Here is a 112,129-nt window from a genome sequence, read left to right as displayed (position 1 = left end):
AGGGTGCAGAAGCAGGGCCGGAGCCCGTTGCCGGGGTCGCAGGCCGGGCACGGGGTGTGCGCGATCGCGTCGCCGAGCCAGCCGGGATCGGGTGGCTCCCAGCCACGCCGGAGCACCTCGGTGCGGCGGCGCAACAGCTGGCCGGTGTCCCGCTCGACAAGCCGTTCGGTCCGGTCGGCGACCCGCAGGCTGGTGTACCACAGGTGCCCGTCCCGCCAGATCGCGCAGGCGCCGGGCAGCGGGTCTCCGGTGCGCAGGTCGGTGCACTCGGCGACCACCCGCCGTTCCACCTGGTCGAGGTCCCGGACCGGCCGCGCCGGGGCGAGGGCGGACTCGACCGAGGGGACGAGATACCGGGCCGGTGCGGCCAGGCCGCGCGCCGCGATGCCGGAGATCGCGGACGACGCGGTGACGGTGCCGAGCGCCTCGGAGAGGGTGTGTGCGGTGCCGCGCCCGGTCGCCGGGACCGATGCTCCGGGTACGTCGAAGCGGACGTCCCAGAGCAGGTCGTCGTGGCGCAGCCGGCGTGCCTCCAGCACCAGGTCGAGGCAGAGCCGGTCGGCGAGCGTGCAGAGCTGGCCGAGTCGCTGCGCCGGGGCGACCGGCGGCGGGGCGACGCTGCGGCCGAGGAAAACCTGCCAGCTCTCGCCGGAGTGTCCGGCGATGGCCTCGGTTTCCAGCGCCAGCCGTTGGCCCTCGGGTAGCTCCGGGCTCCACTCGCGGGGCAGCCGCACCTCCGATCCCTCGCCCGACTGCCCGTAGCAGTCGGACCAGGTGGCCGCGCCGGCTGCCTCGGCGAGTTTGTCGACGAGCGGCTTCAGCGGCAGGTGCCATCCGCCGCCGCCCGGTGACGGGCGGGGCGGCACCGTGCCCGGGACGACACTTGCCGAGGCGACCTCGCCGGTGTCGACGTTTGCCACGGTCAGCACGAGCTGCGCCCGCCGCTGGCCGCGCTGCCCGCACCGGTGGCAGACGGACGCGACGCGGCCGACGCCGCGACACATCCGACAGTCCTGGTACGCCTCCCGGGGCGCCGGGTCGTCGGTGACCAGCAGCCGGTTGCCGTACCCGACGCAGCGGCAGGCGCCGATCGTGAAGGTGAGCCCGTCGCAGCTCGGGCAGGTGACGACGACGACCCGGCCGGTCATCGCCCCGCCCGCCGCTGCCGGGTCAGGCGTCGACCGTGCTCCGGTTGGCGGCGGGTCGAACGAATACGACAGACACTTGTGCGCACGACAGCACCATCCTTTCGCCGAGGACTGTTGATCAGCGCGGCGACCGGGTGAAGAACTGTGTGGACGGTCGCCTCTCAGGGGTCATCTTGTAGCGTGTGCCGGGTGGGTGGCAACGAATTCCCGGGAGAAATTGCTATCGTCTGTTGACTTATTTCTGCACAACAGATAGACGTTTTATCGGAGGCGGCAGGATGTTGCAGAATCGAACGCGGGGAGTGATCGAATGACCGAGGACATGGGTTCGACCGTGCCGCGCCGCCAGCTCGGCCGAACGCTCAAGCAGCTCCGCACCGAGGCCGGGGTGACCCTGGACGCGGCAGCCGACGCCCTGGAGTGCAGCCGGCAGAAGGTGTGGCGGATCGAGAGTGGACTCGGCGTGGTCCGCTCACTCGACGTCCGGGCGATGTGCGCGCTCTACGACGTCAAGCCGGAGTTGGTCGGCGCCCTGGTCGGACTGGCCACCCAGACCAGGGCCAAGGGCTGGTGGCACGCGTACGGCGACGCCATCCCCGAGTGGTTCGAGCTGTACGTCGGCCTGGAAGCGGTCGCGTCGCGGCTGCGCTTCTTCAAGGACGCCCTGCTCCCCGGCATCTTGCAGACACGTGAGTATGCCCTTGGGATGTACCGTACCGACCAGCCGGAAATGGACGAGGATGGTCGGGAGCGGGCCGTCGAAGCCCGGTTACAACGCCAGAGCCTGCTGACCCGGCGCCTGCCCCAGGCACCGATCGTGGAGATAGTCCTGTCCGAGGCCGCGCTACTACGGCCTGTTTGCGACCGGCAGGTCATGATCGGACAACTCGAACATCTACTGACGGTGTCCACGCTGCCGAACGTTGTCATCCGGGTGCTGCCGCTGGCCGCTGGACAGCACCGAGGCGCCCTGGCCGGCTCGTTCATCATCCTTGACTTCCCGGCCGGCAACCGAAACACTCCGGAGCCACCGATCGTCTACTGCGAGTCGCTGACCGGGGCGCTCTACCTCGACCGACCCGCTGAGTACGCCGCCTACGAGAAGGTATGGGCCAGTCTGGATGCACTCGCGCTCGATGAGGGACAATCGAGGCACATGATAAACAAAATCATCGGGGAGATGTAGCATGGCTGACCTGCACAACGCCTGCTGGCGCAAGAGCACGCGTAGTGGGGGCAACGGCGGCGAATGCGTCGAGGTCGCCGACAACCTGACCGACGTCGTCGCCGTACGCGACAGCAAGGACCAGGCCGGACCGATCCTCGCCTTCCCGCCGTACGCCTGGGCCGCCTTCGTCGTTGGAGTCAAGACTGCCAGTATCACCCGCTGACCTCGCCTGCATTTACCGAATGCCCTCCCCTTGGCCGGGGCATCCGCTGTTTCGTCAGTTCTGCGGCACGATATCCGTCCGCCCGATGCAGGGTCGGGATACCCGCTGGGGAGACTGTCGAGCTGCCCCGCTTGTGCACCCAACCCTCCTGACCTGCCCGAACCTCAATCCCGCCTCGCCGGTTCAGGGGGTATCGGCGCGATCGATTCATACCGCTACATCAAGCACTGCCTCACCCACCGACGCGCACGCCGTGCGACCACATTCAAAGCACGCTCTAGAGAAAGGACGGCTTGGTGAGCCGCCAGGCGGCGCCGATCAGAGCGACGTGTGAGAGCGCCAGCGGAGTGTTGCCGAGCTGCGCGCCCGTGCGGGGGTCGATCTGCTCGGCGAACAGGCCAAGGTCGTTGGCGCGGGCGGCGGTGCGTTCGAAGAGGGCGGCGGCCCGATCCATCTCGCCGGCCATCGCCAGGCACTCGACGAGCCAGAACGTGCAGGCCACGAAACCGGCCGACTCGTCCGGCCAGCGCCGCACCAGGCCGTCGGTGGTCAGCCTGGTGGCGATCGCCTCGATCGTGGCCCGCATCCGGGGATCGGTGGCCCGCACGATGCCGGTGAAGGGCAGCACCAGGACGGCGGCGTCCAACTGGTCCGAGCCGATCACGCCGGTGTACGCGCCGACCCGCTCGTTCCAGCCGTCCCGGAGTACGGTGGCCTGGATCTCGTCGCGGACGGCGGCCCACCGTTCGGGGTCGGCGCGCGGGCCGAGAATCGGCGCGAGCCGCACCGCGCTGTCCAGGGCGCCCCAGCTCAGAGCCTTCGACGCGAGGTGCTGCCGCCCCGGACCGCGTTCCTCCCACATGCCGGCATCCGGTTCCCGCCAGTGGGTGGCCTGTTCCGCCAGGCCGACGAGCATCGCCTGGAGTTCCTGGGAGATCTCGCCCAACCGATCCCGCACCAGGTATGCGCAGAGTAGCACCTGGCCGGGCACGTCCTGCTGCCGCTGCCGCCACGCCTCGTTGCCGATCCGGACCGGCCGGCTGTCGGCGTATCCGCGCAGGTGGTCGAGGGAGTACTCGGAGAGGTTCCGTTCACCGGCCACGCCGTACATGATCGGCACCGGTTCGTCTCCCGTACGCCCGGCCGAGCGGGCGGCCCACTCGAAGAGCCGGCCGGTCTCGGTGGGACAGGCGGTGACCCAGAGTGCCCGCATGGTGTGGAAGAAGTCCCGCAACCAGGCGTAGCGGTAGTCGTAGTTGTCGGTGCCGCCGAGGCGTTCCGGCAGCGAGGTGGTGACGGCGGCGACCACCGCCCCGCTGGGCCGGTAGGTCAGGCCCTGCACGACAAGTGCGTGGTGCCGGACGAGTTCGGCGTAGCGGCCGTCGTACCTGTGCAGTTCCCGCACGGACCGCCAGGCCTCGACCGTGTCCGCGAGCGCCGACACGGCATCGAGGTGCCGTATCGGTTGCCCGTAGGCCGGCGCGGAGGCGAGGTCGAAGGCGAACACCTGGCCGGCGGCGACGTCGAACTCGCCGTACGCCCGGCCCCGGGCGCAGTCCAGCGGCACCGGACTGCGCAGGGTCAGGCTCAGCGGTCCGGCGCTGGTCCGCACCTGCCCGCCGGCGCAGTGCAGGTACGGCACGATCAGCCCCAAATCCGGTCGAGGGACGTACTCGCAACTCATCCGTACCGTGCCGGTCAGTCCTTCGACGACCCGGGCCAGCGCCATCGGGCTGTTCTGCCCCAGGTCGTGTCCCCGGACGCCGGGGTCGGCCAGCAGTCCGTCGGTGACGGCGACGCTGCCGCCGCCGGTGTGGTGCACGGTGCGCAGCACCAGCGAACCGTCGACGTACGCCCGCTCGGTGCGCCGGTCCGGCCCGGCGACCGGTCGCAGGCTCCAGTGTCCGGCGCCCGGGTCCAGCAGCCGCCCGAACACCGACGGCGCGTCGAACCGGCCGGGGCACCACCAGTCGATCGAGCCGTTCCGGTCGACAAGCGCCGCCGAGGCACAGTCGGAGAGCAGACCGTAGTCGGCGATCGGGACGTCGGACACTCCGCGCGCTTACCCGGTTCCATCCGGACTAGTGCCCTGTCTTCGCAGGTTGCTCGGATAACCGGTGCTTCCAGGTATTTTCCTGAGCTGGCGATCTCCTGACGTCGGGCAGGTTACGGGGTTGGAATACTCGCCGGGGAGACTGTCGAGCTGCCCCGCCTGTGCACCCAGCTCGACAGTCTCCGCGCCGCCTATCCCCCGCTCCGCCGCCGGGTCGCTCCCCTGGGTGGCCGGCCTTCCGGCCGGCGACACCGGTGCCAGGTCACAGCGACTCGAACGGTGATCCAGATGGCGGATCACCGAGATGATCGCAAAGGCCGGAGCCGGGCAGTCGATCTCGACTCCGGCACGCTGCCGGGATAGACGGGCGGCGGTACGCCACACCGGCACCGGCAGGTGTCATTATGATGCGATGACAGCCGGAAGGTGGGAGAAATCGCCCGACCTCGACTCCACCGGTGCCGTCCTGTCCCTGACCGTGGTCCGCGACGGCGCCGAGGTCCGGGTGGCAGCCGACGGCGAGGTGGACATGAGCACCGCCGACCACCTGCGCGAGTGCGTGGACGAGGTGCTGGCGGAGAGACCGGCCAGGCTCACCGTCGACCTGGCCGGCGTCACCTTCCTGGATTCGAGCGGCATCGCCACCCTCGTGCACGTCTACAACCGGGCGACCGGGCAGAACGCCGGCTTGGACGTGGTGAACTGCCGGCGCAACGTCCGCCGGGTCCTCGAGCTGACCGGCCTGCTCTTCGTGACGGGCGACGCCGAATAACCCCTCCGCCCGGTCGACCGGCCAGCCACCCGGCGGCCGGTCGACCGTCAGTCCGGCCAGCGGCCGGTCATCCGGCGGACGCCGACCGCGCCGCTGCGGTCGACGGCCGCCTTCACCACACCGAAGATCAGGCCTTGCAGGGCCGCGGCCGCGAGGATCTCGCCCCAGCCGCGGTCCTCGTCGGTCGCGTACGGGGCCTCACGGTCGCCGGCCACCTGCTTCCAGACCTGTTTGAAGGCGAAGCTCGCGATCGCACCCGCGCTGACCCCGAGCAGCACCCCGACCGGCTTGTACGCGATCTTCGAAACCGTACGGCCCATCTTGTGACCCTCCAATGAGTACTTCAGCTTCCCGTCCCTGCACCAGTCCCGGACCTGCTACCCGAGGCCCGGTCCTGGAAAACACCCGCCGGACCCGGACGGGCGGGACGGTCGGGGTCAGCCGACCGACGCGGGGAACCGTTCCCAGCACCGGTGCGCGGCCAGTAGCTGCCGTACGTCGCCGAAGACCTCCGTCGCGGCCTCGCCGGTGACGACGCCGGGTGTGTCGGTCACGCCGACCCGGCGCAGTACCGCCGTACCGGGTCCCCAACCGCCGATCGCCTTCGCGTGCCGCCAGCATTCCTCGACGAGCAGCAGTACCCGTGGGTCCACGGCCGGCGAGTCGGCCGCACCCGCCTTGGCGTCCCGGGCCGGCAGCGCGTCCGGCGCGGGTGCCGGCGCCCCGGCGAGCAGGAGTGCGTCGAACTCGACCGACCGGGCGGTGGCGAAGGTCCGCTGCACCGGCAGGCCGGCAACGGTGCCGCCGTGTGCCGCGATCAGCAGCGGCACCATGCCGGCGGCGAAGACCGCCTGGCGGACCTCGTCGAGGCCGCCGTGGTCGGCACCGGCGTCGACGACGATCCCGACCGTCCGGCCGTCGGTCGGCCAGTCGCGGCCGAGCTGTGACAGCGCGGCGCTGGGTGTGACGTCGGCGAGCGGGACCGTCGGCTCCGGCGCGGGCAGGCCGAGACCGGTGGCGACCTGGGCGCAGAGTACCGGGTCGATGTTGGCCAGGCACTGGAGTTGCCGTTCCCTGATCGCCTGGTGGTAGCACTTGCCCAGCTCGAAGGTGTAGGCGCGGACGATGTGCTCCCGCTCCACGTCGGTCATGCTCAGCCAGAAGAGTCTGGCCTGGCTGAAGTGGTCGTCGAAGGAGACCGGGTTGGCGCGTACCTTGGGTGCCTCCGCCACCCGCACCGGCACGTCGACGAAGGCGTTCTCGCCGTCTCCGGCCGGGAACGGGTTGCCCCCGTCGAGCGAGTTCGGCCGGTACGGCGCCACGCCGGCATGCACCGCGTGCTGGTGGAAGCCGTCCCGGAGCATGTCGTTGACCGGCGCGTGCGGACGGTTGACCGGGATCTGCGAGAAGTTCGGCCCGCCGAGCCGGGTCAGCTGGGTGTCGACGTAGGAGAAGAGTCGACCCTGCAACAGCGGGTCGTTCGTGACGTCGATGCCGGGCGGCAGGTGGCCGACGTGGAAGGCGACCTGCTCGGTCTCGGCGAAGAAGTTGGTAGGGGTCCGGTTCAGGGTCAGCCGCCCCACTGGCTGCACCGGGGCGAGTTCCTCCGGCACGATCTTCGTCGGGTCGAGCAGGTCGATGCCGGCGAAGGTCTCCTCCGGGGTGTCCGGCAGCACCTGGATGCCGAGTTCCCACTCCGGGAACGCGCCGGCCTCGATGGCGTCGTAGAGGTCCCGGCGGTGGAAGTCCGGGTCGACGCCGCCGAGCAGCTGCGCCTCCTCCCAGGTCAGCGAGTGCACACCCAGGGCGGGCTTCCAGTGGAACTTCACCAGCGCCGTCTCCCCGGCCGCGTTGACCAGCCGGAAGGTGTGCACACCGAAACCTTCCATCATTCGGTACGAGCGCGGGATGCCCCGGTCGGACATGTTCCAGATGGTGTGGTGCTGCGCCTCGGTGTGCAGGGAGACGAAGTCCCAGAAGGTGTCGTGTGCGCTCTGGGCCTGCGGGATCTCGCGGTCGGGGTGCGGCTTCCCGGCGTGGATGATGTCGGGGAACTTGATGGCGTCCTGGATGAAGAAGACCGGGATGTTGTTGGCGACGAGGTCGAAGGTGCCCTCGTCGGTGTAGAACTTGGTGGCGAAGCCACGGGTGTCCCGGACCGTGTCGGCCGATCCGCGCGAGCCGAGCACCGTGGAGAAGCGGACGAACACGTCGGTCTTCCGGCCCTTGCCGAGGAAGCCGGCCCTGGTGAGCCCCTCGGCGGTGCCGTAGCCGACGAACACCCCGTGCGCCCCGGCACCACGGGCGTGCACCACCCGCTCGGGGATGCGTTCGTGGTCGAAGTGTGTGATCTTCTCGCGCAGGTGGTGGTCCTGGAGCAGGACCGGACCCCTGGGGCCTGCCTTGAGTGAGTGGTCGGTGTCCCGCAGCCGCGCACCCTGCGCGGTCGTCAGGTACGCGCCCTGCTGTCCGCAGGCGACCGCCGGAGCGCCGGTCGGGGCGCCGGTCGGGGTACGGGTCTCCGGAGCGCCCTGCTCCCTCTTCGGTGGCAGCGGCTCCTGTGCAGCGGTGGGTTCGGTCAGCGGCGGCGGGGCACTGCCCGGTGCGCCGGGGACCTCCGTCGCCGGCCCGTCGGTCAGCGCCTCCGTGGCCGCCTCGACGGCCTCCTTGACTGCCTTGGCGGGCTTGCTGGCATCCATCTGGGCGGGTCCTCCATCTGGTGACTGGATTGTGCCCTCAACCCCCTACCCTGCGCTGATCAGGCAAAACGCGCCGATGTCGGGATTTTGCGGGATGGCTGTGTGATTCGTCCCGCCGGACACCGGCCGAGTAGCGCGCGGCTGTTCTGGGTAGCGGAGGTTCCGTGGACGCAGTTGCGCAGACAGACGGGGACCGTAGCACCCCACCGCCGGACCGGTCCGGAAACGCTGCCGGGCGAGCTGCCGGCCGGTTCCGCGGGCACGCTGCCGGGTCGGTTCGCGGGCAGGCTGCCGGCCGGGTCCGCGGGCAGGCTGTCGGGCGGCTTCGCGGGCGGGTCGGTCCGTGACGGCTGGTCCACGGACGGCTGGTCCACGGGTCCTGGTGGTCGGCCAACTGGCCCGCGACCTGGTGCTGGTGGTCGACCGGATGCCGCCGGCCGGCAGCGCCGCCGAGGTCGGCGACCACCGCGAGACGCTCGGCGGCAAGGGCGCCAACCAGGCCGTCGCGCTGGCCCAACTCGATGCCCGACCGAGCCTGCTCGCCGTGGCTGGCGACGACCGGATCGGCGACGAACTGCTGGCGCAGGCCCGTCGGGACGGGGTCGACGTGTCCCAGGTCCGCCGCCGGGCCGGGACCGGCACCGGACTGATCGTCGAGACGCTGGACGCCGACGGCGGCTGGCGCTATCTGCAACACCTGCCCGACGACATGCTGCTTACCGAGGCCGACGTGGCGGCGGCCGGTGCCGCGTTCGACGCCGCCGACGCCGTACTGGTGCAGCTCCAGCAGCCCCCGGCGGCGGCGCTGGCGGCAGCGCGGCTGGCCCGGCAGGCGGACCGGCTACTGGTACTCGACGGCGCGCCGGCCGACGACGGGCACCGCGGGCCGCTGCTGGCCCTCGCCGACGTGCTCCGGGCGGACGACCGGGAGACCGGGTTGCTCACCGGCGCCTCCGGCGACGACCCGGGGCAGGTCCGGTCCGCCGCCGAGGAGTTGCTGCGGGCCGGCCCGAGCCTGGTGGTGCTCGGTCTCGGCCCGGCCGGGAACCTCTTCGTCTGGGACGACCGACGGTGGGGCGCGGGGCACCTGCTGGTGCCGCTCACCGACGAGAAGGTGGTGGACACCACCGGCGCCGGGGACGCGCTGACCGCCGCCCTCGCCGTGGCACTGCTCCGGGGCGACCCTCCGCCGGACGCGGCCCGCTACGCGGTGGCCGCCGCCGGAGCCGTCGTCGGGCATCCCGGAGGCCGTCCCGCGCTCGACCCGGAGGCGCTGCGGGAGCGGGCGCAACGGCTGCGCCCCGACCCGGGCGCGGGTCCGTCGACGGGTGCCCCGGCATGAGCCTCGACACCGGACCGGCCGGCGCGCGCCGTCGGTCGGCGATCCCGGGACCACGGCTCCACTCGGACCGGGCGCCGGCCGGCGCCGAGACCTGGGAGGTCCGCGAGGTGGGCCTGCATCCGGCGGTACGGGCCGACCTGGAGTCGGTCTTCGCCCTGGCCAACGGCCGGCTCGGCGTACGGGGTGTGCTGGAGGAGGGTGGCGCGAGCAGCAATCCGAGCAGCTACCTCGACGGGTGCTACGAGGAACAGGAGTTGACCTATCCGGAGCAGGGTTACGGTTTCCCGAAGCAGAACCAGGTGCTGATCGGGGTGCCGGACGGTACCCGCTTCGCACTCTTCGTGGACGGCCGCCCGATCGACCCTTCGGCCGGCGACACGACATCCTGGGCGTCCTCGCCGAGCTCACAGGCGTCCTCGGCGAGCGGAAGCCGGCACGAGCGGGTGCTGGACCTGCGCGCCGGCACCCTCCACCGGTCGTCGCACTGGACCGCCCCGTCCGGCGCGACGGTGCGGCTGCGCAGTACCCGGCTGGTCTCGTTCACCCGTCCCGCCGTGCTGGCGATCCGCTACGAGGTCGCCGCCGCCGACCGGCCGGTAAACGTCCGGTTGCACTCGGAGCTGCGGGCGAACCCGGCGCTGCCGGACCGGGACACCGACGACCCGAGGGCGCCGACAGTCCTCGAACGCCCGCTGCTGGCGGAGCGGCACCTTGCCGACGGCCACGGCGGGGTCCTGGCGCACCGCACGCGGCGCAGCCGCCAGCGGGTCGTCGCCGCCGTCACGCACCTGCTGGACGAGCCGGAGACGCCGGACGGGTCACGGCCGGAGGTCACCGTCGACACCGGTCCGGACCTGGTGCGGGTCGCCGTCGACGTCCGGCTGGCGCCCGGACAGCGGCTCGGGGTGACGAAGCTCGTCGGGTACGCGATGTCCGAGCGCCGGCCGTTCGACGAGCTGATCACCGACGCGCGGGCGATGCTCACGGAGGCGGCCGGACGCGGCTGGGCCGGACTGCTGGCCGAGCAGCGGGACTGTCTCGACGGGTTCTGGGACGACGCGGACGTGGCCGTCGACGGCGACCCACAGCTCCAGCAGGCGGTGCGGTTCGCGCTGTTCCACCTGTTCCAGGCCAGCGTCCGGGCGGGCCGGCGGCCGGTGCCGGCCAAGGGGCTGACCGGCAACGGCTACGACGGCCACACCATGTGGGACGCCGAGACGTTCGTGCTGCCGGTGCTCAGCTACCTGCGGCCGGACGCCGCCGCGGCCGCGCTCCGCTGGCGGCATGCCACCCTCGACCAGGCCCGGCGGCGGGCCACCGAACTGCGGCTGGCCGGTGCCGCCTTTCCCTGGCGGACCATCGACGGCCGGGAGTGTTCCGGGTACTGGCCGGCCGGTACCGCCGCGCTGCACGTCAACGCCGACATCGCCGCCGCCGTACTGCGGCACGTCGCGATCACCGGCGATTACGCCCTGCTCGACGAGATCGGGCTGGAACTGCTGGTCGAGACGGCCCGGCTGTGGAACCGGGTGGGCCACTTCGACGAGGCGGGCGACTTCCACCTGCACGGGGTCACCGGGCCGGACGAGTACACCGCGCTCGGCAACGACAACCTGTTCACCAACGTGATGGCCCGGCAGAACCTGCTCGGCGCCGTCGCGGCGGCCCGCCGGCTGCCGGAGCGGGCCCGCCAGCTCGGCGTCGACGCCTCCGAGCTGGACGCCTGGCAGGCGGCGGCCGAGGCGATGCACCTGCCGTACGACGCCGTCCGGCGGGTGCACCAGCAGTGTGCCGGGTTCACCGCGCTGCGGGAGTGGGACTTCGCCGGCACCGGCGACGACGAGTACCCGCTGCTGCTGCACTACCCCTACCTGGAGCTCTACCGTCGGCAGGTGGTCAAGCAGGCGGACGTGGTGCTGGCGATGCAGCACTGCGGCGACCTGTTCACCCCGGAGCAGAAGGCCCGCAACTTCGACTACTACCACCGGCGTACCGTCGGGGACTCGTCGCTGTCGGCGAGCGCGCACGCGATCCTCGCCGCCGAACTCGGACACCTCGAACTCGGGTACGCCCACCTGGCCGACTCGGCCCTGCAGGACCTGCACGAGATGCCCCGGCAGAGCCGCGACGGGCTGCACATCGCCGCCCTCGCCGGGGTCTGGCTGGCCCTGGTCGGCGGCTTCGGCGGGCTGCGGGAGCAGGGTGACGAACCCGCCTTCGCGCCCCGGTTGCCGGCGGCGCTGACCCGGCTGGAGTTCTCGCTGCGCTGGCGGGGACGCCGGCTCCGGGTCACGGTGACCCGGGACCACGCGACCTACCTGCTCCGGGACCATGCCGACGGAGACACTCTCCGGCTGCACCACTACGGCACGGCGCTGGACCTGCGGCCGGGCACGCCGCGTCGGCTGCCACTGCCGGAGCTGCCCGACCCGGGCCCGGAACCGGCCGCACCGCCCGGCCGGGCTCCCCGGCGCCGGACCACCGGGAAGGCGGTGACGCCGGTCGGGACGGTCCCGGCCGGTTCGGCCGACGGCCGCTAGAGTGCCGGAAGCACGAACGTCGGCGGGTCGGGTGACACACCGGGCAGGTCGGTCGGGTGGTCGCTGGTCATGCCCGGTGGACCGGCAGGTGCCGTCGCGAGCTGGTGAACAGGTCACGTGCCGCCCGGCCACTGTCCTCGATCAACCGCGGTAGCTGCTCGGCGATCTCTCCGGGCTGCCGGCCCGCGATGTGTCGGTTCCACCGGTCTACGAGCAGCCGCAGCTCTTCCGGGATCTCGCGGTCCTTGAGCAGGATGACCCAGAGGCGCGACATCTGGTCCGCGAGCTGGTCGAAGGTCGACCGCAACCAGCGGTTCGCGCTCGCGACGGCCAGGACCTGGAAGACCCGCATCGACAGCTCGGAGAAGCGCAGGACCGCCTCCAACCGGTGCTCACCGTCGATATCGGGCGGGGACCACTCGGTCAGCAGCCGGGCGAGTTCCTGCGCCTCGACGTCGGACATCCGCTGCAAGCCCAGACGGACAAGCTCGGGGCCGACGAGAGACCACGCCTCGACCAGCTCCGACACCTCCTGGGCGCCGAGAGGGCTCACGACGTAACCCGCCCGGGGCAGCGTGATGATCAACCCCTCGCGGTCCAGCCGGGCGAGCGCCCGACGAATCGGAGTCAGCCCGTACGGAGTCGTGCGGGCCAGTTCCCGCTCGGTGAGTGACGCCCCCGGCGGGAGCTCACAGGCCACGATGCGGGTACGCAGCGCCACATAGGCCTGCTGCGTCAGCGAACCCTCCCCCGTCGCGCCCTGGTTGCCCACAACAGGAGACCCTAGCCCGCCCGCCACCCTGCTCCGAGGCGACGTCGCACACTCTCCCGTGGTCGGACTTGACCTCCCCGGCTCCGACAGACATGCTCGGTGCTGAAATTTCAGGCAGGTCAGACGGCGGACTGTCGCTCTCGGAGGTCCTCGGGACGCGGCCGAACAGAGGGGACCCCAGCAGGATGAGGGCATTCGTGCTCGCGTTCGGGACGCGTGGCGACGTGCAGCCGTTCGTCGCCCTGGGACGCGCACTGTCCGACGCCGGCCACGAAGTGCTGGTGGCCGGGCCGGCCTGCTACGAGTCGCTCGCCGCTGCCGACGGCGTCCCGTTCGCACCCGTCGACGACCGGTGGAACCGGCTCACCGACGAGCCCCACATCCAACAGGCCCTCGCGACGAACTACGGCGGGCTGAAGGCGAAACGGACGGCCGTCGACGTGGTGCGCCGGACCCGGCAGTACGTCGCCGCCGCGCTCGACGACGTCAGCGCGGCCGTTCCGGCCCGAACCGACGTCGTCGTGCACCACACCATGCTGCCCGGCCAGCACCTCGCCGAGGCCCTCGGCGTCCCCTCGGTCCCGGTGGCACTGCAACCGAACTGGATCCCTACCGGCGCCTTCCCGTGCCCGATGTGGGCCCCGCCGTGGCTGCCCAGATCCGGCAACCGGCTGAGCTACCGACCGGCCGCGCTCGCCCCCCGAATGCTCCTCGGCCCGGTGGGAGGGCACTGGCGTGCACGACTCGGGCTGCGTTCCCGGCGTGGGTCCGGTAACCCGTTCCGCCGCCCCGACGGCGGCCCCGCCTTCGTACTACAGGCGTTCAGTCGCCACGTGCTGCCGCAGCCGGCCGACTGGCCCGGATACGCGCCCGTCACCGGATACTGGACCCGCGCCGGCGAGGGGCAGGGCCCGTCGCCGGCCCTGGCCGAGTTCCTCGACCGCGGAACACCGCCGATCTACCTCGGCTTCGGCAGCATGCGCGGCCAGCACCCCGAGGCGATCGGCGAGATGGTCCGACAACTGGTCGACACAACCGGACTGCGAGCCGTTGTCGCGACCGGCGCCGGCGGGATCGCGGTCGCAGGCTCGGACACCGACTCCGTGCACGTCGTCGACGAGGCTCCGCACGACTGGCTCCTCCCCCGCACCGCAGTGGTCGTCCACCACGGCGGAGCAGGAACGACAGCCGCCGCGCTGCTCGCCGGGCGCCCACAGGTGATCTGCCCCTTCACCGGCGACCAGCCGTTCTGGTCCGAGCGGATGCGAGCCGTCGGCGTCGCCCCGGACCCCGTCCCACAGCGGCAGATCACCGCCGAACGCCTCGTCGAGGCAGTCGAGGCGACAAGGTCCGACAGCACGATGTCCCGCAGGGCCGCCGAGATCGGAGAGTTGGTACGCGCCGAAGGCGGCACACACCGTGCGGTCGAACTGCTACTCGAGCTGACGACCGACCGGGCTGCCCAGGCCGGCGGCTCCGGCTAGCGGTCGGTGCGCAGGGCCGGCAGCACCCGCTTGGCGTAGAGCTCGAAGAGACCCTGGTAGTGCGGCCCGGTGTTGGCCACGTAGACCTCGTCGAAACCCGCCTGCGCGTACCTGTCGATCATCTCCAGGTGGGCATCCGGGTCGTCGCCACAGACGAACGCCTGCTTCACCTGCTCCTCGGTGACCAGTTCGGAGGCCTGCTCGAAGTGCCGCGGCGAGGGCAGCACCTGGGACAGCTCGCCCGGTACGCCGGCATTGGGCCACCGCTGGTAGGCGATCCGCGCGCCCTCCTCCACACTGCCGGCGTACGCCGCCTTGAAGCCGCCCTGGCACGGCTTGTCGCCGCCGCCGTTGGCCCGGAACCGGTCCACCAGCTCCTTGTCGGGCATGACGCTGATGTAGCCGTCGCCGATCCGGGCGGCGAGGTCGATGGCCTTCGGGCCGAAGCCGGAGACGTAGATCGGCGGCGGGGTCTCCGGTCGGGTGTAGATCCGGGCGTTCTCCACCCGGTAGTGCCTGCCCTGGTGTTCCACGAACTCGCCCCGCCACAGCTCGCGGATCACCTCGACGGCCTCTTCCAGCATCTCCAACCTGGTGCCGGCGTTCGGCCAGGCGTCGCCGAAGATGTGCTCGTTGAGCGCCTCACCGGTGCCGACGCCGAGCACGAACCGACCGGAGTGCAGCACCGCCGTCGTCGCGGCGGCCTGGGCGATCACCGCCGGATGGATCCGGACGGTGGGGCAGGTCACGGCCGTGGTGACCGGCAGCGAGCAGACCTGGCTGAGCGCGCCGAGCATCGACCAGACGAATGCGCTCTGTCCCTGCGCGTCCACCCAGGGGTGGTAGTGGTCGGAGATCCACAGGGACTGGAAGCCCGCCGCCTCCGCCCCCCGAGCCTGCTCCAGCAGCTCGGCCGGGGTGTACTCCTCACTGGACAGGAAGTAGCCGATGCGCATGCCGTCCTCCTCGTGTCGGGCCTGCCCGACCTCTACCCCGAACCGCACCCGATCAGTCGTCGTCGCCGTGCCGGCGGCCGACTCCGCGCCGGGGCTCGGTCCGCGGGCGTCGTCGCCGTGCGGGCGGCCGACTCCGTACCGGGGCTCGGCTCACGACGTCGACGGCCCGGACACCACCGGGCTCGACGGCGCCGGTGCCGTCGAGCCCGGTGGGAAGGCGGCGGTCGACTCCCCGGATGTGCCGACCGCCCGGTGTGCTGTCTACGGGCCGGTGTGCTGTCTACGGGTTCAGGTCCGCGAGATGGTCGTCTTCAGCTCTGCGAGATGGCGTCGACCAGGTCGCCGACGGGCCGGTCGGGCAGCGCCCGCGCGACGTCGGCCACCGCGACCATCCCGACGAGGTCGTGCCCGTCGATCACCGGCAGCCGGCGTACCTGGTGGCTGCCCATCGTCCGCAGGATCTCCTCGGCGTCGTCGTCCGCCCCGATGGTCACCGGCTTGCCCTGGGCGAGTTCGCCCGCCTTCACAATGCGCGGATCGCGGCCCTGGGCGAGCACCTTCACGACGATGTCCCGGTCGGTGAGCATGCCCTTGAGCCGGTTGTCGGTGCCGCAGATCGGCATCGAACCCACGCCGAGTTCCGACATCCGGCGGGCGGCCGTGAACATGTCGTCGTTCTCGTCCACGCAGGTCGGGTTCGGTGTCATGATCTCACGTGCGGTCGTCATACCTGATCACCTTTTCCACGGATAGCCTCTGTTCACCTCTCCTACCCAGAACCCCGGCCGCTGATGCCGGTCATGCCGTCGACAGTCATCCCTTCCGGCCGGTGGTGGCGATGCCTTCGACGAAGTGCCGTTGCGCCAGGAAGAAAAGAACGATCATCGGTACGGTGGCGATGACGCTGCCGGCGAGGACGATCTCCCACTGCTGTTCGCCGCCGTAACCGAAGCGGTCCAGCAGCACCTTCAGTCCCCGGGGCAGGGTGTAGAGCTGCTCGTCCCGCAGATAGATCAACGGTTTGATCAGGTCGGTCCAGCTCGCCTTGAACTCGAAGACGAACGCCACCAGCAGGGCCGGCCGGATCAGCGGGAACGCCAGCCGCCAGAAGAGCTGCGGGTAGCTGGCCCCGTCCACCCGGGCCGCCTCGAAGTACTCCCTGGGCAGCGAGAGCAGGAACTGGCGGATGAGGAAGATGTAGAACGCCGACCCGAACAGGTTGCCGGCCCAGAGCGGCACCTGGGTACCGGTCAGGTTCAGCTCCGACCAGATCAGGTACGTCGGGATCATCGTGACCGCGAACGGCAGCATCATGGTGGCGAGTACCAGGCCGAACAGCAGGTTCCGGCCGGGGAACCGGAAGTAGGCGAAGCCGAACGCGATCCAGGCACTGGAGACGGTGACCGCCGCCGCCGCCGCGACCCCGACCAGCGGGCTGTTGGCCAGCCAACTCAGCAGCGGGATCGCCGACCAGGCCGTCGAGTAGTTCTCCGGGGCGAACGGCACCGGCAGGAAGCCTGCGGAAAAGACGTACTCGCGGGGCCGCAGCGACGCGCTGACCAGCCAGAGGAACGGAAGCATGAACAGCGCCGCCGCGCCGGCCAGCGCGAGCACGAACGGCAGCCGGCGCCACCAGGGCCGGCCGGCCGCCCGATCCGGCGCCGCACCGGCCGGGCGACGCTCGGCCAGCGGTCCCGAACCGGCCGGCGGCAGCACGGAAGCGTCGCCCGTCCGGGCCGCGACGTCGGTCATCGTTCACCACCCTCGTAGTAGACGAACCGCCGGGAGAGCCGCACCTGCACGGCGGTGACGCCGAGGATCACCAGGAAGAGCAGCCAGGCCATGGCCGAGGCGTAGCCCATGTGCAGGAACTGGAACGCCTCCTGGAAGAGCCGGATCACGTAGAAGGTCGCGGCGTCGGAGTTGAACCTGTTCTGCGTCTCCCGGTTCCCGAAGTACATCGTGTAGACCTCGGTGAACATCTGGAACGAGGCGATGGTGTTGACGACCAGGGTGAAGAAGAGCGAGCCCGAGATCATCGGCACGGTCACGTGCCGGAACCGGGCCCACGCCCCGGCGCCGTCGATGCTCGCCGCCTCGTAGAGGTCGCGCGGCACGTTCTGCAGCGCGGCAAGATAGATCACCACGGTCGAGCCGAGGCTCCACAGGCTCATCAGGACGATCCCCGGCATCACCCAGTCCGGGTCGGTGGTCCAGGCCGGGCCGTCGACGCCGAGCACCGCCAACCCCCGGTTGACGAGCCCGTCCTGGGTGTTGAGCAGCAGCAGGAAGAGCACCCCGATCGCCACCGTCGGGGTCATCACCGGCAGATAGAAGACCGTCCGGAAGAAGCCCTGGAGGCGGCCGACCCGTAACAGCAGCATCGCCAGGCCGAGCGACACCGCCATCGTCAGCGGCACGTGCAGCACCGTGTAGTAGAGCGTGTTGGTGAGGCTGCGCAGCACCATCGGGTCCTCGGCGATCCGCCGATAGTTGTCCAGGCCGGTCCAGGTCGGTGCGCTGACCACGTCGTACTCGGTCAGGCTCAGCCAGAGGCTGGCCAGCATCGGGCCGGCCTGGAAGACGAGCAGGCCGACCAGCCAGGGAGCGATGAAGACGTACGCCCAGCGCGTCTCGCGCCGGGCCAACCGGTTGCGGCCCCGCCGCCGGGATGTGCCGGACCGGGCGGGCCGCTCCCCGACCCCGACGGTGCCGGTCGGCATCGCCGGCCCACTTCGCGGCGTCGTCGCCGGCCCAGTTCGCGGCGTCGGCATCGCCGGCCTACTTCGCCGCCCGGTCGAGCGCGGCGGTGGCCTCGGACTGGGCCCGCCGCAGCGCCTCGGCCGGCTCGCTCTGGCCGGACAGGACCCGGTTCACCGCGTCCATCCACGCCTTGTCGAACTCCGCACCGGCCCGGGACGCCGGGATGGTGAAGGCGTGCTCCTGCACCGACACGATGGTCTGGACGGCCTGGTCGAACCGCGGGTTGCCGCTGGGGCGGTAGACCTCCGACATGATCCGCCGGTCCGCCTCCACGTTGCCGGTGTACAGGCCGGTGAACGGCGCTCCGCTGGCCTGCCTGGCGGCGACCCGGGCCTTCGCCGCCGCGACCCAGGTGTCGGTCGCGGTCATCCGCTTGGCGAACTCGCAGGCGGCCTCGGGGTTCTTCGCCCCCTTCGGAATGGCCCAGGCCTGGCCGCTGACCAGGGTGAGCGGGTTGCCCTGCCGGTCGACGAACGGCTTGACCACCAGCTCGGCGTCCGGGGTGTTCTTGGCGGCGAGGTTGAGGAACCAGTCCTCCATCGGCCAGACGCCGATCTGGTGCCGGGCCAGCGGGCTGTCGGCGCCGAAGAAGTCGAAGGTGTCCCGGAATCCCTTGAACCTGTCCCAGCCGGCCTGCCGCTGCACCAGCCCGTAGGCGGTCCGCAGCGCCTCCAGCACCGCGGGGTCGTCCAGCCGGGCCGTCCGGCCGTCGGCGGAGAGCAGCTCCGCGCCGTTGGCCCTGGCCCAGAGCGGGAGGAACTCGGGGATCTTCGGGTCGATGCCGATCCGGGTGAGGCGACCGCCGTCGACCCGGGCCAGCCGGTCGGTCAGGGCCGGCAAATCGGCCCAGTCCGCCAGGTCGACCTGCTCGGCGGTGAGGCCGGCCTGCCGGAGTACGGCCTCGTCCAGGTAGACGAGGCGGACACTGTAGAACTCGGGAATGCCGTACAGCACGCCGTCCAGGGTCACCTGGTCCCGCGCCGCCGGCCGGTACTGCGCGACGTCGATGTCGTGCTTCTCGACGCACTCGGTCAGCGGGATGACCGCACCCCGGGTGGCGTACGTGCCGATCAGCTTCCGGTCCAGATAGACCAGATCGGGCGGGTTGCCGTCGGCGACGGCCGAGAGGAACTGCTGCTCGTCGAAGCCGCCCTCGGTGATCTCCACCGTGATCCCCGGACTGGCCTGCTTGAAGCTGTCCACCCGACTGGTCGCGATCTCGTCCGACAGGCTGAACCCGAGGGTGGTGAGCCGGCCGGACCCCTCGGCGCCGTCACCGTCGCCGCCTCCGCCGACTCCGCCGCAGCCGGCGACCGCGAGCAGCGCGGCCAGGAGTACGGCCGGACCTGACCTCTTACCCATCATGGCGCTCCTCCCCCGTGTCGGGGCGGTCCCGGCAGCGGCGGATGACTACTTCCACCCACCCCTCCGCTTGAAACACCCGGCCCCCGCTTCCGGCAGGATCTGCGCCTCGGGGTCGTCGGCGGGCGCGAACCGTCGCCGGGTTCCGGATCGCGGGTTCACACCGCCGGTGCCCGGGTAGCAGTTCCGTCATCCACAGGCGTTGGGAGGCGGACAGGTGAAGGCACTGACCTGGCAGGGCAAGCGCGACGTGCGGGTGACGGAGGTCCCGGACCCCCGGATCGAGGAGCCGACCGACGCGGTGATCCGGGTGACCTCGACCGCCATCTGCGGCTCCGACCTGCACCTCTACGAGGTGCTCGGCGCCTACCTGAAACCGGGCGACATCCTCGGGCACGAGACCATGGGCATCGTCGAGGAGGTCGGCCCGGCGGTGGACCGGCTCCGGCCGGGCGACCGGGTGGTGGTGCCGTTCAACATCTCCTGCGGTTCGTGCTGGATGTGCCAGCGCCAGCTCTACGCCCAGTGCGAGACGACCCAGGTGCGCTCCGAGGGCAAGGGTGCGGCCCTGTTCGGCTACACCTCCCTCTACGGCTCGGTGCCGGGCGGCCAGGCCGAGTACCTCCGCGTCCCGCACGCACAGTTCGGCCCGGTGAAGGTGCCGTCGACCGGCTCGGACGAGCGGTACCTCTACCTCTCCGACATCCTGCCGACCGCCTGGCAGGCGGTACGCTACGCCGACGTGCCGCAGGGCGGCACACTCGCCGTCTTCGGGCTCGGACCGGTCGGGCAGTTCTGTGCCCGGGTCGGGCGCCAGCTCGGCGCCGCCCGGGTCATCGGACTCGACCTGGTCCCCGAGCGGTTGGCGATGGCCCGGCGGCACGGCGTGGAGACCGTCGACGTGAGCGACCTGGACGACGTGCCGGGCGCCCTGCTCGACCTGGTGGACGGCCGCGGCCCCGACTCGGTGATCGACGCGGTCGGGATGGAGGCGCACGGGTCGCCCTGGGGCAAGCTCGCCCAGACCGCTGTGGGACTGCTGCCGGACCCGGTGGCCCGGTCGATGACCGACCGGTTCGGAGTGGACCGGCTCAGCGTCCTGCACGCCGCCGTCAAGTCGGTACGCCGCGGCGGCACGGTCTCCCTCTCCGGGGTCTACGGCGGGGAACTCGACCCGATGCCGTTGATGGAGATGTTCGACCGGGGCGTACAGCTGCGGATGGGGCAGGCACACGTGCGCCGCTGGACCGACGAGATCATGCCACTGCTGGGCCGGGACGACGATCCGCTCGGGGTGGAGGACCTGCGTACCCACCGGCTGCCGCTGGCGCATGCCGCCGAGGGCTACGAGATGTTCCAGAAGAAGGCGGACGGCTGCATCAAGGTGGTGTTGGCCCCGTAGCGGTGCCCCGCGTCCGGTTTAGCGCCGGCCCGGCAGGGCATGACGGCAGCAGGCTGTCGCGCCCCGCCGGCCGGCGGCGGCCGGACCGATGATCGCAGGGAGCACCGACATGACCCACACCCCCGGCCGCCCGCTCGCCCTCGTCACCGGCGCGTCCACCGGGATCGGCTACGAGTTGGCCAAGGAGTTCGCCCGCAACGGCTTCGACCTGGTGGTCGTCGCCGAGAACGAGCGCATCCACCAGGCCGCCCGGGACGTCGAGGCGCTGGGCGGCACCGTCGAGGCCGTCCAGGCCGACCTGGCGACACCCGCCGGCGTCCAGCAGGCGTACGACCGGGTCGCCGCGACGGGCCGCCCGCTCGACGCACTGGTGGTCAACGCCGGCATCGGGGTCAACGGCAGGTTCGCCGAGTCCGACCTCGCCGACGAACTGCGGCTGGTCGACCTCAACGTACGGTCGGCGGTGCACCTGGCCAAGCTCGGGATACCGCCGATGGTGGCCCGGGGAGCCGGACGTGTCATGTTCACCTCGTCCATCGCCGCCACCCAGCCGGGGCCGTTCGAGGCCGGCTACGCCGCCTCCAAGGCGTTCCTGCTGTCGTTCTCCGAGGCGCTGCACAACGAACTGAAGGACTCCGGGGTCACCGTGACCGCGTTCATGCCGGGTGCCACCGAGACCGAGTTCTTCGACCGGGCCGACATGCGGGACACCCGGCTCGGCGCCGCCCCGAAGGACGACCCGGCCGAGGTGGCCCGGCACGGGTTCGAGGCCATGATGGCGGGCCGGGACCACGTGGTCGCCGGGTCGGTGCACAACCGGCTGCTGGCCGGTGCGGCCAAGCTGGTGCCCGAACGGATCAAGGCGGAGCTGCACGGCAGGCTGGCAAGGCCCGGCTCCGCCAAGGAGTGAGTAACGGGACGGGACAGGGTAGGAACATCCGGGTCAACCGAAACCGACCTACAGGAGCAGACCCGTGGGAACCGTCCGTGCCCTGGTGCTGTGCTGCACCCTCAAGCCCTCACCCGCTCCGTCCAGTGCGGAACTGCTCGGCCGGGAGGTCCTCACGGCACTCGCCGACCACGACGTGGACGGCGAACTGGTCCGGGTCGTGGACCACAGGGTGAGGTTCGGAGTCTCCACGGACGAGGGTGACGGTGACGAGTGGCCGGACATCCGCGCGAAGCTGATGGAGGCGCAGATCCTGGTGGTCGCCACCCCGATCTGGCTGGGACAGCCGTCGAGCGTCTGCAAGATGGTGCTGGAACGCCTCGACGCCGAGCTCTCCGAGACCGACGGGCAGGGCCGGCTGCGCACCTACGGCAAGGTGGGTGCGGTGGCCGTGGTCGGCAACGAGGACGGCGCGCACCACGTCACCGCCGAGGTGCTCCAGGCGCTCAACGACGTCGGGTTCACGATCGCCGCCGCCGCGTCGACCTACTGGGTCGGCGAGGCGATGGGCGGCACCGACTACCGGGACGCGGGGCCGAAGCCGGACACCACGGGCAGCGCCACCAGGACACTCGCCCGCAACACGGCACACCTGGCGCACCTGCTCGCGGCAGAGCCGTACCCGTCGAGCTGACCGTCCCCGGTCCGCCGACCCGACCCGGCGGCACCGGCGAGCTGATCCACCGCGCCTGTCCGGCGGGGCTGATCCGGCGGGGCTGATCCGGCGGGGCCGGCTCGGCGGGCTGATCCGGCGAGACCTCACGATGACGCCGTTGCCGGACATTCTCCGCGAAGCTGCTGTTCGCCCCGTCCCTCCGTGGCGGCCGCCCCGGCGGGCCGTCCGCTCCGACCGCAATCGGTATATCAGCCGACCAACCGGGTAACCGGCGGGCGACACCGCAGGTGAAACTGGGGGCGGAAGATGACACAGGACAGGAATGCCGACCCGTCCGGGGACGGTCACCGGTCGAAGTCCCAGGTTGCGCAGCACGGCGCCATGGAGACCGGACAGCGCTTGACGCAGACCGGCGGGGGGCTCGCGCACAACGCCGCCGATCGGGGTCGGGACGTCGCGACCGAGGCAGGCCGACAGGCCAACGAACTGATGGGGCAGGCGTCGGCCCAGCTCAAGCAGCAGGCCGGCGCGCAGCAGGAACGCGCCGCGTCCGGGTTGCGGGCCCTCGGCGACGAGCTGCGGGCGATGTCCGAACGCAGCGAACGCCCGGGAGTCGGCACGGACCTGGTCCGGCACGCGGCCGACCGGATCCAGCAGGCGGCCGGTTGGCTCGACCAGCGCGAACCCGGGATGGTACTCGACGACGTGCGCGACTACGCCCGTCGCAACCCGGGGCTCTTCCTCGCCGGTGCCGCCGTCGCCGGTGTGCTCGCCGGCCGGTTGACCCGGACCCGGGACGCGTTGCAGGGCGGTCCGTCGGGTCCGCATCCCGACGGGCGGCACACCGGATCGCACGGCCGGTCCGGCAACGCGACGGGACAGTCACCCGGGATGGGCGACATACCGCAGACTGGACAGCCACACGGCAATCCGCTGCCGGAAGCCGGCCAGTACGGCGGACTCGGCGAGGGACGCGCCAGCGAGGTACGGCGATGAGCGTGTCCGCGGGTGGGCTCGGCGCCGACCGGGAGCGGGATCCGGCCCGTGCCTCGATCGGCGAGCTGCTCGGTGCCGTCACCCGCGACACCTCGACCCTGGTCCGGCAGGAGATCCAGCTGGCAAAACTGGAACTGCGGCAGGAGGTACGCACCGCGGGCCGGGTCGCCGGGATGTTCGGCGGCGCCGCGCTCGGTGCGCTGATGGTGCTGCTGTTCCTCTCGTACGCCCTGTGGTGGGGGTTGTCGAACGTGATGGACCAGGGGTGGGCGGCACTGGTCGTGGCCGGAGTGTGGGCCGTGGTCGCCGCCGCTCTCGTCGGGGTGGCCCGGCAGCAGTCGCGCAGTCTCCGGCCACTGCCACAGACGTCGGAGTCGATCCGGCGGATGCCCGGCGCCATCCGGGACCGGACACAGCATCGATCGGGGGGACAGGGATGAGTACCGACCCAGGCTCGATCCGAGCCGACGCCGACCGCACCCAGGATCGCCTGGGTGAGAACCTGAACGCGCTCGGCGACCGGATGAACCCGCGCAGCATGGCGCACCAGCAGGCCGGCAGGGCCCGGGGTGCCTGGCAGCGGCTGCGGGAATCGGTGATGGGCCGCACCGAGCACACCCGGCAGGAGATGACCGGGACGATGTCCCAGGCGCGGGAGGGTGCCCAGCACGCGCGCGGCGGCATGCGCCAGGCCGGGGAGATGTCCCGGGCCGGGCTCTCCTCGGCCGGCCACCGGGCGCAGGAGCTGGGCCAGCAGACCCGGCAGGTGTCCGAAGGACATCCGCTGGCGGCCGGACTCGTCGCGTTCGGGCTCGGGGTGCTCGCCTCCGCGCTGCTGCCGGCCGGCCCGGCGGAGCGGCGGATGGTCGGCCGGCTCCGGGACGAGGTGACCGAACACTCCGGCGCGCTGAAGCAGCAGGCCAGCGGCATGGCCCAGCAGGCGCGGCAGAACCTGCGGGAACCGGCCCAGCACGCCGTCGAGTCGGTCCGCTCCCGCGCCGGGCAGCACGCCGGCGAGATGCGGGACCAGGCACGCTCGTCGGCGGAGGAACTGCGGGGGCAGACCCGCGAGACGATGGGCGAGGTACGGCGCCGCTGACCGGCGATCTGCCGGGCGGCTCCCGGGCCGCCGGGGCCGAGCGCCGCCGCTGGCTGAGCTTCGCGGGTAGGGGGCGCTGGCAGGTGTGCGCGGTGAATGTCGTGGTAGCGACAGCAACTGCGCACACCCTCCCGGTTCGACGAGCGGTGCGGAGACCGAGCGATGGGGCGAGCGGGCTGGAGTGGTTGCTGTTCGAGCCGGCGGGGTCGAGGCGGCACGTCTGGCGGGGGTGGGCTGCGGTCAGTCGCCGAGCAGGGCCAGCACGCCCTGGTCGGCCGCCGGCCCGGTGGTGCCCTCCAGCGGTCCGAGCCGGCCGTCCCGGTAGAGGTCGACCAGCCGGGGGTCGACGTACGACGCACGGGCGACCGTCGGGGTGTTGCCGAGCAGTTCCGCGACCTCCCGCATCACCCCGGCCACCACCCGCCGCCGCTTCGCCTCCGAGTTCCGTGGGCCGGCGGCGGCCAGCCGACTTGCCGCGAGCACGGTCGCGTGCCAGGTGCGGAAGTCCTTCGCCGTCATGTCGGTGCCGCTGGCCCCGCGCAGATAGTCGTTGACGTCCTCGGCGCGTACGTCCGACCAGCGTCGCCGTTCCCAGTAGCCGAAGAGGCGATCGTGGCCCCGGCGCCGCCGCTTCAGGGCGTGTAACACCTGGCAGACGTCCGGATCGGTGACCCGGCGGCTCTGCTCCACCCCGCCCTTGGCCGGAAACTCCAGCAGCACACAGCCGCCGGCACCCCGGGCATGCTCCGGACGCAGCGTCGCGATCCCGAAGGTCGGTGCCTCGCCCGCCGCGTACTGGTCGCCGCCGATCCGGAACATGCCCAGGTCCAGCAGGCGGGCGACGGTGGCCAGCACCCGGGAGCGGCTCAGTCCACGCCCGCCCAGGTCGTGCTCGACCTGCTTGCGCAGCTGGTCGAGGTGGCCGGCCACCGCCAGGACGTGCGCGAACTTCTCGCGATCCCGCCGCTGACGCCACACCGGGTGGTAGAGGTACTGCTTACGCCCGGCCTCGTCGACGCCGGTGGCCTGGATGTGCCCGCGCGGATCGGGTGAGATCCACACCTGGCGCCAGGCCGGCGGGACGGCGAGTTCGCGCAACCGGCGACGCTGCGCCGGGTCCGTGATCGGCCGCCCGTCGGTGTCGAGGAACGTCACGCCACGTCCCCGCCGGCGGCGGCCGTACCCGGGAGCGTCGAGGTCAGAGCGACGCAGTCGCATGTCGGATCACCGATGCCATACCCACTCTCCTACCCCCACCCCGACGCCCCTACCCCCGCGCCCGCTCGGCACTCCAGGACCGGACCGGATGCCCGGTAACAGCCGTTTATCCAGCTCCGGGCAGGTGTCCTGATCCACTTCACCGTTTTCCCCGGACGTCGCCTGGGTAGCTCCTGCACCGAAGGAGACAGGAGGCGCAGCATGGCCGAGCGGAGGCAGTACCACGTCGTCCCGGAGACCGACGGGTGGAAACTGGAAGACGATTCGGACGTCGTGGGACGTTACTGCACCAAGGAGAGCGCGATCGCCGCCGGTCGCGCGGCGGCCCGGGCGAACCGGCCGAGTCGGCTCGTCGTACACAAGTACTTCGGGCGGGTCGAGACGGAGCACTCGTACTCGCGCGGCCCGGTCACGCCCGCCGGATGAGCCGGGCCGGCCGACATCCGCTCCTCTCGACACGCCCGGCACGCCACGCCGAGACCGGGTTTTCCGCGAACCGGCCCAGGGAAGCAGGGCCCGGGGAGACCCCCTGATCCAGAAGGGGACCTCCGGAACGAAGGAGGTTCCGGCAATGGGACGACAGACCGTCGCGGCGGAACGGACCCGTGCCGGCAACGCCGCCGGCCCGGCGGGCGCACCACGGGTACGACGTTGGGTGCGGGACAACGGGCTGGCCGTGACGATGTTCGGCGCGTTCCTGCTCTTCCTGGCGTTGCAGAGCCTTTTCGGATGGCAGACCCACAACGAGGAGCTGGTCCAGGCGGGGGTGCGGGCGCAGAGCTATCTCGGCTATCTCGGCACCGGACACTTCGCCGAGGCGGTCTTCGAGAACTGGGAGTCCGAGTTCCTCCAGATGGGCGCGTACGTGCTGCTCACCGTCTATCTGGTGCAACGCGGGTCGGCCGAGTCCAGGCCCGAGCCGGACGAGGACCGGCCCGGTGACGACCCGGCCAGGGCGAAGTCGAACTCGCCCTGGCCGGTACGTGCCGGTGGCCTGGTGCTGGCGCTCTACCGCAACAGCCTCTCCATCGCGCTCTTCCTGCTCTTCGGCGCCTCCTTCGTGCTGCACCTGCTCGGCGGCACCGCCGAGTACAACGAGAAGCAGGCGTTGGAGACCGGCGCGCCGCCGGTGACCGCGTGGGAGTTCCTCGGCAGCAGCGACTTCTGGTTCCAGTCGATGCAGAACTGGCAGAGCGAGTTCCTCGCGGTCGGCACCCTGATCGTGCTCAGCGTCTTCCTGCGCCAGCACGGGTCGCCGGAGTCGAAGCCGGTGAACACCCCGCAGCACGAGACCGGTGGCTGAGACCGACAGTCGGTCAGCCCGCCCGAGCGGCGCCCCGCCGGGCACGTGCCCTGGTGACGTACGGCAGCACGAACAGGTACAGGCCGGTGCCGAGGAGCAGGAAGAGCGGGAGCAGCGGCAGGTAGTACACCCAGGCGGCCGGCTCTGCCTGGCCCATGATCGCGACGGTGGCGGCGACGACGGTCACCGTGAACGCGACGGACAGCCAACGATGGGTCTGGCGGACCCACTTGTTCCAGCGCAACGCACACCTCCAGCAGCAGACGGTCTGTTCCGGCCCGGCGGGCCATGACGGTCACGCTATGTGCGGCTCCGCCGCCCCCGCTTCTCGATTCGTGACCGGTTCCCGGCCGGCCCGGAGGCAAGGCGACCGGTTCCCGCCCGGCTCGGAGGCGAGGACCCAGCCAAAAGCTTTTGTGTGGTTCCTACAAACCGGGCCGCATACTGTTCGGTGCCTACGACATGGCGCCGCCGGTCCGCAGGCAGAAAAGTGATCACAGCGGGGGCGATCGCCCCGTGGCGGGTTCGTCGTGGGTCTAACCGGAGGGGTCGGTCGGGTGTTCAGCCGTATCGCCATCGTCAACCGTGGTGAGGCCGCGATGCGGCTCATCCACGCGGTCCGGGAGCTGGCTGCGGAGACCGGGAGGCGGATCGAGACCGTCGCCCTCTACACCGACGTCGACCGTACCGCCACGTTCGTGCGGGAAGCGGACATCGCGTACGATCTCGGGCCGGCCGCCGCCCGGCCGTACCTCGACATGGCTGCGCTGGAACGCGCGCTCGTGCGGACCGGCGCCGACGCCGCGTGGGTCGGCTGGGGCTTCGTCGCCGAGGACCCGGCCTTCGCCGAGCTCTGCGAGAAGATCGGGGTCACCTTCGTCGGGCCGAGCCCGGACGCCATGCGCCAACTCGGCGACAAGATCGGCGCGAAGCTCCTCGCCGAGGAGGTCGGGGTGCCGGTCGCGCCGTGGAGCCGGGGCGCCGTCGAGACGCTGGACGCCGCGCTGGTGGCGGCCGCCGAGATCGGTTACCCGCTGATGTTGAAGGCGACCGCCGGTGGCGGTGGACGCGGCATCCGGGTGATCACCAACGACGCCGAGCTGGCCGACGCCTTCGAGCGGACCCGCCAGGAGGCGGCACGGGCCTTCGGCAGCGGCGTCGTCTTCCTGGAACGCCTGGTCACCGGCGCCCGACACGTCGAGGTCCAGGTGATCGCCGACGGCCAGGGCACCGCCTGGGCGCTCGGCGTCCGGGACTGTTCGGTGCAGCGGCGCAACCAGAAGGTGATCGAGGAGTCGGCGTCGCCGGTACTCGCTCCGGAGCAGGCGGCCGAGCTCAAGGCGTCGGCCGAGCGGCTCGCCGTCGCGGTCGGTTACCGGGGTGCGGCGACCGTCGAGTTCCTCTACCACCCCGGGGACCGGCTGTTCGCGTTCCTGGAGGTGAACACCCGGCTACAGGTCGAGCATCCGATCACCGAGGCCACCACCGGGTTCGACCTGGTCAAGGCACAGTTGCTGGTGGCCTCGGGCGGGCGGCTGGAAGGCCGGCCGCCGGTCGAGCGCGGGCACGCCGTCGAGGCCCGGCTCAACGCCGAGGACCCGGACCGCGACTTCGCGCCCTCCCCCGGCCGGATCGCCCGGCTGGACCTGCCAGCCGGGCCGGGCATCCGGGTGGACACCGGCGTCAGCGAGGGGGACACCATCCCCGCCGACTTCGACTCGATGATCGCCAAGGTCATCGCCTACGGCCGGGACCGTGCCGAGGCGCTCGGCAGGCTGCGCCGGGCGATGGCCGAGACCACTGTGGTGATCGAGGGCGGCGCGACGAACAAGAGCTTCGTGCTCGACCTGCTCGACCAGCCCGAGGTGGTCGACGCCAGCGCCGACACCGGCTGGATCGACCGGGTCCGCGGCGCGGGCCGGCTGGTCGCGCACCGGCACTCCGCCGTCGCGCTGGCGGCGTCGGCGATCGAGACGTACGAGGAGGAGGAGCGCGCCGAACGGCGGCGGCTGCTGGCCACGGCGGCCGGCGGGCGCCCGCAGGTGCAGCACGCCAGCGGCCGGCCGCTGGACCTCAAGTTGCGCGGGGTCGGCTACCGGCTGCGGGTGGCCCGGGTCGGGCCGCACCGGTTCCGGGTCGGCATCGAGACCGGTGCCGGGATCCGCACCGCCGACGTCGAACTCGACCGCTTCGACCGGCACAGCGGGCAGATCGTCGTCAACGGCAACCGGTACCGGCTGCTCACCGGCACGCACGGGCCGACCCACCTGGTCGAGGTGGACGGGGTGACGCACCGGGTCAGCCGGGACGAGGGCGGTGTGCTCCGCTCCCCCATGCCCGCACTGGTGGTCGCCACCCCGCTGCGGGTCGGTGCCGAGGTCGAGGCCGGCACGCCGGTGCTGGTGCTGGAAGCCATGAAGATGGAGACGGTGCTGCGGGCGCCGTTCAAGGCACGGCTGAAGGAGTGCGCCGTCTCGGTCGGCAGCCAGGTGCAGGCCGGCGCCCCGCTGCTGCGGCTGGAGCCGCTCGGCGACGCCACCGACGACGGCCCGGCCGACGCCCCCGTCGAGCTGGACCTGCCGGCCGCCCCCGACGAGGTCCCGGCGGAGCAGCGCGTCCGGCGCGGCCAGGAGGACCTGCGCGGCCTGCTGCTCGGCTTCGACGTCGACCCGCACGACGACCGCCGGGTACTCGACGACTACCTCGCCATCCGGCGGATGGCCGTCGAGGCCGGGCACCGGCCGCTGGTCGCCGAACTCGACCTCGTCGACGTCTTCGCCAACCTCGCCGAGCTGAGCCGCAACCGGCCCGGCGGCGAGGACGGCGGCGGCGAGGCGCACGTGCACAGCGCCCGCGAGTACTTCCACACCTACCTGCAGAGCCTCGACGTCGAGCGGGCCGGGCTGCCGGACGCGTTCCAGGCCAAGCTCGCCCGCGCGCTCGGGCACTACGGCGTCACCGAACTGGACCGTTCGCCGGATCTCGAAGCCGCGGTGTTCCGGATCTTCCTCGCCCAGCAGCGTGCCGCCGCCGACGCCACGGTCGTCGCTGCGCTGCTGCGCGCCTGGCTGCGGGAGCCGCCGCCGGACGAGAGCCTGCGCGAGCCGGCCGGTCTCGCCCTGGAGCGGCTGATCGCCGCGACACAGGTCCGCTTCCCGGTGGTCGCCGACCTCGCCCGGGGCGTGGTCTTCGGCTGGTTCGCCCAGCCGTTGCTGCGGCGCAACCGGGCCCGGGTCTACGCCCGGGTCCGCGCCCACCTGCGGCACCTGGACGCCCGGCCGGACGCACCGGACCGGGCCGAGCGGATCGCCGAGATGGTGCGCAGCACCGAGCCGCTGGTCCGGCTGCTCGGCCAGCGACTCGTCCGCGACCACCTCGACAACGCGGTCATGCTGGAGGTGCTCAGCCGGCGGTACTACGGCAACAAGGGGCTGACCGGCGTGGCCACCCGGCAGGCCGCGGGCTGCACCTTCGTGGTCGCGCAGCGCGCCGACTCCCGGCTGGTCTCCGCCGCCGTACGCTTCGACGCGCTCGGCGGCGCCCTGCGCGGCCTCGCCGAGCTGGCCGGCGGCGGGGACGCCGTCGACGCCGACGTCTACCTCGGCTGGGAGAACCAGCCGGAGGACTTCGACGAGATGGCGAACGCGCTGCTGGAGGTGATCAACGCGTATCCGCTGCCGGCGCAGGTCCGTCGGCTGACCACCACCGTCGCGGGTCGCGGCGGTGCGGTGATGCACCACCACTTCACGTTCCGACCCGTCAGCACCGGGACGACGGACGGGCGACCGGCCGGGACGGACGAGGCAGTGCCGACCCGGATGGCCGAGGCAGTGCCGACCCGGATGGCCGAGGAGCGGCTGATCCGGGGGCTGCACCCGTACATCGCGCAGCGGATGCAGATCGAGCGGCTGCGCGAGTTCGACCTGACCCGGCTGCCGTCGGCGGACGAGGAGGTCTACCTCTTCCAGGGGGTGGCCCGGGAGAACCCCTCCGACCAGCGCCTCGTCGCGTTCGCACAGGTGCGCGACCTGACCGAGCTGCGCGAGCAGGACGGCCGGCTGGTGGCGCTGCCGACCACCGAGGACACCGTCGCCGCCTGCCTCGACTCGATCCGCCGGGCACAGTCGCGCCGGCCGTCGAAGACCCGCTTCAACACCAACCGGATCGTGATCTACGTCTGGCCGCCGGTCGGCCTTACCCGGGAGGAGATGGAGATGATCGCCGGGCGGGTACGCCCGACGACCGCCGGGGCCGGGCTGGAGGAGATCCTCTTCATCGCCCGCCAGCGCGACCCCGGAACCGGCGCGCTGACAAAGGTCGGCGTACGGATCTCCTTCGACGTGACCGGCGGTGCCGAGCTGACCATCGGCGAGCCGCCGACCGAGCCGGTCGAGCCGCTCGACGACTACCGGCTGAAGGTGCTCCGGGCGAGCAGCCGCAACACGGTGTACCCGTACGAGCTGACCGGGCTGCTCGGCGACTTCGTCGAACACGACCTCGACGACGACCACACCCTGGTGCCCGTCGACCGACCGAAGGGGCGCAACAGTGCGGCGATCGTCGCCGGCCTGGTCAGCACCCCGACCGTCCGGCACCCGCAGGGCGTCACCCGGGTCGTGCTGCTCGGCGACCCCACCAAGTCGCTGGGCGCCCTGTCGGAGCCGGAGTGCCGCCGGGTGATCGCCGCGCTGGACCTGGCGGAGCGGCTGCGGGTGCCGCTGGAGTGGTACGCGCTCTCCGCCGGTGCCCGGATCTCCATGACGTCCGGCACCGAGAACATGGACTGGGTGGCGGCGGCGCTCAAGCGGATCGTCGAGTTCACCCAGGCCGGCGGTGAGATCAACATCGTGGTCGCCGGCATCAACGTCGGCGCGCAGCCGTACTGGAACGCCGAAGCGACCATGCTCATGCACACCAGGGGCATCCTGGTGATGACCCCCGAGTCGGCGATGGTGCTCACCGGCAAGCAGGCGCTGGACTTCTCCGGCGGGGTGTCCGCCGAGGACAACTTCGGAATCGGCGGCTACGACCGGGTGATGGGCCCGAACGGACAGGCGCAGTACTGGGCGCCGGACCTCGCCGCCGCCCGGGACCTGCTGATGGCGCACTACGACCACACGTACCTGGCGCCGGGCGAGGCGACGCCGCGCCGGGCGGCCAGCACCGACCCGGTCGACCGGGACATCCGGAACTTCCCGCACGCGGTGCCGGGCAGCGACTTCAGCACCGTCGGCGAGATCTTCTCCGCCGAGGCGAACCCGGACCGGAAGAAGCCGTTCGACATCCGGACGGTGATGCGGGCGCTTGCCGACCAGGACCAGCCGGTGCTGGAACGCTGGGCCGGGATGGCCGACGCGGAGACCGCGGTGGTGCAGGACGTCTACCTCGGCGGCATCCCGGTCTGCCTGCTCGGCATCGAGTCCCGGACGGTCCCCCGGCGCGGCTTCCCGCCCACCGACGGCCCGGACTCCTACACGGCGGGCACGCTCTTCCCGGCGTCGTCGAAGAAGGCCGCCCGGGCGATCAACGCGGCCAGCGGCAACCGTCCGCTGGTGGTGCTGGCGAACCTGTCGGGCTTCGACGGCTCCCCGGAGTCGATGCGCAAGCTGCAACTGGAGTACGGCGCCGAGATCGGCCGGGCCGTCGTCAACTTCCGTGGACCGATCGTGTTCTGCGTGATCTCCCGGTACCACGGCGGCGCGTTCGTGGTCTTCTCCAAGGCGCTGAACCCCGGGATGACCGTACTGGCGCTGGAGGGCTCGTTCGCCTCGGTGCTCGGCGGCGCCCCGGCGGCCGCCGCGGTCTTCGCCGGCGACGTCAACGCGCGCACCGCCGCCGACCCCCGGGTCCGCGACCTGGAGGCCCGGATGGCAGCCGCCTCCGGTGCCGACCGCGCGGCGCTGACCGCGGAACTCGACGAGCTACGCCTGACGGTACGGGCGGAGAAGCTCGGCGAGGTGGCCACGGAGTTCGACCGCGTGCACAACATCGCACGCGCCGTCGAGGTCGGCTCCGTCGACGCCGTCGTCCGGGCCGCCGAACTCCGCCCCCGGGTGATCGAGGCCATCGAGGCACGTCTGCGTCGACCGGACGGGGACGGGCAGCGCACCGACGCCAGCGCGGCACCGGCAACGGTCGGCTGAGGCTGAGCACGGGGCGCGGCCGGCGAGCGGTCGGCTGCGTCCCGGACGCGCGCTGCCAAGCTGCCGGTGCCGCGGATCGTCACGGTCTGCCTCCAACCTGCGCCCCGGGCGGGTCCGTCGGAAGGGCCGGTGCGCACCCCGGGCCGGGACCAAGGTCCCGGTCCGGGGACTGCGGCCGGTCAGGAGCAGACGGCGTGGTCGACGAAGGCGTCGACGGCGTCGTCGGGGTCACCCCGGAAGTCCGGTGTCAGCGCGACGGCGACCTGGCGGCGCCGGTCCTCGGTGGTGAACGACCAGGACTGGTAGGTCAGGGCGTCGCCGTCGTTGCCGTACACCCGGGTCCCGCACGGGGTGACCCGCCAGGTCAGTCCGAGGCCGTACCGTCCGTCCCCAATGCCCGGCGTGCGCATCTCGTCGAGCAGGTGACCGGGGAGCAGGTGCCCGCCGAGCAGCGCGGCGAAGAACCTGTTGAGGTCGCTCGCCGTGGAGATCAGGTCGCCGCCCGCGCCCAGCATCGACGGGTTCATCTCGGTGTAGTCGAGCAGCGGCGGCGGGCTGCCCTCCCCCACCGGCACGTAGCCGCGTGAGTGCGGCCCACGGATGTACGGCGACGTGCCCGGCAGCTCGGTTCTGGTCAGCCGCAGCGGCCGGATGATCCGGCGCCTGATCTCGTCGCCGTACGACTCGCCTGTCACCTTCTCGACGATCTGGCCGAGCAGCAGGTAGTTGGTGTTCGAGTACTCGAAGGTGCGACCGGGCGGCTCGAAGGCCGGCGGGTGGGCCACCGCCCGCGCGACGAGTTCGGCGGCGGTCCAGGTCCGCCACCGGTTCGCGAAGAACTCCGGTCGCGGCGGCATCGGCAGCGTCCGCCGCACGTCGTACAGCCCGCTGGTGTGGTCGAGCAGGTGGCGCACCGTGACCAGGTGACCGTCCGGGACGACCCCGGGCAGCCACTCCTCGACCGTGTCGTCCAGCCGCAACCGACCGTCGTCGACGAGTTGCAGCACGACGACGGCGACGAACGTCTTCGTGATGCTGCCGGCCCGGAACCGGCCGTGCGCCGGGACCGCCCGGGTCGTGCCCAGTTCGGCGACGCCGCTGGTGCCGCGCCACACGCCGTGCTCGTCACGTACCTCCGCCAGCACGCCCACCGCGCCGACCGCCACCACCTCGTCGAGCCGGCGCTGCGACTCGGCCCGGTCCGGCTGTTCGGGTGCGGCGGCGACCGCGACCGGCGCCGCGCCCACCGCCACCGCCGCCGTCGCCGCCACCAGCACCCGACGTACTCGCTTCATCCCCGACCTCCCGTGAGCAGTTCGTCAGGAAGGAGCCTTCCGGACCGGCTGGGGCGGACATATCCGGGAACGCCCTGGGTGTACCCCGGAAGGCCGGCTCAGGGTTCGCCGGACTTGACGGCCACGGCAGTCGCCCGTGGGCGGTCGCCGGGGTCGACGGCGCCGGGGTCGACGGCGCCGGGGTCAACGGCGCCGGGGTCAACGGCCGGGGTCGACCGAATCCGCCACGGACGACAGCAGGCCGGCGAGCGCGACCGGTTCGGTGACCATCGGCCAGTGTCCCGAGTCGATGTCGACAAGTTCCAGGTGCCTGACCCGGGCGAGTTCGGGCAGTTCACCGCCGTCGATCCAGCCGCGCGCCTGGGCCGGGGAGAACTCCGGGCAGACGAGTACGACCGGGACCTCGAACCGCCGCTCGTCATGCAGGTGTACCACGCCCCTGGCCACGTCCGCCGGGACCGGGATCGCCCGCGCGGCGAAGGCCCGCCGGGCCTCCTCGTCGAGGTCGGCCGAGTCCGGCCCTTCGAACGGACCCCAGCCGGGGAAGGGCATCACGCCGTCGGCCAGGTCGAAGAAGTCGGCGTAGCTGCCGCCGTCGGCGGCCGGGAAACCGCCGACGAGGACCACCTTGGCCACCTTCTCGGGTCGCGCGTCGGCGGCCAGCCAGGCAAGCGTGCAGGCGGCGGAGTGGCCCACCACCACCGGCATCCCGGCGGCCGCGTCGACGGCGGCGACGACCGCCGCCAGCTGGTCGTCGAGGGTGGCGGTGGTCGACCCGTCACCCTGGCCGGGCAGGGTGACCGGAACGGCACGGTGGCCGCGCGCCTCGACGGCTGGCACGACGTCGTCCCAGACGGATGCGTCCAGCCAGAGGCCGGCAACAAGCAGGATGTCCATGATCGGTTCTCTCTTCTCAGCGCGCTCGGGTCGCGTCCGGTGCCGAGGACACCGTAGGACCGGTTCCGGACGATCTACGTCCGGTTTCCGTCGACGACCGCCTAGTCTTGCCCCGATGCCGAGCGATACAAGTCCGACCGCACGCGCGTTGCGCGCGATGGAGATCCTCCAGGCCCGGCCCGGCGCGACCGCCGGGGAACTCGCCGAGGGGCTCGGGGTCACCGAGCGGGCCGCCCGCCGGTACGTCAAGATCCTCCGCGAGGCAGGCATTCCGGTCGAGTCGACCCGGGGGCCGTACGGCGGTTACCGGCTCGGGCGCGGCACCCGACTGCCTCCGGTCGTCTTCACCGAGCCCGAGGCGATCGGGCTGGTCATGGCGGTGCTCGACAGCCAGCCGACCGCCGTGCACGTCGACGACCTGGTCGGCTCGGCCCTGCACAAGGTCATCCGGGCCCTGCCGGGAAGTGTCGGGCGCCAGGCGGCGGCGCTGCGCGAGTACGCCTCGGCGGCCCCCGACCGGTCTTCGGCCCGGCCCGATCCGAGCCTGGCCAGCGCCCTCGTCGCCGCCGTCGCCGGCCGTCGCCGGGTGCTGTTGACCTATCGGAGCGGGTCCGGCAACGAGTGGGAGGGCGAGGTCGACCCGTGGGCGGTCGTTGTCCGGCACGGCCGCTGGTACCTGTTGTGCCACTCGCACCACGCCGACGCGATCCGCACCTACCGTCTCGACCGGGTCCGTGCCGTCCGGCAGACCACGCACCGGTTCGTGCCTCCCGAGGACCTCGACCCGGTGGCGACGCTGGAGGAGAACCTGGGCAGCGGGTGGGAGTTCCCCACCCGGGTGGTGTTCGACGCGCCGCCGACCGAGGTGGCCCGCTGGGTCCGGCCGCCGATGGGACGCCTCGAACCACTCGGCGACGGGTGCGTGCTCCTCGGCAGCACCAGCAACCCGGCGATGTACGCCCAGGAGTGGCTGGCCACCTTACCGTTCGCCTTCCGCGTCGACGGCGGGCCCGAACTCCGGGCCGCGGTCGCGGCGGTGGGGGCACGGTTCACCGCCGCCCTCGTCGGCGAGCCGTGACAGCATGCCGTGGCCCGGCGAGCCGTTACGGCGCGCCGGGCCCCGACCGACGGATCAGCAGTACAGGTTGGCTCCCGCCGGCACGCCGAGGATGCCGACGAACTGCTGGTACCTACTGACGCGGCTCTGCACCTGCCCGGGGTTGCCCCCGTTGCACTCGATCGAGCCGTTGATGCTGCGGATGGTCTCGCCGAAGCCGGCGCCGTTGACCATCGCGTTGTGCGCCGTCATCCGGCCCGGTCCGTTCTGGGTCATCCAGTACCAGATGGCGGTCTTCCAGGCGACCGCGGCGTCGTTCTGCACCAGCCACGGATTGGTCAGCAGGGGCAGCCCGAGGGCGTTCCCGGCGGCGTTGTAGTTGAAGTTCCAGCTGAGCTGGATCGGCCCGCGCCCGTAGTAGGCGGCCTGCCCGGCGGGGCAGCCGTACGGCTGGCCGGCGTCGCAGTAGTGCGGGTAGTTGGCGGTGTTCTGCTCCACGATGTGCACGAGCCCGCCGGTCTCGTGGTGCACGTTCGCCAGGAAGGCCGCCGCCTCCTGACGCTGGACGGTGCCGCTGCCGGTCCTGCTGAAGGCCGGGTAGGCGCTGAGCGCGGCGACCAGGCCGGAGTAGGTGTAGAAGGAGTTGCGGCCCGGGAACATCTGGCCGAACTGTGCCTCGCTGACCACGAAGTTGCCGGGGTTGGTCGGCGGCGGTGTGCTGCCGCCGCAGGCGCCGAGGTCCTGCCACACTCCAGAGGTGCCCGGCGGGGCCTCGTTCTGGGTCCACCACTTCGCCTGGTAGTTGCGGCCGTTGCGGGAGGCCTGGTCGCCTCCCCAGTAGACGACCGAGGACTGCCACGGCGTCACGCAGGCCGCCGCCGATGCCGGGGTCGACGGGACGACCGCGACGAGTCCGGCGGCGACCACCAGCGCCGTGAGCGCGACCAGGGCGCGCAGTCTCGACATGGCCACTCCTTCCTGGGTACCTGCGGCCGACGGTGGCCGCACATCGATGGAGATGACCGTAACACGATCTGTTTGGAAACTTTACTAATCTTTTCGAGCGGCGGAGCCGGACCCATCCGAGCAGCTCAGGGCACCGGCACCTTCGGGTGAGTTGGATCATCGCGACTAGCCAGGAGCGGGAACTTTACTTAGCCTTACCTAACTGCCGAGCCGTTCAGGTTCGGACGATCCCGAGAGAACGGAAACCCCCACCATGCGCGCATGGCGTCCGGTCCTGGCCGTGACCGCGTTGAGCGTCGTGCTCGCCGGCTGCGACAGCGCCGCCGGCACCACCGGCAGCACCGCCACCGGCGGTCCCTGGTCCTTCACCGACGGCTCCGGCCAGGTGGTGAAGGCAGACCAGACCCCCACCCGGATCATCGCGCACGCCGGTGAGGCGGCCGCGCTGATGTCGTTCGGCATCAAGCCCGTCGGCATCTACGCCGACGAGGCCGTCAAGACCGATCCCAACCTGCGCAACCTCGACCTGAGCGGGATCGAGATCCTCGGCGAGGAATGGGGCAAGATCGACGTCGAGAAGGCCGCCGCGCTGCGCCCGGACCTCGTCGTCGGCGACTGGTGGCCGGCCGAGAAGGCACACAGCGGCATGGAGGAGGGCGTCGACGAGAAGAGCAAGAAGCTCGCCGAACTCGCCCCGGTCGTCGGAATCGCCCAGGGCAGGTCGATCGTCGCCCTGGCCGAGGGGTACGAGGACCTTGCCGAGAGCCTCGGCGCCGACGTGGACAAGCCGGAGATCGCGGCGCACAAGAAGCGCTTCGAGGAGGCGGTCACCGCCTTCAAGGCCGCCACGGCCGGCAAGCCGGGCCTGACCGTCGCGGCGATGTCCCCCTCCGACGACAAGGTGTACGTCGCCAACCCCGAGTACGCCCCCGAACTGCTGGACCTGCAGAGCTGGGGACTGAAGGTGATCAACCCGGGCAGTCCCGACCCCGGCTTCCCGTACTGGGAGAACCTGAGCTGGGAGAACGCGGACAAGTACCAACCGGACCTGATCCTCTGGGACGGCCGCTCCTACACCCCGACCGCCAACGCCGAGTGGAGCAAGAAGCAGCCGACCTGGTTCAAGGTCAAGGCGGCCAGGGCCGGTGCGACCGTGTCGTGGCCGGCGTTCTGGCTGCACACGTACGGCGACTTCGCCACCGAGCTGGACAAGCTCACCGAGGCGGTCAAGGCCGCGGATCCGAATGTCGGCGACTAGCCTGCACCCGACCCGGGCACCGGGGCGCGGCGGGCGACGGGCTCCCGCACTGGGGTCCGGGCTCGCCGCGCTCTGCCTGGTACTCGCCGTCGTCGCGTTCCTGAGCGTGACGATGGGCTCGCGCTCCATCGGGTTGACCGAGGTGCTGCGCGCGCTCGGCAACCTCGGCGACGACGGGTCGATCACCAGCACCGTCACGCTGGAACTGCGGGTCCCGCGTACCCTGCTCGGCATCCTGGTCGGCGCCGCGCTCGGCGTCGCCGGGGCGATCCTGCAGGGCGTCACCCGCAACCCGCTGGCCGACGCCGGGATCATGGGCGTCAACTCCGGCGCCGCCGTCCTGGTCGTCTTCGCCGTCACGGTGCTCGGGGTACGCGGCGTCGGCCTCTACGTCTGGTTCGCCTTCGCCGGAGCGATCGGGGCACTCGTCCTGGTGTACGCGATCGCGTCACTGGGCCGGGAGGGTGCCACGCCGGTCAAGCTCGCCCTGGCCGGCGCGGCGGTCACCGCCGGTCTCGTCTCGGTCACCACCGGGATCGTGATGACGAACGTGGACGCCTTCAACGAGCTGCGTTTCTGGCAGGTCGGCTCGCTCGCCGGCCGGTACACCCCGATCCTGACCGGGGTGGCGCCGTTCCTGCTGCTCGGCCTGGCCGCGTCACTCGGCTTCGGGCGGGCCCTCAACGGCCTCGCCCTCGGCGAGGACACCGCCCGCGGCCTCGGCCAGCACGTCACCCGGACCCGGGCCGCCGCCTTCGCCGTGGTGGCGGTACTCGCCGGCGCGGCCACCGCCGCCTGCGGCCCGATCGTCTTCGTCGGCCTGGTCGTACCACACGCCGCCCGGCTGGTCTGCGGCCCCGACTACCGCTGGATCCTGCCGTACTCGATGGTGCTGGCACCGATCGTGCTGCTCCTCGCCGACGTGCTCGGCCGGGTGGTCGCCGCTCCCGACGAACTCCAGGTCGGGGTGGTGCTCGGGGTGCTGGGCGCCCCCGCGTTCGTGGCGATCGTCCGCTACGGCCGGCTCTCGGAGGTGTGAGCGGATGACGACAACCATCCCGACCGACATCCCGACCGTCGCCGCGACCGGCACCGCGGCCAGCGCACTGCGCGGCACCCGACGTCGACGCAACGTCCGGTCGGCGGCCGTGACCTGCGCGCTGGCCGTGGCCGTGGTCGCCCTCCTCGTCCTCACCATGATGGTGGGCAGCTTCCGGATCGGTGCCGGCGAGGTCGTCGCCTCAGTCCTGCACCTGCGGGACAACCCGAGCGTGGACTTCGTGGTGCGCGGTTTGCGGTTGCCGACCGCCGCCTCCGCGCTCACCGTCGGCCTCGCCCTCGGCGCCTCCGGGACCATCTTCCAGCAACTGCTGCGCAACCCGCTCGCCTCACCTGACTTCGTCGGCATCACCTCCGGAGCCGGCCTCGCCGCCGCCACCGGGATCGTGCTGCTCCAGGGCGGCGGGCTGGTGGTCAGCGGGATGGCGCTGGGCGGGGCGCTCCTGGCCGGCCTGCTCATGTACCTGCTGGCCTGGCGGGACGGTGTCACCGGCTACCGCTTCATCCTGATCGGCATCGGTGCGTCGGTCTTCTTCGACGGCCTGATCGGCTTCGTGCTCAGTCGGGCCCAGCTCTTCGAGGCCCGCCAGGCGATGCACTGGCTGACCGGTTCGGTCGGGCAGGCGAGCACCGCCGAACTGCGGCTGCTCGCCGGCGCCCTGCTGGTCCTGCTTCCCGCCGCGGTACTGCTCCAGCGACCACTGCGGGCGCTCGAACTCGGCGACGACGCCGCCCGTACCCTGGGCATCCGGCCCGACCTCAGCCGGGCCGGCCTGCTCGGCACCGCCATCGTGCTGGTCGCCCTGGCGGTCTCGGTCGCCGGCCCGATCGCCTTCGTGGCGCTTGTCGCCGGCCCGATCGCCAACCGCCTGCTCGGCCCGGCGACCGGTGGGATCCTGCCGGCCGCGCTGGTCGGCTCCGCGCTGTTGCTCACCGCCGACCTCGTCGCCGTGCACCTGCTGCCCACACCACTGCCCACCGGCGTGGTGACCGGCGCGGTCGGTGCGCCCTATCTGCTGTGGCTGCTCGCCACCGCCAACCGGCAAGGAGTGGGTGGATGACCCGACTGCGCGCCGAGGGCCTGACCCTCGGCTACGACGACCGGACCGTCGTCGCGGACCTCGACGTCGCGGTGCTCGACGGCCGGATCACCGCGATCGTCGGCGCGAACGCCTGTGGCAAGTCCACCCTGCTGCGCGGCCTGGCCCGGCTGCTGCCGGCCCGCGGCGGCGCCGTCTACCTCGACGGCCGCGCCGTCGCCGACCTGCGCACCCTCGACGTGGCGAAGGTGCTCGGGCTGCTCCCGCAGACACCGGTCGCTCCCGACGGCATCACCGTGGCCGACCTCGTCTCGCGGGGCCGCTACCCGCACCAGGGCTGGTTCCGGCGCTGGACCGGACGCGACCACGAGGCGGTCGCCCGGGCCCTCGACGCCACCGGCACCGCCGACCTGATCGACCGCCCGATCCGGGACCTCTCCGGGGGCCAGCGGCAGCGGGTCTGGGTCGCCATGGCGCTGGCCCAGGAGACCGACCTGCTGCTGCTCGACGAGCCGACCACCTATCTCGACATCAACCACCAGGTCGAACTGCTACGCCTGCTCCGCAAACTGAACGCCGAGTCCGGCAAGACGATCGTGGTCGTACTGCACGACCTCAACCTCGCCTGCCGGTTCTGTGACCACGTCATCGCGATGTCGGACGGCGCGATCGTCGCCGAGGGCGCCCCGGGCGACGTGGTCACCGCCGAACTGGTCGAGCAGGTCTTCGGGCTGGACTGCCTGGTGGTACCCGACCCGGTCGCCGGCACCCCGATGGTGGTACCCGGCTGACGACCGTGGGGCCGGCTGACGGCAGCGGGAGCCGGCTGACCCGGAGATCGTCGTGTGCTGCGGCTGCTGGTGGGCCGCCCGGCCCCGGGTCAGCGCCGGGTGGGTTGCACCGGGGCGCCGGTACGCAGCGACTCGACGACGGCCTCGGCCGCCGCCACGCCCCAGCACGCCTCCTGCACCGGCATCACGTCCGGCTCGCGCCGGCCGGTGAAGACCGCCAGGGCGTACCCCACCTCGCGGCGCAGCGCCCCGCCGACCACGCCGTCCTCCTCCGGCCAGAGCGACAGGTCGGGAACCTGCACACCGGTCGGGGTCCACTCCACGAGCGCGTCGCTGACCAGTCGGGACCTGAGGATCCCGGCCAGGCCCAGCACCTCGACCTCGCCGACGATCGCGCCGTCCAGGGTCAGCGGGCCGTCGTCCAGGGTGCCGGGCGCGGTAGCCGGCACCAACCAGGCGGACTCCACGGTCGCGACCACCCCGTTGTCGAATTCGAGCAGCGCACTGACCACGCTCGGTGCCGCGTCGCCGGCCGCGCCGCTCTGCATCGCCACCACCCGGCGGACCGGGCCGCGGACGAACGAGATCGCCAGGTCGATGTCGTGGATGCAGGACTCCCAGACCGGGTGCACCCGGTCGCCGAAGCTCTCGAACCAGGCGCGGCTGAAGTCCCGGCGCAGCCGCAGCGCGCACGGCGTGCCGACGACGCCGCGCGCGATGCCGGCCCGCATCCGGGCCATCGGTGCGGTGAACCGGGAGATGTGGCCGGCCACCACCTGCCGCCGGTGCGCGGCGGCGGTGTCGGCGATCCGCCACGCGTCGGCGGCCGACAGGGCCAGCGGCTTCTCGACGAAGACATGACTGCCCGCCGTCAGGGCGGTCAGCGCCAGCCCGGCGTGCGACGCCTCGTCGGAGGCGATAACCACGACGTCCGGGCGGACCCGGTCGAGCAGTGACGTGAGATCGCTGTCGGTCTCCTCGACCCGGTGCGCCCCAGCCACCTCGGCGAGCCGGGCGCCGTCCGGGTCCACCAGGCCGACGATCCGGGCGCCGGCCTCGGCCCAGACCCGGGCGTGCAGGGCGCCGAACCGGCCCACTCCGGCGATGGCGACGGTCGGTCCGGTCATGGCTGTCTCCTTTCGGAAGGGCTCGTGAACGCGTCGAGAGTGGACGGTTCCTTCGCACCGTGTCCGGTCAACACCGCGACGACGCGCGACCGGGCGGGAACGGCTGAGGTGGGCGCAGCCGCCACGGCGGCGGAGGTGTGCAGGGCCGCCACGGCGGCGGAGGTGTGCAGGGCGGCCACGGCGGCGGCCGCGGCCGGCTCCACGAACAGCCCCCGGCGGGCCAGGGCGCGGCCGGCCCCGGCGATGGCCGGCTCGTCGACGGCGACGACCGCGCCGGCACTGTCCCGGACGGCGGCCAGGGTGAGCAGGCCCTCGTCGGAGTAGCCGCGCAGCGCGTCGGCGATGGCGGTCGCGGCGGTCGGCGCCACCGCGACCGGTTCGCGCAGCGACGACGCCCAGTCCGCCGCACCCCAGGCGCGGACCAGCGGCGCACACGCCTCGGCCTGCACCCCGACCATCCTGGGCAGGTCGGTCGTCAGACCCGCGTCCCGCAGGTCGGTGAAGCCGAGCCAGATGCCGCGCAGCAGTGGCCCCGCCCCGACCGGTACGACCACCGCCTCGGGTACGCCGCCGAGGTCGGCGACGAGTTCGGCCGCGATCGGGCGGTACGCCTCGGTCAGCAGCGGGTTCCGGTAGGTGGTGGTGACGTTGAGCCAGCCCTCCCGCTCGGCGCGGGTCGCGGCGGCGTACGCGTCGCTGTAGTGGCCGTCGACCAGTTCCACCTCGGCACCGTGCGCCTGAGCGGTCCGCAACTTGGTGCCCGCGTTCGAGCCGGTGGCGCAGAAGACCCGGCAGCGCAGTCCGGCCGCTGCCGCGTAGCCGGCGGCCGAGACGGCGGCGTTGCCGGTGGAGGCGAGCACCAGCCCGTCGAGTCCCAGGTCCAGCGCGACGGAGGCGGCCAGCGCCATCGCCCGGTCCTTGAAGGAGAGCGACGGGTTGAGCGACTCCAGCTTGACGTAGGCGTCGATCCCGTCGAGTCCGCCAGGAGGGGGCGCCGGCAGGGGCAGCAGGGGCGTGCCGCCCTCGCCGAGGGTGACGGCGTGTCCGGTCCGGGGCAGCATCCCGGCGTACCGCCACAGGCCCGTTCCCGGGATGGGCCGACAGTCGGCGGCGGAGGCCGGGGCCAGCTCCAGCACCAGCGGTGACCCGCAGGCCGGGCAGCGGTAGCCGGGATAGCCGGTCCGGTGCCGGCACCGGACACAGTCGACGGTGTAGTCCCTCACGGCGCCGCCGCCGGTACGGAATGTGGTGTCGCCGCCGCGGGGTGCTGTGTCGCCGTCGGCGCTGACGCCGAGGCAGACGAGGCCGCCGAAGCCGACGAGGCAGACGAGGCCGACGAGGCAGACGAGGCCGCCGAAGCCGACGAGGCCGCCGAGGCGGTGCGCCGACGAGGCGGTGCTGTCCGGCCGTCCGACCCGGCGTCCGGGTCGGCGGTGCCGCGGCTGACCGCGCCGCGCCAGCCGAGTTGGCCGGAGAGGTCCGCAGCGGCGTCCCGGACCTGCGGGCCGAGCCGGCCCGGCGCGTCCGCGTCGAACCGGGTCGCCGGGGCGGAGATGCTCAACCCGGCGACGACGTGCCCGGTGTGGTCGAAGACCGGGGCCGCGACGCAGCAGATGCCGAGTTCGCTCTCCTGGAGGTCCCGGGCGTAGCCGTCGGCGCGTACCCCGGCCAGCAGCGCGTCGAGGCCGGCCCGGTCCACCCGTTCGGCGGCGAGCCGCTGGTGCGCCTCGACCACCTCGTCGAGGACGTGCACCGGGGAGTACGCCAGCACGGCCCGCCCGATCGCGGTGCTGAGCGCCGGGTTGGTCTGGCCGACCCGGCTGTGCATCCGTACCCGGGACGGGCTGTCGATCTTCTCGATGTAGACGACGTGCACCAGGGCGAGTACGCCGAGGTGGCAGGTCTCGCCGGTGCGCGCCGAGAGCGGCCGCATCACCCCCAGCGCCTCCTGGCGCAGGTCGAGCCCGTCCAGATAGGAGCGGGCCAGCGTCATCGTGCCGGCGGCCAGCGCGTACCGGCCGTCGGCCGTCTCGCGCACCAGCGCGGTGCCGCGCAGCACCCCGAGCATCCGGTGCAGGGTGGTCGTCGGGATCTCCGTCGCCTTGACGAGTTCGGTGAGCGACGCGCCCGACGGACTCTCGGCGAGCGCCCGCAGCACCGCGACGGTCCGCTCGACCGCCCGCAGGCCGTCCGGCTTCCGCTCGTTGTTGGCCATCGTCATGCCCTCCGCTCGGCCTCGGTCCCCAGCGGACGCACCGACAGCATCCGCTGCGCCATAGCACGATAGACCTCGGCCGCGCCGTGCAACTGGTCGACGAGGACCCACTCGGCCAGGGAGTGTGCCTGGGCGATGTCCCCCGGGCCGCAGACCGCCGCCGGGGTGCCGGTGGCGGCGAGCAGCGCGGCGTCCGTCCAGAACTGCAACCCGACCGGTTCCGGGTCCGCCGCGACGGCGCAGAGCATCCGCAGGTACGGATCGTCGGGCGGGCAGTCGAGCGGGGCGTGCACGAAGGTCGCCGTACCGGCCATCTCCTCGACTGTCGCGTCCACCCGGGGATCCGCCCGGCGCAGTTCCGCGACTACCGCGCGCAGCTCGTCGAGTACCTCGTCGTGCCGTTCCGACGGCAGCCACCGCCGGTCGAGTTGCACGACACAGTTCGCCGGGACCATCGGCGGGCGGTCGCCGCCGGCCACCACTCCGACGTTCACGGTCGCCGGGCCGAGCAGCGGGTGGCGCCGCCGGTCGAGTACGGGCACCAGGTCCCGCTCGACCGCCGTGACGAACCGGGCCGCGTGGTAGACCGCGTTGACCCCGTCCTGCGGGACGCTGCCGTGCGTGGCGACCCCCCGGAACGTCGCCTGCGCCCACATCGCACCCTTGTGCGCCCGACCGACCCGCAGCATCGTCGGCTCGCCCACGATCGCGAAGTCGGCGCCGACACCGGCCTCGACCAGCGCCCGCATCCCTGGGCTGCCGTTCTCCTCCCCGGCCACCCCGGTCAGCAGCAGCTCGCCGTCGAACGTGACGTCCGGGGCGGCGAGCGCCTCGACGACCGCGACCATCGCCGCCAGCGCGCCCTTCATGTCGACGGCGCCCCGGCCCCAGAGCCGGCCGTCGGCGACCCTGGGCCGCAGCGCGTCCGGCATGCCGTACGGCGGCACGGTGTCCAGGTGTGCGTTGAGCATCAGCGTCGGGCCGGGCCGGGTCCCCCGCAACCGGGCGACCACGTTGGCCCGGTCGCCCTGCACCGGTTGCAGCTCGACGTCGGCGCCACAGCCGCGCAGCCGGTCGGCGAGGTAGTCGGCGACCGGACGCTCCTGCCCGGGAAGGTCCTGGTGGCCCTCGATCTCGATCAGCCGGACGGCCTCTGCCAGCACCGCCGACGGGTCGATCCGGCCGGTCATCGCCCGCTCCCGCCAGAGCCGCCGCCGGAGTCCACGCCAGGGTTCCCCCCAGAGTCACCTTCGGAGCCGCCGCCGGAGCCGCCGTCAGAGCCACCGCCGAAGCCGCCGTCAGAGCCACCGCCGAAGTCGCTGCCGGAGCCGCCGCCGGAGCCGCCGACAGAATCCCCGCCGCTGGGGAAGGTCGGGTCGCGGTGTAGTGCGGCGACGGCCGCCGAGGCGGCGGCGTAGCGCTCGCCGGCCCGCCGGTAGCCGGCCCGGTGCTCGTCCGGGACGGTCAGCGGCTCGCTGTCGTCGAGCACCGCGCAGGCGGCGGCGACGTCGGGCCACACCCCGGCGCCGATCCCGGCCAGCGCGACGGCGCCACGCGGCGAGGCGTCCTGGCGCAGCCGCCGCACCGGCGCGTCGAAGCCGGCGGCGAACGCCTCGCACCACACCTTCGACCGGGTCACCCCGCCGCCGACCCGGATCTCGGTCGCCGCGGGCCCCGCACCGGTCCCGGCACCGTCGAGGAGTTGCGACACGGCCGCCGCGCAGGCGTACGCGACGCCTTCCAGGGTCGCGCGGGCGACGTCGGCCGGGCCGTGTTCCGGCCCGACGCCGAGCAGTGCGGCCCGGACCGCCGGGTCGTGGATCGGGGCGCTGGCCCCGAGCAGGTACGGCAGGAAGGTCAGTCCGGCCGCTCCGGGGTCGCTGCCGGCGGCGAGCCGGTCCGCCGTACCGTCCGGAACCTGCCCGCCACCGGTGCCGAGCAGGTTCCGTTCGGCCCAGCGGATCGCCAGGCCGGCGGCGTACGAGGAGACCATGCCGAGGAAGCCCTCCTCGCCGGCCCGGGCGAAGACGAAACGGTCGACACCCGCCCGCGGCTCGGCCACCGGGCTGACGATCTGCGCGGCGGTGCCGACGTTGACGTAGACCCGGCCGTCGGCGACCGCCCCGGCACCGAGCGCCGCGCAGGAGACGTCGCCGGCGCCGGCCACCACCGGGGTACCGGCGGGCAACCCGGTCAGCTCCGCCGCCGCTGGCCGGACCTCGCCGACGAGCTCCGTCGAGCCCCGCACCGGGGGTGCCAGCCGCTCGTCGGCCCCGCAGGACGCCCATAGTCGGGGCTCCCACCGCCGCCGGACGACGTCGTAGAGCAGGGTCCCGGCGGCGTCGGTGGGATCGGTGCTCCAGTCGCCGGTGAGCCGGTGCCGCAGCACGTCCTTGGGCTGGACCAGCCGCACCGCCCGGCGTACCGCCTCGGGTTCGTGCCGGACCAGCCAGGCGAGCTTGGGTGCGCTGAACGCCTCCACCACCGGGTTGCCGGTCAGCTCGCCGAACAGGTCGCCCTGCTCGCGCAGCCGCCGCACCTCGTCGACGGCCCGGCGGTCCGCCCAGGTCAGCGCCGGGCGTACCGGCCGGTCCCGGTCGTCGAAGAGTGCGACGGCGTGCATGTGGCCGCTGAGCCCGACCGCGGCGACCGCGTCCGGGTCGACGCCGGCCAGCGCCTCCCGGAGCGTGCCGGCGGTCACCCGCCACCAGTCGGCCGGGTCCTGCTCGTGCCGCCCCGGTCGACCCGTGTCGGACGGATAGTCCCGGTAGCAGCGGGCCACGGTGCCGCCGGTCTCCGCGTCGACCACCACCACCTTCACCCCGGTGGTCCCCAGGTCGACGCCGACCAGCAGCGGCCCGCCCCGCACGGCGGCCGACGACCGCACGGTGCGGCCGGTCAACGGCTGCGCCGGGGAACGAAGCCGAACTCGGTCAGGAATTCGAGCGACTCCTCGGCGACCCGGTCGAAGTCGGCCAGCCCCACCCCGGCCGGCTCACCGACCCCGATGTTGCCGCCGACCTGCCAGCCCTCCCACTCGACGCTCACGTACCCGTCGAAGTTGATCTCCGCGAGCGCCTCGTACGTCTCCCGGAAGTCGACGAGCCCGCCGCCGAACCAGATGTGGTTGCAGTGCACGATCGTCGGCAGCCCCACCTCGTCCTTGATCTGCACGATGTCGATGTACGGCCCGAGCCGCTTGATCGCCTGCTTGACGTTCATGAACGGCTTGACCGCCACGTAGAACGCCCCGGTGTCCATCGTCATCCGCAGGTTGCTCGCGCCGACCTCGTCGAACATCCGCTCGATCAGCTCGACCCGGTTGAGGATGGTGCCCTGCAACAGCTCGATGCTGACGTTCAGCCCGAGCGTCGAGGCGTGCGCGGCCACCTCGGTGATCGCCTCGCGGCACTGCCGCCAGGCGTCCCTGCGGCGCAGCAGCACGTTCAGCGGCGGATCGTAGTAGCCGTCGCCGATGAGCGTGCAGACCGACTTCGCACCGAGTACGGCCGCCGCGTCCAGGGCCTTCTTGAACGACTCGATCCCCCGTTCCCGGTCGAACTCCCGGGGGCTGACGAAGGTGGTGTGGTGGCCGAGGTAGCCGATGTCGATGCCGACCCGTTCCGCCGTGGCGCGCACGTCCCGCAACTGCCTGTCGTACTCGGCCTTCGGCGCCTCCAGCAGCTTCGCGAAGATGAAGTCGACGCCGTCGTACCCGTACTTCGCGGTCTGCTCGACACACCAGGTGGCCGGCTTGTCCCCCCAGGAGTTCCAGGCCGGGCCGGCGGCCTCCAGCCGGCCCCAGGGCATGTTCGGCCAGACCTCGAAACTGATCTTCACCGGATCTCTCCCTTCGACGGTTTGCGAGAACTGCGGAGCTACAGGTGCGGGACGAGGTCGGACAGCCGGCGGGCCGACTCGCTGTTGTGCTCGGCGGCGCCGGGCATGTTGGCGCTCATGAACACCTCCGGCGTCTCGCCGCGCCGCAACTGGATGCCGAGCGCCTCGACGATGATCGCGTCGAGCAGGGCGAGCCCGACCACGCTCGACGACGGCCCGGCGGACGGCAGTCCGGGCCCCAGCTCGACGAGCGCGTCCCCGGGCGGGCAGTGGTTGTCGACCACCACGTCGGCGATGTCATGCAGCCTCGGGCCGGGCCGGGAGATCGCCGAGGCGTACCGGCGGGAGGTGATCGCGATCAGCGGCAGGCCGCGCGCCTTCGCGGCCTGGGCCACCTCGACCGGCAGCGGATTCGCCCCCGAGTTGGAGACGACGAGCAGGACGTCGCGGTCGCCGTCGAGCCGGTAGCCGGCCAGCACCGACTCGGCGTGGCCGTGCTCCCGTTCCAGCACCGTGCTGTGCACCGCGCCCTCGTGCAGCATGTGCGCCGGCTTGAGGATCGGGCAGACCCGCACCGCGCCGCCGGCCCGGTAGAACGCCTCCTCGCCGAAGATGTGCGAGTGTCCACTGCCGAAGACGTAGAAGAGGCCCTTGCCGGCGAAGGACCGGGCGACCAGTTCGGCGGCCCGCCGTACCGCCGGCAGTTCCTCGGCCAGGGCGCGACCCAGCACCTCCTGGACCCGGGCCGCGTACCCGGCGGCGGTCACCGTCTCCGCCGACCAGGTGGCGCGGTCGGCGGGGGCCGGGTTCCGGGGGCTCACTTGACCGCCCCCGTCGTCAGCCCGCCGACGAAGTAGCGGCCGGCGAAGAGGAACGGGACGATCGCCGGGATGACCGTGCAGACCGTGCCGGCCATCAGCAGCCCCCAGTTCACCGTGTACTGCCCCATGATCGCGCTGAGCCCGATCGGCAGGGTCTTGAGCTGGTCGCTGACGACGAGCTGCGAGGCGAAGACGAACTCGGTCCAGGAGAAAACGAAGGCGTAGACGGCGACCGTGGAGATGCCCGGGGCGAGCAGCGGCAGGACGATCCGCAGCATCATCCGGACCGGGCCGGCCCCGTCGACGGCGGCGGCCTCGTCGATGTCCCGGGGGATGGCGAAGAAGAAGCCGCGCAGCAGCCAGGTGCAGAACGGCGCGGTGAAGGCGACGTTCACGATCACCAGCGCGTTCCGGGTGTCGATCAGCTGCACCGCCGCGAACGCCTGGTAGAGCGGCACCAGCAGCAGGGTCCCGGGAATCATGTACGCCACCAGGATCAGCCCGGCCACCTTGTTGCCGCCCGGGATACGCAGCCGGTAGAGACCGTACGCCGCCGCGAACGACACCAGCACGGTGAAGAAGGCGGTGCAGAGCGCCACCACGAAACTGTTCGTGAGATAGCTCGGATAGTCGGTGGCGGTGAAGAGCTGCCGGAAGTTGTCCAGGGTCGGGTTGGTCGGGATCAGCGTCGGCGTCGTACGCAGGATCTCCTCGCGGTCCTTGAACGCGGAGACCGTGATCCAGTAGAGCGGGCCGAGCACGACGGCCGTGAGCACGACCCAGGTGACAAGGCTCGGCAGCCGCCCCCAGGAGAGCCGGGACGTCACGAGTCCTCCTTCGGCTTCGCCAGGCGGATGTAGAAGGCGGCGACGGCGGCCAGCAGGATGATGGTGATCACGCTGACGGCGGCGGCGTCGCTTGCCTGGAACTGGTTGAAGGCCTTGTTGTAGATGAAGACCGGTGCGGTGGTGGAGACGTCCGCCGGACCGCCCTTGGTGACCAGGTAGATCGAGTCGACGATGTTGAACGACCAGAGCGACCCGACCAGGCCGAGCGCGAAGAGCACCGGCTGGAGCAGCGGGAAGGTGATCCGCCAGAAGATCCGCCAGCTGTCGGCGCCGTCCACCCGGGCGGCCTCGTAGATCTCGCCGGGGATGGTCCGCAGCGCGCCGAAGATGACCACCGCGCCGAGCGGGAACCAGTGCCAGCTGTTCATCAGGATCAGCGCCGGCATCGCCAGGGCGCTGTCGCCGAACGGGCTGCCCAGCCCGTCGATGCCGACCGCGGCGGCGAGCTTCGGCACGATGCCGTAGTTGCTGTTGCCCAGCCACTGCCAGATGACCGCGACCGCGACGGTGGGGATCACCCAGGGGATGAGGACCCAGGTCCGGGAGGCCCGGGCCCAGCGCCCGGAGCGGCCGATCAGCAGCGCGGTGCCGAAGGCCATCAGCGTCTGCACCAGCAGGTTGCCGAACAGCCAGATCCCGGAGCGCCCGATCGCGGCCCAGAACGCGCCGTCACCGAACGCCTGGGTGTAGTTGGCCAGGCCGACGAAGTTCGAGTCGCTGCCGACCACGCCCTGGTCCTGGAGGCTGAGCAGCACCGTGTTCAGCAGGGGGTAGCCGATCACGCCGAGCATGACGAGCACGAGCGGCGCGACCAGGGCGTAGCCGAGCAGATGGCTGCGCCGGGGCCGGCGACGGCTGGTGCCCGCCGTCGCCGGCGTTCCGGTGGCCCGGGTACCGGGGAGGACCTCCCCGGTACCCGGTGCCGCGTGCCGGCTGCTCACTTGGCGACCGCCGCACGCATCTGCTCGTCACCCCACTTGACCGCCGCCTCCGGCGACTCGCCGCCGCTGTAGACCCGCTGGACGACCTGGGCCAGTACGTTCTGGCCGGAGATCTTGCCGACGGAGTCGACGTACTGGCCGTCGACGAAGCCGAACAGGGCGCCGGTCTTGGACTGTTCGAGCATGGCGTCGACGCAGCCGCGGTACTTCTGGATGACCTCGTGGCTGGTCCACGACTCGGCGGTGGCGCCGTCGTCGGTCAGCGGCAGGAACAGGCCCGGCTCGGCGTTGAGCAGGGTGCCGTAGTTCTCCGGCTCCAGGACGTACTTGAGGAACGCCTCCGCACCGGCGGCCTTGGCGTCGTCGCTGGACATCACCATGGCGGCGTTTGAGTAGTAGATGCTGCCCGGCGCTCCGCCGGACTCCGCCACCGGGATCGGCGCGCAGCCGAGGTCGCTGGCCGGCCGCCCGGACTCGGCCTCGAACGGGGCCAGGTACTGCCCCTTCTCGATCGCCATCGCCGCCGCGCCGCTGTTGAACGCCGCCTGTGGCTCGCCCCACGAGTAGTTGCCGCTGTCCGACGGCGACTGCTTGAGCAGGTCCCGGTAGAGGGTGACCGCCCGGACGGTCTCCGGGGTGTCGAACTTGACCTGACCGTCGGGGGTGAAGAAGTTCCCCGCCCCGTTGGTCAGCATCAGGCTGTAGAGCACCTGGTCGGTGGCGAGGTTCTTGCCGGCCGGCAGTGCGATGCCCTTCTGGTCGCCGGAGGTGAGCTTCTGCGCCGCCTCCAGCAGTTCGGCGGTGGTCTTCGGCGGTTCGGCGATGCCGGCGGCCTGCAACAGGTCCTTGCGGTACCAGAGCATCTGGACCATGCCGTAGAGCGGGACGGCCCAGTACTGGTCGTCGTCGCGGTACGGCGCCTTGGCCGCCTCGGCGAAGCCGTGCGTCCTGTCGAGTTCCTCCACCAGCGAGGTGACCGGCCGGACCGCGCCGAGCGGGCGGACGTAGGTGGTGAAGTCCGGGATTGTGAAGAGGATGTCGGGCTGCGTCTTCGACTGCACCGCGCCCGAAATCTTGGTGTAGATCTGGTTCCAGTCCTGGACCTGCGCCTGGACCTTGTATTCCGGATTCGTCGCGTTGTAGCCGTCGATCAGTTTCTGGAACTCCGCGACCCGGTTCGGTGGCTGCTCCATGTGCCACAGGATCAGCGTCTTGTCGTCGCCGGCCGGGCCACTCGACCCGCCGCAGGCGGCGACCGACAGGCCGGCCACCGCAGCCACGGCCGCGGCGGTCAGCCGCTTGAACTTCCCGTACCTCATGAGGTGGCGCTCCTCTCACGGCCTTCAGGTGTTCCGCGAGCTTCCGGAATCGGGACGACCTGCCGGGCGACCGACGAATCGGGGGACGGCGTGCCGGGTGTCCGACGACGAGGCTGGCGGACTAGACGGACCGAGCGGTGTTGGAATAATGTTCCGGACCATACAGAGGCGGTCTAGACCAGTCAAGGGCAAGGGAGTCTCCGGATCTGGACCGGACCTGGCCGGGTACGGCCGCCAGCCGGACATACGGGATGCTCACTTCATGTCAACGCCGAAACACGTCGCGATCACGAACGCTCTCCGCGAGCAGTGCCGGAACCTGCCGGTCGGCTCCCGGCTGCCCTCGGAGAAGGATCTCGCCGTGCGCTTCGAGGTCAGCCGGATGACGGTGCGGCAGGCGCTCGACGCACTGGCCACCGACGGCCGGGTCGAACGCGTCCCCGGGCTCGGTACGTTCGTCCGCCGGCCGACCGTGGCCATGGGCCCCAACCTCAGCTCCTTCACCGAGGACATGCGCTCCCGGGGACTGCGGCCGAGCAGCCGCCTCGTCGCGATCGAGGAGGTGGCCGCCACCGGCGAGGTCGCCGTCGACCTCGGCGTCGAGGTCGACAGCCCGGTCATCCGGCTGGAACGGCTGCGGTTCGCCGACGACGAACCGATGTGCCTGGAGGACGCCCACCTGCCCGCCCGGTTCCAGCGGATCCTGGAGACCGCCGACCTGGAGGGCTCGCTGCACGAGGTGCTGGCCAGCGCGGGCGTGGTGGTCGCGGCGGCCCGCCGCTCGGTCCGCGCGGTGCCCGCGCCGTCCCGGGACGCCCAACTGCTCGGCCTGCCCGAACACGCCCCCGCGCTGGAGATCGTGGACGTCTTCTACGACACCAACCGCCGCCCCGCGCAGCGGTCCCGGTCCCGCTACCGGCACGACCGCTACGAGGTCAAGTCCGACCTGCACCGCCCCAACCCGGAACCGAGGGAGAACGACCGATGACCTGGACCGCGCACACCAGCCCCGACCTGCCCGAGCCGGCCGGGCCGTACAGTCACGTCGTCGACACCGGCACACTCGTCTTCACCGCCGGCTTCGGGCCGCAGGACCCGGCCAGCGGGGTCCTTCCGGAGGGCATCACGGCACAGACCGAGCAGGTCCTCGACAACGTCGAGGGCGCGCTGCGCACCGTCGGGCTGGGCCTCGGCGACGTCGTCAAGGCCACCGTCCACCTGCAACACCTCGACCGTGACTTCGCCGCCTACAACGAGGTGTACGCCCGCCGCTTCCGCCCGCCCTACCCGGTACGCACCACCGTCGGCAGCACCCTGGCCGGCATCCTGGTCGAGGTCGACGTGGTGGCGGTACGGCGCGACCCGAAGCCGGCGAGCTGAGCCGGGATGGCTGCCGTCGCAGTCGTCGATTCCGTCTGGCTGGTCGGCAGCGGCAGCCATCCCGACGCACTTACCGACCCGCACGACTGCCACTGCTACCTGGTCTGGGACGGCACCGGCGGGGTCCTTGTCGACACCGGCACCGGCCTGGGTGCGGGGGCCTGGCTGGCCGCCGTCGCCGAGGTCTGCGACCCGGCCGCGCTGACCGGTGTCGTGGTCACCCACTACCACGCCGACCACGCCGGCGGGGCCGCCGCGGCGCAGGCCGCCGGGCTGCCCGTGCTGTCGAGTGGCGAGACCGCGGCGGCACTGGCCAGCGCCGACGAGTCACGCACCTCGCTGGCCCGGGCCCGGGCCGTCGGGGTCTACCCGCCCGACTACCGGCTGACACCCTCCACCGTGCACCGGATTCTGGCCGGCGGCGACGTCCTCCGGGCGGGTGGCCTCGAGGTCGAGATCGTCGACGCCCCCGGTCACTGCGACGGCCACCTCGTCGTACTCGTCCGCGTCGCCGGGCGGACCGTCCTGTTCAGCGGCGACTGCCTCTTCGCCGGCGGGCGGGTCAGCATGCAGGCGATCCACGACTGCCGGCTCGACCGGTATGCCGAGACGGTCGTCGCACTCGCCGGACGCGAGGTCGACGTGCTGCTTCCCGGGCACGGTGAACCGGTGCTGCGCGACGCCGGGCTGGAGATCGGCCGGGCCGCCGAGTCCTTCCGCCGGCTCGTCCCCCCGCCGAACTTCCTCACCTCCTGACCGGCCGCCGCACCCCTCGGCCCACTCGACGGCGGGGTGTCGGTGGGCCGCCCTAGACTGCGGCGCCATGGCGATGGTGAGTTTCGTCGACGAGACGACCGCGGGCGAACGCAGCTCGGAGTGGCATCTGGAGATCTTCGAGGAGCGCCTGCCGCTGCGGGAGGTGATCCGCCGCCGGGTGTTCCAGGAGGTGGCCGAGCACAACGCGAAGGGCGGCGACGTCTTCCGCGGGCTGGTGCAGCCGACCGACACCGAGCGGACGCTCAACGGCTTCAAGTTGAGGAAGCCACGCCGGATCGACCCCGAGGAGCAGGCCACCCACGCGCTGGAGGCGTTCTACCGCAACGGTTTCATCGTCCTCGTCGACGACCGGCAGGTCGACGAGCTGGACGCGGTCGTGGAGCTGGGCCGGGGCACGCAGATCACCTTCCTCAAGCTCGTACCGCTGGTCGGTGGATGATGGCGACGCCCACGGTCCTGCCCGAGCAGGGCGCGCGGTTGGCGGAACTCGCCCGCGCCGGTGACGTCGAGCGCCTCGCCGACGAGGTGCTGGCCTACACCGCCGGCTATTCCGGCCACTGGGGCCGGGAGAGCCGGTGGGTGACCGACGGCCTCGACCTCGTCGCGCCCGATCGCAAGGGCGAGCTGCTGATGGCGATCCTCGAACGGTGTTCCCGGATCACCGAGGCCGAGCAGCGCCGGGTCACCAACGAGCTGTTGCAGATCCTGGTCAAGCCCTTCTGCTCCAGCCGGACACCCGAGGCGGCCGCCGTCGCGCTCGGCTTCGCCGCCCGGCACACCAGCTATCTCGGCGGCGACCAGCAGCGCCGGATGGCCGAGCTGCTGCTCGACGCGGGACAGCCGCTGCCGCCGGAGGTCGTCGCCATGATGCGGCGCACCGTCGCGCACGGCTACTGGGGTGTCGAGGGTTTTCTCAAGCCGCTCCTGGCCAGGCTCGACGTACCGGCGCTCAACCCGGGAGAGGCGTGGGCGGACCGGGCGCTGACCGACGTCGCGTCGCTCGACCCGGCCGAAGCCGACCGCTGGCACGCGCTGTTCCGGCACGCGGCGACCGCGACCAGCGCGAAACCGTCACAGAAGTGGGAAAAGGCCGGCCGCGCCCTGCTCGACGAGCTGACCGAGCCCGGCGACCGGCTGCGCGGCTGGCTGGCGCTGGTCGGGCGCCCGCGCACCATCCGGCTCAACCGTGGCCCCTGGGAGCCCGACGTCAACGAGGCCTTCGACCAGTACAACGCCACGCCGCTGCGCGGCCTGGTGTGGCTGGCCGCCTTCCTGCCCGAGCATCCCGAGACCGCCCGGGTGCTCGGCGCGCTCGTCGAGACGGCACTGCGCAAGGTCGCCGGGATCGGCCCGCGTAACCCGAAGACCGCCAACGCCGCCGTCTACGCGCTGTCCCGCATCCCCACCGGGGAGGCACTCGCCCAGATCGCCCGGCTCGCCGCCCGGGTCACCTACAAGGGCACCGCCAAGGAACTGAACGCCGCGCTCGACGCCCGGGCGGTGGCGCTCGGCCTGACCAGGGACGAGGTGGAGGAGCTGGCCGTCCCGGCGTACGGGCTGACCGAGGTGGGGCGGCGTGTCGAACAGTTCGGCGCGGCGTCGGCCACCCTGGACGTCAGCGCCGGAGCGGTCACGGTCACCTGGCGCAACAGCGCCGGCAAGGTCGTCAGGTCGATACCCGCCGCCGTCCGGTCGGAGCACCCCGAGACGCTCGCCGAGTTCAGGGCCGCCGTCAAGGACGTCGAGAAGATGCTGTCGGCCCAGGCGGAACGCCTCGACCGCCAGCTCCTCGCCCAGCGGGTCTGGCCGTTCGACGCCTGGCGGGCCCGCTATCTCGACCATCCGCTCGTCGGTACGCTGGCCCGCCGGCTGATCTGGCTCGTCGACGACGTGCCCTGCGGGTACGCCGACGGAACGCTGCGCACCGCCGAGGGCAAGGAGATCGCCGCCGGCACGACGGTGCGGCTCTGGCATCCGATCGGCCGCGACGTCTCCGAGGTGCTCGCCTGGCGCGGCTGGCTGGAGACCAACCGGGTGACCCAGCCGTTCAAGCAGGCACACCGGGAGGTCTACCTGCTGACCGCGGCCGAGGAGCGCACCCGGGTCTACTCCAACCGGTACGCCGCGCACATCCTGCGCCAGCACCAGTTCCACGCCCTGGCGGCGGTGCGGGGCTGGCGCAACAAGCTGCGGATGATGGTCGACGACTCGTACGAGCCGGCGACCCGCGAGTTGCCGCAGTGGGGACTGCGTGCGGAGTTCTGGATCGAGGGCATCGGCGAGGACTGGGATGCCGACACCACCGAGTCGGGGGCGTACCTGCGGCTCGCCACCGACCAGGTCCGGTTCTATCCGCTGACCGCGCCGGTGCACTACGCACACGCCGGTGGCGGCGGCTACGAGCAGTGGGTGGACCAGGGCGCGCAGCCGACGGAGCCGGTGCCGCTGGCCGAGATCCCACCGCTGGTGCTCAGCGAGATCCTCCGGGACGTGGACCTCTTCGTCGGCGTCGCCAGCGTCGGCAACGACCCGACCTGGCAGGACGGCGGTCCGGGCGGGCGGTTCCGGGAATACTGGGCCTCCTACAGCTTCGGCGAACTCAGCGGCACCGCGCAGACCCGCCGGGAGATGCTCGAACGCCTGGTGCCCCGGCTGGCCGTCGCCGACCGGGCGAAGGTCGACGGCCGGTTCCTGGTGGTCCGGGGCGACCTGCGCACCTACAAGATCCATCTCGGCTCGGGCAACATCCTGATGAGCCCGAACGACCAATACCTGTGCATCGTGCCGAAGCAGGCGGCCGGCTCCTCCGGCAAGGACGTCTTCCTCCCGTTCGAGGGTGACCGGGTGCTCGCCGTGATCCTCAGCAAGGCGCTCATGCTGGCCAAGGACACCGCGATCACCGACCCCACCATCACCCAGCAGATCCGGCGCTGAGCCCGGCCCGGCTACCCGGCGGTCGTCGGGCCGTCGCCACCCACCGGGCGGTACGGGCCGACGACCACCGGTCCGGTGCCGGCCGGGCCGCTGCCCGGGGTGTCGCAGCCATCCGCGCCGACAGTGCCGACGGTGGCCGGGCCGCCGCCGCAGACCCCGGTCTCGGGTAGTTCGAGCCGGACGTCGCGGGCCGCCGGCCAGTCCCCGGCGAGGGCGGCGACGACGGAGCGGGCCTGCTCGTATCCGGTGGCCATCAGGAATGTCGGAGCGCGTCCGTAGCTCTTGACCCCGATCGCGTAGTAGCCGGGTTCCGGATGGGCCAGTTCGTCGACGCCGTGCGGTGGGACGGTGCCGCAGGAGTGTTGGTTGGGGTCGATCAACGGGGCGAGCGCCCGGGTGGAGCCGAGCACCGGATCCAGGTCGAGCCGGAGTTCGGCGCCGAGCGAGTGGTCGGGCCGGAAGCCGGTCGCCGCGACGATCCGGTGCACGGCGAGCGTCCGGGTACCGTCCGAGACCTCGACCCGCCCGTCGGCTGCCGGCCTGAGCCGGTGCACGGCGAACCCGGTGACCAGTGCGATGCGGCCGGCTTCGACATGTTCCCGCAACCGGCTGCCGAGGGCGCCCCGGGCCGGCAGGGCGTCGGCGGTCTCCCCGCCGTAGCTGCGGCCCGGGTCGCCGGCCCGGATCGCCCAGGTGACCCGTGTCCCCTCGACCAGGCCGGCGAGTTCGGCGAGGGCGAGCAGGGTGTTCGCGGCGGAGTGGCCGGCGCCGACGACCAGGGCGTGCCGGCCGGCGAACCGCTCCCGGTCGGCGCCGAGGACATCGGGTAGGGCGGGTTCGAGGAACGGGCCCGCCTCGGCCTCGCCGTGTGCGGGGATCCCGGAGCCGCCGAGGACGTTCGGGGTGGCCCAGCTGCCACTGGCGTCGACGACCGCCCGGGCGAGCAGGTCCGCGCCGGAGTCCAGCCGGAGAAGCAGCGGCGCCTCCTCCCGACCCGCGGTGCGGAGCCGGTCCATGCCGAGCCGGGTCACGGCGGTGACCCGGGTCCGGTACCGGATGTTCGGTTTGAGCGCGGGAAGGTCGGCCAGCGGTTGGAGGTACTCGTCGACGAGTTGGGCGCCGGTCGGCAGGGTCGCCGGATCGGGTTCGACCCAGCCGGCGTCGCGCAGCAGCCGGGCGGCGGCCGGATCGACGTCGTACCGCCACGGCGAGAAGAGCCGTACGTGTCGCCACTGGGCAACGGCGGCACCTGGGCCGTTCCCGGTTTCCAGCAGGGTGAACGGCAGCTCGCGCTCGTGCAGGTGGGCGGCGGCGGCCAGCCCGACGGGTCCGGCGCCGATCACCGCCACCGGCAGATCTCGCAGATGGTCACTCACCGAAACTCCCCCTGTCCGTCAAGGTGCCCGTCGCCGGCCGCCTCGGCAGACCCGGCTTGTCTTGAGGTTCTTCGAATCAGAAGGTTGCACACTGTTTCGACATCTGTCAACCTAGGCTCATGTCGAAGCAGCTGCCGGCACTCAGCCTGGCGGATCTCAACGCCGGGCTGCCCTGTTGTGCGCCGATAAGCGAGCAGCGGATCCCGGCAGAGACCGCCACCGCGCTCGCCCCGGCCTTCAAGGCGCTCGGCGATCCGGTGCGTCTCCAGCTGATGTCGATGATCGCCTCGGCACCGGACGGGGAGATCTGCGTGTGCGATCTCACCCCGGCGTTCGAGTTGTCCGGGCCGACGATCTCGCACCACCTGAAGACCCTGCGCGAGGCCGGCCTGGTCGACGCCGAGCGCCGGGGCACCTGGGTCTACTACCGCGCCCGGCCGGCCCTGCTGCGCCAGCTCGCCGGCCTGCTCGAAACCGGCGGTCCGGCGAGCGCCTGAGCATCCCGCCCACGCCAGCCCGGGGGTGGGCGGCCGACGTCGACACCTGATGTTCACCCGGCAGCACTGGACCGAGGATGGCCGTGGATGCTTACATCAGGACGTGCTGATATCAGAAGCCCCTGATGTGATCAAGCTGCTGGCCGACCCGCTCCGGGCGCAGCTCGTCGACCTGCTCGCCCAGGGGCCGGCCTGCACCTGCCATCTGGTCGCCGACACCGGCGCGAAGCAGCCGAACGTCTCCGGCCACCTGCGGCAACTGCGCGACGCCGGCCTGGTCGTCGCGGAACCACACGGCAGGTTCACGTACTACCGGCTCCTGCCCGAGGCACTGGAAGCCGCCGCCGACCAGCTCACCGGGCTTGCCGCCCGGGCCCGGACCAACGCCGGCACCCGCCGGGAGTGCTGATGACCGTCCGCGCTACCGAACCGGCGCCCGCCGTCGTCGCCCGGCTCTCCCGCCTCGACCGGTTCCTGCCGGTCTGGATCGGCCTGGCAATGGTCACCGGGCTGCTGCTCGGCCGGCTCGTCCCCGGGCTGAACGCCGGCCTGGAAGCGGTGAAGGTCGGCGGGATCTCGCTGCCGATCGCCGTCGCACTGCTGGTCATGATGTACCCGGTGCTGGCCAAGGTGCGCTACGACCGGCTCGACACCGTCACCGGCGACCGCCGACTGCTGATCTCCTCCCTGGTGTTGAACTGGCTCGTCGGGCCGGCGGTCATGTTCGCGCTGGCCTGGATCTTCCTCGCCGACCACGCCGAGTACCGCACCGGGCTGATCATCGTCGGCCTGGCCCGGTGCATCGCCATGGTGATCATCTGGAACGACCTGGCCTGCGGCGACCGCGAGGCCGCCGCCGTACTCGTCGCCCTGAACTCCGTCTTCCAGGTCCTCGCCTTCGGCGTACTCGGCTGGTTCTACCTCTCCGTGCTGCCCGACCGGCTCGGCCTGTCCGGTGAAGCGTTGCAGGTCTCCGGCTGGGAGATCGCCGGCAACGTACTCATCTTCCTCGGCATCCCGCTGCTCGCCGGCTACCTCACCCGGCGTCTCGGCGAGCGCACGAGGGGCCGCACCTGGTACGAGGAGCGTTTCCTGCCGAAGATCGGCCCGGTCGCCCTGTACGGGCTGCTCTTCACCATCGTCCTCCTGTTCGCCCTCCAGGGCGACGCGATCACCAGTCAGCCATGGGACGTCGCGCTGATCGCGGTGCCACTGCTGGCCTACTTCGCGATCATGTGGGCCGGCTCCTACGGCCTCGGCCGGGCCATCGGGCTGAGCTACGAACGCACCACCACCCTGGCGTTCACCGCCGCCGGGAACAACTTCGAGCTGGCCATCGCCGTGGCGATCGGCACCTTCGGCGTCACCAGCGGCCAGGCCCTGGCCGGTGTCGTCGGGCCGCTGATCGAGGTACCCGTCCTCGTCGCGCTGGTCTACGTCAGCCTCGCCCTGCGACAGCGCCTCTTCCCGACCACATCCCCCGTCCGGACCTCCCGATGACCTCGGGGCGCTGCCCAGACCCGCCGACCGCGAAGGAACCGATCATGCCCGACAAGCCCAGCGTGCTCTTCGTCTGCGTGCACAACGCCGGCCGCTCCCAGATGGCCGCCGGCTGGCTACGCCAGCTCGCCGGCGACACCGTCGAGGTACGCTCCGCCGGCTCCGCCCCCGCCGACCGGGTCAACCCGGCCGCCGTCGAGGCGATGCGCGAGGTCGGCATCGACATCACCGACCAGACCCCGAAGCTGCTGGAGTGGGAGACGGCCGAGTCCTCCGACGTGATCGTCACCATGGGCTGTGGTGACGCCTGTCCGGTCTTCCCCGGCAAACGCTACGAGGACTGGCAGCTCGCGGACCCTGCCGGCCAGGGCGTCGACGCCGTCCGGCCGATCCGCGACGAGATCCGGACCCGGGTCGAAAAGTTGCTGTCCGAGCTGTCCGCCGGTCAGGTCGCCCGCTGAGCGCTCAGCAGCAGGTGAGCAGATACGACCGGAGGTTGTCGATCGCCTCCAGCACGCCGGCCCGATCTGCGCGATAGAGAACGATCTTGCCGTCCCGGCGGGAGGTGAGGATGCCGCCGCGACGCAGCAGCGTCAACTGCTCCGACGCGGTCGACTGTCCGATGCCGGCCCGTTCGGCGACCTCGCCGACCGACAGTTCGGCGCCCTGGGCGAACAGCATCATTATGCGCTGACGTGACGTACTGGCCAGGGCCCTGAGGAACTCGCCGGTCTGCTCTGACAGCTCGGCCGGACCCGGGTCCTGCGGGCCACGGCATCCGGACGAGGAGGCGTCCTCGTCACCGTCGGCTGGTGCACGCATGTCCCCACCCTAGGACAAGAGTCATATCGCCATTACGCGAAATGACGATATGATCGTCACATGAGCATCGAATCACTGCCCGTGGTCATCATCGGCGCGGGCCAGTCAGGGCTGGCGGCTGCCCGAGCCGCACAGCGCGCCGGGCTGCGTCCCCTGGTCCTCGAAGCAGGCGACCGGACCACCGGCTCCTGGTCCCACTACTACGACAGCCTCACCCTGTTCTCCCCCGCCCGGTACAGCGGCCTGCCGGACCTGCCGTTCCCGGGTGACCCCGACCGCTATCCGGGACGGGACGAGGTGGTGGCCTATCTCCAGCGGTACGCCGCCGCGCTGGGCGTGGAGATCCACCCAGGCGTACGGGTCGAGGCGGTGCAGCGGGGACGTGGTGCCGGGTTCGCGGTGCGGACCGCCGACGGGCAGCAGGTCGAGGCTGCCGGGGTGGTGGCTGCCAGCGGTTCGTTCGGCAACCCGTATCTGCCCGTACTGGCCGGCCAGGAGGACTTCGGAGGTGAGGTGCTGCACGTGGCGGCCTACCGTGACCCGAAGCCGTTCACCGGGAAGCGGGTAGTGGTGGTCGGCGGCAGCAACTCGGCGGTCCAGGTCGGCTACGAGCTGGCCGAGGTCGCGGCGGTGACGCTCGCGACCCGGCAGCCGGTCCGCTTCGTCCCACAGGTCTTCCTGGGCCGCGATCTGCACCACTGGCTCAGGGTCACCAGGTTCGACGCGCTGCCGCAGGCATGGCTGGCCCGCCTCGTCGACCGGACGCCGGTACTCGACACCGGCGCCTACCGTGCGGCGATGACCGACGGGCTGTTCACCCGGCGGCCGATGTTCACCGCGTTCACCCCCGAGGGCGTGCAGTGGCCGGACGGCACGTCGGAGGCCGTCGACGCGGTGATCTTCGCAACCGGTTACCGGCCACACCTGGACTATCTGCGCCCCCTCGGCGCACTGGATCCGTCCGGATCACCCCGGCATGCCGCAGGCGTCTCGACGACCCATCCCGGGCTGGCGTACGTCGGGCTGGAGTTCCAACGCTCGTTCTCCTCCAACACCCTGCGGGGCGTGGCGCGCGACGCCGAGTACGTCATGGGGCCCCTGGCGGCCCATGTCGGTGGCACCACGGCGTCGGTCAGCCGTTGACAGAAACGAAGTAGCTCAGCAATCATTGAGTCAATGAACGCTGAGATGTCTTCTCTGGACTTCCGGGCCCGGGTGCACGCCGCGTTGGGCGACCCGGCCCGGTTGGCGATCGTCGACATCCTCACGCTCGGCGACGCCTCCCCCGGCGAGGTCGGCGAGGCCCTGCGGATGCCGACCAATCTGGTCGCCCACCACCTGAAGGTGTTGCAGGACAGCGGCCTCGTCGCCCGGAGCCGGTCCGAGGGTGACCGACGACGCAGCTACCTGCGACTCGTCCCGGAAACCCTGTCGGTGATCTCGGCACCGCCCGCACCGGAGGCCGTCCGGGTGGTGTTCGTCTGCACACACAACTCCGCCCGCTCGCAACTGGCCGCCGCGCTGTGGGCCGGCCACAGCCGGGTGCCGGCGGCGTCGGCGGGCACCGAACCGGCCGAGCGGGTCCATCCCCGGGCGCTGCGGGTCGCCCGCCGCCACGGCCTGCGCCTGGCTCCGACCCGCACCACACATGTCGATGATCTGGTCCGCGAGGACGACCTCGTCATCGCGGTCTGCGACAACGCACACGAGCACCTGCCCACTGGCGCCCGACCGCGACTGCACTGGTCGGTGCCGGATCCCGCACGAGCCGACACCGACGACGCGTTCGAGTCGGCGTTCGCCGACATCGCCACCCGCGTCGAGCGGCTGGCCTCCATCCTGCTTCCGGGAGAAGACCGTGACTGACCTCACCACGCATCGCCGCCCCGACATCTCGATCGACCAGCAACTTGCCCTGCGCACCGCCGCCGTACGACTCGCCGACGAGTTCGCCGGGGTCTACGGAATTGAGACGGTCGAACGGTTCCTGCACACCAGTTACGACCAGTTCGCCCTGGCCAGCACCGTTCCGCACTTCCTCCCGCTCCTCGCCGAACGGTTCGCCCGACAGCGGCTGCACGCGCTGGCCCGGGTCGAGGGTCTGCACCAGGACGGCCGGCCGGTCGTGCTGTTCCTCTGCGTCCACAACGCCGGACGCAGCCAGATGGCCCTCGGCTTCTTCCAGCACCTCGCCGGCGACCGCGCCGTCGCCTGGTCCGGCGGCTCCGAGCCGGGCACCGAGGTCAACCCCGCCGCGGTCGCCGCGATGGCCGAACGCGGCATCGACATTTCCACCGAGTACCCGAAGCCGTGGACCGCCGAGGTGGTCCGGGCCGCCGATGTCGTGGTCACCATGGGCTGCGGCGACGCGTGTCCGATCTTCCCCGGCACCCGCTACGAGAACTGGGACCTCGACGACCCCGCCGGCGGGACCACCGAACGGGTCCGTCCCGTCCGCGACGAGATCGAACGCCGCGTCCGACACCTGCTCGACCAGCTCGGCGTACCCGCGGGGCACTGACCGCCGGCCAGGGCGTGCCTGCTCGGGACGGGTGTCGGCGTACCGTACCAGCATGATCACCTGCGTCGTGCACTACACCATCGACCCCGCGCAGATCGACGCGTTCGAACGGTTCGCCCGCACCTGGATGCGCCTGGTCGCCAGGCACGGCGGTGTGCACCACGGCTACTTCCTGCCCGCCGAGGGCGCGAGCGACCGGGCCGAAGCGCTGTTCAGCTTCGAGAGCCTGGCGGCCTACGAGCGCTACCGGGCCCTTTTCGGCGTCGACCCCGAGTTCGTCGCGGCCGACCGGATCCGCGAGGACTCCGGCTGTGTCCTCCGGTACGAGCGGACCTTCATGCGCCCGCTCCTGCCGACGGACTGACGGGCATCTCCCGGGCGGCTCCCCCGTTTCGTGGGGCGACCGGGTCGACGGGGAAGTAGAGGGAACGGGGATGTTCGACGACAACGGCCTGCTGCGGCCTCCGGAGGAGCAGGCGTACCGGATGCTGCTGCGGCTCTCCGCGGCCGGGCCCGCCGACCTCGCCGGGCAGGCCGGGATGCCGCTGGAGGAGGCCGCCGGGCTGCTGGACGGCCTGCGGGACAAGGGACTCGCGATGGCCCGCCCCGGGCCGGACCGGATCTTCGAACCGTTGCCGCCGGACGTCGCTCTCGGCAACACCCTGCTGCGCCGGCAGGAGTCGCTGGAGACCGCCCGGCAGGCGGTCGCCGCGCTTACCGAGGAGTACCGGAGCAGCGTCCGGCGCCGCAACGCCGACCACCTGGTGGAGGTGGTGGTCGGTACGGCCGCGTTGCGGGACCGGCTGCGTGACCTACAGGAGTCGGCCCGGGTGGAGATCCTCTGGTTCTGCCGGGCCAACCCGCTCGCCATGTCCGGCGCGGAGAACGCCGAGGAGTCCGGGGCGCTGGCCCGTGGGGTGCGGTACCGGGCGATCTACGAGCGGGCGCTGCTGGAGACGCCCGGCGAGCTGGAGAGCATCGTTGAGAGCGTACGCGCCGGGGAGGACGCCCGGAGTCTGCCGAGGTTGCCGGTCCGGATCGCCATCGCCGACCGGTCGACCGCGATCTGCCCGCTGGTGCCGGACGACGAGCGCGACGTCGGTGAGCCGACCGCCGCGCTGATCCGGCGCAGTGAACTGCTGGACGCCCTGCTGGCCCTCTTCGAGAGCCACTGGGACCGGGCCACCCCGATCCGCTGGGACGCCGAGCGGGGTGGTCTCGCCGAGGCGCCACCCGACGACGCACTGGACGACGGCGAGCGGTTCCTGCTCTCGCTCTTCGTGGCCGGCTTCCCCGACAAGTCGATCGCCTCGCAGCTCGGCGTCAGTCGGCGGACGGTGCAGCGCCGGCTGGAGCGGTTGATGGCGCTGGCCGGAGTGGACACCCGCACCGGCCTGGCGTTCCAGGCCGCCCGCCGGGGCTGGCTCTGACCGGCGGGACGCCAAACGGCGCCGGCTCCGGGCGGGACGACCGGTTCGCCGTCCCGCCCGGAGCCCGGTCAGCGCAGGCCGTACGCCCGGATCACGGTCTGGGTGACCGCGTTGCCGGACCTGTCGGTGGCCCGGACCCGCAGTGAGACCGTGCCGTGGCCGGCCGGGACACCGGCCCGGTAGGAGTTGCCGTGCCCGGTGACCGGGACCCGCCGCCAGCTGGCACCCTCGTCGAAGGAGACCTCGGCGGTCAGGCTGGTCCCCCGGGCGGCGGGGTGCCCGTCCTGGTGCCGGACGGTCAACCCGACGGTGTGCCGCCGCCCGGTGGCCCGGCCGGTCAGGTCCACCGGCACCGCGTAGTCGAGCTGCAACAGCGGTAGCGGCCGTGCCTCGTCACCGGAGCCTTGGCCGGAACGGAACTGCCACACCGTCTCGGTACGGGTGCCCCAGCTCCACTCCTCGCCGTCGCGCTCGGTGGTCAGAGCCAGTCGGTAGTCGGCCTCCGGCCCGGTGGTGGTGACGTCCTGCCGGGCGTCGGGCAGTTCGTACAGCAGCTTCCCGTCGCGCCACAGGGTGGCCTTCGCCCGGGTCGCCTCACCGATCGTGACGTGGCCGTCGTCGTCGACGAACTCCGGCACCCGCAACGCGAGGGTGTTCCCGGCCCGGCTGGAGACCAACTCCGGAATCCCGCGTGGCGAGGCGGGCCGGACCACGGGGCCGAACCAGGTCTCCGAGGCCCTACCGCCGGCGTAACTGACGGCTGGCTCGATCATCCCGTACTCGAGCACACCGTCCCAGTACGACCACTCGTGGCTTACCCGGTGCTGCCAGAGCGAGTCGCCGGTGGTCACCCACTCCTCGCGCTCCTGTGGTGTCGCAACGAACCGGGTCGTGTCGTTCCATGCATAGGTCTGCCAGGGGCGCCATCCGAACCGCTGCTCCTTTGCCCAGGGGAATCCGCCGTTGTCGGCGTACCGAGTGGTGATTCTTGTCGAGTTGGCCGGGGCAACCCGGTAGACGATCCGGTCCGGGATTCGGTTCCGTTCCACATGCAGCACGTCGTACAGGTAGGGGCTGGACGTGGTCAGGGTCAGGTCCAGCGTCGCCCGTCCCCGGCGCGCCTGGGCGATCAGCCGCTGGCCGTCGTCGTACGCCACGACCAGCGTCGGAATCGGTTCCCGGTCTCCGGTGGGCTGCCACATCGTCTGCGGTGACGCGTCCGCAGAACGTACGATCAGGATCACCGCCGCGCCGGCCGTGGCCGCCGCCGCGGTCAGCTCCTCCTCGCTGGGGCCGTCGTCCCTGGCCTCGACCAGCACCGTCGCACCGCGCGCCCTGACAGCGGCCAGTTCCTCCGGGGTGCCCCGGCCGGCATGGACCAGCGGGAACCGGCGGGTCCCGTCGTAGACCGGGGACTGGTTTCGCAGGTTGACGTCGAGCGGGCCGGCGACACCGGGCACCTCTGCACGCACCATCGGCGCGACGAGCTGCCACCGGGACGAGAACTCGAACTCCCCGCTGGTCAGCTTGCGCGTCGGGGTGACGTTCACCTGCTCGATGTTGGCGTAGTGCATCACGCCGTGGCTGATCCGACGGCCGGTGCCGGTCACCCGGTGCAGGTAGTAGCTCAGCACCGTCTGCTGCTCTGCCGGCTTGGGCGTCTCGATCCGGACCGGGGTGGCCTTGCGGGCGTCCAGTAGCACCTCGATGTTCCCGTCGACCCGCAGTTCGGGATCGGTCAACAGAACGGCCTGGTGATCGAGTGGGTCGCCGTCCTCGATCACCGCGTGCAGCAGGTACGTCCCCTCGGCGACTTCGAGGGTCACCGCCTGGCCCGCGGGCACGTACGCCAGCTGGTCCCAACGCCGGCTGTCGCCGAACAGCGTGAGCACCGGCGCCGTCACCGGCTGGCCGGCCCGGCCGACCGCGCGGACGGTGACCGTGCGCCGAGGACCGTCCAGGCTGATCCCGATCGCAGTGCTGACCCGCACGCCGTCCGGGCCGGTCGCGATGATCCAACCACCGAAGAGTCCCCGGTTCAGTTTCGCCAGGTCGGCGGTGACCGGCACCTCCACCGAAGCGCCGGCCGGCACGGTGACGGTGCCGGAGCCGGTGGTGACGGCATCCGTCTCCGGCACCCCGCTGGCCACGTCCTCGAGTTCGACGGCCAGGGTGAGGGTGACCGGCGTCGGCCCGTCGTTGGTGTACCGGAGGGCCTTGCTGACCGGCGCCGCTTTCGCACCGGCGCGCGCGGTGGCGGCGGTGTCCGGGTCGGTGTGCAGGCCGAAGTCGACCTGGCCGCTGGCAAACACCCGCTGGCCGACCGCGCGGGCTACGTCCACCCGGCCGGTGCCCTGCGCGAAGACCGGCAGGTCCGGGTTGCTCCGGGCGGTACTGACCAGCGCGTCCTTCAGCCGCGCCGCCGACCAGTCCGGATGGGCCTGGGCCAGCAGCGCGGCCGCACCGGCCACGTGCGGGGTCGCCATCGAGGTACCGGAGGCGGCCGTGTACCGGTCGTCGACCGGGGTGCCCATGCTGGTACCGGCGGCGCGGGCGGCGACGATCTCCACGCCGGGAGCCGTGATCTCCGGCTTCAGCCCCTCGTCCCCGATCCGGGGACCCCGACTGGAGAACTCGGCGAGTGACTCGTCGCGGTCCACCGCGCCGACCGTCAGCGCGGATCGGGCGGTGCCGGGCGTACCGACGGTGTAGTCCGCGCCGGCATTGCCGGCGGCCACCACGAAGAGGGTGCCGGTGTCGGCGGTGATCCGGTCCACCGCCTCGCTGAGCGGGTCGGTGCCGTCGGTCGGCCCGCCGCCGAGACTCATGTTGACCACCGCCGCGCCCTGATCGGCGGCCCACTCCATCCCCTCGATGATCCAGGATTCGAGGCCGCTGCCGTCGTCACCGAGCACCTTGCCGGCCAGCACGCTCGCGCCGGGAGCAACGCCCTTGTGGGTACCTCCGGACCCGGCGCCGGTGCCGGCCACCGTCGCCGCGACGTGCGTACCGTGGCCGTGCTTGTCGCTGGCGTCGGGGCTGCTGGTGAAGTTGCGGGCGGTGACCTTGCCGGACAGGTCCGGGTGGGTCTGGTCGACTCCGGTGTCCAGCACCGCCACCTTGACCCCGGCACCGTCCAGGCCGGCCTGCCAGGCGGCCGGAGCGCCGATCTGGGCGACGCTGCGGTCCAGCACCGGCCGGACCCGGCCGTCCAGCCAGATCTGGCGGATCCCGCCGCCGAGAGCGGTGGCGGCGGAGCGGGCCCTGCCGGCCTTGCCGGTCTGCCCGACGGTCTGCCAGAAGCCGGCGAGCGAGTCCTTCCCGGCGGCCAGGGCCGCGCCGCCGATGCTGGTCAGCGGCCGGGTGGCGGTGGTACCGGCCGGAGTGCGGGCACCGGCGGCCGGGTTCTGGTAGCGGACGATGAGCGGCAGGCTGGCCGAGGCGTTGTCGGCGTACCCGTCGGCGATCAGTTCCTCGACGTCGAACAGGTCCGCGTCCAGGGTGCCCGCCGAGACGTACGGGACGACGTCGCTGGGCAGCACCCGCAGCCCGCCGTCGGACTCGACGGTGTGGAAGGTGATCCGCTCCCGTCCGGCGGCCGGCCGGACCATGGCCGCGGACCGGCCGTCACCGGCTGGCGAGATCTCGACGACGTCACCGGTGATCAGGGTGACCCGCGCCCCGGCTGCGGCCGCACCGGTCCCGGCCGGCGAGCCGGTGCCGGGTGGTACGGCGGGCGGGGGCGCGGCGGTGGCCGGTGGCCCCACGGCGGTGAGCGCGAGTACGGCGGCCAGCCCGGCAGCGGTACGGCGCAGCGGAGGTGACATGACGGTTGCTCCTCGACTCTGGCGTGGCCGCCGACAACGGGCGACAGTCGGAGTCTGTGGCCGGAACAATTCCTCGGTCATCACCCTTTGCTGCCGCAGAGGCGACATGGCACCAAGTGGACACCGCTGCCCGGCGGCCTCCCGACGACCGTTCCAGGTCGAGGAGAGGCAGACAGTACAGCGTTTGGTGTATTGTCTCGTTGTGGAGACGACGCTGACGCACGGACAGGTGCTGGCCCGGTTCGGTCACGCGCTGTCGGACCCGACCCGGGCACGACTGTTGCTGGCCCTGCGCGACGGTCCGGGCTATCCGGCCGAACTGGCCGAACTGCTCGGCACCACCCGGCAGAACCTGTCGAACCATCTCGGCTGCCTGCGCGGCTGCGGCCTGGTGGTGGCCGTGCCCGAGGGGCGCCGGACCCGTTACGAGTTGGCCGACGCCCGGCTGGCGCACGCCCTCGGCGACCTGCTGGGCCTGGTGCTCGCGGTGGACCCGGCCGCCTGTCCGGACGCCACGACCAAGGGGTGCTGCTGATGAGCGCCCCGGTCCGGCTCCGGCCGCCCGGCCCGGCGCCGGACCGGCGTGCCGCACTGGTCCGCCGGGTACGGCTGCTGGTCGCCGCCACGATCACCTACAACGTCGTTGAGGCGGTGGTGGCGATCACCGCCGGCACCCTCGCCTCGTCGACCGCACTGATCGGTTTCGGTCTGGACTCGGTGATCGAGGTTTCCTCGGCGGCCGCCGTGGCCTGGCAGTTCACCGGCCGTGACCCGCAGTCGCGGGAAAGGGTCGCGTTGCGGGTCATCGCGATCTCGTTCTTCGTGCTGGCTGGTTACATCACGGTCGAGTCGGTACGCGCCCTCGTCGGCGGCGCCGAGCCGGCCCACTCCACCGTCGGCCTCGGCCTGGCCGCGCTCTCCCTGGCGGTCATGCCACTACTGTCGTACGCCCAGCGCCGCGCCGGCCGCGAACTCGGCTCCCGCTCGGCGGTCGCCGACTCCAGGCAGACCCTGCTCTGCACCTGGCTGTCGGCGGTGCTGCTGGTCGGCCTCGGCCTGAACAGCCTGTTCGGCTGGTCCTGGGCCGACCCGGTCGCCGCACTGGTGATCGCCGCCGTGGCGGTCCGCGAGGGCCGCGAGGCGTGGCGCGGCGACACCTGCTGCGCCGTCCCGCTGATGCCACCACCAGACGTCGCCGAGACCACTACCCCCGCCAGCGAGACCACTACGCCAGCCACCGAGACCAGGGCACCCTCAACCGACACCAGGGCAGCATCAACCGTGACCAGGGCACCATCAACCGTGACCAGGGCATCCTCAACCGTGACCAGGGCGCACTTCACCGTGACCAGGGCGCCCACCACCGAGGGATGCGGCTGCCGACCCGGCTGCTCCTGCTGCCGCGACTGACCCCGGGCCATGACGTCTGTCGATCCGGTCGGCTTCCGGTCCGTGACGCGACCACCGGCTGACTGCTACCGTCGGCCGGTGGCAGTCGACACCCCGGCCGATCTCCTGGTGACTGTGGACGGCGGCCTCGAGGAGGTGCTGTCGCTACAGCGGTGGCTCAGCGAGCAGGACGACTTCGCCGGGCGGGCCCGACTACTGCGGAGCGACCCCGGGCCGGGGCAGATGGGCACCGTCCTCGACACGATCACGATCGCCGCCGGCGGTGGTGGCGCGCTGACCGCCCTGCTGGGCACGATGTCCGTCTGGATGCGGCACCGTGGCGCCAAGATCACGGCCACCGTCAAGAAGGGCAACCGGAGCGTCACCATCGACGCGGACCGGGTCCGGTCGGCCGACATCGCTGCGTTGAGGGAGATGGTGGCGGAATTCTCCCGCACCCTGGACGAGGGCTGATCCCCGGCCATGCCGCCGCGACACCTCCGGCTCGCCGACCCGGACCGGTCCCGGGTGGTCCTGGTCGGCACCGCCAACTACCGTCACGGGTTGCCGGAAATCCCGCCGGTGGTCGGCAACGTGGACGGTCTCGCCCGGCTCTTCCGCGATCCTCGACTGGGCGGACTCGGCGAGGACGCCTGTCACACCCTGGTCGACCCGAGTCGGGATCTCGCGATCCGGCAGGTCGCGGCCTGGTGCCGGGATGCCGAGGACGTCCTGGTCGTCTACTTCTCCGGCCACGGCCTGATCGGTGAGGACGGTGAACTGCTGCTGGCCTGCGCGGACACCGACCCGGACCTGGTCGACTACACCGCGCTGCCGATCAGCCTGCTCCGCCGGGCGGTGCAGACCAGCCCGGCCCGGACCAGAGTGCTCGTGCTCGACTGCTGCTACTCCGGACGGGCGGTCCGCGCCCTCGGCGGTGCCGAAGCCGACCTGCTGGGCCAGGTGGAGGTGTCCGGCACCTACACCCTCGCTTCGGTACCCGGCGACCTGCAGGCGCTGTTCCGCGACGGTGCCCGGTACACGGTCTTCACCGGCGAGCTGATCGACGTGCTGCGCAACGGCATCGCCGACGCGGGGCCGCTGCTCTCGGTCGACGCGGTGTACCGGCACCTGCTGCGCCGGATGCGCGGCAACGGTCTGCCGCCGCCGAAACAGGTGCACAGCGACACGGCCAGCGACCTCGCGCTCGTGCGGAACACCGCCCACCAGGACACCGAGGCGGTCACTGGGCAGACGGGACCGCAGGGGGATCCGTTCCGGCATCTCGACCTGCTGGTGCGGCGGGCCGGTGAGGAGCCCCGGGACCGGCTGGTACTCCGCACCGCCGCCCGGGACCGCGACTGGCCGGTACTGGCCCGGCTGCGCATGGCCGCCGAACTCGACCATCTCGGCGAGACCGGAACCGCCCTGGAAACCCTGCGCGACCTCGGGATCGACGGCGACGTGCCGCAGGTGTTGCGGACGATGCGCGAGTTCGGATCGCTGGTGGCGGAGAACCGTCTCTGGGAGTCGGCGCTCGTCGACTCCTGGAACGTCGCGACCGTCCACGACCCCGAGCTGCTGTGGGGACTGATGATGGCGATCTGGCTGTCCGGCACCGGGTTGCCGGTGCGGCAACAGATCGCCGCGGTCACCGAACTCGCCGGCCTCGGATACCGCGACCAGGCCCGCAGCGTGCTGGCCGGGATGCTGCGCCGGCTCCGCCTGCCGGGGGTCGACCGCAGGACGGTGCAGGACGCGATGAAGAGACTCTGACCGACGTGGTCGCGGTCGGGCAGCTCAGTCGCGCCGGCCGCCCAGTCCGGGCAGCAGCCGGTAGACGGGTTCCTCCGAGGCCCGGTCCCGGACCGCGGCCGAGGCACGCCCGGCCATCGCGTTCCGACGCTGCCGCAAGGCTTCCCGCCGGATCGTCCGCAGCACGTTCCAGGTGCCACCCGCCACGACGGCACCGCTCATCCAGCTCACCGTGCCCACCCATTCGGGACTGCCCCCCATCGCCTGCACGATCCCGGCCAGGGCGACGCTCGGCGAGAGGAGCAGCACGCCACCGAGCATCGCGGCCCGGACGTCGATCCGGGTCTGTGACATCGGCACCGCGTACGCGGCCGCGAACCCGGGATGGCGCCACATCAGTCCGACGGTGCAACCGATCGCGAGCGCCGCGATGCCGGCGCCGGTCGACGCGGTCGCCACCAGCAGCGTGGCCCAGCCCGGCATCGCCTGCCGCCACAATGCCACCACTCCGACAGCGGTCAACACCGACCACATCAGCCCGGTGCTCCAGAGCCGGTGCACGGCCTGCGCCGCCTGCGGCTCCTCGCGAGTCAGGACGTGCCGGGTCAGTGGGATGTGCAGGCCGACGACGGCCGCCAGTACGGCGAGCACGGTCGCGGCCATCACCAGCGAGGACTCGTGCCTGCCGACGTCGTAGCGCAGCAGCGCGCCGGTGACGCCCAGCGCGCCGAGCAGTGCGGCACCGGCCCGCCACCGGTCGTCACCACGTGCACTGATCATGATCGCCACCGAGGCGGAACCCACCACGGTCACGGCGGAGTCCAGCAGTCCGGGCCGCAGCTCGGGCGGTATCCAGGGATCGACGGACTCCCAGACGAGTCCACCGGTCACCACCGCCAGCGACAGCGCCGCCGGCCTGACGGCGTCGCCCCGGAGCAGGGCGTTCGTCAGCAGCCATGCCACCACCACGAGCGTGCCGGCCTGGATCGCGTCTCGCACGAGACCTCACTCTCTCCGCGTCATGCCGGGCAGCAGCCGGTAGACCGGCTCCGACTCCATCAGCCCGCGCAGCCCGGACGCGGCCTCCGGGCCCACCGGCGCGGCGGTCCGGTACCGGTGCGCGGCGACGTGGTCCAGCAGACTCCGCAGCGTCACACCGCCGGCGACCACGCACGCCGCGCCCGCGACCAGGAGTACGACCGTGACCGGCGCTGGCGCCCGGACGACGTCCGACAGGGTCACCGGTACGCCGAGCAGGGTCAGCGCCCCGACGGCGGAGGCGGCCCAGCGAACCAGGTCGACGGTGGCCACCTGCCGGGTGCGCGACCACGGTCGAGCCCACGCCCGCGCGAACGGGCCGTTGCGGACCAGGACGACCGCGAAGGCCGCGAGCTGCACCGCGACGACGAATCCGGCGAAGCTGAGGAAGAGCAGACCGAGCGCCAACCAGAGCCACGGCGCCAGGAGACTCGCGGTGTTGACCATGACTCCCGCCGACGCGGTCAGCGCCGCCGCCCGCCACAACCGGCGGGTCGGCAGGTACGTTCCGGTGGCCGCGTACGGCCGCAGCACCCGCAGGTCCACGAAGACGTGCAACGCGATCACCAGCAGGACCGCTGCCAGCGCTCCCAGCACGACCCGGGCCAGCGGTTCGACCCCGGCGAATCCTGCGATCCCGAACGAGGCCACCGCGAGCACCACCGCCACCACGACGGCACCCAGCCCGCCGGGGCGGTGGCGCAGACCGAGCGGGATGGCGACGGCCGCCGCCACGACCACCGCGCCGAGCTGGTAGCTCAACAACTCCGCACGGTCGGCGGGCATCCAGCCGACCGTCTGCTGGAGGACCAACCCCGCACCGGCCAGCCCGAGGCAGGTGCCGCCGAGGCTGGCCGCCCGGTATCCGGTCCACCCGACGAACGCGAGCAGCACCAGTACGGCGGTCAGGCCGAGCGACGTCCCCGACATCGCGTCTCCGCGTTCTCTCCGACTGCCCGGCGCGACGATCCGCTCACCGTCGGCCAATCGTAGCCGTACCGGACAGGTCCGGTGAACCGTCGCCCGGCGTCCCGTCGGGTGAACCTGTCGCCCGGAGTCCCGTCGACCGACCGCGGCCTGCCCGTCGCGCGGAGCTCCGCCCGGCGCCCGGTCAGCCGGTGGTGTCACCGTCGGGACGCCTGGACCCGCCGGACGGATCCGAGTCTCCGCCGGATCCGTTCCCGATTTCCAGGTTGTCGCCCGGCGTACCGCCGACCCGGCGTACCTCCCGCTCCGCCTCGTCGTGCGGCAGTCCCGTCGTGCCGAGCAGGTCGGTGGCGATGGCGCGGATCTGCGCGACGACCACGTTGCCGGAGAAGCCGAGCCCCTGCCGGTAGGCGGCGCTCGCCTGCTCCACCGCCCGGCACACCACGTCGGTGGACTTCTTCGGGATGACACCCCGGCGCAGGTCCCGCTGCACCACCTTCGCGGCCTCGGCCAGGCTGCAGAGGGACTCGACGAGTTCCGTCGGCGCCGGTTCGTCGTCGCGCAGCAGGGTCACCGCCCGCCGGGTCAGCACCCGGGCGTTGCGTACGGCGCGTTCGATGTACTCGGCCGCCTTCATGTAGTGCTGTAGGGCGGCACGCGCCCGCCAGCGCAGCGGCGCGATCGTGGCGGCCTCCCGCCCCTCCGGCAGCACCTGGTAGAACTCCTCGAGCTTGTCCTCGCCCCGGGTCAGCGTGACAAGCGCCTCCTGTAGCGGGTCCTGGTCGCGCTCGGCGAGGCCGCGCGCGGTCACCGTCAGCCCTTCGACGAGTACGTCGAGGGCCGGGCGGGCCACCCGGGACACCACGGTCACCGGGTTCACCGGCAGCACCAGGGCCATCACCGCCAACGCCACCGCGCCGCCGATCATGGCGTCGATGATGCGGGTGAAGTAGATCCCCTCGGTCGGTGGGCGCAGCGTCGCCACCAGTACCGACGAGGTGGCGGCCTGGGATACCACCCCGGCCGACCCGCCGGCCAGGATCGTCACGCTCATCGCCAGCGCGGCGCCGACCCCGATCTGCCAGGCGCCCGTGCCGATCACGTAGATCAGCCCGTCGCCGACGGCGATGCCGGCGATGACTCCGAGCACCAGTTCCACCGCCCGGCGCAGGCGCTGACCCGTCGATATGCCCAGCGTGATCATGGCTGCGATCGGGGCGAAGACCGGCTGCGGGTTGCCGAGCACCCTGGCGGCCAGAAACCAGGCCAGCGCCGCCGCCACAGCGCTCTGGGCCACCACCACCTCGACGGCCCGGAACTGGCGCCACCGTTCGACCAGCAGCTCGCGGGCCTTTCCCAGACGCCGGCGCGGACCGGTCACCGCCACCGCCTCGGGAATCTGCCGGACATCACGATGCCACGATAGGGAGGATCCCCGGATACAGGAGCCAATCCGACAATTGCGGCACGGCTCGACCTCTGCCGGCCGCCGAGGGCTTGAAGTGGTGTCCGGCGGGAATGCTGCCCGGGTGCGGGCGGCGGTCGGGCGCTTCGAGGCGCTGCGGGCGGACGATCATGGGAATGGCGGCTGGCGCGGTAACCGGACAGATCTCTCCGAACCCCGACCAATCACGAGAGACGGATCATGGAACGGATCGTCACACCGTACGGGCGGCATTCCACCGCCGCCGAGGTCGTCGCCGGGACCGACCTGTCCGGGCGGCGGGCCGTGGTGACCGGAGGGGCCTCCGGGATCGGGCTGGAGACGGCCCGGGCGCTGGCCGGTGCGGGGGCGCAGGTTACCGTGACCGCTCAGGACAGCAACGCCGACGAGGCCGCGTACGACATCGCGACGTCCACCGGGAATCCCGAGGTACGGGGCGCTTCGCTCGAACTGACCGACGTCTCGTCCATCCGCGCCTTCGTCGACGCCTGGACGGGACCGCTGCACATCCTGGTCAACAACGCCGGGGTGATGGCGCTGCCCGAACTGCGCCGGACCCCGGACGGCTGGGAGGTGCAGTTCGCCGTCAACCACCTCGGCCACTATCTGCTCGCGGTCGGGCTGCGGGACGCACTGACCCGGGCCGGCGGCGCCCGGATCGTCTCGGTCAGTTCGAGCGCCCACCACCTCTCCCCCGTCGTCTTCGAGGACATCCACTACCTGCACCGCGAGTACCATCCCCGGCTGGCGTACGCCCAGGCGAAGACCGCGGTGGCGCTCTTCGCGGTCGGCGCCGCCGCCCGTTGGGCCGACCGGGCGATCACTGCCAACGCCGTCAACCCCGGGGCGATCGCCACCGGCCTCCAGCAGTACATCGGCGGTGACCTCGGCGTTCGCGCCGATCTCCAGAAGAGCCCGCAGCAGGGTGCGGCCACCTCCGTGCTGGTGGCCTCGTCGCCGTTGCTGGACGGCGTCACCGGCCGCTACTTCAACGACTGCGCGGAGGCCACCCCGGTCACCGTGCTGCCGACGGACGACGCCGAGCTCGCCTCGTCGGTCTCGTACCACGCGATCGACCCGGAGCAGGCCGACCGGCTGTGGTGGGCCTGCGCCGAGATGGTCGGCTGACGGCCACCGGCTCAACTCCTCCAGCGGCCGGGTCACCGCACCGGCGTGCCGGCGCGGTGAGCCGTGCCGACCGCCGGGCTGCCCGCTGCGCGGCACGGGCTCCGGAAGACGCCGCAAGGGGGTGGCACCGGCCGGTGCCACCCCCGTCACGGAACCGCTGTCACCTGGCGGTGCAGCTCAGCGTTGGTGCGGTGTTCGTGCCGTTCCAGGAACCGTTGAAGCCGAAACTGGTCGAGGCGTTCGCGCTCAACGAGCCGTTGTGCCCGACGTTCGTGGCGGTGACCGACGACCCGCTCGAGGTCACCGTCGCGTTCCACGAACTGGTGATGCTCTGGCCGTTGGGCCAGGTCCAGTTCACCGTCCATCCGGAGATGGCGGAGTTGCCGGCCCGGACCGTGACCTGGGCGCCGAAGCCCCCGGACCACTCGCTGGTCTTGGCGAACGTCGCGGTGCAGCCACCGTTGCCGGCCGGCGGGGTGGTCGGCGGCATCGTCGGCGGGTTGGTGGGCGGGTTCGTCGGCGGGTTGGTCGGCGGGTTGGTCGGCGGGTTGGTCGGCTCGCCGCCACCGCCGAAGATCACGTCGCTGCAGAGGTAGTACGGCTGGTCGAGGTGGCTCGCCTGCCAGATCGTGTAGACGACGTGCCGCCCGGTCCGGTTGCCCGCGTTCACCTGGGCCTCGTACAGCCCGGTGGTCGGGTAGCTGCCGGTCCGCAGCACCAGGTCCAGGCTGCCCCAGGTGAGCGCCTGCCGGGTGGGGTCGAAGCCCTGCTTGGTGATGTAGATCAGCATGTAGTCGGCGCCGTGCCGGGCCCCGTCGGTGAGGGTCAACGTGAAGTTGTTCGGCATCGGCTTCGCGACCCAGGCACCGACCGTGTCCAGCGAGGCGTACAACCCGTTCTGGGTACGCCCGCCGCTACAGAGCTGCCCGTCCGGCACGGCGGCCTGGTGGTTGCCGCCGACGTTCTCCCGGTACAGGCCGTTCCAGTTCCACATGGTGTTCGGGTTGGCCTGCCAGGCCTGCGCGCACATCGGGTCGGTCTGCGCCATGTTGGGGTTGAGGTGGTCGTCTCCCCAGCGCTCCCAGCAGCCGTAGTTCCGGGACGGCGGGTTGGTGACCGAGCCGTGTGCCGCGGCCGGGCCGGGTTGGTGGACAACGAACATGGTGAACCCGGTGACGAGCAGGGCGACCACGCCGAGGATCAGGTGGCGGGCTCTTCGTGAGGCTTTCATCTGTGCTCCAGCATTCCGCCGACGCCTGTGCCGCTCGACGGGATGCCCTGGCCCGGCGAGGAAACACGCGCCGACCAACAATGAAGAATCTTGAGAGCGCAGGCATGTCGACTGCGCTGCCCGCGATGGTGGGTGGCTCCCGCGGTGATCCTACGGGATGCATCCAGGGATGTGAATCCGCTGCTGGTACGGCGTCAGCCGTACCCACGGCACGGGACTCCGCTCGTCGCCGGCCTCGTCCGCCGATCGACCCGGGCGACGGGCGACGCCGAAGGGAGGATCCCGGGCCGGCCCATGCGTTGATCTGATCAGCTGGACGGACAGGTCGGTGGTGCGGGTGGCACCCGGGCTGCCAGGATCACCGGCATGCGCATCACCCGTCGTACCCTGGTCGGCGCCGGCCTCGCCGCCGCCACCGCGACCCTCACCGGCTGCGACGAGCCCGGCACCGCCGGTCGGGAGGTGGCCTGGGGCGGTAACGGCGGTCAGCCGTCCGCGACGGGAGCCGGCGGAGTCGCCGACCCGGCATCCGCCGGCCCGGCGGCCCCGGCCGACGACCCGGGGGTCGCGTCCGAACCGGAGCCGGTGCCCGGCAACCGGCTCGGCCAGGCGGCGGAGGTGACCGCCCTGCTCAAGCGCCACCTGCCCGCCACCGCGGACACCTTCCAGCACAGCGGCTTTCCGGGCGCCGTCGCCATGGTCCGGTCCCGGGGGGTCAGCACCGTGCAGACCGCCGTCGGCGAGGCACTGCGGTACGGTGCCGGGCCGAAACTCCTCCCGGCGGGTCAACGGGTTCCGATGCGCCCCGACTCGATCTTCGACCTGGCCTCGGTCACCAAGGTCTACACGGCCATCCTGCTGCTCCAGCAGGTCGAGAAGGGCCGGGTGGAGCTGGCCGCGCCGGTCCGCGACCACCTGCCCGGGTTCACCGGCACCGGCAAGGAGCGGGTCACCGTAGAGATGCTGCTGACCCACACCAGTGGTCTTCCGGTCGGCGCCAAGGTCACCGGTCTGCCCGACAACACCGCCCGGTGGAACGCCGTACTGAGCACCCCGCTGGTCTCCGGCGCCACCCCCGGGGACACGTTCCGATACTCCAGCGTCGGCCTGATGGTCGCTGGCAAGATCGTGGAAAAGGTCACCGGTCAGCGTCTCGACCAGGCGCTCAAGACCAATCTCACCAACCCACTCGGCCTGCGCTCCACCGGCTTCAACCCCAACACCTGGCTCTCGGCCAGCGCCAGGGCGACCCGACTGGTCGCCACCGACGCCCGGTCCTCCCGGGGGCTGCTGCGCGGTGTCGTGCACGACGACGTCGCCAACCACCTCGGCGGGATCGCCGGACACGCCGGGATCTTCGCCTCCGCCGCCGACCTCGCCGTCATCGGCCAACTCCTGCTGGACGGCGGCACCTACCGGGGTACCCGCATCCTCTCCGCCGAGACCGTGGCCCGGATGCGGACGAATCACAACGCCGGCAAACCCGCCGTCGACCCGGACCGGCCGAACCGCACCTCGGCGCACGGCCTCGGCGTCGTCCTCGACCAGCCCTGGTTCATGGGCAGGCTCTCCTCGCCCCGCACCTTCGGGCACACCGGCTTCGCCGGCCCGTCCCTGCTGGTGGACCCGGGCCGCAGACTCGTGCTCGCCCTGCTCACCAACCGGGCCCATCCGAACTGGAGCTGGGCCGACCCCGACCCGGTACGGGCGGCCGTGGCAGACCTGCTCACCTCCGTCCGCTGATCGACGCGTGTCGACTAGGCTCGCCCCATGTCACCCCCGACGCCTGACGGTCGCCCGGCCCACAAGCTGGTCTGGGCCCCGGACGAGCTGATCGTCCGGATCGGACAGCAGGTCCAGCCGCAGATCGGTCTGCCGAGGAGGGTTGCGCAGGCAGCGACGACCGCCGTCCTCTTCAGCTGGCCGCCGGCCTTCGTCGTCTTCGCGGTCAGCACGGTTGCCGCGCCTTCGCTGACCAACGGAGCCAGCGTCGGCAGGGTGGCCTTCTGGGCGCTCCAGTTCGCGATCCTGGTCGCGGTCACGACGGCGGCCACGACCCTGGTCCGGCGCTCCGAGACAGCCGAGGTGGCTCCGCCCGGCCCGGCCGTCCCGACGGCCTCGGAGACGCCGGATCGCGGAGGCTCCGGCGTCTCGCCGCGCACCGCACTGTACGTGCTGGTCACCGCCGTCTGCGCGTCGTTGGTGCTCGCCCTGCACGGCCTTTCCGTCAGCCAGATCGCCATCCTGACCATCGGGCTCGTCGTCGTGCTGCACCTGCTGCCCCTGGTCGTCGCCAGGCTGCTACGACGCTCCCGCAGCCGTCGTCCGGCGAAGTCGTCTCGTTAGGACCCCCGCCGCCCGGACGGGTGACGGGCAGCGCCGGAGCCGCCGACAGCCCCGCCCCCGGCCGGGTGTCCGGGGGCGGGGCTCGGAGTTGCCGGCCGGTCGTTGCCGGTCGGAGATGCGGTCAGCTTCCGTCCAGTGCGACGGCGATGTCGCCGACCGGCAGCGGGAACTCGCCCACCGCGCTCGCCGCCCCGGTGAGCAGGTCGACGGTGTAGAAGGTGGCCGAGCCGTCGGTGAGCATCAGGACGGCGAACGCCGACAGCGCGGTGGTCTTGCCGTTGGTCAGCTTGCTGAAGATGTCGAAGCCCGCGTTGGAGCCGGCGTCCGGGCCGAGCCGGCCGGTCGGGACCAGCAGGCCGTCGTTGGCCGGCGACTGGATGACAACCTGGTCCGAGACCGTGTTGAGGTCGAACAGGGTGGTCCCGGTGTCCGAGTTCAGGTCGTTGTTCGTGTACGCGGCAGCGGTCACCCCGGTCGCCGTCGCGGTCGACGGCGAATTGGTGAGCGGCTTGTCCACGATCGTGGTGCCCGCGCCCGAGCCGTCGTCGATGTTGTGCCGCAGGTTCTGTCCGGTGTCGCTGATCACCCGTAGCCGGTTCGCCGCCGGGTTGAAGTCGACCCCGTACACCGAGCCCTGCAACGGAACGCTGAGCTGCGAGACCTTCTTGAGCACGGCGCCCGGGATCGAGATCGTGTATACGCCACCGTGGTTGCCGACCCCGTAGAGCAGCCTGTCCTGCACCCGGAAGTCGATGCCGATCAGCGCGGTGTCGACGCTGAGCCCGGTGACGGCCCTGACCCAGTCGTTCACCGTCGGGTCGTCGGTGGTGAACGTGAGCAGGGACCGGCCGTTGGCCGTGATCCCGTACGCCCGCAGTCCGTCAGCCGAGCCGGCCGCCGAGCCGCTGCCGCCGAGCCCGACCAGCACGGCCGCGGTGGTGGCCGCCACCGCCATCGCCGCCGTGATTCCTCTTTTGATCCTCGTCTCCATCGCCTGTCCTCCCCAGTTCGCCTCGTCCGGCCGGACCGCCCGGCCGGGCGCAGGTGGCGGATCCCCCACCGGACCCGCCACCGGAACCACCCGTCGCGCTGCCGCGCGGCCGGCGGGCCGGATGCGGCAGGCTCACCTGCCTGTGCCCGCCGGTTCCGGCGAATCGAAGCTATTGAGGCGGACTGGGCGCAGACTGGACGCCAACTGGAGCGGAGCGTGCCCGCCGAGGGCGGATCCGAGCCGGGCGGGTCACTCCGGCGGCTACCTCGACCGGCTGAGCAGGCTTTGCTCGCCCACGACGAATCCACCCGGCCTTCCCGGAGTGGAGCAGTTCCGTGAGCGGATGGGTGACCGGTCGCCGATCTGGACCATGATCGGCGTCGCGGCTCTCGCCGCACCGAAGATGCGCGTCGAGATCCGGTGACCGCCGTCCTCGATCGCGCCTGACCGGCCACGAACGACCTACGCTGACCCGGTACGGGTGCGCCGGCCCCGCCTCCCCGCCGGCCCTGCACACCCAGCCGATCCCGGACAGACACCGAGGTGTGAGATGCCAGATCTGAACCCGGTCGCAGCGCAGCGCATCGAGGCCGTGGTCGTTGCCGCCCTGGCCGTCGTCGTCACCGTCGCCGCCGGGTACCCGTGGTGGTGGCTGCTTGCCCTCTTCCTCGTCTTCGACCTGTCCATGCTCGGCTACCTGCACGGGCCACGCCTCGGAGCCACCTGCTACAACCTGGCGCACTCCTACACCCTGCCGGCGTTGCTCGGTGCGGTGGCCGTGATCGCGACCGCACTCGGCGATCCGATCGACTGGCTCGGAGTCCTGGCCGTCGCGTGGGCATTCCACATCGCGGTCGACCGCGCCCTCGGTTACGGGCTCAAGACGGCCGAGGGGTTCGAGGACACCCACCTCGGTCGGATCGGGAAGGCCCGGCGCCTCGACAAGTGAACCGCCCGGGGTAGGTGAAGCGCTGGCGGGCCGGATGCCGCGCGGGGCCCACCCGCCCGCACTCCGGCGCCGGCGATTCGAAGCTGTCGAGGCGGACCGGGCGCAGACCGACGGCAATCTGGTGCGGAAGGTGCCCATCCCCCGGCGGGGCCGGATCCGACCCGGCCGGGGGCCACTACCGGCGGCTACCTGAAGGCGGCGATGTTGCGCGCGGCCCAGTCGGCGAAGCTGCGCGGCGGGCGGCCGAGGACGGACGCGACGTCGGGACTGACCCGCTGTTCGGCGGGGAGTGGCTCGCCGAGGATGGCCAGCGTGCCCTGCACGACCGGTTCCGGCATGAACCGCAGCATCTGCTCCCGGGCCTCCTCCCGGCTCTGCTCGACGAAGCGCACCGGCTCGCCGAGCGCCTCCCCGATCGCCGCAGCCCGTTCCCGGGGCGAGGTGGCTACCGGGCCGGTGAGTTCGTAGGTGCGGCCGGCGTGATCGCCGTCGCGGAGGGCGACGGCGGCGACCTCGGCGATGTCCGCTGGGTCGACACCGGGCAGTCGGACGTCGCCGAACGGCGCGGCGACGGTCCGCTGGGCGCGGATCGTCGGTGCCCAGGCGAAGGTGTTGGAGTAGAAACCACCGGGCCGCAGGATCGTCCACTCCAGCCCGGACTGCCGCACGGCGTTTTCGATCGCGTGCAGCGGTGCGTGCGAGACCGACTCTGGTCGGGTGCCGGCGGCCTGGGAGGAGAGCAGGACGACGCGCCGGATGCCGCCGGCCCTGGCGGCGCCGAGGATCGCGTCCGGGTCCAGTTGGGCACCGGCACCGGCCACCAGGAGGAACAACGCGTCCGCCCCGTCGAACACCGGCTTGAGATCCGCCGGTACGGCGAGATCGGCCGACCGGTGCAGCACCCCGTCGGGCAGCCCGGCGACGGACGAAGCCCGGGATACCGCAATCACCTGCTCACCGGCGGCGGCGAGTGTGCGTACCAACGGCACGCCGACGTTCCCGGTCGCACCCGTTACAACGATCATGGACAGCTCCGTTCCCCGATGGTGGACGTGCCGCGCGGTGGCAGCACGTGGACGCGCTGCTGCGCCAGTAGCAGCACGTCGTCGCGGGAGCCGGGCGCTGCCGTGCGGGCTGCCCTGCCGGTCTCGTCCGCGACCCGGCGACGCTAACACCCTGGATATAGTAGGTACCTAGGAGAAAGTGACTATCCCTGCGGAGTGAGCCATGGGCACGAAGGAATGGAAGTTGGCGGCGACCGCCGATCCGGAGCAGGCGTGCCCGATCGGGCCGGTGGTCGACATCGTCTTCAGCCGCTGGACCACGCCGATCCTGTGGTCGCTGCACGAGTACGGGCGCCAGCGGTTCGTGGAGTTGGAACGGCGGATCGGCAACATCACCCCGAAGGTGCTGACCCAGCGGCTGCGGCAACTCGAACGCGACGGCCTGGTCCTGCGCACCTACCACCCCGAGGTGCCGCCGCGGGTCGAGTACGAGATCACCGAACTCGGCCGGAGCCTGGGACCGTTGTTCGCGACCCTGGGCGAGTGGTCCGCCGCCAATCTCGACCGGGTCGAGCAGGCCCGCCTCGCCTACGACGACTCCACACGACAGCCCTCCCAGGGTTGACTGTCGCGCCAGCGAACCCGGGTCGGGCGGGCGCCAGTCGTCGCGTATTCGAGAGCGGCATCGCGGACCGCACCCGGGGTCACGCTGGCCAGGTCCGGACCGCAAGCGATGCGCTCGCCGCCGTAGTCGAACTCGATTCTCTCAGTTTCGGCCGGCCACGGCGGCAACTCCGGCTCGTAGCCCGAACTGCCGACTGGCCCGGTCCAGTAGAGGAATCCCCGAACCGAATGCCCGAGCCCGAGCTGCAACGACGGCAACGCTGGCGGCATGCCCGGCCGAAATCCCGGCTCCAGGAACCTCGGCGGATAGAGCCCGATCACCTGCGGTTCGGGGCCGAGCACCGCCAGGCAACCCAGCAGGGCATCCAGTTCGGCGACGCTGCCCACCGCCTCCCACCTACCCTGCCCCCACACCGCCGCCACCATCACCCGGCAGCTCCGGCATCTCCCGAGGACGGCCCACCCTCGCCAGGTCTGGCACGTCTCGGCAGGTCGGCGAGCCGGCCGGCCAGGACCAGCCGTTCGTAGGCCCACCGCCACTCGTCACACCGGCTCCGCCCACACCGCACGCACACCCCGAGGTCGGGATCGTTGGCGTGCGTCAGCATCGTGTCCCGGAAGTGCGCCGCCATCTCGTCGGACACCTCGACGGCCGCCGAGGGCCGCCCGACCGGTCGGTCCGTCACCGCCGATCACCCCGGCACCGGCCGTCGGTGAGTCGGGCGTTCCGGGTCTGCCAGCTCCGCAACGCCACCTTGACCCGGTCCGCGTCGGCGCGGGCGACCCGGACGTCGCGCCGCAGCAGGTCCACCTCGTCGGCCAACCGGGCCAGGAACCGGTACACCTCGTCCGGGTCCAACCCGCGCCGCCACGACCCCCGGCCGAACCGAATCGACCGGATGTCCGTCGAGGTCAGCCTCGGATACACCGCGCTCACCGCCGATCACCAGCAGCCTGATCGGGTATGCCCACCAGCGCCCCAACCGCAACACCACCCCACCCCGCCCTCCGGGCGGCTCCCGCAGACCGATACACCTGTGCCCTCCCGACGTCGTCCGCGCCTGTCGTGGATCGGCACCGAGGCGGGCGGGGTCGGCAGTCCGCCACGCCGGCATGGCGGAAACCGTTGGCCACAGCACCCGCCCCGGGCCGTACGACCAGCCTCTGGGTCAGCGATCCAACGGCACAGTGTGCGAATTTCGTGGAATCGAGGCGGAAATGTTGCATCTGAGCCGGAGATCTGGATAACTGTCCAATGGCGCCCCTGCTGACAAGCCACAACGGAAGGCACCCGCAATGGCTTTGAGGAGACATCGCCTGGTTAGCCGACGAAAGTCGGTCGGGCACACCCAGGAAAGCCTCGCCGAGAGGCTTGGCGTGGATCGCACTACGGTCGTGCGCTGGGAACGTGCCGAGTCGGAGCCCCAGCCGTGGGTACGGCGAGGACTCGCCAATGCTCTTCAGGTGACCTTGGAGGAACTCGCCCAGCTACTTGAGGAAGTTGAGGAAGCGAGAACGCGGCGGGGTGGACGTATCGCGTACGTGTTGAAAAATCCACGGGCAGCCGATCTCGCGACGGTCTCCTACCTCCGCCGGGAACTTGACACCCTCACCGACACGTACGACACCCTGCCATCTACGTCGCTGTTACCGACTGCGGCACGCCTACACAGTGAGATCACGTTTCTACATTCCTACGCGTCGCTTGGCGGGGTCCGTCGAGCGCTGGCCACCGTACAGGCCGCCTCGGCGATGCTGATGGGGCAGCTCGTCTGGGATGCCTCGCAGCGTCGGGACTGCCGGACCGCCGTTGGGTACTACAACCAGGCAGTCGGCGTCGCCAAGCAGAACGGTGATGTTCTACCTGAGGCGCATGCGCGGCTGCGCGCCGGCTTCGTGGCACTCTACGCCGACTGCGAGCCCAAGCGAGGGTTGGCCCGAGCCGCCCAAGCAGCCCGACTCGCGACCAGCGTTGGTAGCTATGCATTGGCCGGCCTTGCGATGCTGCACGTCGGGGAAGCAAACGCGATGATGGGAGAGCGCTCCGCATGTGAGGAGGCGCTTCGTCAGGCAGAGGACTGGCTCCAGAGGGTAGACACAACCGACCCAGCGCACCGGCTCGTGGCAGCCGAGCAGTTCAACCGCATGGCGGGGTCCTGTTACCTGGCGCTCGGGGAGCCCCGGAAGGCCCAGGCCGTACTCGAAGCCACATCTGTCGCCTTGCATGGACGAGAAAAGTCTCGCTCTATCGTCCTCGGAAACCTTGCCCTGGCTCACATTCGGCAACATCACATCGACGAGTCGACTGCCGTCCTGCACGAGGCGATCGACATTGTTGAACAGACCCGGGCTGGCGGCGGGGCAAACGTCCTATTCGGCGCATGCCGAGAGCTTCAGGCATGGCGCAACAACCTCAGCGTTGACGACGTGACGGACCGGGTACTTTCACTCATGGCGAAATGAGGGGTGCATGAATATCGACCAGGAGAAGCAGGAGGCACGTGAGAAAGTATGGCGCCGACTGGAGAAGTCGGGTGCGACCTTGCCCCCTGGTGCACACGGTCGAATTCCAAACTTCCTTGGTGCCGGCCGGGCGTCCGCTCGACTGGCCGACCTGCCACAGTGGCACCAAGCCCGGGTGGTCAAATGCAACCCGGACAAAAGCCAATTGCCGGTTAGGCTGCAAGCACTCAGTGACCGCAAACTACTCTATATGGCCGTTCCCAAGCTCGCCGCTCCCCGGCCGTTCTACTTACTCGATCCAAGCAACCTCGGCGCTCCGCCCGACCTCATAGCCACTGGGGCGGGTGCAGCCGCCCACGCCCCCACCGTCGAGGTTGCACAAATGCAGCCGATTGAAATGGTGATTTGCGGTAGCGTGGCCGTAAACCGCTACGGAGTGCGCGTCGGCAAGGGAGCCGGTTACTCCGACATCGAGGTCGCCCTCCTGACTGAGGCCGGTCTGATTACGGCTGCTACGTTGCTCGTAACGACGGTCCACCAACTTCAAGTTCTTGACGCACCCCTACCCGAATCGCCACACGACTTCAGGGTCGACCTGGTCGTAACCCCCGACGAAGTTATCTGGTGCGGCCACCCTCGGCGGCCCCTCGGGATCTATTGGGACGCACTCAGCGACGAAAAGATTGCCGAAATCCCAGCCCTCGCGAACAACGCCCGACGTCCGAGGTGAGGTCGGTGTGTCGGAGTTGAAGTCCCGGCGTACCCTCGTCGGATGTACGGTGTCGACGAGCTTCGCGCCGCGCTGCCCGGGACGTGGCGGGTGCTCGCGACCACCTTTCCGATGTGGCTCTCCGGCCGGCGGCTGGCGCCCACCTTCGACTACACCCTGCTGCCGGGCGATCCGCTGGTGTTGCGGGACGAGGTCCGCTACCGGACCCGGTCGGGGAAGTTCCGGTCGATCGTCGGCACCGACCGCTTCGACCCGGCGTCCGGCGGTTTCGTCTGGCGCGGCCGGCATCTCCTCGCCGCACTGACCAGCCGGTGGCGGGTGGCCCGGCTCAGCGACGACGGTGGTGTCGCCACCCTCACCTTCGGCCGGTCGATGCTGACGCCGGCCGGTGTCGACATCATCGGCAGGGGCGTCGGGGACCGACCGGAGCTGCGAGCTTCCGCCACTGCGGAGTCGTTGGGTCTGGACCCGGCCGGGTTCGCGGCCCTGTGCTGGCTGCCGCCCGTCGACGCCCTGAAGCCGGACGAGCGGTCGGGGCACCGCGACCGGCCACAGTGAACGGTTAGCATCGAGGGATGCAGCGTCGTCCGGTAGCGGTCTGTTGACCGTCGAGCGGCTTGGGCCGCCGCCGATCGTTCCCGGGCTGCCGATGCTCGGCAACGCCCTGAGCATGATGGGAGACGTCCAGGGCTTTCTCGTCCGGGCGTACCAGCGGCACGGCGGGATCTTCCGGATCCGGGCCCTGCACCAGTCGTTCACCGTGCTGGCCGGTGCCGAGGCAAACCACCTGCTGCGGGACCGGGGCGACGAGCTGTTCTCCAGCGAGACGACGATGGGCGGGCTCGACCGGGAGTTCGACATGCGGGTGCACGTGCTGCGCGGCCGACCGCACCGGCACCTGCGAAAGCTGCTGGCCACCGGGATCTCGCGCGACCTGCTCGCCGCCCGCTGGGCGACGGTCACCGCCGAGACCGAGCGGATGCTGGCGGACTGGCGGACCCGGCCCAGCCTCGCCGTGGTCGACCAGTTCCAGCGGCTGGCGGCGGCCCAGCTCTCCGTCACGCTCACCGGTGCGAGTTCGGCCGACCGGTTCGACACCCTCCGGTACGCCTTCGAACTGATGCTCGACGTCACCCTCGCCGGGAAGTGGCCGCCGGCAGTGCTCCGCTGGCCGGCGTACCGGAAGGCTCGGGCGGAGATCCTGGCGTTCGCCCGTACGTCGCTGGCGGAGCGGGCTGCCCGACCGACCGGCGGCCCGGCGGACCTGCTCGACCAGGCGCTGCGGGCGGTGGACGAACACGGCAACCCGTACCCGGCCGAGCTTCGGGCCGGGATGGCCCTCCAGGGCTACTTCGCCGGCATCAACACCGTGGCCTACCTCTACAGTTTCATGCTCTACGCGCTGCTGCGCCACCCCGAGCTGCTGGCCCGGGTCACCGCCGAGGTCGACGCCGTCTGCGGCCCCGACGGCCAGCTCCGCTTCGACGACCTGCGCGGCCTCGGCACGCTGCGGGGTCTGGTGCTGGAGACACTGCGGGTGTATCCGCCGGCACCGGCTTCGGCCCGGACCGCCCGGACGACGTTCGGCTTCCAGGGGCACCGGGTCGAGGAGGGCAGCCGGCTGCTTGTCGCGACCACGGTGCCGCACCGGTTGGCCGAGTACTACCCCGAGCCGCAGCGCTTCGACGTCGACCGGGACTTCGCGGCCAACCGGCGGGCCGGCGTCTACGCCCCGTTCTCCGTCGGCAGCCACACCTGTCTCGGCGCCGGCATGACCGAGGTGCTCGCCGTCGCCACCATGGCGATGCTGGTACGCCGGCTCCGGCTGGCGCTGCCCACCCCGGACCACGAACTCCGGATCCGGGCGACCCCGGGACCGAACCCGGGTCGCCGGTTCCGGGTCTCGGTGCTGGGCGACGCATAGCGGTGTCCCTCGCCTCCGGAGGGTCGATGAGCGGCGTCTCCTCGCCACCGAACGGTCCGTCAGGAGCGCCTCTTCGCCCGGGATCGCCGGTCAGCCGCCGACGGTCGGGGCCGGCTGGGCGGCGGCGCGCTGCATCAGGGCCACGTATCCGTCCTCAAGGGATGGTGCGGCCGGCAGTGCGTCCGGGGTCGGCGGTGTCGGGCTGACCACCCGGTAGTGGGTGCCGTCGGACCGGCTGACCGCCGAGACCACCACGCCGGCCGGTGGCGGCGCCCCGACACCGGCCACCACCTCCCAGGTCGCGCCCTCGCCGACCCGGACCAGGTCGGTGACCAGCCCGGTGTAGACCACCCGACCGCCGGCCATCACCGCCGCCTGCTGGCAGGTCTGCGCCACGTCCTCCACGATGTGGGTACTCAGCAGCACCGTCCGGTGCCCGGCCAGCCCGGAGAGCAGGGTCCGGAAGCGTACCCGTTCCTCCGGGTCCAGCCCGGCGGTCGGCTCGTCGACCACGATCAGGGCCGGGTCGCCGAGCAGCGCCTGCGCGATGCCGACCCGCCGGCGCATGCCACCGGAGAAGCCCTTCATCCGCCGGCCGGCCACCTCGGTCAACGCCACCAGTTCCAGCAGTTCGTCCACCTGCCGGCGGCGCGCCCCCGTGTCGTCGAGTCCCTTGAACAGCCCGACGTAGTCCAGGAACTCCCGGGGCGACAGGTCGGGATAGAGCCCGAGGTCCTGCGGCAGGTAACCGAGCCGGCGCTGCACGGCCAGCCGCCCGGCCCCGGTGGTCAGGTCGTGTCCGCCGACCCGCACCTGCCCGCCGCTGGGCGGCAGTACTCCGGCGAGGATTCGCATCAGCGTGGTCTTGCCGGCGCCGTTCGCGCCGAGCAGCCCGTACATGCCGCCGGGGACGGCAAGGTCGACCGAGTGCAGCGCGGTGATCCTGCCGAACCGGCGGGTCAGGCCGGTGGTCTGGATGTCCATGCGGGAAGAGCCTTTCGGAAGGGGAGACGGGTCAGGCGGCGTGCCGGCGGCGGGACAGCACGACGTGCGTGACCAGCAGCGGCAGCAGGCCGAGCAGCACGAGCAGGGCGATGCTCAGCAACGCGCTGCCGGCGCCCGGTGCGGGACGCAGGAAGGCGAGCCAGCCGGGTGTTCCGGCGAAGAGTGCCAGCTCGCCCGCCAGCCAGCTCGCCGGGTAGTCACCGATCGGGGTGAGCAGGGTGCCGGTAAGCGAGGGCAGGAAGTCCGGGGCGAGCATGTTGCCCCAGAACCAGTAGCCGACGAAGAGCACCCGGAACAGCGGCGCGGAGACGGCCAGCGGGCAGGTCAGGGCGAATCCGGCGACGAAGGCCAGCCCGGGGAGCATGACGACGGCGAACACCGGCACCGCCCAACCGAGCATCGCCGGGTCGCCCCGGTGCACGCTCTCGTAGCCGCCGGCGACGAGCATCACCAGCAGGACCGGCAGCGCGGTGGCGGCCAGCCCGCCGAGGTACTTCCCGGCCAGCAGCAGACCCGGCCGGACCGGCAGGCTCTCCAGCAGCGGGGCGGTGCCGAGCCGGCGGTCCCGGATCAGCCGGTCCGCCAGCACCATGCCGAAGCCGAGCGGCACCAGGATGCCGAACAGCAGCGCCCAACCGGCCATCACCTCCGGCGCGGAGGCGTCCGCCGGCAGGTAGCGCGGCCCGCGTGGCCCCTGGAAGAGCGCGATGGCCGCCGCCAGGACCAGCGTCGCCAGCCACAGCGACCGTTTGCGGGCCTGCATCCGGAACTCGTACCGGCCGACCGCGAGCAGTTCCGACATGCCGCTCACTCCTCCTCTTCGGATAGCAGCAGATGGGGCCGGCGCAGCAGCAGCGCGACAGTCGCGGCGAGCAGCAGCCCGGTGAGCGTCAGCACCAGCCGGTTCGTCAGCCAGCCCTCCCCGGTGCCGGCCCGGCTGGTGGTGAACAGGAACACCGGGCGGGTCAGGTCGTGTCCGACCAGCGGACCCGCGAATATCTGCTCGCCGATCCAGAGCCCGGCGACGGCGCTGCTGGCCAGGACGACGCTGCGGCCGGCGACGGCCAGCAGGACCGCGAGGGCGGCCAGCCAGAGCGTCGGCGGTGCCCAGACCAGTACCGAGGCGAGCGGGTCGGGGCCGGTCCACCAGCCGGTGAGCCCGAGCCCGGCCGAGTAGGCCAGCGCGGCGAGCGCGGCGGTCAGCCCGAGGATGCCGAGCCGGCGGCCGAGGGTGCGGGCGTACCGGGTGGGCAGCGCGAGTTGCAGCTCGCGGGCGTCGTCCCGGGCCACCAGGGTCACCGCGGTCATCGCCACGGCCAGCGGCAGCAGCGCCTCGAGGCCGGTGAGCAGCAGGTCGCCGATCTGGCGCCGTCCGGCTCCGGCGTTGCCGGAGAGCAGCGCCATGGCCACCGCGACCAGCAGGCCCGCCGGAGGCGCGACGCCGGCCGCCCAGCCGACCCGCCGGGCCTCGTGCCGCCAGAGCTGCGGGGATCCGGGCCGGCGCAGCGGAATGTGCCAGGAACCTTGTGCCATCACGCAACTGGGTGCGTCGGCGGGCCGCCGGGGTTCACCGGCCCGCCCGGTGACCCGGGCCACACCAGCCAGCCCCGGTTGGCCCGGGTGCCGAACTCCAGGGCTGGTCAGCGTCCGTAGGCGCGGCGTCCGAGGCTGGCCGGCAGGTGCGGTAGGAGTGCCAGGGTGCCGGCCATCAGCAGCGCCGCGACCAGCAGCAGCGGCCCGCTGGTGCGCCAGAGCGGCTCGACCAGCCGGTCCACCGTGCCGTCCAGCGCGTCGGAGCCGGCCAGCAGGCGGAGTACCCAGAGGCACATCGCGACCCCGATGCCGACCGCCGGTCGCCAGAGCACCGACAGCGCGAAGCTGACCGCCGAGAGCAGGGCCATCGGCCCGAGCCAGGCGGCGAAGAGCCCCGGCGGTGCACCCGCGTCGAACCAGGCCAGCCCGAGGGAGGCGACCGAGGCGGCGCCGAAGATCGCGCCGAGTACCAGGGTGAGCCGGGCGAGCAGCACCGCGCGTACCCCGGTGCGGCTCGCCGCGACGAGTTCGCCGGCCGGGTCGGTGCCGCTGCCGCAGGCCCCGGCCACCCCGAGCGCCGCGACCAGGGGTACCACGATGGCCAGGACCTGCTCGGAGCTGCCCGGCGGCGCCCAGCCGGCGACGGCGGTGCCGGCCGCCAGCACCACGGCGGCGACCGGCCAGACCCGCCGGTCGACCAGCCGGCGCTGCGCGGCCAGGATCCGCACCGCCCGCCGCCCGGCGGCCCCGCCGAGCGGTGCCGCGTACCGGGGTACGCCGGGCGCGGCGCCCCGAGCCGGCACCAGTCGGGCCAGCACCGCGTCCAGCAACCCGGGCGACGGTACGCCGACTGCCGCGACCCGGTCACCGACGGCGCCGGCCACCCGTCGCCAGGCGATCAGTTCGGCGGCACAGCCGGGACAGTCGGCGACGTGCCTGGCCACCGGGTCGGCCCGCTCCGCCGGCAGGGTTCCGGCGGCGAACGCCGACAGCAGGTCACTCGGGTGGGTCATCGTCCCGCCTCCCGTCCGGAAACCCCGACCGGCGCAGTCTCGTCGGGCAGCGCCCGGGCCAGGCCGGCCCGGGCGTGGAACAGTCGACTCTTCACGGTGCCGACCGGGATGCCGAGTACCTCGGCGATCTCGGCGTGCGCGAGCCCGGCACCGAAGGCCAGCTCCAGCACCTCCCGGTGCGCCGGAGCCAGCTCGGCCAGGGCGGCGGCCACCGCGCGGGCGTCGGCCCGGGCCAGCGCCACCGCCTCCGGGCCGGGCTCGCCGGCCGGCACCTCGGCGGCGGCCTCGACCGGCAGCGGAGCCGGCCGTTGCCCGGTCATCCGGCGCAGCGCCTGCCGGCGGCAGATGCCGAAGAGCCAGGTACGCACCGCCGACCGCCCCTCGAACGAGCCGGCGCCCCGCCAGGTGGCCAGGAAGGTGTCCTGGAGGGCCTCCTCGGCCCGCCCACGGTCACCGAGCAGCCCCTCGGCGTACGCGAGCAGCGGCTGGCCGTGCCGGGCGTACAGCTCCTCGAAGGCGCGCTGGTCCCCGGCGGCCACCCGGTGCAGCAGCTCGCGGTCGACGTCGTCCATCCCGTCCTGGGTAGCCGGCCGACCCGCCGGGGTTCACGCTCCGGCGGCAATTGTGCCCGTCGTCACAGCACCGCCGGCCGGGCCTCGGACGGAAGGCCCGCAACCCGGCCGGGCCTCGGACGGAAGGCCCGCAACCCGGCCGGGCCGAGCTGGGCCGAGTGCTGGCCGGGCCGGGCGTCGGGTGGAGGCTCGCCGGGGTTGCGCCGAAGGTGACGCACAACGAGAAATGATCTTGTAACGCCGTGGAAAACCGCAGCTCGGACGATGCCATTACCCGTCCCCCGCAACCTGGAGGTCGCATTGTCCAGCCTTCCGGGTCGGCTCCGGCCGACACCCCGGCGCCTGGCCGCCGTACTCGTCCCGGTCCTCACCGCGGCGCTCACCGCCACGGTCGTCTCCGTGCTCCACCGCTCCCCCGAACCGGCGGCCGTGGCGCTGCCCCCGATCAGCGGCACGGTCTCCGGGGTCACCGGGCCGACCGAGATCCGAAGCGTCGAATACGGCCGGGCGGTCGCGGCCGCGAAGGTGAAGAAGCCCAGGGTCACCGTGATCGGCACCGGCGGCACCATCTCCGGCGTCGCCACCTCGCGGAGCAGTTTCACCGACTACCAGTCCGGCCGGATCGCCATCGGCGACCTGGTCGCCCGGCTCCAGCCGGAGATCGGCCAGGTCGCCGACGTCTCCACCGTGCAGTTCGGCAACAAGGGGTCCGGCGGCTACACCATCGCCGAGTTCCACGCCCTCACCCTGGCCGTGGAGGCGGCGCTGAAGAAGTCCGACGCGGTGGTGGTGACCAGCGGCACCGACACGATGGAAGAGTTCGCGTACTGGTTGGACCTGACCGTGCGCAGCCGCAAGCCGGTGGTGCTCACCGGTGCGATGCGGCCGTGGGCGGCGGTGACCCCGGACGGGCCGCAGGTGATCGGCGCGGACGGCCCGGCCAACCTGTACAACTCGATCGTGCTGGCCGCCAGCCAGTCCACCTACTGCTACGGAACGGTGCTGATGCTCGGCGACGAGTTCCACGCCGCCCGGGACGTCACCAAGACCAGCTCCTACCGGATGGACACCTTCCAGTCCCGCGAGCTGGGCGTACTCGGCTGGGTCGACGGGCCGAACATCAAGGTGGGCCGGGCGCCGGCCCGGGTCGCCGACTGCGACGCCAAGCAGCGCTGGCTGACCCCGTTCGACCTGTCCATGATCGCCCCCACCGCGCTGCCCCGGGTCGAGGTGGTCTACGGCTACCAGCAGGCCGGCGGCGAGGCGATCACCGCGTTCGCGGACGCCGGGGTCAAGGGCATCGTCACCGCCGGCACCGGTGCCGGTGGCATCTCGTCGGCGCAGAGCAGCGCCCGGACCGCCGCCGCGGCCAAGGGTGTCGTCTTCGTGAGCACCACCCGGACCGGTTCCGGCTCGGTCTACGGCGGCAGCACCAGTGCGCCGATCATCGCCGGGGAGGACCTGCTGCCACAGAAGGCGCGACTGCTGCTGATCCTCGGCCTCGCCTTCGCACCGACCGACCTGGCCAAGGTGCGGAGCTGGGTCGGCACGCTCGGCAATCCGGAGTGGCACACCGCCCCCAAGGGCAACCCGAAGGACTGACCGCGGAGCCGGGCGGCGGCGGGCCGGTGGTGCGACGACCATGGACAGCACGCCGTCCGGTCGGTTCAATTCGTGACCATGGGTGAGCCGAGCAAGATTCTGCTGGACGAGTCGGAGATGCCGCGCCGCTGGTACAACGTCGTGGCCGACCTGCCCGCCGCACCGCCGCCGGTGCTGCATCCCGGCACACTGGCCCCGGTCGGGCCGGACGACCTGGCACCGCTGTTCCCGACGAGCCTGATCGAGCAGGAGGTGACCGCCGAGCGCTACGTGGACATCCCGGAGGAGGTACTCGACGTCTACCGGCTCTGGCGACCGTCCCCGCTGTACCGGGCACACCGGCTGGAACGGGCGCTCGGCACACCGGCCAAGATCTTCTACAAGTACGAGGGGGTGTCGCCGGCCGGGTCGCACAAGCCGAACACCGCGGTGCCGCAGGCGTACTACAACGCGGCGGCGAAAGTCCGTCGGCTGACCACCGAGACCGGGGCCGGCCAGTGGGGCACCGCGCTCGCCTTCGCCTGCTCGCAGTACGGCCTGGACTGCGAGGTGTGGCAGGTGCGCGCCTCGTACGACCAGAAGCCGTACCGGAAAATCATGATCGAGACGTTCGGTGGGGTGATCCACCCCTCGCCGTCCGAACTCACCGCGGCCGGCCGGGCTGTGCTGGCGAGCCACCCGGACTCCCCCGGCTCGTTGGGCATCGCGATCTCCGAGGCGGTCGAGGTGGCCGCCGGCAGCCCGGACACCAACTACGCGCTGGGTAGCGTGCTCAACCACGTGTTGCTGCACCAGACGGTGATCGGCGAGGAGGCGATCGCCCAGTTCGGCAAGGTCGGGCTGACCCCGGACCTGATCGTCGGATGCACCGGCGGCGGCTCCAACTTCGGCGGGCTGGCGTTCCCGTTCCTCCGGGAGAAGCTGGCCGGCCGGATGGAGGTGACGATCCGGGCCGTCGAACCGGCGAGCTGCCCGTCGCTGACCCGGGGCGTCTACGCGTACGACTTCGGCGACACCGCCGGGATGACGCCGCTGATGAAGATGCACACCCTCGGACACGATTTCATCCCCGACCCGATCCACGCCGGCGGGCTGCGCTACCACGGGATGTCACCGTTGATCTCGCACGTCTACGAGCTGGGGCTGATCGAGGCGGTGACGAAGAACCAGCGGGAGTGTTTCGAGGCGGGCGTGCGGTTCGCGCGTACCGAAGGGATCGTGCCCGCTCCCGAGCCCACCCACGCGCTGGCCGCCTGCATCGAGGAGGCGTTGCGGTGCAGGGAGACCGGCGAGGAGAAGGTGATCCTGACCGCGCTCTGCGGACACGGGCACCTGGACCTCGCCGCCTACGGCGCGTACCTCGCCGGTGACCTGGCCGACCACGAACTCTCCGAGTCGCAACTGCGCGCCGCCACCGCCGGCCTGCCCGTCGTCGACGGACGGTAGCGAGTCGACCCGGTCCGACGCGGTGTGGGCGGCTATCCCCGGGAGGAGATCTGCTGTACCGCCCAGCCGTTGCCGTCCGGGTCGCTGAAGAAGACGAACCCGACGTTGTCCAGCGGGTCGTCGACGGGCCTCGGGTTCTCGCCGAGCACCTGGATCTCGCTCACCTCGACGCCCCGCTCGACGAGTTGGGCGCGCGCCTTGGTCAGGTCGGGGACGACCAGTTGCAGGCCACGCAGCGAGCCGGGCGGCATCTCCGGTACGGCGCCGGTGCCGATCACGACCGAGCAGCCGGAGCCGGGCGGGGTGAGCTGGACGATGCGTACCCCGTCGCCGATCCGGGTGTCGTGGTCGACGTGGAAGCCGAGTCGGTCGGCGTAGAAGCTCTTGGCCCGGTCCACGTCGGAGACGGGAACAACCACCACTTCCAGGGTCCAGTTCACGATGACTTCCTCTCTGTGCGGGCGTTCGGCTGGGTGTCGTCGGATGGTCGGCGGGTCTCGGTCAGCTCCGCCAGCAGGTCGTCCAGCCGGCCGTAACCCTCGGCGACACCGCGGCGCATCGGATAGCGGAGCACCCGGTCCCGGCCCTCCGGGGTGGCGTACCGGATCGTGGTGGTCAGGGTGGTCAGTCCGGCCCGTTCGACGAGCCGGTGGGCGATCAGGGTGTCGCCCGGGTACGACTGGTCGTCGTACCGCTCGGTGTAGACCAGCCGGCGGGACGGCTCGATCAACTGGTAGAGCCCGCCGTGCGCCATCTCCGCGCCGCCGGGGCCCCGGGAGACGAACCGCCAGGCGCCGCCGACCCGCAGGTCCAGCCGGCAGTCGACGAGCTGCCAACCCTGCGCGCCGAACCAGCGACGGAGCAGGTCGGGGCGGGTCAGCGCGTCGAAGAGCAACCCGGCCGGTGCGTCGAAGGCCCGGGTCAGCACGATCTCCCGGTCGGTCGGCGTGGTCACGGTCAGCTCCCGACCGCCGCCGCTCACCGTGCCCGCCCCGGGCCGCTCCCGGAATCCTGCTCCGCGACGGATCGGATGGCGTCGTCGGCGGTCCCGGCAGCGTGGATCGCCGTCTCGGCAGCGTGTCCCGCCGTCCCGGCAGCGTGGATCGCCCTCTCGGCAGCGTGCGCCGTGGTCCCGGCAGCGTGCGTCTCGGTGGCCTGGAGTTCGGCGAGCAGACCGTCGAGCCGCTGGTAGCTCTCCGCCCAGTAGTCGCGGTAGTTCTCCAGCCAGTCCACGGCCGCCTTGAGCGGCTGCGCCTCCAACCGGCACGGCCGGCGTTGCGCGTCCCGGCCCCGGGAGATCAGCCCGGCCCGTTCCAGCACCCTGAGGTGCTTGGAGACGGCGGGCTGGCTCATCGCGAACGGCGCGGCCAACTCGGCGACACTCGCCTCGCCGGCGGTCAGCCGGGCGAGGATCGCCCGCCGGGTCGGGTCGGCCAACGCCGCGAAGGTCGCGTCGAGCAGACTGGAACTCATGTTCGTAACCTTTCGGTTCTATAACCAGATGGTTTATATCCTCGCCCGCCCAGGTCCGTCAAGCCGGCCTCGCCGGGACCGGTCGGGGGATGGACCGGCTCCGACCGGTGCGGGCAGCGATGTGGCTGGATACCATCGGCCATGGCCAGACCCAGGATCGACCCGGTCAGCTGGCGACCGGAGCGGGCACCGGCCCGGGCCCGCCAGGGTCGTGGCGCGGACCCGATGCCACCGGTACGCCTGCACGCGGTCCCCGGCCAGGGACCCGAGGACATCGCCGTCGACTCCACCGGACGGGTCTACACCGGACTCACCAACGGCCACCTGGTGCGACTCCCGGCAACCGCCGACGGCGATGGCCACGCCGGTGGCGACGCCGGTGGCGAGGGCGTCCTCCGACCGGTCGCCGAGACCGGGGGTCGGCCGCTCGGCATCGAGGTGGACCACGACGACCGGCTGGTGGTCTGCGACGCCGTGCGGGGACTGCTCCGGGTCGATCCGGCCACCTCTCAGCTGAGCACCCTGGTCGCCACCGGTACCCGGGTCGGGTCGGCGCCGCTGCGGCTGTGCAACAACGCGGCGGTCGCCGCGGACGGTTCGATCTGGTTCAGCGACTCGTCGCAGCGTTTCGAGCTGGCGCACTGGAAGGCGGACCTGCTCGAACACTCCGGCACGGGACGGCTGCTGCGATGGCATCCGGACGGGCGCACCGAGGAGGTGCTGACCGGGCTCCAGTTCGCCAACGGAGTTGCCCTGGCGTCCGACGGGTCGTACGTGGTGGTGGCCGAGACCGGGGCGTACCGGCTGACTCGGGTGTGGCTGTCCGGGCCGCGTACCGGAGAGGTGGACCGGCTGGCCGACAACCTGCCGGCCTTTCCCGACAACCTTGCCCGGGACGGCGACGGGCTGCTCTGGATCGCGATGGGCTCGCCCCGCAACGCGCTGCTGGACCGGGTCGCGCCGTGGCACCCGGCGGTCCGGCGGGCGGTCTGGGCGCTGCCGGAGGCGCTGCAACCCAAGCCCGCGAACACCGCCTGGGTGCAGGCGCTCGACACCGACGGCCGGGTGCGGTACGACTTCCAGGCGACCGTCCCCGGCTTCGCCACGGTGACCGGAGTACGTCGACACGGCGACACCATCTGGTTGGGCAGCCTGCACGGCGGTGTCGTCGCGGCCTTCGACCTGCCGGCCCCGGCCACGGACCGACCCGAGCCGAGTTGACCGCCCGACCGCGTGGTCATGCCGCCGTGCGCAGGCGTTCCACTGCCTTTGCCGCCAGCTCCCGGACGAAGGACTCGTCACCGCTGGCGTTCTCCCAGCCCAGGTCGGCCACGACCGTGATGTGGTCACCGACCCGGGCGACCACGGCCGGAGTGGTGGTGACCGTTTCGTCGCCGCCGTAGTCGAACCGGGCGGAGACCCGGAGCAGCACCGACTCGTCTCCGGCGGAACCAGTTCCGGCGGACTCCCAGCGGTGCTCACCCGGATCCAGGCTGCCCGGACAGCGCCCTACCGCCGCCACGATCTCGGCGAAGGCCGACTCCGCACGCCCCGGGTGCAGCCCCACGTACTGCATGACCACCCGTGGGGTCTCGTTCGCGGCCGGACTGACGTACGCCCGCATGGCGACGGCCGCGACCCGGGTCGCGTCGCCCGGATACGGTCGGCCGCACGGCCGCGCCGGCCGCAGGTGGGCGCTCTCCCCTTCCGGCAACGGTTCGAGTTTCGTCCCGCCCAGATCGTCCGGTCGCAGCAGTGCCGACGCGGGGATCACGTCCGACGCCCCGGGCGACGGCGAGCCGGAGGGCGAGCCGGGTGGCGAGTTCGGTGCGGCCGTGGACGGGCCGGACGACGAGGTGCCGGTGGGAGCGGGCTCGGCACCGCCGTCGGCGGAGCAACCGACGAGCAGGGCGAGCGCCACTGCGGCGGCGGGCAGGACGGTTGGACGCGAACGGCGCATCTGGCACTCCCGGTGGTGGTCGGCTGCTCGGCACCGCACTGCCCGGACGGCAGTTCCGACAAACGTGATCCGACCGGACGACTCGCGCCGCCGGTGCCGCACGCACTCCGTAAAACTCCCTATCGCTACCTGCTGGTGTTAAATTAGCTGCTGATGAGTAATGAAATGTACTCCGTCGAGCAGGTGGCCGATCGGCTCGGCCTGCACGTCCGGACCGTCCGCGGATACATCCGCTCCGGCCGACTGCGGGCGGTCCGGATCGGCAAGCAGTACCGGATCGCCAGGGCCGATCTCGACGCCCTGACCGGCGCTCCGGCTCCGGCGCAACCCGGCGGACCGGCCGCCGTCGAGGTGTCGAGCATCGTGCAGATCGACGGCGTCGGCCGGGCGGCGGCCGACCGGCTCGGCACCTTCCTGCTGGCCGGGGCCAACACCAACCACGACCCCGCGCGTCCGCTGCGGGTGCAGACCGTGCACGACGAGGAACGAGGCCGTATGAAGATCGTGATACTCGGTGACCCGGAGTCCACCGCCGAACTGCTGCGACTGCTCGACGCCGTGCTGCACGGCGACGACGACCTGCTCGGCGGGCAGGTGCGGAATGCCTGACGAGATCCAGGACCGGGCCGGGGTGCCGGTGCTGGTCTGCGATCCGGCCGGGCCGCCGATCGCCACCGAGCAGGACGCACTGGACCTGATCGGCGCGGCGTTCCTCGGCGCCGCGGTGGTGGCGGTGCCGGCGAGCCGGCTGGACCCGAGCTTCTTCTCCCTCGGGACCCGTTTCGCCGGCGAGGTAATGCAGAAGTTCGTCAACTACCGGCTGCGGCTGGTGGTGCTCGGCGACATCTCCGGACATCTGGCGACAAGTTCGGCGCTGCGCGCCCTGGTGGACGAGTCGAACCGGGCCGACCACATCTGGTTCGTACCGGATCTCGACGCCCTCGACGACCGACTCCGCGCCCTGGCCGACCGGCCGGGCCCGCGTCCGACCTGACGAGTTCCGGTCCACTCCTGCGGGCGGCGGCGCCACCTGTTCGGCGATCGCCTACCTGCTCGGGGATGTCCGCCGAGCTGAATACATACTGGCCCGATGGATCTCGCGCTGCTCGGCGCCTTCGTCGTCGCCGTCTTCCTGCTCACCGTCGCGCCGGGGCCGGACATGCTGTTCGTGCTGGCCAACGCCCTGGCCGGCGGGCGCCGGGCCGGACTGGTGGCCGCGCTCGGCATGTCGACCGGGCTGGCCCTGCACACCTTCGCCGCCGCACTCGGGCTGAGCGCGCTGCTCGCCGCCGCGCCGCAGGCCCTGGACGTCGTACGCCTGCTCGGCGCCGCCTTCCTGGTCTACCTCGCGGTCCACGCCTGGCGGTCCTCCGGGGCGGCCACCCCTGGGCCGGCCACCCCGGCACCACCGGCCACCCCCGGGTCGGCCAGCCCGGCACCACCGGCCGCCCCTGGGTCGGTCGCGCCGGGACCGGTCGGACCATCGCCGGGCACCCCGGCGTCGCCGGCCGGTCGACAGCCGCCGGAGCCCGCTCGTCCCGCAGGGCGCGACGGAGCGCGGGACGCCATCGACCGCGCGGCAGGGCCGACGCAGGAGCGGACCGGCCAGGGGTCGCTGCGCAAGGTGTACCTGCTGGCCACCCTGACCAACCTCGGCAACCCGAAGATCGTGCTGTTCTACCTGGCGTTCCTGCCGCAGTTCCTCACCATCTCCGACACCGCCTGGCCGGTCTGGAGCCAACTGCTCGTGCTCGGCGCGCTCTTCATCGCGGTCGGGCTGCCCGTCGATGCCGCTGTGGGGCTCACCGCCGGTACCTTCGCCGAACGGCTGTTCCGGTGGCCGTCGTTCCGGCGCCGGTTGGAACGGGTCTCCGCACTCGTCTTCGCCGGCCTGGCCGCACGCCTGCTGCTGGACGCCCGGGACACCTGACCCTCCCCGAAGTCCGCCGCCGGCGGGGCACTCGGCCCCGCCGAGGGGCGCCGCCCGTCGTACCGGGCCGGTAGCCTGCCCGGCGTGCACAACCCAGCGGGGGCCGGACTCGGGCTGACCGGCGAACTCGCGGCCCGGCGTGCCGTGCTCGACCACGTGCTCGCGCTGGTCGGCACGGCACCGTGCGGCGACGCCCTGGTGCTGCGGGGCAGCATGACGATGCGACCGTGGGTCGGTGACCGCGCACGGGAGCCGGGCGACCTCGACTGGGTGGTCCGGCCGGGGGTTCCGGTCCCCCTCGACGACCTGCATCCGCACCCCTATGTCGACTGTCTCGACCCGGTCCGGCTCTGGCCGGAGGCGGTGCACGGGGTGCCCCGGGACGAGCCCTGGATGTTCGAGGACTTCGACACCGGCGGGCTGCCGGCGCGGCTGCCGCCGGAAGGGCTGCACTGGACCGACGCCACCGGGACCGCCGAGCTGCCCCGCCCGCACGAGGACGTCGCCGAGTTGCTGCGCCGGCACCCCTCGGCCGGCGCCGACGTGCGGGTCGAGCCGGACGGGATCGTCGAGGAGCACACCTGGAGCTACTCGTACGAGTCCGGATACCGGGACGTCGGCGGGTCGGGCGGCGGCGGGAGCCGGCTCGTCGTGCCGTGGCGGGCCGGCGACGCGCTGGCCGGCACGGTCCGGCTCGATTTCGCGTACGACGAGCGGCTGCCCGAGCCGCCCCGACTGCTCGCGGTGCCCCGGCGGGACGCTGCCGGCCCGCCGACGGTGGTATGGGCGGCGACGCCGGAACTCTCACTCGCCTGGAAACTCCAGTGGCTCTGCACCGACCAGGCCGCCGACGGGCTTTCGGCCGGAAAGGACCTCTACGACGCCGTACTCCTCGCCGAACTGCCCGGCGTACGGCTGTCGTCCCGGCTGCTCCGTACGCTGCTGCGCCGGATCCCCGACCCGGAGCTGCTGCGACCGTCGGCGGTCCGGGGCTGGACGGTCGACTGGTCGGCCCTGTCCAGCGGGCACCCGCCGGCCGGGACCGACCCGGCGCCCTGGCTCGACCGGTTGGCCGCCGCGCTGACGGCGGGCCTGCTGGCGTAGTCGGGACACCCCGGCGTCACCGGGCCCGTTGATCCTCCTCGTCCTGCTCGTAGACGTCCGGCACTCCGTCGGCGTCCGAGTCACGCTCCTCCAACAGGCAGATCCGCTGGTAGTGCCGGTTGCGGGCGCGCAGTACGACCGCGGCCAGCAACGCCGAGACCAGCGAGCCGAGCAGTACACCGATCTTGGTGTGGTCGTCGCGGTCGCTGCCGGCGCCGAACGCCAGCTCGCCGATCAACAGGGAGACGGTGAACCCGATGCCGGCCAGCATGGCCAGGCCGACCACGTCCCACCAGCCGAGCCCTTCGGCGAGTCGAGCCCGGGTGAACCGCTGCACCAGCCAGGTCGCGCCGAAGACCCCGACGACCTTGCCCACGACCAGCCCGATCACCACCCCGATGGCGACCGAGTCGCGCAGCGACGCGCCGAGGCCGCCCGCGCCGACCACCGACACCCCGGCGGCGAAGAACGCGAAGATCGGCACCGCGACCCCGGCGGAGATCGGCCGGAACCGGTGCTCGAAGTGCTCGGCCAGGCCCCGCCCGGGTCCCGGCTTCTGGCGCAACACCGGCACGGTGAACGCGAGCGCGACCCCGGCGACGGTGGCGTGCACCCCGGAGGCGTGCACCAGCGCCCAGGTCACCCCGGCCAGCGGCAACAGCAGCCACCAGGACCGGATCCGGCGCTGCACCAGCAGGCCGAACACGGCCAGCGGCACCAGCGCCAGGAGCAGCCAGCCGAGGTGCAGCGCGCTGGTGTAGAAGATGGCGATGATCACGATGGCCAGCAGGTCGTCGACCACGGCCAGGGTGAGCAGGAAGGTGCGCATCGCCGCCGGCAGGTGAGTGTTGATCACCCCGAGTACGGCGAGCGCGAAGGCGATGTCGGTGGCGGTCGGGATCGCCCATCCGGCCAGCGCCCCGTCCCCGGTGTTCAGGTTGACCGCCGTGTAGATCAGGGCGGGCACCACCATTCCGCCGACGGCGGCCGCGACCGGCAGCATCGCCCGGCGGGGCTGCCGCAGGTCCCCGGCGACGAACTCGCGCTTGAGCTCCAGCCCGGCGACGAAGAAGAAGATCGCCAGCAGACCGTCGGCCGCCCAACTCGCCAGCGACAGATCGAGGTGCAGGGCGGCCGGACCGACCGTGAAGTCGCCGAGCGACCGGTATGCCGCAGACCACGGTGAGTTCGCCCAGACCAGGGCGATCACCGCAGCGATCAGCAGCAGCACCCCACCGACGGTCTCGGCGCGCAGGATGTCCCCGATCCGGCGGACCTCGGGCCAGCTACCTCGGGAGAAAAGACTCGGCGTGCGGCTGCCGGGATTGGCCATCAAGGTGCCTCCGATGGGGTCGACGAATGCAGCGCCGACCAGACTTCCCGGCACGCCCGGTCCCACCCTATCGAACCCGCAATCACCACCCCAACAGGAAAGCCCCGCAGGTGGTGCCACCGGCTGCCGGAATGGACGAGGCCGAACCGGCCGGTGCCAGGTGTCGACCGGGCCGGTTCCGCCGGCTCGCCGCTTCCGTTCGACGGGTGGGGAACAATTGGCGCTGTTACGTTGAAAAGATGTTCACCCGGACCAGAGGTATCTTCCGGTCCCTGTTGCTCTACTACTGCCGACCGGCCACCCAACGCCGGGCCGCACGGCTCTACGGACAGTTCCTGCACCCGGGCGACGTCGGATTCGACGTCGGCGCGCACGTGGGCGGTCGGGTACGCGTCTGGCGGCGGCTCGGCGCCCGGGTCGTCGCCGTCGAACCGCAGCCGGACTGCCTGCGCGTGCTGCGCTGGGCGTTTCGGCGGGACCGGCACGTCACGGTCGTGCCGGCGGCGCTCGGCGCCCGACCTGGGCGGGCCACGATGGCGCTCTCCACCGCGACCCCGACCGTGTCGAGCATGTCGGCCGACTGGATCCGCTCGGTGGCCCAGGATCGCAGCTTCGCGCAGGTGAGATGGGATCGCGCGGTCGAGGTGCGGGTGGCGACCCTCGACGTCCTCATCGCGCTGCACGGCACGCCGGCGTTCTGCAAGATCGATGTCGAGGGCTTCGAGGTGGACGTCCTGGCCGGGCTCAGCCAGCCGGTGGCCGCGCTGTCTTTCGAGTACCTCCCGTCGGCACACGACGCCGCGCTCACCGCACTCGACATCGTGGACCGCCTCGGCGCGGCCGCTGGCGGATACCGCTACAACTACTCGCCGATCGAGACCATGCGGTTCGCCAGCCCACGTTGGCTGGACGCTCCCGACCTGGTACGACTGCTCGAACGGTTCCGTCCGCTGGGCCGATCCGGAGACGTCTACGCCCGACTGCCCCGGACACCGGTGCAGCCGAGCCCGGCCCGGGCCGACCGCGGCCGGCGCCCGCCGCACTGATCGGCGGTGACGCTGCTCGACGGTGACGCCGATCGACGGTGGCAGTGCCGCGGCCGGATCAGCAGACCCCTGGCCCGTCGGCTCCGACCGGTAGGCTGCCGAGTCGTGGAAGCCTCGGACCGGGACCGCCGACACACGGCGACGGAGCTGTTCTGGAGCGCCGGACGCCGGCACTGCGCACACACCGGCCGCGAGGCGGTCGGCAGGCTGGCCCGAGCCGACCGCCCGACCGCGTGACCCACGAGCGGTCCGCCGTACCCGTGCTGCGCCGGTTGACCGGGACGGACGCGCTGGCGCTGCGCGACCGGCTGGTCGAGACGTACGCGGCGGTGTTCTGTGCGCCGCCGTGGAACGATCCGCCCGAGCGGGCCGCCCGGTTCGGTGAACTGCTGTCCGGCTGGGCCCGGATGCCCGGCTTCGTCGCCGTACTGGCCGAAGCAGGTGGGACGGCCGAAGCCGGTGGGACGGTTTACGGGTTCGCGCTCGGGTTGACCACGCCGGCTCCGTTCCCCACCGACCGCGCCTACGGGCAGGTGCGCCGTCTGCTCGGACCGGCGGTCGACACGCTCCCCGGCTGGCTGGAGGTCGCCGAACTGGCGGTACGTCCGGCCGCCCGACGCTCGGGACTCGGTCGACGGCTGCTGGCCGCGCTGACCGGCGAACGACCGGCGTGGCTGCTGACCGTCCCGCAGGTCGCCGGCACCACCGACTTCTACGACGCGGTGGGCTGGATCCGGCACGGCAGCGGGCACGGCATCACGCTCTACACCAACCAGCCGCTGCCGCGCTGAGCCGTCGGCGTCGCCCGACCGGTGTTGCCGAGCCACTGACGGCACCGCCACCGGACCATCCCGCGCAGCCCTCCCATGTCTAGAAAACTTGACATGATGTCTGCACTTCTTTACTCTTCGAGATGTCAAAAATTCTTTACTCCTCGAGGGCGGCGACATGTCGTACGAAGAGAAGGGCACCTGGGTCGGCCTGGTGGTCGGCGTCACCGTCTACCTCGGCTATCTCGCGGTCGTCCTCGGTCGGCTGGCCGGCACACCCGCCGCCGCGGTGAGCTACGTGCCTGCGCTGCTGCTCGCCGTCGGCGTCTCGATCGTCGCGTCGATAGTGGCCCGGATCGGGGTCGAGATCGCCCGCCCCAGCGACAGCCACTCCGGCGACGTGCGGGACAGGGAGATCCACTGGCTCGGTGACCGGATCGGGCAGCGGATGCTGATGACCGCCGCGCTCGCCGCGCTCGGCCTGGCGCTCTTCGAGGCCGCGTACTTCTGGATCGCTAACGTGCTCTACCTCGGCTTCGTCGCCGCCTCGGTGGTCGGTTCCGTGGTCAAGCTCCGCGCCTATCGCAGGGGAATGTAGTCGTGGTCAAGCCGACCCGGGTGACCAACTCGATCCGCGCCCTCAGGTTCGCGGCCGGCGAGATGACGCAGGCCCAACTCGCCGAGCGGATCGGGGTGACCCGGCAGACCGTCATCGCGATCGAGCAGGGCCGCTACTCGCCGTCGCTGGAGATGGCGTTCCAGATCGCACACGTCTTCGCCGTACCGATCGACGAAGTGTTCCACTATCCCGCCCCCGGAGGTGAGCAGTCGTGAGAGCAGCCGTCTACCGGAGCTACGGTGCACCCGACGTCGTCCGGATCGAGGAGGTCCCGACGCCGGTCCCCGGCGACCAGGAGATCCTGGTCCGGGTGCACGCCGCGACCCTGGACGTGACCGACGCCACCGCCCGGCGCGGCTCCCCGGCCTTCTCCCGGCTCTTCTTCGGGCTACGCCGGCCGAAGTGGACGGTGCTCGGCTCCGACTTCGCCGGCGTGGTCGAGGCGGTCGGCTCCGCCGTGACCCGGGTCCGGGTCGGCGACGAGGTCGTCGGGGTCACCGGGCCGGATTTCGGCGCGCACGCCGAGTACGTCCGGATCCACCAGGACGGCGCCCTCGCGCCCAAGCCGGCCAATCTCGACTTCGCCGAGGCGGTCGCCCTGGCCGACGCGACCGCGCTGGCGTTCCTGCGCGACCGGGCCCGGTTGCGACCCGGCGAGTCGCTTCTGGTCAACGGCGCCTCCGGAGCCGTCGGTAGCGCGGCGGTGCAACTCGGCCGGCACTTCGGCGCCCGGGTCACCGGAGTGTGCAGCACCGCCCACCTCGAACTGGTACGCGAGCTCGGTGCCGAGGAGGTGCTCGACTACACCACTGCGGACTTCACCCGATCCGGCCGGCGGTACGACGTCGTCTTCGACGTGGCCGGCACGAGCTCGTTCGGGCGGTCCCGCCGGGTGCTCACCCCGACCGGCCGCTACCTCAGTCCGGTGCCGTCGCCGGGTCTGCTGGTCCAGATGCCCGCGACGGCGGCGTTCGGCCGGCGCAGGGCGATAGTGGCGTTCACCGGGCTGCGGAAGGCGGCTGAGAAGACCCGCGACCTGCTGTTCACCCGGGAGCTGGCGCAGGCCGGCACGCTGCGGCCGGTCATCGCCGCCCGTTATCCCCTGGAGCGGATCACCGAGGCGCACCAGCACGTCGACCGCGGCAAGTACGGCAACGTCGTGGTCACCATGACGGGCACCGAGTCACCATGACCGGCACCGACACTACTCGTGCCGGCTGACTCCCTCGGAGTGCATGCCGGTCTCCTCCTGCAACGGGTTGTTGCGGAGGTCGTCGAGCGCGGTGTCGTCGGGGAAGAACCGGCGTCCCGGCCCCGGATCGGGCGGTGCCCCCGGCCCTGCCTCCGGGGTTCGGGTCGGTTCGACAGACCCGAACCCGTGCCTGCCGCTGCCCTGCGCCCACGGTCCGGGCGGCTCGGCGTGTCCGGGCGGCTCGGCGTGTCCGGGCGGCTCGGCGTCGGCCCGGCGCTCGCCGCGCCGTGCGGGCGGCAGGCCGGCCTCCTCGCTTCCCTCGTCCAGCGGCGAGTCCTCGGCCGCACCCCACGGCGCGTCCCGATCCTCGGTGCCGCCGGTGGTGCCCCACGGCTGGACCGATTGCGGACCACGCTCCGGCCCGTCGGGTGCCGCCCGGTCGCCGCTCCCGTCGGCCGCTCCGATCCGGCCCTCCGGGTCCTGGTCCACCGGCCGCCTCTTCGCGCCCATAGCCACCGCCCTCGCTGACGAGTCCCCCGACCGACCTCCCGACCGGGCCCGATACCGGCGCGGGTGCGTTCCCCGCTCACACCGAGACATGCGGCCGACCGGGCAACGATCTCCGCGGACCGACGGTGGATCTTCCAGCGTCGCGGCCGGGCGCGATCGTACGGGTGTGCCGCTCCCCGGGCGTCGCCGTGACGGCCCGACAGCGTCCGGTCACCCCGTACCAGCCGGGTCATCCAGTCGGCGGTGATCGCGGCCCGGTCGTCGTGGCAGGGTCGGACGAGGGGCCCCGGTCAGGCCCGCATGACTGTCGCGATCGGGATGCGGGCGGCCCGGACGGCCGGGATGAGACCGCCGAGCAGCCCGGCCACCAGGCCGGCGACGACACCCGCGACACCCGCCTGCCAGGGGAACACCACGTCCGCCAGGAACGGCGCCCGGCCGGCGAGGAGCGTGCCGGCCGCGCTCAGGGCCAGTGCGGACGCCCCGATGGCCGCCGCGGCGGTGAGCAGACCGGTGAGCAGGGTCTCGGCCAGGACGATGCCGGCCAGCAACAGTCGCGAGGTGCCGACCGCCCGGCGCAGCGCGAACTCCTCGACCCGCTCCCCCACGGTCGCCAGCCCGACGTTGAGGATGCCCGCCACCCCGATCAGCAGCACCAGGCTCGCCATGCCGAGGAAGATCCAGCGGATCAACGCCAGGTCGCGGGCGATCTCCTTGCGGGCCTGGATCGTCTCGAAGTGGATCTGGTCGGCCGGTACCCCGGTCGCGGTGAGCCGCAGCACCAGCAGCCGTTCCAGCTCGTCGCTGCCCGGGGCCATCATCACCTGGAGTCCCGGACCGAACTCGCCGGTGCCGGTGGCCGGCGGCAGCCAGTTGGCCAGTTCGTCGGTGCGGGCGTAGGCGACCGGCTGCGGGTTGCCGTCGTCCACGACGCCGATGATCCGGGGCGTCGGGTTGGCGGTGGCACCGTCGATGCGCATCTCGGCCGGCACCTGGTGCCGGGCGAAGCCCTTCGCCGCCTCCTCGTTGAGCACCAGCCCGGGTGCCAGGGACGGCGCCGAGGCGAAGTCCAGCCACTGCCCGGAGACCGGCCGGAACGGCTTGAACTGGCGGATGTCGCCGGTCAACGTGTTCAGGATCAGCTCGATCGCCTGCCCGGAGACCGGGGCAGCGGTGTCGCCGCCGGGTGACATGGGCCGGCAGCCGTACTGGTCGCAGTACATCGGGCCGCCGGGCCCGTAGCCGCCAGGCTGGTCGAACGGGGCTCCGCCGGGGTTGACCGGGGCGACCCCCGGCTCGCCGACGATCGCCTGCCGGGTCGCGATCGCGACCGCGTCCGGCCGGTTGCCCAGGGTGTCGATGCTGGCCTGGACGCTCTGCGCCGTTCCCGGCAGGTACGCCTGCCGGGTGCCGTCCTTGCCCACCTGTAGCGCGAGGTTCTCCAACTGGGCCCGTTCGAGGGTCTCGGCGCCGGCCTGCACCACCACCACGGCCAGTACGCCGAGGAAGAGGCTCACCATCGACAGGAAGGTGCGCATCTTCCGGGCCCGGATGCCCTGCAAGCCGATGATCGTCGCAGATCGGAACCTGCCGGAGAGCCGGATCACCGGACCGTCCCTTCCTGACCGGCGTGCGACGGGCTGACCGACCCGCTCCCGGCGGGTACGACCCCCGACGCGGCAGCCCCGGTCGACCCCGACCCGGCGACACCGGCGGGCACCGGCCCGGCAGCGCCGGCGGGCACCGGTGCGGGGGACCGGGCCGCGGCGGCTTCCGGTGTCCACGCCTCGTCCGGACCGGCCGCGGCGGCGGGCCGGAGTACTCCGTCGCTGAGCCGCAGTACCCGGCTCATCTTGTTGGCGTGGTCCCAGTCGTGGGTGACCAGGATCAGCCCGCAGCCCCGGTCGGTGGCCGAGCGCATCACCTCGATCACCAGGTTGCCGGTCTCGGTGTCCAGCGCGCCGGTCGGCTCGTCGGCGAGCAGCAGGCGGGGTTCCCGGACCAGGGCGCGGGCGACGGCCACCCGCTGCTGTTCACCGCCGGAGAGCCGGGCCGGACGGTGCTTCGCCAGGTGCGCGATGCCGACCTGGTCGAGGGCGGCCATGGTGCGGGCCCGGCGCCTGCGGCGTGGCAGCCAGCCCTGTCCGTTGACGAGGGCCATCGCTACGTTCTGTGCGGCGGTGAGATGCCCCAGCAGGAAGAACCGCTGGAAGACGAAGCCGAACTCCGCGCTGCGCAGGGCCGCCGCCCGGCGCTCGGGCAGCCGGCTGATGTCCCGGCCGCCGAGCAGGTAGCGTCCGCCGTCCGGCCGGTCGAAGAGGCCGATCAGGCTGAGCAGTGTGCTCTTGCCCGAGCCGGACCGACCGACGATGGCCACACTCTCTCCACTGTCGACGGTCAGGTCGACGCCGTCGAGGATCGTGCGTGGTGCGCGCTGCCCCTTCAGCGTCTTGGTGATGCCGTCCAGTTCCAGCAGCGCCGTCATTTCCCGCCCATCGGGTCGGCGGGGCCGCCGGGCTGTCCCGGCTTGGCCGGCGGCAGGTTGGGCCCGGGTACGGCCACCGTCTCGTCCCCGGTCAGCCCCGACTTGATCTGCACGACCTTGCCGTCGCTGAGCCCGAGCACCACGTCCCGGGTCTCCCGGCTGCCGTCCGGGCCGACCACGTCCACCTTGCCGCTGCCCTGCCCGCCGGCGACCGCCTCGACCGGTAGCACCAGCGCGTCCTTCGCCCGGGCGGTCACCACCTCCAGGGTGGCGACGGCACCGTTGATCAGTTTGACGTTCGACGGTGCCGCGCAGACCAGTCGCATGCCGGTCGGCTCGGACGGTTCGACCGGCCGCCCCGGGTCGGGTCGTGCCGGGGCTGGCGGCGCCCCCGGCCCGGCGGACGGGTCGGTCGACGGCTCCGGGGCCGGCGGGTCCGGGATCGTGCCGGCCGGCAGCGCGGCGATGGTGCCGAGGACCTTGCAGGCGAACGGGCCGGGCCCGTTCTTGATCTGGGCCTGCACGGTCGCCACCGAGTCGGAGATCTGGTATGCCTGAGCGCCGTCGATCTCCGCGACCAGCCCGTAGCCGACCCGCTTCGCCGACACCACCGGCATCCCCACGGCGACGGTGGACCGGTCGTCCAGGAGCCGACCGGCGAAAACGGCCCCCGCCGGCACGTCGACCCGGTGCGACCTGCCCTTGGCCCAGATGCTCGCCACCCGGGTCGGCTTGGTCGGCGTGCTTCTCGGCTGCTCGACGTCGCGGTAACGGATCTGGCCGGCGACCGGGGCGACCACTCCGAAGACGGGGTTGATGGTGACCTTGCCGGAGAGGCTCACCCGGTTGTCGAGGTTCTGCCGGGCCGGCTTGGCGGTGGTCAGGGTGGTGCCCCGGGCCGCGAGGCCGGGAGTCTCGGCCTCCGGCTCGGACGCGGTGCAGGCGGTGGCCGCACCGACGAGCAACACGAGCACACCCGAACACCGCAGTAGTCGCCTTCGCACCGGCACCCCTCACGCAGATCTGGACGACATCTGAAAAGACGCG

109 protein-coding genes and 1 pseudogene (1 of these 110 cut by a window edge) are annotated in these 112,129 nt (G+C 72.2%); 59 read left to right on the top strand and 51 right to left on the bottom strand.

Translation table 11 applies throughout. The features are described 5' to 3' along the window. On the bottom strand, positions 1-1,148 hold the 5' portion of the coding sequence (locus ACN28A_RS29365) for a hypothetical protein (RefSeq protein WP_421400552.1). The gene continues 925 nt to the left of window position 1, outside the view; only the first 1,148 of its 2,073 coding nucleotides appear in the window; its start codon is at positions 1,146-1,148; its stop codon lies beyond the left edge, outside the window. A 310-nt stretch (positions 1,149-1,458) separates the two neighbouring features. On the opposite strand from ACN28A_RS29365, the gene ACN28A_RS29360 reads away from it, so the two are divergent. Together ACN28A_RS29360 and ACN28A_RS29355 are read left to right on the top strand one after the other, a co-directional pair. Next, positions 1,459-2,334, top strand: a complete 876-nt coding sequence (locus ACN28A_RS29360; RefSeq protein ID WP_421400549.1) for a helix-turn-helix domain-containing protein — start codon at positions 1,459-1,461, stop codon at positions 2,332-2,334. A gap of 1 nt (position 2,335) precedes the next feature. Continuing rightward, a complete protein-coding gene (locus ACN28A_RS29355; RefSeq protein ID WP_421400546.1) occupies positions 2,336-2,539 on the top strand; it encodes a DUF397 domain-containing protein in 204 nt (67 codons plus the stop codon). Positions 2,540-2,816: 277 nt separating this feature from the next. Here ACN28A_RS29355 and ACN28A_RS29350 read toward each other — a convergent pair whose 3' ends face one another. Then, a complete protein-coding gene (locus tag ACN28A_RS29350) occupies positions 2,817-4,592 on the bottom strand; it encodes a glycoside hydrolase family 15 protein (RefSeq protein ID WP_421400544.1) in 1,776 nt (591 codons plus the stop codon). A gap of 412 nt (positions 4,593-5,004) precedes the next feature. Between ACN28A_RS29350 and ACN28A_RS29345 the strand changes: the two genes are divergently transcribed. Further along, positions 5,005-5,364, top strand: coding sequence for an STAS domain-containing protein (locus ACN28A_RS29345; protein WP_421400541.1), 360 nt, complete (start codon positions 5,005-5,007; stop codon positions 5,362-5,364). Positions 5,365-5,411: 47 nt separating this feature from the next. On the opposite strand, the gene ACN28A_RS29340 is transcribed toward ACN28A_RS29345, so the two are convergent. Together ACN28A_RS29340 and ACN28A_RS29335 are read right to left on the bottom strand one after the other, a co-directional pair. Next, on the bottom strand, positions 5,412-5,684 hold the full coding sequence (locus ACN28A_RS29340) for a DUF4235 domain-containing protein (protein WP_278061310.1): 273 nt from the start codon (positions 5,682-5,684) through the stop codon (positions 5,412-5,414). A 117-nt stretch (positions 5,685-5,801) separates the two neighbouring features. Continuing rightward, a complete protein-coding gene (locus tag ACN28A_RS29335) occupies positions 5,802-8,063 on the bottom strand; it encodes a catalase (RefSeq protein ID WP_421400538.1) in 2,262 nt (753 codons plus the stop codon). Positions 8,064-8,406: 343 nt separating this feature from the next. Here ACN28A_RS29335 and ACN28A_RS29330 point away from each other — a divergent pair, with 343 nt between their 5' ends. Next, the gene (locus ACN28A_RS29330) at positions 8,407-9,405 is read left to right on the top strand and encodes a PfkB family carbohydrate kinase (RefSeq protein ID WP_421400536.1); all 999 of its coding nucleotides are present in this window, start codon (positions 8,407-8,409) and stop codon (positions 9,403-9,405) included. After that, complete coding sequence (locus ACN28A_RS29325; protein ID WP_421400533.1) at positions 9,402-11,945, top strand: glycoside hydrolase family 65 protein; 2,544 nt, start codon at positions 9,402-9,404, stop codon at positions 11,943-11,945. The genes ACN28A_RS29330 and ACN28A_RS29325 overlap by 4 nt, the downstream gene beginning before the upstream one ends. A 67-nt stretch (positions 11,946-12,012) precedes the next feature. On the opposite strand, the gene ACN28A_RS29320 is transcribed toward ACN28A_RS29325, so the two are convergent. Next, positions 12,013-12,717: a GntR family transcriptional regulator gene (locus ACN28A_RS29320; protein ID WP_421400531.1), complete on the bottom strand. Its 705-nt coding sequence runs from the start codon at positions 12,715-12,717 to the stop codon at positions 12,013-12,015. Between the two features lie 185 nt (positions 12,718-12,902). On the opposite strand from ACN28A_RS29320, the gene ACN28A_RS29315 reads away from it, so the two are divergent. Next, positions 12,903-14,201: a glycosyltransferase gene (locus ACN28A_RS29315; protein WP_421400528.1), complete on the top strand. Its 1,299-nt coding sequence runs from the start codon at positions 12,903-12,905 to the stop codon at positions 14,199-14,201. On the opposite strand, the gene ACN28A_RS29310 is transcribed toward ACN28A_RS29315, so the two are convergent. From ACN28A_RS29310 to ACN28A_RS29290, 5 genes are all read right to left on the bottom strand, one after another. Beyond that, a complete protein-coding gene (locus ACN28A_RS29310; RefSeq protein WP_421404696.1) occupies positions 14,198-15,157 on the bottom strand; it encodes a TIGR03557 family F420-dependent LLM class oxidoreductase in 960 nt (319 codons plus the stop codon). The genes ACN28A_RS29315 and ACN28A_RS29310 overlap by 4 nt on opposite strands. A gap of 311 nt (positions 15,158-15,468) precedes the next feature. Next, positions 15,469-15,885 carry a CBS domain-containing protein gene (locus tag ACN28A_RS29305; RefSeq protein WP_421400526.1) on the bottom strand — a complete coding sequence of 139 codons (417 nt, stop codon included), beginning with the start codon at positions 15,883-15,885 and terminating at the stop codon, positions 15,469-15,471. 85 nt (positions 15,886-15,970) lie between these two features. Next, complete coding sequence (locus ACN28A_RS29300) at positions 15,971-16,909, bottom strand: carbohydrate ABC transporter permease (RefSeq protein WP_421400524.1); 939 nt, start codon at positions 16,907-16,909, stop codon at positions 15,971-15,973. Then, positions 16,906-17,880 carry a carbohydrate ABC transporter permease gene (locus ACN28A_RS29295; RefSeq protein ID WP_421400521.1) on the bottom strand — a complete coding sequence of 325 codons (975 nt, stop codon included), beginning with the start codon at positions 17,878-17,880 and terminating at the stop codon, positions 16,906-16,908. Before ACN28A_RS29295 ends, ACN28A_RS29300 begins: the two co-directional genes overlap by 4 nt. A 58-nt stretch (positions 17,881-17,938) precedes the next feature. Further along, a complete protein-coding gene (locus ACN28A_RS29290) occupies positions 17,939-19,282 on the bottom strand; it encodes an ABC transporter substrate-binding protein (protein WP_421400519.1) in 1,344 nt (447 codons plus the stop codon). Positions 19,283-19,499: 217 nt separating this feature from the next. Between ACN28A_RS29290 and ACN28A_RS29285 the strand changes: the two genes are divergently transcribed. The 6 genes from ACN28A_RS29285 to ACN28A_RS29260 all read left to right on the top strand — a co-directional run bounded on the left by ACN28A_RS29285 (position 19,500) and on the right by ACN28A_RS29260 (position 24,344). Further along, entirely contained in the window at positions 19,500-20,684 is a 1,185-nt protein-coding gene (locus ACN28A_RS29285) for a zinc-dependent alcohol dehydrogenase (RefSeq protein WP_421400517.1), read from the top strand. 109 nt (positions 20,685-20,793) lie between these two features. Then, positions 20,794-21,594: an SDR family NAD(P)-dependent oxidoreductase gene (locus ACN28A_RS29280; RefSeq protein WP_421400515.1), complete on the top strand. Its 801-nt coding sequence runs from the start codon at positions 20,794-20,796 to the stop codon at positions 21,592-21,594. 64 nt (positions 21,595-21,658) lie between these two features. Next, a complete protein-coding gene (locus ACN28A_RS29275; RefSeq protein ID WP_421400512.1) occupies positions 21,659-22,267 on the top strand; it encodes a flavodoxin family protein in 609 nt (202 codons plus the stop codon). A 288-nt stretch (positions 22,268-22,555) separates the two neighbouring features. Beyond that, positions 22,556-23,245 carry a hypothetical protein gene (locus ACN28A_RS29270; RefSeq protein WP_421400510.1) on the top strand — a complete coding sequence of 230 codons (690 nt, stop codon included), beginning with the start codon at positions 22,556-22,558 and terminating at the stop codon, positions 23,243-23,245. After that, positions 23,242-23,685 carry a phage holin family protein gene (locus ACN28A_RS29265; RefSeq protein WP_421400508.1) on the top strand — a complete coding sequence of 148 codons (444 nt, stop codon included), beginning with the start codon at positions 23,242-23,244 and terminating at the stop codon, positions 23,683-23,685. Before ACN28A_RS29270 ends, ACN28A_RS29265 begins: the two co-directional genes overlap by 4 nt. Continuing rightward, positions 23,682-24,344, top strand: a complete 663-nt coding sequence (locus ACN28A_RS29260; protein ID WP_421400505.1) for a DUF3618 domain-containing protein — start codon at positions 23,682-23,684, stop codon at positions 24,342-24,344. The genes ACN28A_RS29265 and ACN28A_RS29260 overlap by 4 nt, the downstream gene beginning before the upstream one ends. 240 nt (positions 24,345-24,584) lie before the next feature. Here ACN28A_RS29260 and ACN28A_RS29255 read toward each other — a convergent pair whose 3' ends face one another. After that, entirely contained in the window at positions 24,585-25,562 is a 978-nt protein-coding gene (locus ACN28A_RS29255) for a DNA topoisomerase IB (protein ID WP_421400502.1), read from the bottom strand. Between the two features lie 201 nt (positions 25,563-25,763). Between ACN28A_RS29255 and ACN28A_RS29250 the strand changes: the two genes are divergently transcribed. Both ACN28A_RS29250 and ACN28A_RS29245 read left to right on the top strand, forming a co-directional pair. Further along, positions 25,764-25,988, top strand: coding sequence for a DUF2188 domain-containing protein (locus ACN28A_RS29250; RefSeq protein WP_421400499.1), 225 nt, complete (start codon positions 25,764-25,766; stop codon positions 25,986-25,988). A gap of 145 nt (positions 25,989-26,133) precedes the next feature. Then, positions 26,134-26,865, top strand: coding sequence for a DUF6766 family protein (locus ACN28A_RS29245; protein ID WP_421400497.1), 732 nt, complete (start codon positions 26,134-26,136; stop codon positions 26,863-26,865). A gap of 13 nt (positions 26,866-26,878) precedes the next feature. Here ACN28A_RS29245 and ACN28A_RS29240 read toward each other — a convergent pair whose 3' ends face one another. Then, complete coding sequence (locus tag ACN28A_RS29240) at positions 26,879-27,109, bottom strand: hypothetical protein (protein WP_421400495.1); 231 nt, start codon at positions 27,107-27,109, stop codon at positions 26,879-26,881. Positions 27,110-27,422: 313 nt separating this feature from the next. Between ACN28A_RS29240 and ACN28A_RS29235 the strand changes: the two genes are divergently transcribed. Further along, positions 27,423-33,008 carry a carboxyl transferase domain-containing protein gene (locus ACN28A_RS29235; RefSeq protein ID WP_421400493.1) on the top strand — a complete coding sequence of 1,862 codons (5,586 nt, stop codon included), beginning with the start codon at positions 27,423-27,425 and terminating at the stop codon, positions 33,006-33,008. Between the two features lie 179 nt (positions 33,009-33,187). Here the strand turns inward: ACN28A_RS29235 and ACN28A_RS29230 are convergent, their stop codons facing one another. Together ACN28A_RS29230 and ACN28A_RS29225 are read right to left on the bottom strand one after the other, a co-directional pair. Next, positions 33,188-34,303, bottom strand: a complete 1,116-nt coding sequence (locus tag ACN28A_RS29230) for a serine hydrolase domain-containing protein (RefSeq protein ID WP_421400491.1) — start codon at positions 34,301-34,303, stop codon at positions 33,188-33,190. Positions 34,304-34,501: 198 nt separating this feature from the next. Next, positions 34,502-35,200 carry an alpha/beta fold hydrolase gene (locus tag ACN28A_RS29225; RefSeq protein WP_421400488.1) on the bottom strand — a complete coding sequence of 233 codons (699 nt, stop codon included), beginning with the start codon at positions 35,198-35,200 and terminating at the stop codon, positions 34,502-34,504. A gap of 115 nt (positions 35,201-35,315) precedes the next feature. Here ACN28A_RS29225 and ACN28A_RS29220 point away from each other — a divergent pair, with 115 nt between their 5' ends. Further along, a complete protein-coding gene (locus ACN28A_RS29220) occupies positions 35,316-36,278 on the top strand; it encodes a helix-turn-helix transcriptional regulator (protein WP_421400485.1) in 963 nt (320 codons plus the stop codon). Between the two features lie 54 nt (positions 36,279-36,332). Here the strand turns inward: ACN28A_RS29220 and ACN28A_RS29215 are convergent, their stop codons facing one another. After that, complete coding sequence (locus tag ACN28A_RS29215; RefSeq protein WP_421400483.1) at positions 36,333-37,223, bottom strand: glycoside hydrolase family 19 protein; 891 nt, start codon at positions 37,221-37,223, stop codon at positions 36,333-36,335. 280 nt (positions 37,224-37,503) lie between these two features. On the opposite strand from ACN28A_RS29215, the gene ACN28A_RS29210 reads away from it, so the two are divergent. Genes ACN28A_RS29210 through ACN28A_RS29195 form a run of 4 tightly spaced genes read left to right on the top strand, consistent with a single transcriptional unit; the run spans position 37,504 to position 41,371 of the window. Next, positions 37,504-38,481: an ABC transporter substrate-binding protein gene (locus ACN28A_RS29210; protein WP_421400480.1), complete on the top strand. Its 978-nt coding sequence runs from the start codon at positions 37,504-37,506 to the stop codon at positions 38,479-38,481. Further along, positions 38,468-39,520: a FecCD family ABC transporter permease gene (locus ACN28A_RS29205; protein WP_421400478.1), complete on the top strand. Its 1,053-nt coding sequence runs from the start codon at positions 38,468-38,470 to the stop codon at positions 39,518-39,520. Before ACN28A_RS29210 ends, ACN28A_RS29205 begins: the two co-directional genes overlap by 14 nt. Before the next feature lie 4 nt (positions 39,521-39,524). After that, positions 39,525-40,601, top strand: a complete 1,077-nt coding sequence (locus ACN28A_RS29200) for a FecCD family ABC transporter permease (RefSeq protein WP_421400476.1) — start codon at positions 39,525-39,527, stop codon at positions 40,599-40,601. Continuing rightward, entirely contained in the window at positions 40,598-41,371 is a 774-nt protein-coding gene (locus tag ACN28A_RS29195; RefSeq protein ID WP_421400474.1) for an ABC transporter ATP-binding protein, read from the top strand. Before ACN28A_RS29200 ends, ACN28A_RS29195 begins: the two co-directional genes overlap by 4 nt. Before the next feature lie 89 nt (positions 41,372-41,460). Here the strand turns inward: ACN28A_RS29195 and ACN28A_RS29190 are convergent, their stop codons facing one another. Genes ACN28A_RS29190 through ACN28A_RS29145 form a run of 10 tightly spaced genes read right to left on the bottom strand, consistent with a single transcriptional unit; the run spans position 41,461 to position 52,482 of the window. Next, positions 41,461-42,498 carry a Gfo/Idh/MocA family oxidoreductase gene (locus ACN28A_RS29190; protein ID WP_421400472.1) on the bottom strand — a complete coding sequence of 346 codons (1,038 nt, stop codon included), beginning with the start codon at positions 42,496-42,498 and terminating at the stop codon, positions 41,461-41,463. After that, complete coding sequence (locus ACN28A_RS29185) at positions 42,495-43,721, bottom strand: pyridoxal-phosphate dependent enzyme (protein WP_421400470.1); 1,227 nt, start codon at positions 43,719-43,721, stop codon at positions 42,495-42,497. Before ACN28A_RS29185 ends, ACN28A_RS29190 begins: the two co-directional genes overlap by 4 nt. Beyond that, positions 43,718-44,719, bottom strand: a complete 1,002-nt coding sequence (locus ACN28A_RS29180) for an IclR family transcriptional regulator (protein WP_421400467.1) — start codon at positions 44,717-44,719, stop codon at positions 43,718-43,720. Before ACN28A_RS29180 ends, ACN28A_RS29185 begins: the two co-directional genes overlap by 4 nt. Continuing rightward, positions 44,716-45,903: a M20 family metallopeptidase gene (locus ACN28A_RS29175; RefSeq protein ID WP_421400464.1), complete on the bottom strand. Its 1,188-nt coding sequence runs from the start codon at positions 45,901-45,903 to the stop codon at positions 44,716-44,718. The genes ACN28A_RS29180 and ACN28A_RS29175 overlap by 4 nt, the downstream gene beginning before the upstream one ends. Then, positions 45,900-47,615, bottom strand: coding sequence for a xylulokinase (locus ACN28A_RS29170; RefSeq protein ID WP_421400462.1), 1,716 nt, complete (start codon positions 47,613-47,615; stop codon positions 45,900-45,902). The genes ACN28A_RS29175 and ACN28A_RS29170 overlap by 4 nt, the downstream gene beginning before the upstream one ends. After that, positions 47,612-48,553, bottom strand: a complete 942-nt coding sequence (locus ACN28A_RS29165) for a sugar phosphate isomerase/epimerase family protein (RefSeq protein WP_421400460.1) — start codon at positions 48,551-48,553, stop codon at positions 47,612-47,614. The genes ACN28A_RS29170 and ACN28A_RS29165 overlap by 4 nt, the downstream gene beginning before the upstream one ends. Before the next feature lie 38 nt (positions 48,554-48,591). Further along, on the bottom strand, positions 48,592-49,374 hold the full coding sequence (locus tag ACN28A_RS29160; RefSeq protein WP_421400459.1) for a sugar isomerase domain-containing protein: 783 nt from the start codon (positions 49,372-49,374) through the stop codon (positions 48,592-48,594). Beyond that, positions 49,371-50,201 carry a carbohydrate ABC transporter permease gene (locus tag ACN28A_RS29155; protein WP_421400456.1) on the bottom strand — a complete coding sequence of 277 codons (831 nt, stop codon included), beginning with the start codon at positions 50,199-50,201 and terminating at the stop codon, positions 49,371-49,373. Before ACN28A_RS29155 ends, ACN28A_RS29160 begins: the two co-directional genes overlap by 4 nt. Beyond that, a complete protein-coding gene (locus tag ACN28A_RS29150; RefSeq protein WP_421400453.1) occupies positions 50,198-51,163 on the bottom strand; it encodes a carbohydrate ABC transporter permease in 966 nt (321 codons plus the stop codon). The genes ACN28A_RS29155 and ACN28A_RS29150 overlap by 4 nt, the downstream gene beginning before the upstream one ends. Continuing rightward, positions 51,160-52,482 carry an ABC transporter substrate-binding protein gene (locus ACN28A_RS29145; protein ID WP_421400450.1) on the bottom strand — a complete coding sequence of 441 codons (1,323 nt, stop codon included), beginning with the start codon at positions 52,480-52,482 and terminating at the stop codon, positions 51,160-51,162. The genes ACN28A_RS29150 and ACN28A_RS29145 overlap by 4 nt, the downstream gene beginning before the upstream one ends. A 262-nt stretch (positions 52,483-52,744) precedes the next feature. Between ACN28A_RS29145 and ACN28A_RS29140 the strand changes: the two genes are divergently transcribed. The 5 genes from ACN28A_RS29140 to ACN28A_RS29120 all read left to right on the top strand — a co-directional run bounded on the left by ACN28A_RS29140 (position 52,745) and on the right by ACN28A_RS29120 (position 57,573). Then, positions 52,745-53,470, top strand: coding sequence for a GntR family transcriptional regulator (locus ACN28A_RS29140; protein WP_421400448.1), 726 nt, complete (start codon positions 52,745-52,747; stop codon positions 53,468-53,470). Then, a complete protein-coding gene (locus tag ACN28A_RS29135) occupies positions 53,467-53,862 on the top strand; it encodes a RidA family protein (RefSeq protein WP_421400445.1) in 396 nt (131 codons plus the stop codon). The genes ACN28A_RS29140 and ACN28A_RS29135 overlap by 4 nt, the downstream gene beginning before the upstream one ends. 6 nt (positions 53,863-53,868) lie before the next feature. Next, complete coding sequence (locus ACN28A_RS29130; RefSeq protein ID WP_421400443.1) at positions 53,869-54,618, top strand: MBL fold metallo-hydrolase; 750 nt, start codon at positions 53,869-53,871, stop codon at positions 54,616-54,618. Between the two features lie 67 nt (positions 54,619-54,685). Then, positions 54,686-55,078: a hypothetical protein gene (locus ACN28A_RS29125; RefSeq protein WP_421400440.1), complete on the top strand. Its 393-nt coding sequence runs from the start codon at positions 54,686-54,688 to the stop codon at positions 55,076-55,078. Further along, entirely contained in the window at positions 55,075-57,573 is a 2,499-nt protein-coding gene (locus ACN28A_RS29120; protein WP_421400439.1) for a DUF4132 domain-containing protein, read from the top strand. Before ACN28A_RS29125 ends, ACN28A_RS29120 begins: the two co-directional genes overlap by 4 nt. A gap of 11 nt (positions 57,574-57,584) precedes the next feature. Here the strand turns inward: ACN28A_RS29120 and ACN28A_RS29115 are convergent, their stop codons facing one another. Then, a complete protein-coding gene (locus tag ACN28A_RS29115; RefSeq protein WP_421400437.1) occupies positions 57,585-58,949 on the bottom strand; it encodes an FAD-dependent oxidoreductase in 1,365 nt (454 codons plus the stop codon). Between the two features lie 119 nt (positions 58,950-59,068). On the opposite strand from ACN28A_RS29115, the gene ACN28A_RS29110 reads away from it, so the two are divergent. The 4 genes from ACN28A_RS29110 to ACN28A_RS29095 all read left to right on the top strand — a co-directional run bounded on the left by ACN28A_RS29110 (position 59,069) and on the right by ACN28A_RS29095 (position 61,407). Next, a complete protein-coding gene (locus tag ACN28A_RS29110) occupies positions 59,069-59,446 on the top strand; it encodes an ArsR/SmtB family transcription factor (protein ID WP_421400434.1) in 378 nt (125 codons plus the stop codon). A gap of 103 nt (positions 59,447-59,549) precedes the next feature. Beyond that, positions 59,550-59,855, top strand: coding sequence for an ArsR/SmtB family transcription factor (locus ACN28A_RS29105; RefSeq protein WP_421400432.1), 306 nt, complete (start codon positions 59,550-59,552; stop codon positions 59,853-59,855). Continuing rightward, positions 59,855-60,946 (top strand): ACR3 family arsenite efflux transporter, encoded by a 1,092-nt coding sequence (gene arsB, locus ACN28A_RS29100; RefSeq protein WP_421400430.1) that lies wholly within the window; start codon positions 59,855-59,857, stop codon positions 60,944-60,946. The genes ACN28A_RS29105 and arsB overlap by 1 nt, the downstream gene beginning before the upstream one ends. A 44-nt stretch (positions 60,947-60,990) precedes the next feature. After that, positions 60,991-61,407 (top strand): arsenate reductase ArsC, encoded by a 417-nt coding sequence (locus tag ACN28A_RS29095; RefSeq protein WP_421400429.1) that lies wholly within the window; start codon positions 60,991-60,993, stop codon positions 61,405-61,407. Positions 61,408-61,411: 4 nt separating this feature from the next. Here the strand turns inward: ACN28A_RS29095 and ACN28A_RS29090 are convergent, their stop codons facing one another. Next, positions 61,412-61,768, bottom strand: coding sequence for an ArsR/SmtB family transcription factor (locus ACN28A_RS29090; RefSeq protein ID WP_421400426.1), 357 nt, complete (start codon positions 61,766-61,768; stop codon positions 61,412-61,414). Positions 61,769-61,828: 60 nt separating this feature from the next. On the opposite strand from ACN28A_RS29090, the gene ACN28A_RS29085 reads away from it, so the two are divergent. From ACN28A_RS29085 to ACN28A_RS29065, 5 genes are all read left to right on the top strand, one after another. After that, entirely contained in the window at positions 61,829-62,911 is a 1,083-nt protein-coding gene (locus tag ACN28A_RS29085; RefSeq protein ID WP_421400424.1) for a flavin-containing monooxygenase, read from the top strand. Positions 62,912-62,956: 45 nt separating this feature from the next. Then, positions 62,957-63,634, top strand: a complete 678-nt coding sequence (locus tag ACN28A_RS29080) for a helix-turn-helix domain-containing protein (RefSeq protein WP_421400421.1) — start codon at positions 62,957-62,959, stop codon at positions 63,632-63,634. After that, positions 63,627-64,289, top strand: coding sequence for an arsenate reductase ArsC (locus tag ACN28A_RS29075; RefSeq protein ID WP_421400418.1), 663 nt, complete (start codon positions 63,627-63,629; stop codon positions 64,287-64,289). Before ACN28A_RS29080 ends, ACN28A_RS29075 begins: the two co-directional genes overlap by 8 nt. Positions 64,290-64,341: 52 nt before the next feature. Then, on the top strand, positions 64,342-64,653 hold the full coding sequence (locus ACN28A_RS29070; protein ID WP_421400416.1) for an NIPSNAP family protein: 312 nt from the start codon (positions 64,342-64,344) through the stop codon (positions 64,651-64,653). A gap of 70 nt (positions 64,654-64,723) precedes the next feature. Next, the gene (locus ACN28A_RS29065; protein WP_421400414.1) at positions 64,724-65,719 is read left to right on the top strand and encodes a helix-turn-helix domain-containing protein; all 996 of its coding nucleotides are present in this window, start codon (positions 64,724-64,726) and stop codon (positions 65,717-65,719) included. 68 nt (positions 65,720-65,787) lie between these two features. Here ACN28A_RS29065 and ACN28A_RS29060 read toward each other — a convergent pair whose 3' ends face one another. Further along, positions 65,788-69,546 (bottom strand): S8 family serine peptidase, encoded by a 3,759-nt coding sequence (locus ACN28A_RS29060; protein ID WP_421400411.1) that lies wholly within the window; start codon positions 69,544-69,546, stop codon positions 65,788-65,790. Between the two features lie 202 nt (positions 69,547-69,748). Here ACN28A_RS29060 and ACN28A_RS29055 point away from each other — a divergent pair, with 202 nt between their 5' ends. The 4 genes from ACN28A_RS29055 to ACN28A_RS29040 all read left to right on the top strand — a co-directional run bounded on the left by ACN28A_RS29055 (position 69,749) and on the right by ACN28A_RS29040 (position 72,711). Beyond that, positions 69,749-70,081, top strand: coding sequence for an ArsR/SmtB family transcription factor (locus ACN28A_RS29055; RefSeq protein WP_421400408.1), 333 nt, complete (start codon positions 69,749-69,751; stop codon positions 70,079-70,081). After that, on the top strand, positions 70,081-70,956 hold the full coding sequence (locus ACN28A_RS29050) for a cation diffusion facilitator family transporter (RefSeq protein WP_421400405.1): 876 nt from the start codon (positions 70,081-70,083) through the stop codon (positions 70,954-70,956). Before ACN28A_RS29055 ends, ACN28A_RS29050 begins: the two co-directional genes overlap by 1 nt. A gap of 78 nt (positions 70,957-71,034) precedes the next feature. Beyond that, positions 71,035-71,409: an effector-associated constant component EACC1 gene (locus ACN28A_RS29045; RefSeq protein WP_421400404.1), complete on the top strand. Its 375-nt coding sequence runs from the start codon at positions 71,035-71,037 to the stop codon at positions 71,407-71,409. A 9-nt stretch (positions 71,410-71,418) separates the two neighbouring features. Next, on the top strand, positions 71,419-72,711 hold the full coding sequence (locus ACN28A_RS29040) for a caspase family protein (RefSeq protein ID WP_421400401.1): 1,293 nt from the start codon (positions 71,419-71,421) through the stop codon (positions 72,709-72,711). A 24-nt stretch (positions 72,712-72,735) separates the two neighbouring features. Here the strand turns inward: ACN28A_RS29040 and ACN28A_RS29035 are convergent, their stop codons facing one another. The 3 genes from ACN28A_RS29035 to ACN28A_RS29025 all read right to left on the bottom strand — a co-directional run bounded on the left by ACN28A_RS29035 (position 72,736) and on the right by ACN28A_RS29025 (position 76,036). After that, on the bottom strand, positions 72,736-73,689 hold the full coding sequence (locus ACN28A_RS29035) for a hypothetical protein (protein ID WP_421400400.1): 954 nt from the start codon (positions 73,687-73,689) through the stop codon (positions 72,736-72,738). Between the two features lie 6 nt (positions 73,690-73,695). After that, positions 73,696-74,658 (bottom strand): hypothetical protein, encoded by a 963-nt coding sequence (locus ACN28A_RS29030; RefSeq protein WP_421400398.1) that lies wholly within the window; start codon positions 74,656-74,658, stop codon positions 73,696-73,698. 181 nt (positions 74,659-74,839) lie between these two features. Further along, on the bottom strand, positions 74,840-76,036 hold the full coding sequence (locus ACN28A_RS29025; RefSeq protein ID WP_421400396.1) for an FUSC family protein: 1,197 nt from the start codon (positions 76,034-76,036) through the stop codon (positions 74,840-74,842). 264 nt (positions 76,037-76,300) lie between these two features. Here ACN28A_RS29025 and ACN28A_RS29020 point away from each other — a divergent pair, with 264 nt between their 5' ends. Further along, a complete protein-coding gene (locus ACN28A_RS29020; RefSeq protein ID WP_421400394.1) occupies positions 76,301-77,227 on the top strand; it encodes an SDR family NAD(P)-dependent oxidoreductase in 927 nt (308 codons plus the stop codon). A gap of 160 nt (positions 77,228-77,387) precedes the next feature. Here ACN28A_RS29020 and ACN28A_RS29015 read toward each other — a convergent pair whose 3' ends face one another. Next, complete coding sequence (locus ACN28A_RS29015; protein ID WP_421400392.1) at positions 77,388-78,458, bottom strand: lytic polysaccharide monooxygenase auxiliary activity family 9 protein; 1,071 nt, start codon at positions 78,456-78,458, stop codon at positions 77,388-77,390. Between the two features lie 366 nt (positions 78,459-78,824). On the opposite strand from ACN28A_RS29015, the gene ACN28A_RS29010 reads away from it, so the two are divergent. Both ACN28A_RS29010 and ACN28A_RS29005 read left to right on the top strand, forming a co-directional pair. Then, positions 78,825-80,201 carry a serine hydrolase domain-containing protein gene (locus ACN28A_RS29010; protein ID WP_421400390.1) on the top strand — a complete coding sequence of 459 codons (1,377 nt, stop codon included), beginning with the start codon at positions 78,825-78,827 and terminating at the stop codon, positions 80,199-80,201. 27 nt (positions 80,202-80,228) lie between these two features. After that, on the top strand, positions 80,229-80,804 hold the full coding sequence (locus tag ACN28A_RS29005) for a hypothetical protein (protein WP_421400388.1): 576 nt from the start codon (positions 80,229-80,231) through the stop codon (positions 80,802-80,804). Between the two features lie 121 nt (positions 80,805-80,925). Here the strand turns inward: ACN28A_RS29005 and ACN28A_RS29000 are convergent, their stop codons facing one another. Further along, positions 80,926-81,795: a DUF4394 domain-containing protein gene (locus ACN28A_RS29000; protein WP_421400386.1), complete on the bottom strand. Its 870-nt coding sequence runs from the start codon at positions 81,793-81,795 to the stop codon at positions 80,926-80,928. A gap of 550 nt (positions 81,796-82,345) precedes the next feature. Between ACN28A_RS29000 and ACN28A_RS28995 the strand changes: the two genes are divergently transcribed. Then, on the top strand, positions 82,346-82,744 hold the full coding sequence (locus ACN28A_RS28995) for a DUF4260 domain-containing protein (protein ID WP_421400384.1): 399 nt from the start codon (positions 82,346-82,348) through the stop codon (positions 82,742-82,744). Between the two features lie 185 nt (positions 82,745-82,929). Here the strand turns inward: ACN28A_RS28995 and ACN28A_RS28990 are convergent, their stop codons facing one another. Next, positions 82,930-83,769 (bottom strand): NAD(P)H-binding protein, encoded by an 840-nt coding sequence (locus ACN28A_RS28990; RefSeq protein WP_421400382.1) that lies wholly within the window; start codon positions 83,767-83,769, stop codon positions 82,930-82,932. Positions 83,770-83,971: 202 nt separating this feature from the next. Here ACN28A_RS28990 and ACN28A_RS28985 point away from each other — a divergent pair, with 202 nt between their 5' ends. Next, positions 83,972-84,373 carry a winged helix-turn-helix transcriptional regulator gene (locus ACN28A_RS28985; protein WP_421400380.1) on the top strand — a complete coding sequence of 134 codons (402 nt, stop codon included), beginning with the start codon at positions 83,972-83,974 and terminating at the stop codon, positions 84,371-84,373. On the opposite strand, the gene ACN28A_RS28980 is transcribed toward ACN28A_RS28985, so the two are convergent. From ACN28A_RS28980 to ACN28A_RS28970, 3 genes are read right to left on the bottom strand one after another with little or no spacing between them, the layout of a single operon-like run. Further along, the gene (locus ACN28A_RS28980; RefSeq protein ID WP_421400378.1) at positions 84,337-84,759 is read right to left on the bottom strand and encodes an Imm1 family immunity protein; all 423 of its coding nucleotides are present in this window, start codon (positions 84,757-84,759) and stop codon (positions 84,337-84,339) included. The genes ACN28A_RS28985 and ACN28A_RS28980 overlap by 37 nt on opposite strands. Before the next feature lie 38 nt (positions 84,760-84,797). After that, positions 84,798-85,058 (bottom strand): hypothetical protein, encoded by a 261-nt coding sequence (locus ACN28A_RS28975; RefSeq protein WP_421400376.1) that lies wholly within the window; start codon positions 85,056-85,058, stop codon positions 84,798-84,800. Beyond that, complete coding sequence (locus ACN28A_RS28970; protein WP_421400374.1) at positions 85,055-85,309, bottom strand: DivIVA domain-containing protein; 255 nt, start codon at positions 85,307-85,309, stop codon at positions 85,055-85,057. Before ACN28A_RS28970 ends, ACN28A_RS28975 begins: the two co-directional genes overlap by 4 nt. Positions 85,310-85,668: 359 nt before the next feature. On the opposite strand from ACN28A_RS28970, the gene ACN28A_RS28965 reads away from it, so the two are divergent. From ACN28A_RS28965 to ACN28A_RS28950, 4 genes are read left to right on the top strand one after another with little or no spacing between them, the layout of a single operon-like run. Continuing rightward, positions 85,669-86,835 carry a helix-turn-helix domain-containing protein gene (locus ACN28A_RS28965; RefSeq protein ID WP_421400371.1) on the top strand — a complete coding sequence of 389 codons (1,167 nt, stop codon included), beginning with the start codon at positions 85,669-85,671 and terminating at the stop codon, positions 86,833-86,835. Positions 86,836-86,842: 7 nt separating this feature from the next. Beyond that, complete coding sequence (locus tag ACN28A_RS28960; protein WP_421400369.1) at positions 86,843-87,565, top strand: 5-formyltetrahydrofolate cyclo-ligase; 723 nt, start codon at positions 86,843-86,845, stop codon at positions 87,563-87,565. A 42-nt stretch (positions 87,566-87,607) separates the two neighbouring features. Beyond that, positions 87,608-88,123: a hypothetical protein gene (locus tag ACN28A_RS28955; RefSeq protein WP_421400367.1), complete on the top strand. Its 516-nt coding sequence runs from the start codon at positions 87,608-87,610 to the stop codon at positions 88,121-88,123. A 43-nt stretch (positions 88,124-88,166) separates the two neighbouring features. After that, the gene (locus ACN28A_RS28950) at positions 88,167-89,489 is read left to right on the top strand and encodes a cytochrome P450 (RefSeq protein ID WP_421400365.1); all 1,323 of its coding nucleotides are present in this window, start codon (positions 88,167-88,169) and stop codon (positions 89,487-89,489) included. 90 nt (positions 89,490-89,579) lie between these two features. Here the strand turns inward: ACN28A_RS28950 and ACN28A_RS28945 are convergent, their stop codons facing one another. From ACN28A_RS28945 to ACN28A_RS28925, 5 genes are all read right to left on the bottom strand, one after another. After that, a complete protein-coding gene (locus ACN28A_RS28945) occupies positions 89,580-90,473 on the bottom strand; it encodes an ABC transporter ATP-binding protein (RefSeq protein ID WP_421400363.1) in 894 nt (297 codons plus the stop codon). Between the two features lie 31 nt (positions 90,474-90,504). Continuing rightward, the gene (locus tag ACN28A_RS28940) at positions 90,505-91,296 is read right to left on the bottom strand and encodes an ABC transporter permease (RefSeq protein ID WP_421400361.1); all 792 of its coding nucleotides are present in this window, start codon (positions 91,294-91,296) and stop codon (positions 90,505-90,507) included. A 5-nt stretch (positions 91,297-91,301) separates the two neighbouring features. After that, positions 91,302-92,027, bottom strand: coding sequence for a hypothetical protein (locus tag ACN28A_RS28935; RefSeq protein ID WP_421400359.1), 726 nt, complete (start codon positions 92,025-92,027; stop codon positions 91,302-91,304). Positions 92,028-92,134: 107 nt separating this feature from the next. Continuing rightward, positions 92,135-93,040: a zf-HC2 domain-containing protein gene (locus ACN28A_RS28930; RefSeq protein WP_421400357.1), complete on the bottom strand. Its 906-nt coding sequence runs from the start codon at positions 93,038-93,040 to the stop codon at positions 92,135-92,137. Next, positions 93,037-93,612, bottom strand: coding sequence for an RNA polymerase sigma factor (locus ACN28A_RS28925; RefSeq protein WP_421400355.1), 576 nt, complete (start codon positions 93,610-93,612; stop codon positions 93,037-93,039). The genes ACN28A_RS28930 and ACN28A_RS28925 overlap by 4 nt, the downstream gene beginning before the upstream one ends. A gap of 300 nt (positions 93,613-93,912) precedes the next feature. On the opposite strand from ACN28A_RS28925, the gene ACN28A_RS28920 reads away from it, so the two are divergent. Continuing rightward, complete coding sequence (locus ACN28A_RS28920; RefSeq protein ID WP_421400353.1) at positions 93,913-95,214, top strand: asparaginase; 1,302 nt, start codon at positions 93,913-93,915, stop codon at positions 95,212-95,214. A gap of 78 nt (positions 95,215-95,292) precedes the next feature. After that, positions 95,293-96,660 carry a TrpB-like pyridoxal phosphate-dependent enzyme gene (locus tag ACN28A_RS28915; RefSeq protein ID WP_421400351.1) on the top strand — a complete coding sequence of 456 codons (1,368 nt, stop codon included), beginning with the start codon at positions 95,293-95,295 and terminating at the stop codon, positions 96,658-96,660. 32 nt (positions 96,661-96,692) lie between these two features. Here ACN28A_RS28915 and ACN28A_RS28910 read toward each other — a convergent pair whose 3' ends face one another. From ACN28A_RS28910 to ACN28A_RS28900, 3 genes and pseudogenes are all read right to left on the bottom strand, one after another. Next, positions 96,693-97,100: a VOC family protein gene (locus ACN28A_RS28910; protein WP_421400349.1), complete on the bottom strand. Its 408-nt coding sequence runs from the start codon at positions 97,098-97,100 to the stop codon at positions 96,693-96,695. Next, complete coding sequence (locus ACN28A_RS28905; protein WP_421404694.1) at positions 97,097-97,621, bottom strand: SRPBCC family protein; 525 nt, start codon at positions 97,619-97,621, stop codon at positions 97,097-97,099. The genes ACN28A_RS28910 and ACN28A_RS28905 overlap by 4 nt, the downstream gene beginning before the upstream one ends. A 185-nt stretch (positions 97,622-97,806) precedes the next feature. Then, positions 97,807-98,133, bottom strand: a pseudogene (locus ACN28A_RS28900) (ArsR/SmtB family transcription factor); the annotation flags it as partial. Between the two features lie 141 nt (positions 98,134-98,274). On the opposite strand from ACN28A_RS28900, the gene ACN28A_RS28895 reads away from it, so the two are divergent. Next, positions 98,275-99,354, top strand: a complete 1,080-nt coding sequence (locus ACN28A_RS28895) for an SMP-30/gluconolactonase/LRE family protein (protein ID WP_421400348.1) — start codon at positions 98,275-98,277, stop codon at positions 99,352-99,354. Positions 99,355-99,370: 16 nt separating this feature from the next. On the opposite strand, the gene ACN28A_RS28890 is transcribed toward ACN28A_RS28895, so the two are convergent. After that, positions 99,371-100,093, bottom strand: coding sequence for a hypothetical protein (locus ACN28A_RS28890; protein WP_421400346.1), 723 nt, complete (start codon positions 100,091-100,093; stop codon positions 99,371-99,373). Between the two features lie 153 nt (positions 100,094-100,246). Between ACN28A_RS28890 and ACN28A_RS28885 the strand changes: the two genes are divergently transcribed. From ACN28A_RS28885 to ACN28A_RS28870, 4 genes are all read left to right on the top strand, one after another. Next, the gene (locus tag ACN28A_RS28885) at positions 100,247-100,702 is read left to right on the top strand and encodes a helix-turn-helix domain-containing protein (RefSeq protein ID WP_421400345.1); all 456 of its coding nucleotides are present in this window, start codon (positions 100,247-100,249) and stop codon (positions 100,700-100,702) included. Next, entirely contained in the window at positions 100,695-101,087 is a 393-nt protein-coding gene (locus tag ACN28A_RS28880) for a DUF4180 domain-containing protein (RefSeq protein ID WP_421400342.1), read from the top strand. The genes ACN28A_RS28885 and ACN28A_RS28880 overlap by 8 nt, the downstream gene beginning before the upstream one ends. 96 nt (positions 101,088-101,183) lie before the next feature. Next, positions 101,184-102,023: a LysE family translocator gene (locus ACN28A_RS28875; RefSeq protein ID WP_421400339.1), complete on the top strand. Its 840-nt coding sequence runs from the start codon at positions 101,184-101,186 to the stop codon at positions 102,021-102,023. A gap of 84 nt (positions 102,024-102,107) precedes the next feature. After that, positions 102,108-103,127 carry a nucleotidyl transferase AbiEii/AbiGii toxin family protein gene (locus ACN28A_RS28870; RefSeq protein WP_421400337.1) on the top strand — a complete coding sequence of 340 codons (1,020 nt, stop codon included), beginning with the start codon at positions 102,108-102,110 and terminating at the stop codon, positions 103,125-103,127. A 16-nt stretch (positions 103,128-103,143) separates the two neighbouring features. Here the strand turns inward: ACN28A_RS28870 and nhaA are convergent, their stop codons facing one another. Then, a complete protein-coding gene (gene nhaA, locus ACN28A_RS28865; RefSeq protein WP_421400334.1) occupies positions 103,144-104,460 on the bottom strand; it encodes a Na+/H+ antiporter NhaA in 1,317 nt (438 codons plus the stop codon). A 239-nt stretch (positions 104,461-104,699) separates the two neighbouring features. On the opposite strand from nhaA, the gene ACN28A_RS28860 reads away from it, so the two are divergent. The 5 genes from ACN28A_RS28860 to ACN28A_RS28840 all read left to right on the top strand — a co-directional run bounded on the left by ACN28A_RS28860 (position 104,700) and on the right by ACN28A_RS28840 (position 108,087). Beyond that, positions 104,700-105,506 carry an FkbM family methyltransferase gene (locus ACN28A_RS28860; protein ID WP_421400332.1) on the top strand — a complete coding sequence of 269 codons (807 nt, stop codon included), beginning with the start codon at positions 104,700-104,702 and terminating at the stop codon, positions 105,504-105,506. Positions 105,507-105,739: 233 nt separating this feature from the next. Beyond that, on the top strand, positions 105,740-106,297 hold the full coding sequence (locus tag ACN28A_RS28855) for a GNAT family N-acetyltransferase (protein WP_421400330.1): 558 nt from the start codon (positions 105,740-105,742) through the stop codon (positions 106,295-106,297). A 157-nt stretch (positions 106,298-106,454) separates the two neighbouring features. Beyond that, positions 106,455-106,874 carry a hypothetical protein gene (locus ACN28A_RS28850; RefSeq protein WP_421400328.1) on the top strand — a complete coding sequence of 140 codons (420 nt, stop codon included), beginning with the start codon at positions 106,455-106,457 and terminating at the stop codon, positions 106,872-106,874. Positions 106,875-106,876: 2 nt separating this feature from the next. Next, complete coding sequence (locus ACN28A_RS28845; RefSeq protein ID WP_421400326.1) at positions 106,877-107,110, top strand: helix-turn-helix transcriptional regulator; 234 nt, start codon at positions 106,877-106,879, stop codon at positions 107,108-107,110. Continuing rightward, positions 107,107-108,087 (top strand): NAD(P)-dependent alcohol dehydrogenase, encoded by a 981-nt coding sequence (locus ACN28A_RS28840; RefSeq protein ID WP_421400323.1) that lies wholly within the window; start codon positions 107,107-107,109, stop codon positions 108,085-108,087. Before ACN28A_RS28845 ends, ACN28A_RS28840 begins: the two co-directional genes overlap by 4 nt. A 12-nt stretch (positions 108,088-108,099) precedes the next feature. Here the strand turns inward: ACN28A_RS28840 and ACN28A_RS28835 are convergent, their stop codons facing one another. The 4 genes from ACN28A_RS28835 to ACN28A_RS28820 all read right to left on the bottom strand — a co-directional run bounded on the left by ACN28A_RS28835 (position 108,100) and on the right by ACN28A_RS28820 (position 112,056). Further along, positions 108,100-108,597, bottom strand: coding sequence for a hypothetical protein (locus tag ACN28A_RS28835; protein WP_421400321.1), 498 nt, complete (start codon positions 108,595-108,597; stop codon positions 108,100-108,102). Positions 108,598-108,887: 290 nt separating this feature from the next. Then, positions 108,888-110,204 (bottom strand): ABC transporter permease, encoded by a 1,317-nt coding sequence (locus tag ACN28A_RS28830; RefSeq protein ID WP_421400319.1) that lies wholly within the window; start codon positions 110,202-110,204, stop codon positions 108,888-108,890. Beyond that, positions 110,201-111,082, bottom strand: coding sequence for an ATP-binding cassette domain-containing protein (locus ACN28A_RS28825; protein WP_421400316.1), 882 nt, complete (start codon positions 111,080-111,082; stop codon positions 110,201-110,203). The genes ACN28A_RS28830 and ACN28A_RS28825 overlap by 4 nt, the downstream gene beginning before the upstream one ends. Then, positions 111,079-112,056, bottom strand: a complete 978-nt coding sequence (locus tag ACN28A_RS28820; protein WP_421400313.1) for an efflux RND transporter periplasmic adaptor subunit — start codon at positions 112,054-112,056, stop codon at positions 111,079-111,081. The genes ACN28A_RS28825 and ACN28A_RS28820 overlap by 4 nt, the downstream gene beginning before the upstream one ends. Positions 112,057-112,129: the final 73 nt, after the last annotated feature.

It is taken from the genome of Plantactinospora sp. WMMB782 (assembly GCF_049179135.1).
Lineage (GTDB): Bacteria > Actinomycetota > Actinomycetes > Mycobacteriales > Micromonosporaceae > Plantactinospora.
This window is presented reverse-complemented; position numbering and strand designations above follow the sequence as displayed.

Bases quoted from the DNA above. Each gene is read 5' to 3' on its own strand.
- ACN28A_RS29360 (WP_421400549.1), top strand. From the start codon at position 1,459: ATGACCGAGGACATGGGTTCGACCGTGCCGCGCCGCCAGCTCGGCCGA.
- ACN28A_RS29355 (WP_421400546.1), top strand. From the start codon at position 2,336: ATGGCTGACCTGCACAACGCCTGCTGGCGCAAGAGCACGCGTAGTGGG.
- ACN28A_RS29345 (WP_421400541.1), top strand. From the start codon at position 5,005: ATGACAGCCGGAAGGTGGGAGAAATCGCCCGACCTCGACTCCACCGGT.
- ACN28A_RS29340 (WP_278061310.1), bottom strand. From the start codon at position 5,684: ATGGGCCGTACGGTTTCGAAGATCGCGTACAAGCCGGTCGGGGTGCTG.
- ACN28A_RS29335 (WP_421400538.1), bottom strand. From the start codon at position 8,063: ATGGATGCCAGCAAGCCCGCCAAGGCAGTCAAGGAGGCCGTCGAGGCG.
- ACN28A_RS29325 (WP_421400533.1), top strand. From the start codon at position 9,402: ATGAGCCTCGACACCGGACCGGCCGGCGCGCGCCGTCGGTCGGCGATC.
- ACN28A_RS29315 (WP_421400528.1), top strand. From the start codon at position 12,903: ATGAGGGCATTCGTGCTCGCGTTCGGGACGCGTGGCGACGTGCAGCCG.
- ACN28A_RS29310 (WP_421404696.1), bottom strand. From the start codon at position 15,157: ATGCGCATCGGCTACTTCCTGTCCAGTGAGGAGTACACCCCGGCCGAG.
- ACN28A_RS29305 (WP_421400526.1), bottom strand. From the start codon at position 15,885: ATGACGACCGCACGTGAGATCATGACACCGAACCCGACCTGCGTGGAC.
- ACN28A_RS29300 (WP_421400524.1), bottom strand. From the start codon at position 16,909: ATGACCGACGTCGCGGCCCGGACGGGCGACGCTTCCGTGCTGCCGCCG.
- ACN28A_RS29295 (WP_421400521.1), bottom strand. From the start codon at position 17,880: ATGCCGACCGGCACCGTCGGGGTCGGGGAGCGGCCCGCCCGGTCCGGC.
- ACN28A_RS29290 (WP_421400519.1), bottom strand. From the start codon at position 19,282: ATGGGTAAGAGGTCAGGTCCGGCCGTACTCCTGGCCGCGCTGCTCGCG.
- ACN28A_RS29280 (WP_421400515.1), top strand. From the start codon at position 20,794: ATGACCCACACCCCCGGCCGCCCGCTCGCCCTCGTCACCGGCGCGTCC.
- ACN28A_RS29270 (WP_421400510.1), top strand. From the start codon at position 22,556: ATGACACAGGACAGGAATGCCGACCCGTCCGGGGACGGTCACCGGTCG.
- ACN28A_RS29265 (WP_421400508.1), top strand. From the start codon at position 23,242: ATGAGCGTGTCCGCGGGTGGGCTCGGCGCCGACCGGGAGCGGGATCCG.
- ACN28A_RS29260 (WP_421400505.1), top strand. From the start codon at position 23,682: ATGAGTACCGACCCAGGCTCGATCCGAGCCGACGCCGACCGCACCCAG.
- ACN28A_RS29255 (WP_421400502.1), bottom strand. From the start codon at position 25,562: ATGCGACTGCGTCGCTCTGACCTCGACGCTCCCGGGTACGGCCGCCGC.
- ACN28A_RS29250 (WP_421400499.1), top strand. From the start codon at position 25,764: ATGGCCGAGCGGAGGCAGTACCACGTCGTCCCGGAGACCGACGGGTGG.
- ACN28A_RS29245 (WP_421400497.1), top strand. From the start codon at position 26,134: ATGGGACGACAGACCGTCGCGGCGGAACGGACCCGTGCCGGCAACGCC.
- ACN28A_RS29230 (WP_421400491.1), bottom strand. From the start codon at position 34,303: ATGAAGCGAGTACGTCGGGTGCTGGTGGCGGCGACGGCGGCGGTGGCG.
- ACN28A_RS29225 (WP_421400488.1), bottom strand. From the start codon at position 35,200: ATGGACATCCTGCTTGTTGCCGGCCTCTGGCTGGACGCATCCGTCTGG.
- ACN28A_RS29220 (WP_421400485.1), top strand. From the start codon at position 35,316: ATGCCGAGCGATACAAGTCCGACCGCACGCGCGTTGCGCGCGATGGAG.
- ACN28A_RS29215 (WP_421400483.1), bottom strand. From the start codon at position 37,223: ATGTCGAGACTGCGCGCCCTGGTCGCGCTCACGGCGCTGGTGGTCGCC.
- ACN28A_RS29205 (WP_421400478.1), top strand. From the start codon at position 38,468: ATGTCGGCGACTAGCCTGCACCCGACCCGGGCACCGGGGCGCGGCGGG.
- ACN28A_RS29200 (WP_421400476.1), top strand. From the start codon at position 39,525: ATGACGACAACCATCCCGACCGACATCCCGACCGTCGCCGCGACCGGC.
- ACN28A_RS29195 (WP_421400474.1), top strand. From the start codon at position 40,598: ATGACCCGACTGCGCGCCGAGGGCCTGACCCTCGGCTACGACGACCGG.
- ACN28A_RS29190 (WP_421400472.1), bottom strand. From the start codon at position 42,498: ATGACCGGACCGACCGTCGCCATCGCCGGAGTGGGCCGGTTCGGCGCC.
- ACN28A_RS29180 (WP_421400467.1), bottom strand. From the start codon at position 44,719: ATGACGATGGCCAACAACGAGCGGAAGCCGGACGGCCTGCGGGCGGTC.
- ACN28A_RS29175 (WP_421400464.1), bottom strand. From the start codon at position 45,903: ATGACCGGCCGGATCGACCCGTCGGCGGTGCTGGCAGAGGCCGTCCGG.
- ACN28A_RS29145 (WP_421400450.1), bottom strand. From the start codon at position 52,482: ATGAGGTACGGGAAGTTCAAGCGGCTGACCGCCGCGGCCGTGGCTGCG.
- ACN28A_RS29140 (WP_421400448.1), top strand. From the start codon at position 52,745: ATGTCAACGCCGAAACACGTCGCGATCACGAACGCTCTCCGCGAGCAG.
- ACN28A_RS29135 (WP_421400445.1), top strand. From the start codon at position 53,467: ATGACCTGGACCGCGCACACCAGCCCCGACCTGCCCGAGCCGGCCGGG.
- ACN28A_RS29130 (WP_421400443.1), top strand. From the start codon at position 53,869: ATGGCTGCCGTCGCAGTCGTCGATTCCGTCTGGCTGGTCGGCAGCGGC.
- ACN28A_RS29125 (WP_421400440.1), top strand. From the start codon at position 54,686: ATGGCGATGGTGAGTTTCGTCGACGAGACGACCGCGGGCGAACGCAGC.
- ACN28A_RS29120 (WP_421400439.1), top strand. From the start codon at position 55,075: ATGATGGCGACGCCCACGGTCCTGCCCGAGCAGGGCGCGCGGTTGGCG.
- ACN28A_RS29110 (WP_421400434.1), top strand. From the start codon at position 59,069: ATGTCGAAGCAGCTGCCGGCACTCAGCCTGGCGGATCTCAACGCCGGG.
- arsB (WP_421400430.1), top strand. From the start codon at position 59,855: ATGACCGTCCGCGCTACCGAACCGGCGCCCGCCGTCGTCGCCCGGCTC.
- ACN28A_RS29095 (WP_421400429.1), top strand. From the start codon at position 60,991: ATGCCCGACAAGCCCAGCGTGCTCTTCGTCTGCGTGCACAACGCCGGC.
- ACN28A_RS29090 (WP_421400426.1), bottom strand. From the start codon at position 61,768: ATGCGTGCACCAGCCGACGGTGACGAGGACGCCTCCTCGTCCGGATGC.
- ACN28A_RS29085 (WP_421400424.1), top strand. From the start codon at position 61,829: ATGAGCATCGAATCACTGCCCGTGGTCATCATCGGCGCGGGCCAGTCA.
- ACN28A_RS29080 (WP_421400421.1), top strand. From the start codon at position 62,957: ATGTCTTCTCTGGACTTCCGGGCCCGGGTGCACGCCGCGTTGGGCGAC.
- ACN28A_RS29070 (WP_421400416.1), top strand. From the start codon at position 64,342: ATGATCACCTGCGTCGTGCACTACACCATCGACCCCGCGCAGATCGAC.
- ACN28A_RS29065 (WP_421400414.1), top strand. From the start codon at position 64,724: ATGTTCGACGACAACGGCCTGCTGCGGCCTCCGGAGGAGCAGGCGTAC.
- ACN28A_RS29060 (WP_421400411.1), bottom strand. From the start codon at position 69,546: ATGTCACCTCCGCTGCGCCGTACCGCTGCCGGGCTGGCCGCCGTACTC.
- ACN28A_RS29050 (WP_421400405.1), top strand. From the start codon at position 70,081: ATGAGCGCCCCGGTCCGGCTCCGGCCGCCCGGCCCGGCGCCGGACCGG.
- ACN28A_RS29040 (WP_421400401.1), top strand. From the start codon at position 71,419: ATGCCGCCGCGACACCTCCGGCTCGCCGACCCGGACCGGTCCCGGGTG.
- ACN28A_RS29030 (WP_421400398.1), bottom strand. From the start codon at position 74,658: ATGTCGGGGACGTCGCTCGGCCTGACCGCCGTACTGGTGCTGCTCGCG.
- ACN28A_RS29020 (WP_421400394.1), top strand. From the start codon at position 76,301: ATGGAACGGATCGTCACACCGTACGGGCGGCATTCCACCGCCGCCGAG.
- ACN28A_RS29015 (WP_421400392.1), bottom strand. From the start codon at position 78,458: ATGAAAGCCTCACGAAGAGCCCGCCACCTGATCCTCGGCGTGGTCGCC.
- ACN28A_RS29010 (WP_421400390.1), top strand. From the start codon at position 78,825: ATGCGCATCACCCGTCGTACCCTGGTCGGCGCCGGCCTCGCCGCCGCC.
- ACN28A_RS29005 (WP_421400388.1), top strand. From the start codon at position 80,229: ATGTCACCCCCGACGCCTGACGGTCGCCCGGCCCACAAGCTGGTCTGG.
- ACN28A_RS29000 (WP_421400386.1), bottom strand. From the start codon at position 81,795: ATGGAGACGAGGATCAAAAGAGGAATCACGGCGGCGATGGCGGTGGCG.
- ACN28A_RS28995 (WP_421400384.1), top strand. From the start codon at position 82,346: ATGCCAGATCTGAACCCGGTCGCAGCGCAGCGCATCGAGGCCGTGGTC.
- ACN28A_RS28990 (WP_421400382.1), bottom strand. From the start codon at position 83,769: ATGATCGTTGTAACGGGTGCGACCGGGAACGTCGGCGTGCCGTTGGTA.
- ACN28A_RS28985 (WP_421400380.1), top strand. From the start codon at position 83,972: ATGGGCACGAAGGAATGGAAGTTGGCGGCGACCGCCGATCCGGAGCAG.
- ACN28A_RS28965 (WP_421400371.1), top strand. From the start codon at position 85,669: ATGGCTTTGAGGAGACATCGCCTGGTTAGCCGACGAAAGTCGGTCGGG.
- ACN28A_RS28960 (WP_421400369.1), top strand. From the start codon at position 86,843: ATGAATATCGACCAGGAGAAGCAGGAGGCACGTGAGAAAGTATGGCGC.
- ACN28A_RS28955 (WP_421400367.1), top strand. From the start codon at position 87,608: ATGTACGGTGTCGACGAGCTTCGCGCCGCGCTGCCCGGGACGTGGCGG.
- ACN28A_RS28945 (WP_421400363.1), bottom strand. From the start codon at position 90,473: ATGGACATCCAGACCACCGGCCTGACCCGCCGGTTCGGCAGGATCACC.
- ACN28A_RS28940 (WP_421400361.1), bottom strand. From the start codon at position 91,296: ATGTCGGAACTGCTCGCGGTCGGCCGGTACGAGTTCCGGATGCAGGCC.
- ACN28A_RS28935 (WP_421400359.1), bottom strand. From the start codon at position 92,027: ATGGCACAAGGTTCCTGGCACATTCCGCTGCGCCGGCCCGGATCCCCG.
- ACN28A_RS28930 (WP_421400357.1), bottom strand. From the start codon at position 93,040: ATGACCCACCCGAGTGACCTGCTGTCGGCGTTCGCCGCCGGAACCCTG.
- ACN28A_RS28925 (WP_421400355.1), bottom strand. From the start codon at position 93,612: ATGGACGACGTCGACCGCGAGCTGCTGCACCGGGTGGCCGCCGGGGAC.
- ACN28A_RS28915 (WP_421400351.1), top strand. From the start codon at position 95,293: ATGGGTGAGCCGAGCAAGATTCTGCTGGACGAGTCGGAGATGCCGCGC.
- ACN28A_RS28895 (WP_421400348.1), top strand. From the start codon at position 98,275: ATGGCCAGACCCAGGATCGACCCGGTCAGCTGGCGACCGGAGCGGGCA.
- ACN28A_RS28890 (WP_421400346.1), bottom strand. From the start codon at position 100,093: ATGCGCCGTTCGCGTCCAACCGTCCTGCCCGCCGCCGCAGTGGCGCTC.
- ACN28A_RS28885 (WP_421400345.1), top strand. From the start codon at position 100,247: ATGAGTAATGAAATGTACTCCGTCGAGCAGGTGGCCGATCGGCTCGGC.
- ACN28A_RS28880 (WP_421400342.1), top strand. From the start codon at position 100,695: ATGCCTGACGAGATCCAGGACCGGGCCGGGGTGCCGGTGCTGGTCTGC.
- ACN28A_RS28875 (WP_421400339.1), top strand. From the start codon at position 101,184: ATGGATCTCGCGCTGCTCGGCGCCTTCGTCGTCGCCGTCTTCCTGCTC.
- nhaA (WP_421400334.1), bottom strand. From the start codon at position 104,460: ATGGCCAATCCCGGCAGCCGCACGCCGAGTCTTTTCTCCCGAGGTAGC.
- ACN28A_RS28860 (WP_421400332.1), top strand. From the start codon at position 104,700: ATGTTCACCCGGACCAGAGGTATCTTCCGGTCCCTGTTGCTCTACTAC.
- ACN28A_RS28850 (WP_421400328.1), top strand. From the start codon at position 106,455: ATGTCGTACGAAGAGAAGGGCACCTGGGTCGGCCTGGTGGTCGGCGTC.
- ACN28A_RS28835 (WP_421400321.1), bottom strand. From the start codon at position 108,597: ATGGGCGCGAAGAGGCGGCCGGTGGACCAGGACCCGGAGGGCCGGATC.
- ACN28A_RS28825 (WP_421400316.1), bottom strand. From the start codon at position 111,082: ATGACGGCGCTGCTGGAACTGGACGGCATCACCAAGACGCTGAAGGGG.